The organism is Pseudaquabacterium inlustre, from assembly GCF_038066595.1.
GTDB lineage: Bacteria > Pseudomonadota > Gammaproteobacteria > Burkholderiales > Burkholderiaceae_C > Pseudaquabacterium > Pseudaquabacterium inlustre.
Window position 1 is genome coordinate 456,864 of the sequence record NZ_JBBUTH010000010.1, and the last position, 112,745, is coordinate 569,608.

A 112,745-nucleotide genomic window follows, 5' to 3' on the forward strand; every position below is an offset into this window, starting at 1 on the left:
ACAACCAGGGCACCGTCACCGGCATCACCGCGCTGCTGCAGGTGGACGGCGGCACCGGCAGCGGCGACAGCCTGAGCCTGGACGCCGCGGGCGACCGCGTGGCGCAGACCCTCACGGTCACCCAGGCCACGGTGGCCGGCCTCAGCACGGTGGCCATCGAGTACCAGGGCCTCGAGCAGCTGAACATCGGCCTGGGTCAGGCCGACAACACGGTGCGGGTGCTGTCCACCCACGCGGCCACACCGGTCAGCATCACCAGCCGCCAGGGCAACGATGCCTTCAGCGTCGGGCAGGGCCGGCAGCTGGCCGAGATCCGCAGCCGCGTGACCCTCGCCGCCGGCACGGGCAACGACACCCTCACGCTGGACGACGGTGCGGCCACGCAGGCGCACAGCAGCGCGCTGGGGGCCAGCGTGGTCAGCGGCCTGGGCATGGCCGGCGCAGGCATCACCTACGGCCAGTTCGAGACGCTGAACCTGACGCTGGGCACGCAGGCTGACCGGCTGTTCATCGGCAGCACCCATGCCGGCGTCACCCGGGTGGACGCCGGCGCCGGCGACGACGTGCTCAGCGTCGACACGCTCGCCGGCCTCACCACGCTGCAGGGCGGCCTGGGCAACGACCAGTTCAACATCGGCTTCAAGGCCGACGGCCTGACGCAGACCCACCGCAACGGCATCGGCGCCTTGCTCACGCTGCAGGGTCAGGACGGCAGCGACGAGTACCGCGTGGCCCTGGCCGGCAGCGGCAGCTCGGTGATCGACGTGGACGACGCGGCGCCCAACCCGGCCAGCGGCGTCGACGCGCTGAAGGTCTACGGCACCGACCGCGCCGACACCCTGTTCTTCCGCAAGAACGCCGTGATGGCCATCGGCAGCGACGGCCGCACCGTCACCGAACGCCTGAACTACGCGGCCACGCTGAGCGGGGGCCTCACCGTGTACGGGCGCGACGGCGACGACAGCTTCGTTCTCGACGACAACAGCCTGGTCACCACCCTCTACGGCGAGGCCGGCAACGACAGCTTCCAGATCGGCCAGCTGTTCCAGTCGCCGCGCGATGCCAGCGCCGGCCTGGCGGTGGGCGACTTCATCGACACCACGCCCACCACGCAGGGCTACCTCAGCAACGGCATCAGTGTGGCCAGCACGCTGTACGGTGGCACCGGTGACGACAGCTTCGTCGTCTATCACAACCTGCGCGACCTGACCCTCAGCGGCGACGAGGACGACGACACCTTCCTGGTGCGCGCCTTCGTGCGCGTGGACCCCAACGATCCCAACGCGCCGTTCACGCGCATCAACGGCGGCCTGGGCGCCGACACCGTGCGCTACACGGTGAACGCGCCGGTGACCGTGGAAGGCGGCGACGGTTTCGACCAGATCACCGTGCTGGGCACCGAGTTCGGCGACGACTTCGTGGTCACCGATCATGGCGTCTACGGCGCCGGCGTGTATGCGCGCTATGCCGGGGTCGAGAAGGTGGTGGTCGATGCGCTGGAGGGCAACGACCGCTTCACCATCGCCAGCACCAGTGCCGACGTGCAGCTCACGCTGCTGGGCGGTCTGGGCAGCGACAGCTTCGACGTGGGTGGCAGCGCCGACGGTGCCAACGTGGCCGTGGTGGCCAACGACGGCCGCGGCCAGAGCGGCCTGGTGGGCATGGACGCCGGCACGACGCCGGTGCCGGATGTGTCGGTCAATGTCTACGACGGCGACACCGCGGGCGTGATGGTCAGCCCGGTGGCCCAGCTGCTGCGCGTGTTCGAGGACAGCGCCCATGCCTACACCGGCCTGGTGCTGGCCACCTACACCGTGGTGCTGACGCGGCCGCCGGAAGACACGGTGTACGTCACCGCCGTGCCGCCCGCCGTGCGCGAGGCCGAGGCGCGCGCCGGCGGCCAGGGCCTGGCGCTGCAGCTGGCCGATCCCAATGGCGTGAACGGCCTGACCACCCCCAACACCCAGGGCGTGACCCTGGTGTTCGACCGCACCAACTGGTTCCGGCCGCAGACCGTGACCGTCAGCGCCGCACAGGACACGCTGCCCGAGGGCCTGCGCACGCTGACCATCCAGCACCAGGTGCGCCAGGGCGCGGCGGGCAACGACGGCGGCGCCTATGACGGCGTCAACGTGGCCGGCGTGGCGGTGCAGCTGGTGGACGACGACACCCCGTCGGTGCTGGTGGCCGGTCCGGCCGACGGCCTGGTGGCGGTGGAAGGCGGCGCAGCCGGCACCTACCAGGTGGTGCTCACGCGCGCACCCGTCGGCACGGTGACGGTCAGCGCGCTGCAGCTGGGCGATCAGCAGCTGAGCCTCGGCGGCGCGCCGCTGCAGTTCGATGCCGGCAACTGGTTCCTGCCGCAGACGGTGACCGTCAGCGCGGCGGACGACAGCGCCATCGAGGGCCAGCACTTCGCCCGCATCGTGCACGCCGTGACGGCCGACACGCAGGCCGCCTTCCTGGCCACCACCGCGGCCGATGTGCTGGCCAACCTGCGTGCCCAGGTGCTGGCCGACCTGGCCGGCAACTTCACGGTGGACGACAGCACGCCGGGCCAGCTGGTCATCGCCCGCCAGGCCGGCGACACCCGCGCCTTCAGCGCCAGCGCGCTGGCCGGCGTCGCGCTGGACAGCCGCGCCAGCCTCACCGCACCGCTGGTGCTGCGCCTGGGCGCGGCGGTTGCCAGCGGCCAGCGCTTCGCGTTCACGCTCGATGGCCTGTCCCACGGCCTGACGCTGGGTGCCACCAACGACCGTGTGGCCGCCGGCCTGCAGGTGGCCGCGCTCGACGCCACGCTCTACGACAACGACACGCAGCAGGTCATCGTCACCCAGCCCGGGGGCAGCACCGACGTGGTGGAACCCACCGATTCGGCCGTGCTGGGCAGCGGCAGCGTGCTGGGTGTGGCGGCCAACGGCGCGCTGCTGCGCCTGCATGCCAGCACCGACATCACCAGCGTCACGCTGCGCGCCACCAGTGCCGGCGACACCCTGCCGCTGGGCCGCACCACCGTCACCGACCTGAACACCGCCCACGCGCAGGTGGCCTTCAGCGGCAGCGTGAGCGCCAACGAGACCTGGACCCTCACCGTCGTCTGCGGCACGGGGGCCGGCGCGGTGACGTACAGCTTCAGCGTCGTCACCGGGGCCGATACCCGCCTGATCGCGCTGGCCGATGCGCTGGCCGCCCAGGTGGGCACGGCCCTGGGCGCAGCCGCCGCCACGGCGGCCGAAGTCACCCAGCTCACCGGTCAGTTCGGCACACCGGTGGTGGTGGGCAATGGCAGCAACCACAGCCGCCTGGATGCGCAGTCGCTCGACTTCGCGCAGTGGTCGCGCGCCCGCGATGCCGACTTCTTCGATGCCGATGCGGCGGCCTACCCCGTCGTCACGCCGCACCTGAGCGTGCGCGCCAGCGGCAGCGACGAGATCGACTTCTACAGTTTCACCGTCACCGACAAGATGCTGACCGACGGCGGCGGATCTGTGCACGTCACCTTCGACATCGACCACGGCTACGAGCGTGGCGACAAGGTGCTGTGGCGCTCGCAGCTTCAGCTGCTGGACCGCGACGGCCGCGCCATCGCCACCGGCCAGGGCAGCGCCAACCCGGCACTCAGCGGCGGTGGCGGCAGCACCACCTGGTACGACGACTACCTGGAGGCCGACATCGGCACGGCCGGCACGTACACGGTGTCGGTGCGCAACAAGCTGCCCTGGCTGAACCGCGGCTCCTACGGCGTGCCCAAGGGCGCCGATTACACGCTGCAGGTGTCGCTGCAGCAGCGCACGGCCAGCGATTTCCTGCTCGCCGCGTCGACCACCTCCGAGACCGTCCAGGCCTCGGCTGGCGGCCAGAGCCTGGACAACGCGGCGCAGTGGTTCACCTACAGCAACCCCGAGGTGGGCAATGCCGGCGCCGTGGCCACCGGCATGCCCACGGTGGATGCGCGCACGCCCTACACCCTGGTCAAGGGCACCGGGGATGGCCGCTTCGACACCTACACCATCACGGTGGCGCAGGACATGCTCGAGCGCGACGGCCTGGGCAGTGTGGCCGCCACCACCACCGAGACCCCTCGCACCTACTACACCAGCGCCCGCCTGGCGCTCACCGGCCGCGTGGTGGCCGGCGATGTGTGGGCGCTGACCATCGGTGGCCGCGAGTACCGCTACACCGTGCAGAACGGGCAGAACACCCTGTCCCAGGTGGCCGCCGGCCTGCAGGCGCTGGTGGACGACGCGCGTGCCACGGTGCCCTTCAGCTACACCGTGGCGGCCAACGCGCTGGCCGGCACCTCGCTGGCTGCCGGCGAGCTGCTGATCCGGGATGCCAACGGCTTCTGGTTCGACCTGCAGCAGCCGGTGGTCACGGCGTCCACGGTGCTGAAGTCGGGCGTGGTCTCGGCCAGCAGCGGCAGCGTCACGTTCAGCAGCGTGGCGCTCGATCTGTCGCGCACCAGCGCCAGCGCGCAGGCGGGCGAGGACTGGTCGCTGGTGCTGGGTGGTCTGACCGCCAGCTACCGCACAGTCGCTGGCGACAGCCTGTCGACCATCGCCACCGAGCTGGCCCGGGCCATCCGCCAGCTGGGCAACGGCAGCGTGTACAGCGCCACGGCCACCGGCAGCCGCATCGAGGTCTCGGCCGGTGCCGGCTTCGATGTGCAGTTCCAGCGCAGCGGCAGCAACCGCGATGGCAGCCTGACACTGACGGGCGTGCCGGCCGGCAGCAGCAATGCGCGCTGGAGCGCGGCCACGGTCGATTTCAGCGGCACGCCGCAGCGCGGCGAGCAGTGGTCGGTGACGGTCAACGGCACCCCCTACAGCCACACCGCGCTGCGCACCGACAGCGTGGCGACCGTGGTGGCCGATCTGGTCGGCAAGATCAATGCCGACACCGCCACGCACCATGTGCAGGCCGCGGTGGACGCGCAGGACACCAGCCTGCTGCGCCTGACCGTCCAGGGCAGTGGCGACAGCCAGCTGCGCGCGCGCGCCTTCACGCTTTCGGTGGGCGTGGCCCAGGCGCCTTCCACCGGCGCCAACAGCCCCGGCAGCATCGCCACCGACACCGGCGTGGCCGCTGCTGCCACCACGCTGCAGGGCACGGTGACAGAAGGCGAGGCGTGGCAGATCACCGCCGTGCTCGACGGCCTGACCGTGACCGCCCAGCGGCCTGTGGCCACCGGCGAGTCCACGCTGGCCCAGGTGGCCAGCGGCCTGGCCGACAAGCTGAATGAAGCCATCACCGCCGCCGGCCACGACGCCGTGGCCCTGGCCGTCGGCTCGCAGGTGCTGATCACCGGCGCCTACACCACCATCACGCTGGCCACCAGCCAGCCCTTTGCCACCGATGCGTACACGCTCAGCGGCAGTCCGGCGGCTGGCCAGCTGTGGGCGCTGAACCTGCTGGGGGCCGACGGCACCGTGATCGCCCAGGCCTGGCACCGGGTGGCCAGTGGCAGCGAGACGCTGCAGGCCATCGCCAGCACGCTGGCGCAGCAGTTGGCCACGCCGCTGTCGGGCAGCGCCGCCTATGGTGTGCAGGCCGTCGACACCCGCGTGGTCGTGCAGCAGGCCGGCGGGGCCGGCCTCAGCCTGGTGGTGCCGGCCTCGGGGCAGGGCAGCACGCCTGTGCTGCACGACCTCGTCATCACCGGCACGCCCACGGCCGGCCAGGTCACGGCCGTGCGGCTGGTGCCGACCAGCGGCACCGAGCTGCGTGCCGCCTACGAGTGGCTGGGCACCGAGACCCTGGCGGGCCAGAGCGCGCAGCACTACATCGCCAACCAGCTGCGCAACCAGCTGGTGGCGCAGGACACCACGCAGGTCTACAGCATCGCGGTGCTGGGTGATGCGCTGGTGGTGCATGCGGCCGGCGCCTTTGAACTGCGCCCCGAAGCCGTGCAGCGCGTGCCGCTCAGCGGCGCGCCGGTGAGCGGGCAGACCTGGACCCTGACCGTCCTGCGCGGCGGCAGTCTGGTGGACAGCAAGTCGGCCCCGGTGGGCAGCGGCCAGACCCTGGCCGACGTGACCCGCGAACTGGCATCGCGGTGGAGCGATGCCCGCGTGGCGGTCAGCGCCGCCAGTGGCGCGACCACGCTGACGCTGGGCAGCCCGAGCCACCTGGGCGCCTTGACCGTCACCGTCACGGCCACCGACAGCGTGAGTGCGGCCAGCGCCGACGTGACGGGCCGCCAGCAGGCCACGCTGACCGTGACTGCCGACGACGCGCCGGGCGGCAATGCCCCCGCCGTGGGCAGCGTGTGGACGCTGAAGGCGCAGATCGGCAGCGACCCCGAGACCGATGTCGTGGCCTACACCTGGGACGCGCAAGGCAACCAGGGCAGCGGCACCGAGGCCGAATGGGTGGCCGACCAGCTGCGCGCCCTGTTTGCCGATCCGCAGACCGGCAGCGCGCTGCGTGTGCACTACGACCTGCTGGGCAGCGGCGACCAGCTGGCACTGCGCGCCAAGAGCGCGTCGGCCGGCAGCTTCTCGCTGCGGCTGGAGCAGGTGCGTGCCGGCCTGGCCGGCAGCGCCCAGGACGTGACCGTGGCCACCAGCAGCCCCACCGGGCAGGCCCTGGTGCTGACGGGCGCGCAGGCGGCCGGCAAGCGCTGGTCGGTGACGCTGGACGATGGCAGCCAGCCGGTCACGCGCAGCTACCTGGCCACCAGCGCCAGCCAGAGCCTGGCCGACATCGCCACCGAACTCGCCGGTCAGCTCGATGGCCTGACCGGCGTGGAGGCCGTGGCGCTGGGCGAGGCGATCTTCGTGCAGGGCGCAGGCAGCCTGACGCTCAGCGCCACCGCGGTCAGCAACACGGCCGACAACAGCACGACGCGCGCGCTGACACTGCCGCCCGCCGCGCAGGCCTGGTCGGTGCTGGTGCAGGGCAGCGGCGGCACCGTGCTGGCGCGCCAGGCCCATGCGGCAGGCCAGTCGCTGGCCGATTGGGTGAGCGACCTGAACACGGCGCTGGCCGCCGGCAGCGCCGAGGCGCAGGCGTTGCGCGCCGACCTTCAGGGCGATGTGCTGCGGGTCAGCCGCGCCGATGGCACGGCGTTGACACTGACGCTGGCCACGGCCGACGCGCTGGCGGTCTCGGCGGTCCGCCTGGCGGCCACCGAGAGCCTGGCCATGGACGGCGAGACCTGGACGCTGGCGTCGGGCGTGGGCGGCACGCCGGTTTCGCCGACGATCAGCGGGCATGGCGTGAGCGGCCTGGCGCTGGGCAGCCTGGCCGGCACGCTGGCTTCGGGCCTCGACGCGGCGCTCGGCACCGATCACCATGTGCTGGCGCTGGGCCAGCGCGTGATCGACCTGCGCCTGGGCGCGACCAGCACACCGGCGCTGGTGGGCAGCTACAGCGCGCCCGCGGTGGCCGGCAGCACGTCCACCACCGCCACCGCCCGCATCGACTGGTCGCAGACGGTCACGCTGGACACCGGAACCGGCGCCACGGCCAATGGGCAGAGCGACACCGACGACTGGCAGATTCGCGTGGGCGGCATCGCCTACCCGGCCACCGGCGCGAGCACGCTGGACGGGATTCGCGACCTGCTGGTGAGTGCCATCGGCGCCCAGGCCCAGGCGGTGTCGGGCCCGGTGGGGCAACTGGTGCTGTCCCAGGCCGACGGTGCCGAGATCGCCGTGGACCCCGCCACGCAGCAGCGCCGCGCCGTCCTGGCCGACAGCACGGCCGACAGCGCCGCACGCTACACCGCGATCAGCCTGGTGCTCGACACCCGCCAGGCGCCGGCGCTGGGCGAGCGCTGGGCGGTCACGATCCACGGCCAGACCTATGCCGTCGAGGCTGGGGCTGGCCAGAGCGTGGGCGCCATCGCCCAGGCCCTGGCCCAGCGCATCAGCACCGAAAGCGGTGGCCGGCTGCAGGCCAGCCGCGATTCCGGCAACACCGCACGCATCAACATCAGCCTGTCCAGCAGCGCTGCAGGGCGCTGGTTCACGGGCATCCGCCAGCCCACGGTCAATGTGGGCGGCGGTCATGTCTACGTGGTGCTGGACATCGACCACGCCGACCTGGTGCAGGGCGGCAGCTACGCCTACGACAGCACGGGTGAGCTCCACCGCTACGCGTTCAGCGCCAGCCCCACGCTGCGCATCACCGGCACGCAGGCCTTCGACGTGCTGTCGTCCAACGCCGCCTACGCCGCGGCGGCCACCACCAGCTACACGGCCGACAAGAACAACCGCGTGCTCGTGGACGGCCAGCCCGATGCGGGCAGCCAGTCCACCGCCGATCCGCTGGTGCAGCTCGACTTCACCCGCGCCGGCACCTACACCATCCGGGTGGGCTCGCTGGTCGACTACACCGACAACAGCGTGTTCAGCGACCGGGTGCAGGGTGTCTACGCCGGCAGCAACTACCAGCTGAACGTGTCGATGCAGCGCCACGCGGTGAACCCCAGCGCGGTGAACCTGGTGGGCATGGACCTCACGGTGGCCGATGGCAGTGCCGCCGGCCAGCGTGGCCGCGTGATGGCCTACGACGCGGCCACCAACACCTACACGCTCGACCAACTGCTCGGCGCGCAGCCCGTGGCCGGCAATGCCATGCAGTTCAGCTACAGCATGGCGCGCTTCGGCAGCTACCAGGAGGTCAACGACTTCTACACCGTGGGCCTGAGCCGCAACCCGGGCAGCGCGGGGTTGGTGGTCAATGTGACGCCCCAGGTCACGCCCACCTACAACGCCGCGCTGGCCTTCGACGCCGCGGCCAACCAGGGGGTGGCGGCCGGCGTGCAGGTGCAGGTGGGCACACCGCAGGCCCGTGTGCAGCTGACCGGCACCCCGGCTGCCAGCGAGCGCTGGGTGCTGCGCATCGACGGCATCGAGGCGGCTGCCGTCACCACCGTGGCCAACGACACGCTGAGCCGCATCGCCGCCGAGATGGTCACGCAGCTGCGGGCGCTGTTCCTGTCCGACAGCCGGTTCAGCCACTTCAGCCTGCCCGATGCCGGCCTGTCGGCCGATGGCACGGCCTTCACCATCGAGACCTACAGCCGTGCCGGCGGCGCAGCACCGCAGCGCTTCGTGGCCGCGTTGCAGGTGCAGCCGCACAGCGACGGCAGCGCGGCCGTGACCACCACGCGCAGCCTCACCTTGAGCGGCAGCGCCGTGCTGGGCGAGGTGTGGTCGCTCACCCTGGACGGCACGCGCTACCAGTACGCCGTGCTGGCGGGCGACACGCTGGCCAGCGTGTCGGCTGCGCTGCAGGCCCAGATCGCGCAGGCCGGGTTCACGGCCAGCAGCCGCAACCGCGTGCTCAGCGTCTCGCGCGCCGATGGCGCGGCGTTCAGCCTGACGGCCAGCGCCGGCGCCAGTGGCCTGGCCCGCGTGGATGCCAGCACCACGGTCGAGCTGGGTGGCCAGCCAGCCGAGGGCGAGCAGTGGCAGCTGACGCTGGTGGCCTCGCCGGCCGCGCCGGCCGACACGCAGCTGCTGTCGCACACCGTGGCCTACGGCGACGATCTGGCCGGCATCGCCCAGGCCTTGGCTGCCCAGCTGCCCGGCGCCAGCGGCTACAGCATCAGCGTGAAGGGCCGGGTGCTCAGCATCACGCGCGCCGATGGCCGCGCCGTCACCGCCGAACTGGCGCTGCGCAGCGCCAGCGCGCCGGGCCAGACCGTCAGCCAGGGCGGTGGCACGGTCACGGCGCAGCTGGTGTTCACCAGCGCCAACTGGCAGACGGCCCAGCAGGTGGACGTGTTCGGCATCGACGACGCGGTGCGCGACGGTGGCGACATGAAGCTCATCGCCACGCTGGACCAGCAGCGCGTGAACACCGTGCGTGGCCCGATCACCATCGACGGCGGCGTGCGCCTGAGCATCGACCGCTACCTGCGCGACCCGCTGATGCTGCCGGGCGAGAACAACAACCCGCAGGCCGACGGCACGCTCACCAGCGCAGGCAGCCTGGCGGGTCAGGCCACGCTGACCGACAGCGGCGCCAGCTACGTCGACCCGCTGCGCGGCGTGATGCCCGGCTTCGATCCGCGCATCGACGGCGGCGGCTACCGCTTCGGCGTGGTCGATCCGGTCACGCGGCAGGCGGGTGCGCTGCTGGACGCCACTGCGCTGCTGGGCACCGAGATCGCGGTGAAGGCCCGCACCGACGGCGCACCGGTCACGCGCCCGGCCATCACCGTGCTGGCCGATGGCAGCTACCGGGTGAGCGTCAACGGCCAGACCTATACCGAATCCGCAGTGGCCGGCTACTCGGCCACCGACATGCTGCGTGCGCTGGCCGCCCGCCTGGAGGCCACGGCCAACGTGTACGCCACGGTGGTCTATGACACGGTGGTGTTCAACCAGGCCTGGTCCGTCCTGCCGGCGGCCGGCAGTGCGTACTTCTTCCAGGCCGTGAACCCCAACCTGGGCGTGCGCGAGGCCGAGCAGGTGGACACGCTCAGCGTGCACAACGGGTTGAGTCCGGTCGACGATGTGGGCGTGCTCACGGCCGACCACCTCAGCGGCCTGGGCATGGGCCCCGACACGGTGATCGCCGGCCGCGTGGTGGCGGGTGGCATCAGCTACCGCAACATCGAGTCGCTGCAGATCGAGCTGGGCACCGGCAACGACCAGTTCACCGTGCAGTCCACCCACGCAGGCAGCACCGTGATCCGCACCGGTGACGGCCATGACCAGGTCACGGTCAGCACGCTGGGCGGCCACACCGTGCTCGACCTGGCCGGCGGTGACGACACGGTCAGCGTCACCGGTGCCCAGGGCCGGGCCGATGCCCTGGGCGGCCTGCTCAGCGTGGCGGGCGGCACCGGCAGCAACAGCCTGCTGCTGGACGACAGCGCGCGCAGCGAAGGCGGCGCGCTGGTGGTGGCGCCCGATTCGATCACCGGCCTGGGCATGGGCGCGGCCACTGCGCAGTGGCGGCTGCAGGTCAGCGGCGCGAGCGGCCAGTTCCAACTGCGCCTGCAGGGCGACATCACGGTGGACGGCCAGACCCGCCACGTCGATGCGACCACCCGCGCGCTGGCGCATGACGCCGATGCCGCGGCGCTGGCCCTGGCGTTGAACCAGGCGCTGGGCCTGAGCGCCGCGGTGCGGGTGAGCGGCAGCGCCGGCAGCTTCGTCATCGACATGGCCGGTGCGCTGACCGGCCAGGCCGGCCCCACGCTCAGCTGGGTGCAGATGGCCGGCGACGCCAACGCGCTGGCGCCGGCCCCCGACAGCAACGCCAGCGCCGGCGTGCGCCTCGATCTTCTGCGTGCTGGCGCGGCGGTGGCCAGCCATCCCAACAACGTGCAGACGCTGCAGCTGTCGGCGGGGGCCAGCGGCAGCTTCCGCCTGAAGGTGCTGGGCCACTGGACCGACGCGATCACGGTCGACGCCCAGCATCCCGACGCGCTGGCCGCCGCCGTGCTGGCGCGCCTGCAGCCGCTGCTGGACCCGGTCAACGGCAACCCCGACCTGCCGCACACCCGCAACGTGGCCGTGCTGCGCCTGGGCGACCGGCTGATCCTCACGTTCCAGGGCGCGCAGGCCACGGCGGGCATCGAGGCCTTGGACACCGCGGCCTTGGTGGGGACGCTGGGCCTGGCCACCCACCAGGCCGGCATCGACTACCGCGACATGGCCACGCTGGCCATCACGCTGGGCAGCGGGGCCGACACCGTGGATGTGCTGGGCACCACGGCCGCCACCCGCATCGACACCGGCGCCGGCGACGACCTGGTGAGCGTGGGCCATGACGCCAGCCGCGTGACCGGCACCATCGGCGACGTGCTGGGGCCCGTGCTGCAGCCGGCCGAGGGCGTGTATGCCAACGCCACCCTGGACGCCGTGACCGGCGCACTGACCCTCGACGCCGGCAGCGGTCACAACCGCCTGATGGTGAACGACCGCGCCAGCACCGTGGCCGACACCGCGGTGACCGTCACCGATGCGCGCATCACCGGCCTGGCACCGGCGGTGCTGAACTACAGCGCCACCGGTGGCGACTTCCAGCGCGGCATCACGCTGTGGGCCGGCCGTGGCAACGACGTGATCCGCATCGACAGCCTGCGCCGCGGCGACGTCACCACGCTGCATGCCAACGATGGCGATGACACGGTCACCGTGGGCAATGTGCTGGGCGGTGGGGGCGCGCAACTGCTGGTGGTGCAGGGCGGTCTGGGCAATGACCGCATCGACGCCTCGGCTGTCACCGATGCGCAGGTCAACCTGGTGCTGCTGGGCGACCAGGGCGTGCTGGGCATGGACGGCGCGCTGCCCGGCATGGCTGCGCTGCGCCGCGTGAGCACCACCCAGGTGGATGCCGGTGGCGACGACACGCTGATCGGCGGTGCCGGCGCCAATGTGCTGATTGGCGGTGCGGGGCATGACCGCCTCACCGGTGGCGCGGCCGACGATGTGCTGATCGGCGACGCCGGTCAGGTGGACTGGCAGGCCAGCGCGCGGCTGACCAGCCATTTCGAGCTGGCGGTGGACGACGGCGCCGCGTTCGCGCTGAGCTACGCCGGCCAGCGCGTGTGGGTGGCCGCGCAGGCCGATGCGGCCGGGGTGCTGGCGGCGCTGCAATCGCTCTCCGGCCTGGCTGGTGCGGCCATCACCGTCACCGGCGAGGCCGGGCGCTTCCAGGTCAGCGTGGCCCAGGCCACCACGGCCGGCGTGCTGCGTGCCGAGGCCGCCGCCAGCGCCGACTACGCCGCCGGCCTGCTCACGCTGGGCGCGAGCGGCCTGTTCGCGCTGACCGACGGCCAGGCCACCGTGCTGCTGCGCGCCGATGTCACCGCCCTCGAACTGGCGCAGGCATTGCAGCGCCTGCCCGTGGCCCAGGCGGCCGGCCTGACCGTGGGCAGTGGCAGCGACTTCGGTGGCACCTGGCTGCTGCAGGGCGCGGGCGTGGACAGCCTCTCGCTGCTGCCGCTGGGCGCTGCCACGCTGACGGCCCAGGCCGCCAGCCTGCAACTGTCGGCCGTGGCGGGCAGCTACCGCCTGGGCGACGGCAGCCAGAGTGCGCTGCTGGACCTGGCCGCCGGCGCCGCCACACTGGGCCAGGCACTGAACGCCATGCCCGCGCTGAACGGCGCGGCCTCGGTCACTGGCGACGCCACTGCCGGCTGGGCGCTCACCACACCCACGGCCGATGGCGTGCTGCTGCTGGCGGTGAGCGAGGCCGCGGGCGTGCGCACCCAGGTGGCCACTCAGGTGTCCAGCGCCAGCCGGGCCGATGACGTCATCGACGCCGGCAATGGCCACAACCTGGTGCTGGGTGGCCGCGGGGCCGACACGCTGGCCGCCGGTTCCGGCAACGATGTGCTGCTGGGCGACCAGGGTGTGGTCGGCTTTGACAATGCCGGACGCTGGACGACGGTGCGCAGCACCGACACCACCGACGGTGCGGCCGACCAGATGGCCGCAGGCCAGGGCGACAACCTGCTGGTTGGCGGCGCAGGCGGCGATGTGCTGAGTGCCGGTGACGGCAGCGACACCGCGCTGGGCGACAACGCCGAGGTCGAGCGCGCGCTGCCCGGCGTGTGGACCAGCGTGCGCAGCACCGCGCTGGATGCGGGTGGTGATGACCGCATCACGCTGGGCAACGGCGCCAAGCGGGTGATCGGTGGCTTCGGTGCCGACACGTTGACGGCAGGCGCTGGCACGCACCGGGTGGCGGGCGACAACGCGGTATTCAGCTTCAACGCCGCAGGCGTGCTGGTGCGCGCATCCACGCTGGACACCACGGCGGCCACGGGCAGCAACGACGCGATCACGCTGGGTGACGGCAGCAGCAACGTGCTGGCCGGCACCGGTGCCGACACGGTGCGCACGGGCACCGGCGAGGAAGTGATCGTCGGCGACAACGGCGAACTGCTGTTCGACGCGCAGGGGCGCCTGACCACGGCCACCAGCACCGAACCCGAGTTGGGTGGCAACGACAGCATCACCACCGGCAACGGCGACAAGCTGGTCATCGGTGGCGCGGGCAACGATGCCATCGCCACCGGCGGCGGTCGCGACACCGTGCTGGGTGACAGCGGGCAGGTGCTGGTGTTCGCCAACGACACCGCGCTCAGCCAGGTGCGCAGCACGGCGGCTAGCCTGGGCGGCGATGACACGATCGACACGGGTGCTGGCGATGCGGTGATCCTGGGCGGCGCGGGCACCGATCGCGTCACCAGCGGCAACGCGACGTCTGGCAGCACCGCCGTCACCGTGGTGCTGGGCGACAACGGTCAGATCGACTGGTCGGCGGCAGGCGTGCTGTCCAGTGTCGCGAGCACGTCGTTGGACGTCGGCGGCGATGATCTGATCGCGCTGGGCAATGGCGACAAGCTGGTGATCGGTGGCTTTGGCGCCGACACCATCACGGCCGGCACCGGCGCGCATCAGGCGGCTGGCGACAACGCCGTGTTCAGCTTCAACGCATCCGGCGTGCTGACCCGCGCAGCCACGCTGGACACCACGGCGGCCACGGGCGGCAACGACACGATCACGCTCGGCGACGGCCGCAACACCGTGCTGTCCGGCGTGGGTGCCGACACCGTGGCCACCGGTACTGGCAATGCCGCCCTGCTGGCCGACAACGGCGAGTTGCTGTTCGATGCGCAGGGCCGCCTGACCACGGCCACCAGCACCGAGCCCGAGCTGGGTGGCAACGACAGCATCACCACCGGCAACGGCGACAAGCTGGTGATCGGTGGCGCGGGCAACGATGCCATCACCACCGGCAGCGGCCGCGACACCGTGCTGGGTGACAGCGGCCAGGTGCTGGTGTTCGCCAACGACACCGCACTCAGCCAGGTGCGCAGCACGGCCACCGCCTCGGGTGGTGACGACACCGTCGACACCGGCGCAGGCGACGCGGTCATCGTCGGCGGCGCAGGTGCTGACCAGATCACCGGTGGTGACGCCACGGCCGGCAGCACGGCCCTCACCATCGTGCTGGGTGACAGCGGCCAGATCGACTGGTCGGCATCAGGCGTGATCGGCACTGTCACCAGCACCGCGCTGGACGCTGGCGGCGACGACCGCATCACACTGGGCAACGGGGCCAAGCTGGTGATCGGTGGCTTCGGTGCCGACACCTTGACGGCAGGCGCGGGTACGCACCAGGTGGCGGGCGACAACGCGGTGTTCAGCTTCAACGCATCCGGCGTGCTGGTGCGCACGGCGACGCTGGACACCACTGCGGCCACTGGTGGCAACGACGCGATCACGCTGGGTGCCGGCAGCAGCAACGTGCTGGCCGGCACCGGTGCCGACACGGTGCGCACGGGCACCGGCGAGGAAGTGATCGTCGGCGACAACGGCGAACTGCTGTTCGACGCGCAGGGGCGCCTGACCACGGCCACCAGCACCGAGCCCGAACTGGGAGGCAACGACAGCATCACCACCGGCAATGGCGACAAGCTGGTGATCGGTGGCGCGGGCAACGATGCCATCACCACCGGCAGCGGTCGCGACACCGTGCTGGGTGACAGCGGTCAGGTGCTGGTGTTTGCCAACGACACCGCACTCAGCCAGGTGCGCAGCACGGCCACCGCCACCGGGGGCGATGACACGATCGACACGGGTGCTGGCGATGCGGTGATCCTGGGTGGCGCGGGCGCCGATCGCGTCACCAGCGGCAATGTGACGTCTGGCAGCAGCGCCGTCACCGTGGTGCTGGGCGACAACGGCCAGATCGACTGGTCAGCGGCAGGCATCCTCAGTGCTGTCACCAGCACCGCGTTGGATGCCGGCGGCAACGACCAAATCGCGCTGGGCACTGGCGACAAGCTGGTGATCGGTGGCTTTGGCGCCGACACCATCACGGCCGGCACCGGCGCGCACCAGGCAGCGGGCGACCACGCCGTGTTCAGCTTCAACGCATCCGGTGTGCTGACCCGCGCAGCCACGCTGGACACCACGGCGGCCACGGGCGGCAACGACACGATCACGCTCGGCGACGGCCGCAACACCGTGCTGTCCGGCGTGGGCGCCGACACGGTGACCACTGGCACCGGCAACGACACGGTACTGGCCGACAACGGCGAACTGCTGTTCGACGCGCAGGGGCGCCTGACCGCGGCCAGCAGCACCGAGCCCGAGCTGGGTGACAACGACCGCATCATCACCGGCAACGGCGACAAGCTGGTCATCGGTGGCGCGGGCAACGATGCCATCACCACCGGCAGCGGCCGCGACACCGTGCTGGGTGACAGCGGCCAGGTGCTGGTGTTCGCCAACGACACCGCACTCAGCCAGGTGCGCAGCACGGCCACCGCCTCGGGTGGTGACGACACCGTCGACACCGGCGCAGGCGACGCGGTCATCGTTGGCGGCGCGGGCGCCGACCAGATCACCGGTGGTGATGCCACGGCCGGCAGCACGGCCCTCACCATCGTGCTGGGTGACAGCGGCCAGATCGACTGGTCGGCATCAGGCGTGATCGGCACCGTCACCAGCACCGCGCTGGACGCTGGCGGCGATGACCGCATCACGCTGGGCAACGGCGCCAAGCTGGTGATCGGCGGCTTCGGTACCGACACGCTGGCCGCTGGCGCGGGCACGCACCTGGTGGCGGGCGACAACGCGGTGTTCAGCTTCAACGCCGCAGGCGTGCTGGTGCGTGCCGCGACGCTGGACAGCACGGCTGCCACGGGCGGCAACGACACGATCACGCTGGGTGACGGCAACAGCAACGTGCTGGCCGGTACCGGTGCCGACACGGCGCGCACGGGCAACGGCGAGGAAGTGATCGTCGGCGACAACGGCGAGTTGCTGTTCGATGCCCAAGGCCGCCTGACCACGGCCACCAGCACCGAGCCCGAGCTGGGTGGCAACGACAGCATCACCACCGGCAACGGCGACAAGCTGGTCATCGGTGGTGCGGGCAGCGATGCCATCACCACCGGCAGCGGCCGCGACACCGTGCTGGGTGACAGCGGCCAGGTGCTGGTGTTCGCCAACGACACCGCACTCAGCCAGGTGCGCAGCACGGCCACCGCCTCGGGTGGTGACGACACCGTCGACACCGGCGCAGGCGACGCGGTCATCGTTGGCGGCGCGGGCGCCGACCAGATCACCGGTGGTGACGCCACGGCCGGCAGCACGGCCCTCACCATCGTGCTGGGTGACAGCGGCCAGATCGACTGGTCGGCATCAGGCGTGATCGGCACAGTCACCAGCACCGCGCTGGACGCTGGCGGCGACGACCGCATCACGCTGGGTAACGGCGCCAAGCTGGTGATCGGTGGCTTCGGTGCCGACACGTTGACGGCAGGCGCGGGCACGCACCAGGTGGCGGGCGACAACGCGGTGTTCAGCTTCAACGCCGCAGGCGTGCTGGTGCGCGCGGCGACGCTGGACACCACGTCGGCCACGGGGGGCAACGATGCGATCACGCTGGGCGACGGCAGCAGCAACGTGCTGGGCGGCACCGGTGCCGACACGGTGCGCACGAGCACCGGCGAGGAAGTGATCGTCAGCGACAACGGCGAACTGCTGTTCGACGCGCAGGGGCGCCTGACCACGGCCACCAGCACCGAGCCCGAGCTGGGGGGCAACGACAGCATCACCACCGGCAACGGCGACAAGCTGGTGATCGGTGGCGCGGGCAACGATGCCATCACCACCGGCAGCGGCCGCGACACCGCGCTGGGCGACAGCGGTCAGGTGCTGGTGTTTGCCAACGACACCGCACTCAGCCAGGTGCGCAGCACGACCACCGCCACCGGGGGCGACGACACCGTCGACACCGGCGCAGGCGACGCGGTCATCGTCGGCGGCGCAGGCGCCGACCAGATCACCGGTGGTGATGCCACGGCCGGCAGCCCGGCCCTCACCATCGTGCTGGGCGACAGCGGCCAGATCGACTGGTCGGCATCAGGCGTGATCGGCACTGTCACCAGCACCGCGCTGGATGCCGGTGGCGATGACCGCATCACGCTGGGCAACGGCGCCAAGCTGGTGATCGGCGGCGTTGGCGCCGACACGCTGCAGGCCGGTCAGGGCCTGCATCTCGCGGCCGGTGACCATGCCACGTTCAGCTTCAACGGCGCTGGCGTCCTGGTCCAGGCCATCACCATCGACCTGAGCCCGGTCACCGGCGGCAGCGACAGCCTGGTCGTCGGCGATGGCGTGGCGGTGCTGCTGGGCGGCACGGGTGACGACCGCCTGCAGGCCGGCCACGGCGACCAGCAGGTGGCCGGCGACCACGCGCGTCTGCAATTCAACGATGCCGGTTTGCTGGTGCGTGCCGAGACCCTGGACAGCGATGCGCTGCCGGGCGGTAACGACGACATCGCGCTGGGTGATGGCCGCCATGTGGTGCTGGGCGGTCAGGGCAATGACCGCATCGCCACCGGCCGTGGCGACGACGTGGTGCTGGGCGACGCCGGTGCCGTGCAGCTGCGCGCCGATGGCCTGGCGCTGGAGCAGGTGAGCACCGACCCGACCGCGGCCCGAACCTCCGCCCAGGCGCTGCGGGCCGACTTGCGCACGGCGGCGCTGCCCACCGTGGCCACCGAGGGCGACGACACGCTGCGCCTGGGCGACGGCGCCAAGACCGTGCTGGCCGGCGGAGGCCGCGATGCGCTGACCGCCGGGGCCGGCCGCCATGTGGTGCTGGGCGACGGCGGCGAGCTGATCTACAACATCGCCGGCGCACTGGTCGAGGCCCGCAGCCTGCCCACCAGCAACCCGGCCGTGGCGGTCGACGCCGACGCCGATGCCATTGCACTGGGTGATGGCGACAACCTGGTGATCGGCGGCCTGGGCGCCGACCTGATCGTCACCGGCCAGGGCACCGACATCCTGCTGGGCGACAACGGCCAGCTGCAGATGGACGCCAGCGGCCAGCATGCGCAGCAGCTGCGCACGCTCGACGATGCGCAGGGCGGTGCCGATGTGATCCAGGCCGGTGCCGGCGTCAAGACCGTGCTCGCTGGCGCCGGCGCCGACACCGTGCAGGCCGGTGTGGATGCCACCAGCGGTCAGGCCGACAGCGCGGCGGCGGCGCGCGTGGTCTTCGGCGATGGCGGCGTGATCGACTTCAACGAGGCCGGCCGTGCCACGCGCTACACCACGCTGCAGCCCGCGCTGTTGCAGCCGGCCGACGACCGCATCGTGCTGGGCGACGGCGACAACATCGCGCTGGGCGGTGCCGGTGGCGACACGGTGCGCACCGGCAACGGCAACAACGTGCTGCTGGGCGATGGCGGCGTGCTGCAGCGCGACGACGCGGGCGAGGCCTGGGTGCAGCTGCGCAGCACGCTGCCCGAGGGCTTGAGCGCCGATGCCCTGGCCCAGGCTGGCGGCGATGACCAGCTGCAGGCCGGCAACGGCCGCCAGATCGTGCTGGCCGGACAGGGCAGTGACCGTGTGGCCACCGGCGCCGGCGGCAGCCTGGTGCTGGGCGACAACGGCCAGATCGACTTCGCCGACGGCCAGGCCGAGCAGGCGCAGACCACCGACGGCGTGGCCGGCAGCGGCGGCGACGACCAGATCGTGCTGGGCGACGGTGACAACACCGTGCTGGCCGGCGTGGGCAGTGACCAGGTGGCCACTGGCGCTGGCCGCGATGCGGTGCTGGGCGATGGCGGCACGGTGGACTTCGACGCCGCCACCGGCGCGGTGCTGTCGCTGCGCAGCGGTGATCCGCGGCTGGGCGGTGATGACACGCTGCAGCTGGGCGCCGGCGACGACCTGGCCATCGCCGGGGCCGGCGGCGACACGCTGGACGGCGGCGCCGGCCAGGATGTGCTGGTGGGCGATGGGGCGGTGATCAGCCAGCGGCCCGACGAAGGCCGCGTGCGCGTGCTGTCGATCGACGTCACCGAGGGTGGCAATGACCAGCTCGACGGTGGTGATGGCAACGACATCGTGGTCGCCGGTCAGGGCCGTGACCTGATGTTCGGCAGCCTGTCGGAAGACCTGCTGCTGGGTGGCAATGCCGCCGTGCGCATGAAGGATGGGCTGGCCGAGCAGGTGCAGGCCGACACGCACGACCTGTCCACCGAGACGCTGTTCAAGTCCTTCGCACCGGCGCCGGCCACCGCGGAGGGGGCGGCGGCCGCTGCTGCGGCCGATGACCTGGCCGCCGACGCCGGGCGCCTGCCGCCATCGATGGCCACGCCTGTGGCGCGCCTGCTGGATGCAGCCGCCTTCCGCCGCCTGTTCCAGTCGGTGCTGCACATGCCCGGCGGCCATGCCGACGGCTCGGAGGCGCCGGCCGCCGACGACGCCCCGGCCCGCGCCGAGGCCGCGGGTTCGCGTACCGACCCACGCCACGCCCCGCGCAGCAGCCCGCCGGCGCGCGACGGCGAGGCGCCCGATGCCGAGGTGCCGGCGTTGCCGCGTGTCCAGACCGCGGGCCAAGCTGCCGCTGCCGCCGGCCAACCGGCCACCCAGCCCACGCCTGGGCCAGCGCAAGCGGCTGCGCACCCGACGGCGCCCGCACCGGCCGCAGCCGCCGACACCAGCGCCCTGCCTGGCGGCGTGATGGCCGCCGCCACACTGGCCGCATTGCCGCGCCGCGGCCTGCTCGACCGCCAGGCCATGCAGGGCCGCCAGCACATAGACTGGCGCTCGCGCCGCTGACTGCGCGCGCCGGCACGGCCGCCCGCCGCCGGGTCGCCACGCTGGCCCACCCGTCTTCTCCGCTCACCTGCCTACCGTCACGATGGACACCCCACCGCCCAACGATCCCGCCCGCCCCGTGGCCCGGCCGCTCACCGGCGAGGGCGCGCCGCAGGTGCACTGGGACGACAGCGCCATGCGCACCACCCACGCCAACGTCTGCCAGGTGATGGGCACGCGCGAGGAGATCGCGCTGCTGTTCGGCACCAACCAGGCCTGGCAGGCCGGCAGCGCGGCGGTGAACGTGAAGCTGTCCGACCGCATCGTCCTGAACCCCTATGCGGCCAAGCGCCTGTGGCAGCTGCTGGGCCAGGGCCTGAAGGAATACGAAGCGCACTTCGGTGAGCTGAAGGTGTGAACGCGCGGGCTGACGACCAGACCGCCGCCGAGGCCGCCGGCTGCGCCGCCTGGCCCGCCGGCATCGAGCAGTTGCCCGAAGCGGCCTTCTATGCCGCCTGGCTGGCACGCGTGTGCACGGCACTGCCGGGCGCGCGCGCCGGCGTGGTGGTGGTGGGCCCGGCCGAGCAGGGGCCGTTCGCGCCGCAGGCCTTCTGGCCGCATGCCGACGGCGGCGCGCCGCAGCTGGCCGATGTGGCCGAGCAGGCGCTGGTCAGCCGCACCGCCGTGGTGGCCGAGTTGCCGCCGCTGCCGCAGGGCGCGGCGGCATCCGGCGCCGAGCTGGGCCTGGCCCTGCCGCTGCTGGTCGAGCGCCAGCTGCTGGGCGTGGTCGCGGTGGCCGTGGCGCAGCCCTTGGCGCGGCCGGCCGAGCAGCTGCTCGACGCCCTGCGCTGGGACATGGCCTGGCTGCAGCTGCACCTGCAGCAGGGCCTGGGCCGGCAGGACGACGGCCAGGCCCAGCGCCTGATGCTGGCGCTGGACCAGGTGGCAGCCCTGCTGGCCGACCAGCCCTTCGACGAGGCCGCGCGCGGCTTCGTCACCGAGCTGGCCACGCAGCTGGGTTGCGACCGCGTCAGCATCGGCGTGCGCCGCGGCCAGCGCGTGCGGCCGCTGGCGCTGTCGCACAGCGCCGAGCTGGTGCGCCGTACCAGCCTGGCCCAGGCGCTTGGCGAGGCCATGGACGAGGCCTTCGACCAGAAGGCCGTGATCCGCCTGCCGGCCGAGCCGGGCGACGAGGCGCTGGTCTCGCGCGCCCATGCGCTGCTGGCCGAGGGCGGCTGCGTGCTGAGCGTGCCCTTCCAGGGCAGCGACGGCTTTGCCGGCGTGCTGTGCTTCGAGCGCAGCGCCAGCCAGCCCTTCAGTGCGGCCGATGTGGCGTTGGGCCAGTCGCTGGCGGCCATGGCTGGCCGCGTGCTGGCGCTCAAGCACCGCAGCGAGCGGCCGCTGCCGCTGCAGGTGGTGCACGCCGCCAAGACCCAGGCCCAGCGCCTGCTGGGGCCGGGCCACATCACGCGCAAGCTGCTGGTGCTGGGCACGCTGGCGGCGGTGGTGTTCTTCAGCCTGTTCACGGTCACCTACCGGGTCAGCGCGCCGTCCACGCTGGAAGGCGAGGTGCGCCGCACCGTGGCCGCGCCCTTCGACGGCTTCGTCACCCAGGCCGGCGTGCGCGCCGGGGATGTGGTGAAGGCCGGCGCCGTGCTGGCCCAGCTGGACGACCGCGACCTTCGCCTCGAGCGCCTGAAATGGGCCGCCCAGTACGCCCAGTACCAGAAGCAGCAGCAGGAGGCCGTGGCCGGCCGCGACCGCGCCAAGGCGCTGATCAGCCAGGCGCAGTTCGAGCAGGCCCTGGCCCAGGTGAACCTGATCGACGAGCAGCTCAGCCGCGCCGTGGTGCGCGCGCCGTTCGCCGGCGTCATCGTCAAGGGCGACTTGTCGCAGACGCTGGGCAGCGCGGTGCGCCGCGGCGACATGCTGTTCGAGATCACGCCGCTGGCCGGCTACCGCGTGGTGGTGGAGGTGGACGAGCGCGACATCGAGGACGTGGCCGTCGGCCAGAAGGGCCAGCTGCTGCTGGCCGCCATCGCCGACCAACCGCTGCCCTTCACCGTCACCCGGCTCACCAGCGTGACCACCGCGCGCGACGGCCGCAACTTCTTCCGCATCGAGGGCCTGCTGGCCGCACCGGGCGAGCGCCTGCGCCCCGGCATGGAAGGCGTGGGCAAGATCGAGGTCGGCGAGCGCCGGCTGATCTGGGTGTGGACGCATCGCCTGATGCACTGGCTGCGCCTGTTTGCCTGGACCTGGCTGCCGTGAGCCCGTTGCCGTGAGCGAGTCTCTCTTCAGCCCCGCCTGGTACCGCGTGGCGCCGCTGAAGGCGCGGCTGCGCAGCCATGCCGTGCTGCACCGCCATGTCTACCGCGGCCGGCTCTGGTACGTGCTGCAGGACCGCGCCAGCGCGCGCTTCCACCGCTTCTCGCCCGAGGCCTATGCGGTCATCGGCCTGATGGACGGCCAGCGCAGCCTGGACGAGATCTGGCGCATCGCCTGCGAACGCCTGGGCGACGACGCGCCCACGCAGGACGAGGTGATCCAGCTGCTGGCCACGCTGCACCGCGCCGACGTGCTGCTGACTGACGCGCCGCCCGATCTGGACGAACTGCACGAGCGCCGCCTCACCCAGCGCAGCGCCAAGCGCCGGCAGACCCTGGGCAACCCGCTGGCGCTGCGCCTGCCACTGATCGACCCCGACGCCGTGCTCACCGCGCTGATGCCGCTGCTGCGTCCGCTGCTGGGCTGGGCCGGCGCGCTGCTGTGGCTGGCCCTGGTGGGCGGCGCGCTGGCCGCCGGCGCCAGCCACTGGACCGAGCTGACACGCAACCTGAGCGACCACCTGCTGTCGGCCGACAATCTGCTGCTGGTGGGCCTGGCCTTCACGCTCGCCAAGGCGGTGCACGAGTTCGGCCACGGCCTGGCCGTCAAGGCGCGCGGCGGCGAGGTGCACGAGATGGGCGTGATGCTGCTGGTGCTGATGCCGGTGCCCTATGTGGACGCGTCGGCCTCGCTGGCCTTCGAGCGCAAGCGCGACCGCATGCTGGTGGGCGCGGCCGGCATGCTGGCCGAGCTGGCGCTGGCCGCCGTGGCCCTGCTGGCCTGGGTGAACCTCGAGCCCGGCCTGCTGCGCGCCTTCGCCTACAACCTGGTGATGATCGCCGGCCTGACGACCGTGGTGTTCAACGCCAACCCGCTGCTGCGCTTCGACGGCTACTACATCCTGTCGGACGCGATCGAGATCCCCAACCTGGGCCAGCGTGCCAACAGCTACCTGGGCTACCTGGTGCGGCGCTACGCGCTGGGCCTGCGCCGGCTCACGCCGCCCGAGGCCGCGCCGGGCGAGCGGCCCTGGTTCGTGGGCTATGCCATCGCGTCTTTCGTCTACCGCATGGTGGTGTCGCTGGGCATCGCGCTGCTGGTGGCGCAGCAGTACTTCGTCATCGGCGTGGTGCTGGGGCTGTGGTCGCTGTTCAACGCCTTCTTGCAGCCGCTGGGCAAGCGCATCGCCTACCTGGCCACCGGGCCTGAGCTGGAAGGCCGGCGCGGCCGCGCGCTGGCCGTCACCGGCCTGGTGGTGGGCGCGCTGGTGGCCGTGGTGGGCTGGGTGCCGGTGCCGTCGTGGACACGCACCGAGGGCGTGGCCCTGGTGCCCGAGCGCGGCCATGTGCGCGCCGCCACCGATGGCTTCGTCAAGCAGGTGCTGGTGGCCAGCGGCCAGACGGTGCGCCAGGGCCAGCCGCTGCTGCTGCTCGATGACCCCGAGCTGGCCGCCCGCCTGCGCGTGCTGGACGCCCAGTTGCGCGAGCAACAGGCGCGCTACGCCGCCGCCAATGGCGACCGCGTGCAGCTGGCGATGATCCGCGACGACATCGCCCACATCAGCGCCCGCCGCGCCCATGCCGCGGCGCGCCTGGCCGAGCTGGTGGTGCGCAGCCCGGCCGACGGCCGCTTCGTGATGGACGATGTGGCCGATGCGCCGGGCAAGTTCGTGCACCGCGGCGAACTGCTGGCCTTTGCGGTGGAACCCACACGCCTGGCGGTGCAGGTGGTGGTGCCACAGGCCGACGTGGACCTGGTGCGCCAGATGACGCGCCGCGTGGAACTGCGCCGCCCCGAGCGCGTGGCCGATGTGCTGCCGGCCCAGGTGCGCCGCGTGGTGCCGGCGGCCACCAGCGCACTGCCCAGCCTGGCGCTCAGCGCCCAGGGCGGCGGCGAGCTGAGCCTGGACCCGAACGCCGGCCGCGGCGATGGCAAGGGCGAAGCCAAGGCGGAAGGCCGCCACGAGGTCAAGGCCGCCAGCTCGCTGTTCCTGTTCGAACTGGATCTGGGCGCCGAGCCGCCGCCGCTGGCCATCGGCGGGCGGCTGTATGCCAAGTTCGAGCGCACGCCCGAGACGCTGGCGGTGCAGGGCTGGCGCGCGCTGCGCGGCCTGCTGCTCAGCCGCTTCAGCGTCTGAGGCCTCGGCGGCGTGATGGCCACCCCCCTGCTGCAGCTGGACGCGCCGCCTTATCCCGAGCGCGAGGAGGCGCCCGAGCCCGGCTGGCTGCAGGCCCGCGCCGATGCGCTGGGCGGCGCGCTGCAGCGGCGCTGGCGCGCCTGGGGCGTGCGGCGCGGCGCGGTGGTGGCTCGCATCCGCCAGCATGAGGCGGAACTCGACGCGCTGGACGACGCCGGCCTGGCCGAGGCCGCGCGCGAGCTGGGCCGCGCGCTGCGCCGCGACGGCCTGCAGCCCGCGCTGTGCGCGCGCGCCTTCGCACTGGCCGGCTGCGCCGCGCACCGCCGCCTGGGCAAGCGGCCGTATGACGTGCAGATGCTGGGCGGCTGGATCATGCTGCAGGGCATGGTGGCCGAGATGAACACCGGCGAGGGCAAGACGCTCACCGCCACGCTGCCGGCCTGCGCCATGGCCCTGGCCGGCGTGCCGGTGCACGTGATCACGGTCAACGACTACTTGGTGGCGCGCGACGCCGAGCTGATGCGCCCGGTCTACGAGGCCCTGGGCCTGCGCGTGGGCGTGGTGACCGAAGACCTGCAGCCGCCCGAGCGCCAGGCCGCCTATGCCTGCCCGGTGGTGTACGCCAGCAACAAGACCGTGGTGTTCGACTACCTGCGTGACCGCCTGGTGCTGGCCGGCCAGACCGATGCGCTGCGCCTGCGCGTCGACCAGCTGGCCGGCGAGGGCGCGCGCACCCGGCGCCTGCTGCTGCGCGGCCTGAGCTATGCCATCGTCGACGAGGCCGACAGCGTGCTGGTCGACGAAGCGCGCACGCCGCTGATCATCTCGGCCCCGGCCGGCGACGGCGGCGAGGCCGAGCTGGCGCGCCAGGGCATGGTGCTGGCCGCCGCGCTGGTGCAGGACGAGGACTTCCGGCTGGCGCTGGACACGCGCATCGTCCACCTCACCGAGGCCGGCCGCCGCAGCGTGGCGCGTATCAGCGCGCCCTGGGGTGGCCCGTGGGCCGGCAAGCTGCGGCGCGAGGAGCTGGCGGTGCAGGCGCTCACCGCGCAGCACCTGTTCCACCGCGACCAGCACTACCTGGTGCGCGACGACCAGGTGCAGATCGTCGACGAGTACACCGGCCGCGTGATGGCCGACCGCAGCTGGGAGCGCGGCCTGCACCAGATGATCGAGGCCAAGGAAGGCTGCACCGTCACCGCGCCCAAGGCGCCGCTGGCGCGCATCAGCTACCAGCGCTTCTTCCGCCGCTACCTGCGCCTGTCAGGCATGACCGGCACGGCCGAAGAGGTGCGCGGCGAGCTGGGTGCCGTGTACGGCCTGCCCGTGGTGCGCGTGCCCACGCACCGCCCGTCGCGCCGGCAGATCCGGCCCGAGCGCGTGCTGCGCAGCGCCGATGCCAAGTGGCAGGCCATCGCCCAGCGCGTGGCCGAGCTGCACGCGCGCGGCGCGCCGGTGCTGCTGGGCACGCCCTCGGTGGCGGCGTCCGAGCGCGCGGCGGCGGCGCTGGCTGCACGCGGCCTGCCGTATCAACTGCTCAGCGCCAAGCAGGACGCCGACGAGGCCGCCGTGGTGGCCGCCGCGGGTCAGCCGGGCCGCATCACCATCGCCACCAACATGGCCGGCCGCGGCACCGACATCGCGCTGGCGCCCGAGGCGTTGGCGCTCGGCGGCCTGCACGTCATCCTGTCGGAGCGGCACGATTCCGGCCGCATCGACCGCCAGCTGGCCGGCCGGTGCGCGCGCCAGGGCGACCCCGGCGTGTTCGAGGCCGTGCTGTCGCTGGACGACGAACTGCTGCACCAGCTGGGCCAGCGCACGCCGCTGGCGCGCCTGGCCACCCACCTGCGCCGGGCTGCCGGCGATGACGCCGGCCCGCTGGCCGTGTGGCTGATCCGCCTGGCCCAACACCGCGTGGAGCAGGCGCATTCCCGCGTGCGTCAGGCCCTGCTGAAATCCGACCGCCAGGTCAGCCGCCTGCTGGCCTTCTCAGGACGACCCGAATGAGCTTCCGCCCCACCGCTTCCCTGTCCCTGTCGCTCCCTCTGCTGCTGGCCCTGGCCGCCGCTTCTGCGCACGCCCAGACCCGCCCGGCCCTGGTGCCGCTGCCGCCCGCGCCGCCACCGCTCAACGCCGAGGGCCAGCCGGTGGCCGCGCCTGCCACGCCGCTGCCGGCACCGGCCCCCACGCCGCGCCCGCGTGGCGCAGCCGGCGGCGGCCACGACTGCATGGTCGAGCCCTCGCTGGTGGTCAGCGTGGGCAGCCCGGTGGACGGTGTGCTCGAGGCCGTGCTGGCCGAGCGCGGCGACACCGTGCGCCGCGGCCAGCGCCTGGCTCAGCTGCAGGCCGGCGTGGAGGCGGCGGCGGTCGATCTGTCGGAAGCCCGCGTGCAGTACGGCCGGCGCAAGGTGGCGCGCAACGAGGGTCTGTTCCAGAAGCAGCTGATCTCGGCCCAGGACAAGGACGAGATGGAGACCGAGGCCCGCGTGCACGAGGAGGAGCTCAAGCGCGACCGCGAGGCGCTGAAGCTGCGCAGCATCGTCAGCCCGCTGGACGGCGTGGTGGTGGAGCGCAAGCTGGGCGGCGGTGACCTGGTGCGTTCGGACAAATCGGTGGTGATGAAACTGGCCCAGCTCGACCCGCTGCACGTGGAGGTGGTGCTGCCCGCCGAGCAGTACGGCAACGTGCGCGTGGGCATGAATGGCCGCGTGAGCCTGGCGCCGTATGTGAGCGGCATGCATCAGGCCCGCGTGACCGTGGTCGACCGTGTGATCGACGCCGCCAGCGGCACCTTCGGCGTGCGCCTGCAACTCGACAACCCCGGCTACAAGATCCCTGCCGGCATCCGCTGCAGCGTGCGATTGGGGGGGTGAGGGCGAACCGTGCGCCCCCGCGACCTCAGAACTTGCGCACCTCGATGCGGTACTTCTGCAGCGCGTAGCCCAGCTGCCGCGGGGTGACGCGCAGCAGCCGTGCGGCCTTGGCCTGCACCCAGCCGCATTGCTCCATGGCCCAGATCAGGCGCTCGCGCTCGCCTTCGGGCGGCTCCTGCGAGGCGCTGCGCGCACCGGGCGCGGTGGGCAGGCGCTGCGTGGGGCCGATGCGGGTGACGGTGTCGCCGCCGTCCTCATCGGCATCGTCGTCGTCCACGCCGTGCGCACCGAACGGCACCGCCGGGCCGCTGGGGAACGCGTGGCCACCGCCAGGGCCGGGGCCCGGTTCATGGCTGCCGGCCTGCGCGTGCCCGTGGCCCGGCCCCTCCACCGCCGCCACGGCATCGGCCTTGTCGACGAAGTGCAGCGTCTGGGTCAGGCAGCGGTTCTGCCGGCAGGGGAACGCGAAGTCGCGGATCAGGTCGCCCTGCACCATGGTGGCGGTGCGCTCCACGCAGTTCTCCAGCTCGCGCACGTTGCCGGGCCAGTAGCAGCTGGTCAGCACCTTCATGCCTTCGGGCGTGATCTTCAGGTTGCGCCGGTTCTCCTTGTTGAAGCGGTCGAGGAAGTGGGCCACCAGCGGCGGGATGTCGGCGCGCCGCTCGCGCAGCGGCGGCAGGAAGATGCTGACCACGTTGATGCGGTAGTACAGGTCGGCGCGGTACTCGCCGCGCTTGACCATGCGCTCCAGGTCGCGGTTGGTGGCGCAGATCAGGCGCACATCCACCTTCACCGCCCGGCTGCCGCCCACGCGCTCGAACTCGCGCTCCTGCAGCACGCGCAGCAGCTTGGCCTGGAAGGCCGGCGAGATGTCGCCGATCTCGTCGAGGAACAGCGTGCCGCCGTTGGCCAGCTCGAAGCGGCCCTTGCGCTCGCCGGCCGCGCCGGTGAAGGCGCCCTTCTCATGGCCGAACAGCTCGCTTTCCAGCAGGCTCTCGGTCAGTGCGGCGCAGTTCACCTTGATGAAGGGCGCGTCCTTGCGCGGGCTCAGGTAGTGGATGGCGCGGGCGATGGCCTCCTTGCCGGTACCGCTCTCGCCGCGCAGCAGCACGGTGGCGCGGCTGGGCGCGGCCTGGTGCACCTCCACGAACACCTGCTGCATCGGCTTGCTCTCGCCGATCACGTTGTCCAGCGTGCGCCCGCGCGGCTCGCGGGCCAGGGCTTTCTGCAGCCGCGTGGCCTCTTGCTGCAGGCGCTGGTGCTCGTCGCGCACGGCGCCGTGCAGGGCCACGGCCTGGGCCAGCAGTGTGGCGGCCATGGTCAGGATGCGCTGGTCGTCCGACAGGCGTGCGCCGCCGCTGACCTCGCGCTGCGCGGCCAGCACGCCCACCACGGCGCGGTCGGTCTTCATCGGCACCACGATGAAGCCCAGCATGTGCTCGGGGTCGTGCGCACCGAAGGCGCCGGTGCGGTCGATGAACTCGGGCGCCTGGGCCACATCGGGCACGGTGACCGGCATGCCACTGGCGTACACGCGGCCGATCACGCCCTCGCCGTACTGCCACTGGCCGCGCGCGGCCTGCTCATGGGTCAGGCCCACGGCGCTGTGCACCTTGAGGTGCACGTCGCCATCCTCGCCCGGCATCACGATCATCGCGCGCGGCAGTTCCAGGTGCGCGGTCAGCACGTTCAAGGCCGCGCGGAAGGTGCGCGTGATGTCCAGCGAGGCGCCGAGGATGCGGCAGATCTCGTAGACCGTGATCAGCTCGACATGCGAGCGTTCGTTCATCGGACCGCGACTCAGCATCGTGCACCTCCAGCAGACCTCACCCGATGCCGGTGCACCGTGTGTTGCCCTTGTGTCAACCATGCATCGTTGTCGGGCGACCTGCCTGAGATGCGGTGCATGACGGGTCTCAAGGTGCAAGAAGCGAGCCCAGGGAGAACCCTGATCTTGGGGGCCGCCGCGCCGGTGTCTGTCACTTGATGCAGATCAAGTCCGGGCCGTCGGGCCGGCGTGGTCGAGGGCTACCACTCGGTCGGTGCGGCCACCAGGCGCGTCACCGGCTCGCCGCCCAGCAGGTGCTTCTCGAACACCTCCACCACGTCGTCGGGGGTCACGCGCTGGTAGAGCACGCCTTCGGGGTAGACCAGCACGTTGGCGCCGCCATCGCAGGGGCCCAGGCAGCCTGAATAGGTGATGGCCACCTGGTCGTAGGCATTGCGCTTCTGCAGCTCGGCCCAGAAGGCCTGCAGCAGCGGCGAGGCGCCCTTGGCCGCGCACGAGCCGCGCGGATGGCCGGGCGGGCGCTGCTGGCTGCACACGAAGACATGGCGGGTGGGACGGGGCATGGGGGAACCTCTGGAAATGCTCAGGCCGCGCTGCGCGCGGCGATCAGGCGCCGCAGCTCGGCCACGTGCTGCGCCTCTTCGGCCGCGAACTCGCCGGCCAGGCGGCGCGTCTCGGGGTCGCGCGTGGTGGCCGACACGGCGGCGTAATAGGCGTGGCCACGCTGCTCGCTGTCGAGCGCCAGCTTCAGCGCGGCGGTGCCGTCGAGAAAGCCATCGACGCCGGCCCAGTCGGCGGTCTCGGGGGCGATGCCGTCGGGCCACTGGTACTCGTCGTCGCGCAGCGCCGGCAAGGTGCGGAAGCCGCCGCGCGCCTGGGCCTCAGCCAGGTGCAGGCGCGAGAAGTGCGCCATGCGGGCGAAGAAGTCCTTCAGCGCACGGTTGCCTTCGGTGTGCATGGCCGCCGACAGTTCTTCGTAGCGGCGGGCGGCTTCGCGCTCCAGCGCGATGGCATGGGCCAGAAAGGTCTCGACGTCCACGCAGCTCACCCGAACTTGAACAGGATGCCGTAGCCGCCGCGCGGGTATTCCCACGCCACGTTGCTGTGCTCGGTGCAGATCACGCGGCAGCTGCCGCATTCCAGGCAGCCGTCGGTGATCAGTGTGACCGTGCGGTTGCCCTCGGCCTTGTAGCAGCTGGCCGGGCACACGAAGGTGCAGGCCTGGCTCTGGCAGTCGTTGCTGCACACCGCCGGGTTCTTGATCTGGATGTGCGGCCGACCGTGGTCGACCTTGTAGCGGTTCTGGAAGAGCTTCTCTTCCACGTTCACGGCAGCCACGGCGCTCATCGCACGGCCCTCCAGATTTTGAAAGCGTCAGACATCAGGCCACCCAGACGGCGGGCGGATTTGAAACTGCCGAAGATCTCGCGTTCCTTGGTCTTCTTGTCCACGCCGTCCACGGTGAACATGGTCTGCGCGGCGCGGTTCAGCAGCGTGGGGTAGGTGGTGAAGAACTGCGGGCTGGTGTGCAGCACCTCGGGCAGGTCGCGGTACTTCTTCAGGTCCTTCATCACGAAGCTCTCGTCCAGCGCCTTCTTGTAGGCCGAGAGCGTCTTCGCGGTCAGTGGCTGGTTGGCGGCCTTGGCGGCGATCACCGTCTCCGCGGCCAGCCGGCCGGTGGTCATGGCCAGGTTGCTGCCCTCGCGGTGCGCGGCGTTGACGAAGCCACCCGAGTCGCCCACGATCATCCAGCCCTCGCCGTAGATCTGCGGCACCGCGTGGAAGCCGCCCTCGGGGATCAGGTGCGCGGCGTATTCCTTCATCTCGCCACCCTCGATCAGCGGCGCGATGCTGGGGTGCTTCTTCAGCTTCTCGAGCAGCGCGTAAGGGGCGGTGCGGTTCGGGTTGGCCTTGAAGTCGCTGAGCATGCAGCCCACGCCGATGGTCAGCGAATCCTTGTTGGTGTAGAGGAAGCCGGTACCCACCATGCCTTCGGTCACCGAGCCCATCATCTCGATGACCACGCCTTCTTCCTCACCGATGTTGAAGCGCGCCTGGATGGTCTCTTCGGGCATGAAGAGGATTTCCTTGACCGCCAGCGCCACGTTCTTGGCCTGGATCTCGCCGTGGAAGCCGGCCTTGCGCGCCAGCGTGCTGTTCACGCCGTCGGCCAGCACCACCACGTCGGCGTACACCTCGCCGCCCAGGCGGTCGCAGCGCACGCCGATGCAACGGTTGCCGTCCATCAGCAGCTCTTCCACCGTGGTCTCGCAGATCAGCAGGGCGCCGGCCTCTCGCACCTTGGCGCTGAACCACTTGTCGAACTGCGCGCGGATGATGGTGTAGCGGTTGTACGGCGGCTTGTTGTAGTCGTCGCTGCGGTAGTGGGTGCCGACGAAGCTGGTGTCGTCCAGCATCCACATGCGCTGCTCGATGATGTGCCGCTCCAGCGGCGCGTCATCGCGGAAGTCGGGGATGATCTTCTCCAGCGCATTGGCGTACAGGATGGCGCCCTGCACGTTCTTGCTGCCGGGGTACTCGCCACGCTCGATCTGCAGCACCTTCAGGCCGGCCTTGGCCAGGGTGTAGGTGGCGGCGTTGCCCGAGGGGCCGGCGCCGACCACGATGGCGTCGAAGTGTTCCTTGGCCATGGATGTTCTCCTCAGTAGTTAGGCGACCTTGCGGATGCGCTTGTCGAGGTGCGTGCGGAAGGCGTGCGTGAGGGCCGGCAGCACCTGCATCGCATTGCCCACGATGCCGTGGTGAGCGAAGTCGAAGATCGGCGCGTTGGGGTCGGTGTTGATCGCGACGATGATGTCGCTGCTCTCCATGCCCACGCGGTGCTGGATGGCGCCGCTGACGCCGGCGGCGATGTACAGCTTGGGCCGCACGGTCTTGCCGGTCTGGCCCACCTGGCGCTCGGCCTCCAGCCAGCCGGCCTGGGTGACGGCGCGGGTGGCGCCCACCTCGGCACCCAGCACGCGGGCCAGGTCCCACACCAGCTTGCAGTTGTCGGCGTTCTTCAGGCCCTTGCCGGCGGTGACGATGATGTCGGCATAGGCCAGGTTCACCGTGTTGCGCGTGGCATCCGGAATGAACTCGAGCAGCTTGGTGACGATGTCGGTCTCCACCATGCCGAGGTTCATCGTGATGATGTCGCCGGTGCGGCTCTCGTCACGGCGCGGCATGGCGGCGGTGCGCGGGCGCATCGTGGCCATCTGCGGCCGGTAGGCCAGCGTCATGATCGTGCACAGCAGGCTGCCGCCGAAGGTGGGGCGGGTGGCGGCCAGTGCGCGGCCGTCGATGTTGAGCTCGGTGCAGTCGGCCGTCAGGCCGGTGCCCAGCGTGGTGGCCACGCTGCCGGCCAGGTCACGCCCCATGGTGGTGGCGCCCAGCAGCAGGATCTCGGGCTGGTGCTGGTTCACCAGGTCGGTCAGGCCCTTGGTGAAGGGCTCGTTGCGGTAGCCCTGCAGCACCGCGTCGCGCATGAGGTAGCAGTGGTCGGCGCCGTAGACGTAGGCCTCCTTGGCGAAGTCTTCCAGCTTGTCCTGCGGGCCGCCCAGCAGCACGCCGCTCACGTCCACGCCCAGCTTGTCGGCCAGCTTGCGCGCCTCGCCCATCAGCTCCCAGCTGACGCTGTGCACCTGGCCGCGGTCGTGCTCGATGAACACCCACACGCCCTTGTAGGCCTTCAGGTGCTCGGGCAGTTCGGTGCTGCGGCCGGAGCGGCCGGCGGTCTTGGCGGCGCCGGCGGCCGCAGCGGCGGCCATGGCGGGTTTGTCGTTGTCGGCCATGGTGTTCTCCTCAAGCGGACAGCCGGTCCACCGTCTCTTGTTCGAGCGTCGGGTGGGTGGTGAAGATCTTCTGCAGCAGGTTCAGGCAGGCGTCGTTCACGCCCACGCCGTCATCGATGGTCTGCATCTCGGCGCGCTCCTTGCGCGGCTTGGGCGCGAACACCTTGCTCACGATGGTGGGGCTGCCCTTCAGGCCAATCTTGGTGATGTCCTCGATGCCGGCGTCGTCCTTGTTCCACTTGCGCACCGGCACGCGCGCGGCGCGCAGCATGTCGTCCATGGTGGCGAAGCGCATCTCGTTGGTGCCCTCCAGCATGGTGATCAGGCTGGGCAGCGTGGTCTTCAGGCGCTGCACGCCGCCCTCGGCGCGGCGCTCCACGGTGATGGTGCGGCCGTCCAGGTCCACCTCGTTGATCTTGCTGACGTAGGTGAGCAGGTTCCAGCCCAGGCGCTTGGCGATGCCGGGGCCCACCTGGGCGGTGTCGCCGTCGATGGTCTGCTTGCCGGTGAACACCAGGTCCACCGCCTGCTCCTCGCTGATCTTCTTGATCGCCGAGGTGAGGGCGTAGCTGGTGGCCAGCGTGTCGGCACCGGCGAAGGCGCGGTCGGTGACCAGCACCGCATCGGTGGCGCCGAAGCTGATGCACTTGCGCAGCGCGTCTTCCGCCTGCGGCGGGCCCATGCACAGCATGGTGACGCGGCCGCCGAACTTGTCCTTCAGGCGCAGGGCCTCTTCCAGCGCGAACAGGTCATACGGGTTCACGATGGCCGGCACACCCTGGCGCATGATGGTGTTGGTGACCGGGTGCACGCGGATCTGCGCCGAATCGGGCACCTGCTTGATGCAGACGACGATGTGCATGTTCTTCTCCTTGCAGGGACGATGGGCGATCGGTCAGGCCGCGGCCGCGCGGCGGCGCTCGGCCAGGCTCTCGCGCAGGTTGGCCACCGGCACGGCCTTCTGGCCGTCGGCGTCCTGGAACACCTTGAACACCTTCTCCTTCACGGCGCTGGAGTTCACGAAGTCGCCATGCGCCTGCATCAGCAGCTCGCGGTAGCGGCGGAAGGTGGCCACCTCGTCCTCGCCCGGCACCGCCTCGCTCTTGTGCAGGTACTGGTAGAAGCGCTTGAGGATGTGCAGGCGGTTCACGTGCACCACCTTCTCGTCGAATGGCACACCGAAGAAGGTGAGGAAGTCTTCGGCGCTGGAAAGGGCCTTCAGGCGGTGCGTGAGGCTGTCGGACATGCGGGTCTCCTGGGCGATGCGGTTCAGGGCGCGTCAGGCGCGGGCCATCGGGATGGTCTCGACGACAGCACGCGTGTCGCGGAGAAAGCGGGTGAGCTCGGCGGCCGAGGGCTCGCACTTGGTGCTCATCACGTGCTCGCGGATGTGCTGCAGCAGCACCGGCACATGCTCGGGCTCGATGGCCAGGCCCATGCGGGCATAACGCTCGATCACCGCGGCCGAGCCCGAGTGCTTGCCCAGCACCAGGCGGTGCGTGCGGCCCAGCTCCTCGGGCGCGAAGTTCTCGTAGTTGCGGCGGTCCTTCAGCAGGCCGTCGACATGGATGCCGCTTTCGTGCGCGAACACCGCCTCGCCGACGATGGCCTTGCCGGCGGCCGTGGGCCGGCCCGAGGCCTGCGCCACCAGCGCGCTGATGGCCGGCAACTGCGCCGTGGCCACGCCGCATTCAACGCCGTACACATGGCGCAGCGCCATCACCACCTCTTCCATCGCGGCATTGCCGGCGCGCTCGCCCAGGCCGTTGACGGTGGTGCTGGCATGCGTGGCGCCGGCGGCCAGCGCGGCCAGCGTGTTGGCGGTGGCCAGGCCCAGGTCGTTGTGGGCGTGGATCTCGATGCCGATGTCGACCTCGGCGCGCAGCGCGGCGATGCGGCGGTGCGTCTCGAACGGGTCCAGCAGACCCAGCGTGTCGGCATAGCGCACCCGCACCGCACCGCAGGCCTGGGCCAGCGCGGCGGCCTCGGCCAGGAAGCCGGCATCGGCGCGCGAGGCATCCTCGAAGCCCACGCTGACGGTGAGGCCGCGGTCGGCCACGCGCGTCACGCAGTCACGCAACGTGGCCAGCACCCAGGCGCGGTCGCGCTGCAGCTTGTGGGTGATCTGGATGTCGGACACCGACACCGACAGGTGCACGATGTCGGCGCGGCAGCGCAGCGCGGCGGCGATGTCGCGCTCGGCCATGCGCGCCCAGACCATGGTGCGGGCGCGGCGCACCACGCGGCAGATCTCGTTGATCAGCGCCACCTCGTGCTCGCCCATGGCTGGGATGCCGATCTCCATCTCGGGCACGCCGGCCACATCCAGCGCGCGGGCGATGGCCAGCTTCTCGCGGTCACTGAAGGCCACGCCCGCGGTCTGCTCACCGTCGCGCAACGTGGTGTCGTTGATCGTGACCTTGGATTCGACGGGGCGGGGCAGGGAGGTGTTCACACCGGACTCCTGGGCGGGGTTTTCCGGTGAATCGCAAGCCGTGTGCCAGCTGGCGAAGCACGTTCAAGTGCTTGATTTGCCGACGATTTTCTGGATTTCTGGCGGCGTCGGGCGGCCTGTCGGGAATGTCGCTAAGGTCACAGAGCCCGGCCAACGCGGCGCGCGGCGCCGCGTGCCGGGGGCCTCAACGGCGTGCGGTCGGGGCCGTGGCAGCGGCTGCGGCCGCCGCGGCCTGCTCGCGCAGCTTGTCCTTCTTGCTCTTGCGCTTGCCCTTCACGCCGCCGGTGGGGTCAGACGGCGGCGGCACCTCGGTGGGCGCAAAGCCGGGCAGCACCTCGCGCGGCACGCGCTGGCCCTGCCGCTTCTCGATCAGGCGGAAGTGCGCTTCCACCGTGGGCGGCACGAAGCTGATGGCCAGGCCGGTGGCGCCGGCGCGGCCGGTGCGGCCGATGCGGTGCACATGGTCGTCGGCCGAGCGCGGCAGGTCGAAATTGATCACCAGCGCCAGATCGGGAATGTCGAGCCCACGCGCGGCCATGTCGGTGGCCACCACCACGCGCGTCTCGCCGCGGCGCAGGCCATCCAGCACGCGCCAGCGCGTGCCCTGGCTCAGCTCGCCATGCAGGGCCACGGCGCGGTGGCCATGGCGCAGCAGCTTCTCGGCCACCAGCTCGGCGGCATGGCGTGTGGCCACGAACACCAGCGTGCGCGGCTCGTCCATTTCTTTGAGCAGCTGGCGCAGCAGCGGGCCGCGCTGGGCCGTGTCCACCGTGATGGCGCGCTGCTGGATGGCGGCCGGCGGCTGGGTGCCGGCCGATTCATCCCGCAGCGTCACCGGATCGCGCAGCAGCCGATCGGCCACGGCCTGCAGCGCTGCGCCCGCGCCGCCCGTGCCCTGACCGTAGGTGGCCGAGAACAGCAGGTTCTGCCGCTGCGCCGGCAGCAGGGCCAGCACGCGGTCGAGCTCGTCGGCAAAGCCCAGGGCCAGCAGGCGGTCGGCCTCGTCGAGCACCAGGGTCTTCAGCGCGCCCAGGCGCAGGGCGTTGTGCGCCACCACGTCCAGCACGCGGCCGGGCGTGGCCACCACGATGTCGGCACCGCCGCGCAGCGCCATCAGCTGCGGGTTGATCGACACCCCGCCTTGCAGCACCGCCACCCGCAGGCGCGGCGGCGGCGGCGCATCACTGCGCCAGGCGCTGGCATGCGGCGGCAGTCCGCGCACCAGGCCGCGCAACACCTCGCCCACCTGCTGCGCCAGCTCACGCGTGGGCACCAGCACCAAGGCGGATGGGTCACGCTGGCGCTGCGCCGGGCCGCCGCTGAGCTTCAGCGCCTGCTGCAGCAGCGGAAGCGCATAGGCCAGCGTCTTGCCGGTGCCGGTGGGCGCCTGGGCCAGCAGATCCCGCCCCGCCAGCACGGCCGGAATGGCCTGCGCCTGGATGGGCGTGGGATCGGTGCGCTCGGCTTGGGCGAGGGCATCGACCAGGGCAGGGAACAGGCCCAGGGTGGCAAAGGACATGGGAAGGGGCCTGGCGCGCGGCGGGGTGGGTGGGGGCGGGATTTTAGGGTGGGGGCTGGGTGGGGGCCCTGGAGAGTCGGCCGCGCGCGGCGAGGCCGGTCGTGCGCAGGGTGGAGGCTGGGTTCTGGGCGGAGGGATATGCTTGGGTTCCATGTCGCGCCCGTATCCGGTTACGCCCGCAGCGCCCGTATCCGGATACGGCGCGGATATGCGCTCGATAACAAGTTGAACTAGACCGCTGACGCGGTAGGCGCTCATTTACGGTGATGGGAATTATGACCGCGGGCGGCGGGCTGGTCGGCTGAACAGATGGCGCGCACCCTTGATGCGCAGGCATGTGCCTGTGTGATCAAGGAGATGGCGATGACGCCCCTGAGACAACGCATGCTCGATGCCATGGTGCTGCGTGGCTTTGCAGCGCGCACGGTGGAGGCCTACATCCACGCCATGGTCGGGCTGGCCAAGCACTACCGCTGCAGCCCTGATCTGCTCAGCGCGCAACAGGTGCAGGACTACATGCTGCACTTGCACCGCGATCGCAAGCTGTCGTTCTCCAGCGTCAACCAGGCCGCCAGCGGCTTCAAGTTCTTCTACGGCACGGTGCTGGGGCGGGATCTGCGCGGGTTCGACGTGCCGTTCGCCCGCGTACCGCAGCAGGTGCCCGAGTTGCTGTCACGCCAGGAGGTGGCAGCGCTGCTGACCCACGTGCCGCACGTGACGGCCGGCACTTTCCTGCGCCTGGCCTATGCCACCGGCCTGCGCCTGAACGAGTTGTGCCACCTGCGCTGGCGCGACGTGCACGCCGAGGTCGACCGCATGTGCATCCACGTGCGCCAGGGCAAGGGCGGCAAGGGCCGGCTGGTGCCGCTGACGCCCGACACGCTGGCCGTGCTGCAGCAGTGGCGCGCGCTGCAGCCGCCTCGCCCGGCTGAACCACTCGTGCCCGACACGCCCGACTGGGTGTTCACCGCCCGCACCGACCGAGCCCTGCCGCTGCATGACCAGAGCCCGCAACGCTGGTATCGGGCCGCGGTGACTGCCGCGGGCATCACCAAGCACGGCGGCGTGCACACGCTGCGCCACTGCTACGCCACGCACCTGCTGGAGGCGGGCGTGGACGTTTACTCGCTGCAGCAGTGGCTGGGACACCAGCATGTGCAGACCACCGCGCGCTACCTGCACCTGGTGCGGCCGGATGCTGCCGTGGGCGCGCGGGGTGCCTCGCTGGCACTGTTGACGGCCCTGCCGCTGACGGAGCCCGCGGCAATGGCCGAGCCCGCCTGACGCGCCGCGCGTGCCCACCACCCTTGCCGAGGTGCTCAGGCGCTTCGGCCCCGCCGTGCTGGCCCAACGCCATGCCGAGGGACGAGAACTCGCGCCCGTACAGGCCCGCGCCTGGGCCGCCATCACCCAGTGCCGCACGCCGGCGCTCGGCGGTCAACTGCTGCGCTGTGACGGCTGCCAGGCCGAGCAATGGCGCTGGCACGCCTGCCGCAACCGCCACTGCCCGCAGTGCCAGACCCGACAACGCGAGGCTTGGCGCCGCGCACGCGGGGCCGAGTTGCTCAACGTGCCGTACTGCCATCTGGTGTTCACGCTGCCGCATGAGCTGAACCCGCTGGCCGCCGCCCGCCCGCGCTGGCTGTACGACACGCTGCTGGACACCGTGGCCAGCACGCTGACGACGTTTGCGGCCGATCCCAAGTGGCTGGGCGGCACCGGCGCCTTCACACTGGTGCTGCACACCTGGGCGCAGGACCTGAGCCGCCATCTGCACGTGCATGTGCTGATGGCCTGCGGCGCGCTGAGCAGCGATGGGCAAGGCCAGCCGCATTGGCAGACCCCGAGGCGCAGCCCCACCTTCCTGTTTCCGGTACGCGCGCTGTCGCAGGTGTGGCGCGCACGGTTCATCGACACCTTGGTGCAGGCCCAGAGCAGCCCGCGCCCGTGCGTCGATGCCACGGGCCGGCCGATGCCATTGCCCCTGCAGGCGCTGTGCACTAAGCCGTGGGTGGTCTATGCCAAGACGCCGCTGGCCGGCCCGGCGGCGGTGCTGGACTACCTGAGCCGCTACACCCACCGCACCGCCATCGGCAACGAGCGATTGCTGGGCATCCATGGCGACCAGGTGCGGTTCCGCACGCGGGTAAACCGCAAGCATGCGGCGGCGGACGCCGCTGCCCGCGCCACCACGGCCACCAACCAGCCGCGCAGCCGGGTGACGCAACTGCCAGGCCCGGTGTTCATCGAACGGCTGTTGCAACACGTGGTGCCGCGCGGCTTCAAGCGCATCCGCCACTATGGCCTGCTGGCCCCGGCCGCCAAGCGCAGCAGGCTGGCCTGCGCCCGGGCGCTGCTGGGAATGCCGGCCGTCCACCCCGAGGTGAGCGAAGACGTGGCCCAGTTCATGCGCCGCGTCGCCGCCGTCGACATCCAGACCTGCGCCCACTGCGGGCAAGGCCGATGGCACGCGGTGGCGTGCCAAGCCCCGGAACAGGCGATGCCCGTCCACAACCTCACCCATGCGCCACGGGGACCGCCCTGATGCCCAGGCGCACTGCCATCGACGCCTATCACGGCGGCGGCTCGTGCCGGCGCTGGGTATGCCTGTGCGCAACGGCCTGGGCGCAAGCCTTGTCATCGCAAATCGCGGTCAGATCAAGGCAGGGCGCGGCTGGTCAGCGAAGCAAAACCCACAGAATCGGGTATCGAGAAACCCGGTCATCCTTCGTGTGCCCCAATCGCGCCATTGCCCGATCACCGCGCTGACCTTACATTCCCCTTCAACCGTCGGCGCGGCGGTCAAGTCCAACGAGGTTTATCCGCCGCGACCCACACCGCGCTCCGAGGCTTGCTCGGCGACGCGGCTGATAAACGCTATTCGTTAGGCATCACTTGACACGTTGATAGTCATGAGGTTCCTATTCCCAAATGACCTGCTTGCGCGGTTAGACTCTTGCGCCAGAGATGAGCTGCTTTCAGAAGGGAGTTGTCTATGAGCGCCAACCGGAAGAAAACGTGTTTTGTCATCTCCCCCATCGGTGGAGAGGGCACGGACGTACGGCAAGGAGCCGATGATTTTCTAGAGTTGCTTGTTGCACCTGCTTTGGAGAAATACACATTCGAAGTTATACGCGGCGACAGAATTGCGAACTCTTCAACCATTACAAGCGACATCGTCCGACTGGTGCAAGAGTCGGACCTTTGTATCATTGACCTCACGGGCAACAACCCAAACGTGTTTTACGAGTGTGGACGCAGGCACGAGACCGGTCGACCATTCATTCAAATGGTTAGTCGAGCCAGCGAAACGCCGCTCCCCTTTGACGTCTCGGGCATTAGGACAGTCACCTATGATCTCACCTCACCGAGAGCCGTGCTCGATTCGCAACGAAAGCTTCAAGAGTTCATAGATGCGCTGGTCGCATCCGGCTTCGAGGCTGGCTCAAGCGGCGAGTCTCTTTCGTCTCTGGCGCAAGCGATTGAAAGAATCGAACGCAAGGTCTCTGCTTTGCTTTCAAGCCCGCAAGCAAGTCAACACTCGAGAGAAAGTGAGTCGGGGGACGACGATATTGACATTAAGGACATTGTGGCTGGCCCACAGGAGGGCTTCTTGCGGGCTTTCAAGCGTGGAGACATGGATCGCGCCCTCGGCCAGCTTGCGCGACTGAAAAAGGCGGTTTCACCGTTGGAGTACTTGTCTGCACTTGCGCTTGTCGTGTCTGTTGGCAATGAGCGCGCCTTCGAGTTGATGGATGAAATCAAGGAATCGATCTTGAAGCGGCCAGAAGACTTTGTCGATCGCGACAAGATGATGACTGCCATAGGGCAGGCACTACAGAGTTGCTTTACGAATACCGGCGATTTAGAAAGGGGCATGCAATTCATTGAGGCACTCTGTAGCCGGTTGCTGCCTGAAGATGCGTTTGAGAGGAAGACCAAGGCGTTCATTGCAAATAAAGTCGGCATGGTGGCCTGGGCAGCTGATCAGTACGACAAGTGCATTCAGTTTACAAAGCTCGCTCTTGACTTTCACGATGAGCCGGCATACGCATACAACCTCTCGCTGGTCTATGACCATCTGGACAGGGATACGGAGCGAGATGCGGCGCTGAAGAGACTTGCGGCCATGCCAAATCTGGATCCGGATCATGTTCGAATGCTTCGTAAGCATGGTATGCAGCCGGGTAGGTGATGCCTAACCCCTCTACAGGGACTCCCCTCCGCGTCAACGAATCAAATTGAATTTTCTGATTTGATTCCCACGCCGAATGCGATGCGCGTTGACGCCACCGACAAGGAACAGACTGCACATCTACAGGCGGGCTTGTTTCGGTCAATGCCGAGGCCCCAGATACGAACCGCTCGGCAGGGCTCCATTCGCTCAACGTGCACGAGGCACTTGCGAGTTATCGAGCTTGCCTGCCGCCGGTCTGACCTGTGGTGATATCTGCGCTTCGCGTCTGCGGGTGGAAATGAATCGGTCAGCTGCTCAGCGGGCCGGCCCTTGGCTGAGCATGCAGCGAGGCGCCGGCTTCAGGCAGATGATTGGGATCGAACGCATCGTCGCGCGTGAGCACTGCCCACAGAATGCGCGCGTTCTTGTTAGCCAGCGCCACCACGGCCTTCTGCCAGCCCACGCGCTCCTTCAACTGCACCAGCCACTGGCTGATGCGGTCGCTGTGCTTTCCGGCGGTCATCACCGCCGACTTGGCGCCCTGGATCAGCAGCGTGCGCAGGTAGTCGTCGCCGCGTTTGGTGATGCGCCCCAGGCTGGCCTTGCCACCGGTGGAGTTCTGACTGGGCACCAGCCCCAGCCAGGCACTGAACTGCTTGGCGCTGGCGAACTGCTTGAAGTCGGCCACGCTGGCCACCAGGGCCGATGCGCCGATCGGTCCGATGCCGTGCAGCGCGGCGGCCTTGGCGGCGCGCTCATCAGTGCGCACGTGGGCCTGGATTCGCTCGTCGCACCACTTCATCTGCAGATCCAGGTCGATCCAGTGAAGGTGGGCACGCTGCAGCACCATGCGCGCGATGCCAGTCAGCTCGCTGCTGGCGTCTTCGATGACATCGGCCAGCACCTTGCGCAGCGCCTCAGGGCTTTGCGGGAACACCAAGTGAAACTCGGCCAGCACGCCGCGGATGCGGTTGATCAGCGCCGTGCGCTCGGCCTTGTAGCCATCGCGCAGCCGGTGCACGCTGAGCTGCCCTTGTTGCTCGGCCGTCTTCACCGGTACGAAACGCATGTGCGGCCGGCTGGCCGCCTCGCAGATCGCAGCCGCATCGTTGGCGTCGTTCTTGCCGCTGCGCCCGGTCATGCGGTACGGGGTGACGAAGTGGCCTGCGATCAGGCGCGCATCCAGCCCCAGGCGCTGCAGCGCACGGGCTGCAGCGTGCGCGCCGCCGCACGCTTCCATCGCCACCAGGCAGCCCTTGGGCAACTCGGCGCACCAGGCATAGAACCGGTCCGGGGCCAGCGGCTTGGCCAGCAGCACTCGGCCAGAGCGGTCCACCGCATGCACCTGATAGACCCGCTTCGACAGGTCAACCCCTACCCGCGCAACACAACCCCAGGTAACCTCCGCCATGACTTCCCCTATCCGTTCAGATTGAACTTCCGCAAGCAGTCAATCTTGGTACCTCGATACCGTCTCAGGACTGGGGAAGTCCCTTCGTATTCGCTCAACCGAACCGACCACAGCGTGCCGCCGTCCAGGCCTCCATTTCATTCTGGCCCAGCCGTCGTCACGCTGTGGCGCCCCGGTTAGCTCAAACGTTAGGCCTGAAGACATTCGCGCATGGCAACAACCGACATCAACTACAAGAACAGGGCGCTCACGCTGCATAAATCAATCACCGCGCCGCATTTCAATGAGCGTACGGTGTTGGCGACAAGCACCTGGGACTATGTAGATCTTTGGCTAAAGCGAAACAAGAAAGCCGAGGCCAGATTCTTCTGGAATCAGTCGCGCAGCTTCTACGAAGCCACACTTGCACTTCCCAAAACTTCAGCGCCACTCACTGCTTATTACTGCTTCCTCAATGCAACGAAGGCGCTACTTCTGACAAAGGGAGGTCAGTTCGGTGATCAGCATGGCGTCTCAGGATTTACCGCTCAGGGCCCGACCGCTTTGTCGAACGAGCGAATCAAAATCAAGAGTGGCGGAGTCCTCCCTGCACTCTGCCAACTGTTTGGAGAGCAAATCGACCCGCAGCGGGTATACACGCTCAAAGACATTCTCTATAACCTACCTTACATCCACAGAGCGTTTAGCCTTACATTCACCGACACTGAATTGTTTATTCCAATCTGGAACCCAAAAATTGTCCGATCAACGCAAACGCATGAGGCTTGGTTGGTTGCGGAACTTCAGGGTAAGTACGCGAACGTAAACACAATCAACAAGCTACCTGCAAGCTTTGAGCGTGATCTTGGCGCACCCGATAAATTCTTTATTCGAAGCAAGCATCGCTTTGACTGGCGCCCTCGCCAGAAGACCGAAAGCTTGAATCGCTACAAGACATTTCATGCGCGCCTGCGTAGGGAAATTGTTTACATACATGCGGGAAGCAACAGGTGGTATCTTCGGCGTGGGGGTATCGCAGCCGGCGCCATAGACAGACACTGCCTTGCTCTCACGTTCGCAGCCATGCATAGACTCTCAGAGTTGTCTCGCTACTCACCTGACAAGCTGGCAAAGCACTTTGATTGCCAGCACAACTGGCTTCTATCAGAGTTCATCGCTTCTGCGCCCACCCAATTCCTCGACTCAATATCGTCGGAAATCACTGGCCATGAATTCTTCGCGCCAGAGCGTCTATGAAAATGGCCTAACTGGGCTACAGGGACTCCCCTTCGCGTCAACGGATCGAATTGAATTTCCGATTTGATTCCCGCAGCGAATGCGATTCGAGTTGACGCCACCGACAAGGAACAGACTGCACATCTACAGGCGGACTTGTTTCGGTGAATGCCGATGCTCCAGATGTGAACCGCTCGGCGCGGTCCCATTCACGCGTCGGGCATCGCGTCTCTGAGGATTGCCGTGTTTGGCTGCGGCTGGTGGCGTTCTGGCGGTGAGTCCTTGTTTGAAGTCATCTACACCGAGCTGCTGATACCGGGGCCTGACCCCGGGGCGCTGGACGCTTTGCTGGACGTCTACGACACGTTGCGCACACCCATCCCGTGGCCGGCATCTGCGCTCACTGCGGCCGCTTACCGGGTTTGCCGGCGCAATGGCGATGCCAAGACCAAGCCGCTGCCCGACTTCTTCATCGGTGCGCATGCGGCGGTGGCCAATCTCAGCGTGCTCACGCGCGATCCGCGACCCTACCGCAACTACTTTGCGCGGCTGAAGGTCATCGCGCCCTGAGGCGTGGCGCCTCAATGCTCCCGCGCGTGGTTCTTGGTGTAGCGCGGCAGTTCCACCACCAGCGCCGGGCCCTTGACCTTCACGCAGCACGACAGGCGTGACTGCGCGTCCAGGCCCCAGGCCTTGTCGAGTTGGTCTTCCTCTTCGTCATCGGCAGCGTTGACGAACTCGGCGCCTTCGCGCAGGTGCACGTGGCAGGTGGCGCAGGCGCACACCTTCTCGCAGGCGTGCTCGATGGCGATGCCATGGGCCAGCAGTTCGTCCACCAGCTTCTTGCCCTGGCGGGCGTCGAAGCTCAGGCCCTCGGGGCACAGGTCGGGGTGCGGCTTCACCGTCACCCGGGTGGTGGGCTTGGCCACCGCGGTGGCGTCGGCCTTGGCTTCGGGGGCGGGGGTGTCGGTGCTCATGTTTTGGCCTTCCGGTCACTGCGTGACCACCTCCCCGAGGGAGGACAAACGCCGCCTTCGGGCGGCCGGGCGGCGGCGTTCAAGCTGCCATCTGCTCCAGGGTGCGGCCAGACAACGCCTCGCGCACGCGCTGGTCCATGCGCGCGGCGGCAAACGGCGTGGTGGCGCGGTTCAGCGCCTCGGTGGCGTCGCGCAATTCCTCGCGCAGCGCCTTCTGCTCGGCCAGGGTCTGGCCTTCGTTCTCGGCGGCCTGGGCCAGTGCATCGGCCACGCCCTGCATCGCGCGCAGGATCTGAAACTGCTCGGGGCTGCTGAGCAGGCGCTCGCCGTCCTCGTGCAGCGCGGCGTCCACCGCATCCAGCAGGCGGCGCGCGTCCACCTCGGCCTCGCGCAGCATGCGTGCGGCGGCATCGGCCTCGGCGCTGCCCATGGCGTCCTGCAGCATGCCGGCCACGGCTTCGGTGGCCAGGCCGTAGCTGGGCTTCACCTCGATGTGGGCGCGCGCGCCCGACACCTGCTCCACCGCGTTGACGCTGAGCAGGCCGTCGGCGTCGATCTGGAACGTGACGCGGATGCGCGCGGCGCCGGCCACCATCGGCGGAATGCCGCGCAGCGTGAAGCGCGCCAGGCTGCGGCACTCGCTCACCAGCTCGCGCTCGCCCTGCACCACGTGCAGCACCATGGCCGTCTGCCCGTCTTTGAAGGTGGTGAAGTCCTGCGCGCGGGCGGTGGGCACGGTGCTGTTGCGCGGAATGATCTTTTCCACCAGGCCGCCCATGGTCTCCAGGCCCAGGCTCAGCGGGTTCACGTCCAGCAGCAGCAGGCCGTCGTCGCTGCGGTTGCCGGCCAGCTGGTCGGCCTGGATGGCGGCGCCCAGGGCCACGGCCTGGTCGGGGTCGATGCCGGTGAAGGGCTCGCGGCCGAACAGCTCGGCCACCAGCGCACGCACGCAGGGCATGCGCGTGCTGCCGCCCACCAGCACCACGCCGTCCACCTCGGTGGCTTTCAGCTTGGCGTCGCGCAGCGCGCGCTTGGTGGGAGCCAGCGTGCGCTCGAGCAGCGGGCGGGTGATGCGGTCGAAATCGGCACGGGTCAGCGGCCAACTGGCGATGCGGTCGGCGGTGCTGCCGTCGCGGCGCTGGCACACCATGGTGCCGCTGTCGCAGTCGGTCAGGGCCTCCTTGGCGCGGCGCGCGGCGGCGTGCAGCGCGGCCATGTCGTCGGGGCCCCAGTTGCCGGTCTGGTCGGCAAACCAGGCGGCCAGCGCATGGTCGAAGTCGTCGCCGCCCAGCTGGGCATCGCCGGCCGTGGCCACCACCTCGAACACGCCGCGCTGCAGGCGCAGGATGCTCACGTCGAAGGTGCCGCCGCCCAGGTCGTACACCACGTACACGCCCTCGGCGGCCGACTCCAGGCCGTAGGCCACGGCCGCGGCGGTGGGCTCGTTCAGCAGGCGCAGCACGTTCAGGCCGGCGCGCTGGGCGGCATCCTTGGTGGCCTGGCGCTGGGCATCGTCGAAGTAGGCCGGCACGGTGATCACCGCGCCCACCAGTTCGCCGCCGAGTGATCCTTCAGCCCGCTCGCGCAGGACGCGCAGCACCTCGGCGCCCACGTCCACCGGGCTCTTGCTGCCGGCCCGGGTGCGCACGCCCACGGCACTGTCGCTCAAGGCCACCAGCGGGTAAGGCACCGTGCCTTGCGCCACATCGGCCAGTGCGCGGCCGATCAGGCGCTTGGCCGAGGCGATGGTGTTGGCGGGGTCGGCGGCGGCATAGGCCATGGCCGCCGCCCCCACGGTGAGCACGCCGTCTTCACCGTAGTGCACCACCGACGGCACCAGCAGGCGGCCGTTCTCGTCGCCCAGCACGGTGGGCAGGCCGCTGCGCACGGTGGCCACCAGCGAGTTGGTGGTGCCCAGGTCGATGCCCACGGCCAGCCGGTGCTGGTGCGGCGCCGCGCCGCGTCCGGGTTCGGCAATCTGCAGCAAGGCCATGGCTGGCGCTCCCGGTGGCGTGTTGAAGGGTCAGACCGCGAACGATTCGCCGCAGCCGCAATTGGCCGTGGCGTTGGGGTTGTTGAACTTGAACCCCTCGTTCAGGCCTTCGCGCACCCAGTCGAGCTGGGTGCCGTCGATCAGCGGCAGGCTCTGGCCGTCCACCAGCAGCTTGACGCCCTCGGTCTCGAAGGTCAGGTCTTGCGGCGAGGCTTCGTCGGCAAATTCCAGCGCGTAGGCATAGCCCGAGCAGCCGCTGGTCTTGACGGCCAGGCGCAGGCCCACGCCGCCGCCACGCTTGTCGAGCGCCTTGCGGATCTGCACGGCGGCCTTGGGGGTGACGCTGATGCTCATGGTGGGTCTCCCGCGGCTTCAGACGCTGAAGCTGCTGCCGCAGCCGCAGGTGCTGGCGGCGTTGGGGTTGCGGATGACGAAGCGCGCGCCGTCGAGCTTGTCTTCGTAGTCGATCTCGGCGCCCATCAGGTACTGCAGGCTCATGGCATCGACCACCACGGTGATCGGGCCCTTGCTGACGCGCAGGTCATCGGCCTTCTGCTCATCGTCGAAGGCAAAGCCGTACTGGAAGCCCGAACAGCCACCGCCGGTGACGAAGATGCGCAGCGCGAGGTTGGGGTCGTTCTCCTCGGCCAGCATCTCGGCCACCTTGGACACGACGGCCTCGCTGATGTTGAGCGGATCGCTGCCTTCGGGCAGCACCACCGGCATCGGCGGGGCCGTGGTGGCGCTGCTGCTGCAAGACGATGACGAGGCGTGGGACTGGCAGGCGGACATGGATCTCTCTCCGAAGGATGTGGACGGGGGCGGTTCAGTTCGCGGTGGCCGGCGCGCAGGCGGTCTTCTCGACCGCGCCATCGCTGCCCACCGCGCGGTTGCGGTAGTCGGCCACGGCGGCCTTGATGGCGTCTTCGGCCAGGATGGAGCAGTGGATCTTCACCGGCGGCAGGGCCAGCTCTTCGGCGATGGCGGTGTTCTTGATGGCCAGGGCCTGGTCGAGCGTCTTGCCCTTGACCCACTCGGTGACGAGTGAGCTGCTGGCGATGGCCGAGCCGCATCCATAGGTCTTGAAGCGAGCGTCCTCGATCACGCCGGTGCTGGGGTTCACCTTGATCTGCAACTTCATCACGTCGCCGCAGGCCGGCGCGCCCACCATGCCGGTGGCCACGCCTTCCTCGGCGGTGTCGAAGCCGCCCACGTTGCGCGGGTTCTCGTAGTGCTCGATGACTTTGTCGCTGTAGGCCATGGGGAAACTCCTGTGATTGAGGTTGCGGTCTGGCTGTTAGCCAGCGAACGCCACGGATCCGGCTTTGCCGGGCCGTCGGCGTTGCCCCCTTGAGGGGGCGGCCGAAGGCCGTACGGGGTGGTCTAGTGTTCTGCCCACTGCACGCTGGCCAGGTCGATGCCGGCCACATGCATGTCCCACAGCGGGCTCATGGCGCGCAGGCGTTCCACGGTGTGGCGGGTGTGGGCGATGGCGGCGTCCACGTCGGCCTCGGTGGTGAAGCGGCCCACCGAGAAGCGGATCGAGCTGTGCGCCACCTCGTCGCTCAGGCCCAGCGCCCTCAGCACATAGCTGGGCTCCAGGCTGGCCGAGGTGCAGGCCGAGCCGCTGCTCACGGCGATGGCCTTCATGCCCATCAGCAGCGATTCGCCCTCGACGAACTGGAAGCTGATGTTCAGGTTGTGCGGCACGCGACGCTCCAGGTCGCCGTTGACGCGCACCTCCGGAATGCCCTGCAGGCCAGCCAGCAGGCGGTCACGCAGGCTGCGGATGCGCTCGTTCTCGGTGGCCATGTGCTCCTTGGCCAGGCGGTAGGCCTCGCCCATGCCCGCGATCTGGTGCGTGGCCAGCGTGCCCGAGCGCATGCCGCGCTCGTGGCCGCCGCCGTGCGTCTGCGCCTCGATGCGCACGCGCGGCTTGCGGCGCACGTACAGCGCGCCGATGCCCTTGGGTCCATAGGTCTTGTGCGCCGACAGGCTCAGCAGGTCCACCGGCAGCGTGTGCAGGTCGATGGCCACCTTGCCGGTGGCCTGGGCGGCGTCCACATGGAACAGGACTCCCTTGCTGCGGCAGTACGCGCCGATGGCCGGGATGTCCTGGATCACGCCGATCTCGTTGTTCACGTACATCACCGAGACCAGGATGGTGTCGGGCCGCACGGCGGCCTTCAGCACATCCAGATCCAGCAGGCCGTCCGCGCCGACGTCGAGGTAGGTCACCTCGAAGCCCTGGCGCTCCAGCTCGCGCATGGTGTCGAGCACGGCCTTGTGCTCGGTCTTCACGGTGATCAGGTGCTTGCCCTTGGCGCTGTGGAACTGGGCGGCGCCCTTGATCGCCAGGTTGTTGCTCTCGGTGGCGCCCGAGGTCCAGACGATCTCGCGCGGGTCGGCGCCGATCAGCGCGGCCACGTGTTCACGGGCGATCTCCACCGCCTCTTCGGCGGCCCAGCCGTAGGCGTGGCTGCGGCTGGCGGGGTTGCCGAAGTTGTCGTACAGGTAGGGCACCATCACTTGCACCACACGCGGGTCCACCGGTGTGGTGGCCGCGTAGTCCAGATAGATCGGCCTGGTGATGGGGGCGTCGGTCATCGATCGTGCTCCGGCAAGAGGGGGTGGAAACAGCGGACTCGGCAGGTTCATCGCATGGACCGTGCCAGTGGCCCGCCGGGCCGGCCGGGCTGCGCGAAGTGCTGATGGATCAATGACTTGGCGCAAGACCCTGGGCGATGCGCCGGTGTTGCCGGCGCGTGCGGCGCCGTTGGCGGGCTGTCGGTTTTGTCGTCATTCCGACGCGTGGGCGGTGGCACAGCCTTCGCTTGCAGGGGTGGCAGATCCTGGGAGACCGACCATGAACCTGAGCACCGGTGAAGCCTCCGACGCATTCTTCGGGGGCGAGGTGAGCGAGGCCGTGCGCGTCTTGCTGCACCAGGCTGCCGGGGCCGCGGCCGACGAGCGCGGCGCGCTGCTGTGGACGGCGCAGGCCATCGCGCCGGACGCACTGGCCGTGTATTACGCGCTGTACAAGTTCCACGCCGGCCGGCGTGAGTTCGAGCAGGCCGAGCGCGCGGCGCTGCGTGGCCTGCAGGCCGCGGCGCTGCAGGCCCGGCTGCCGTCCGACTGGCAGGCCGTGGGGCCCGGGTGCGGGGCCGACTTCCACGCCGACGGGCCGGCGCGGTTCTGGCTGTTCACGCTCAAGGCGCTGGCCTTCATCCGCCTGCGCAGTGGCCAGCCCGAGGCGTCGCGCCTGCTGCTCGACCACATCGAGCGCCTGCAGCCGGGCTCACGCGTGGGGCATGAGGTGATCGGTGCGATGGTCAGCGCGGCGCTGGGTGGCGCGACGCCCGGCGGGACACCCCCTGGTGCGGCGGCCTGATGAGGCGCACTGCGTGCCGGTGGCGCCGGGGTCAGGGCTTGAAGTTGAACAGTGCCGGTTCGGCGCGCTGGTACACGCGCAGCCACGACAGCGTGGCCGGCACCAGCGACCGCGCGGCAAACCACGCCGCCTCGTCGCCGGCCAGCGCGGGCGAGCCCAGGGCCAGCATCACGGTGCGCCAGCCGGGCCAGTCCAGCTCGGGCATCTGGGCTTGCACGGTGGCGGGCAGCGCTTCCAGCGTGTCGGCCATGGTGGCGAGCAGGCGGCGCACTTCCTGGCGCGTGAGGCGCGAGCGGCAGAACTCGAGCTCCTCGAGCCCGTCCACCAGCACCAGCACCCCTTCGCCCGACTGCTGGATGAGCTGGAGCATGGCGGCGGTGATCATCATGGCCGGCGGCCATGCAGGTTCCGGGCCTGACAGGCCGGTGGCGCGTCCATGAGGTGCGCATGAGGCGCCAGATCAGCGGCCCGGGCTTCACGCTGCGCCCGCCGCAGGCCGGCGATGCCGAGGCCGCGTTCCAGCGCTGGGCGGCCGACGTTCAGGTGTTGCGCTGGCTGGGCTGGCGGGCGCACACCCACCCCGACCAGACGCGCCAGCAGCTGGCCTGGGACGAGGCGCGCTGGCTGAAGAAGAGCGCCTACACCCGGATGCTGCTGCCCGCCGGCGAGCGCCAGCCGGTGGGCCTGGTGCAGCTGCAGCCGCAGCAGCTGGACGGCCGCGCCCACCACCTGCGCCTGGGCTTTGTGCTGGCGCGCGGCTGGCAGGGCCGCGGCCTGATGCGCGCGGCCGTGGCCTGCGTGGGCGAGCAGGCTTTTGCCGAGGCGCCCGGGCTGTGGCGCATCGACGCGCTGTGCGATGTGGACAACCAGCCGTCGGCGCGCCTGCTGCAGGCCGCGGGCTATGCCTGCGAGGGCCGCCTGGCGCGCATGCTGATGCACCCCCAGGTGAGCGACACGCCGCGCGATGTGTGGCTGTACGCGCGCTGCCGATCAGGCCGAAGCGGCGTCGGTGGCGCTGCCCGCGACCGAAAGCGCCTCGGCCAGGTAGTCCAGCAGTGCGCGGTTGCGCGTGATGCGCAGCCGCTCGGGCGTGGTGACGGCGGTGATGCGTGTGCCGAAGCTGGTGACCGGCGTCCACTCGGGCAGCACGCGCTGCAGCCGGCCATCGGCCAGGGCCTCGGTGCACAGGTAGTCGGGCAGCTGGGCGATGCCCAGGCCGGCCAGCGCGGCCTCGGCCACGGCCTCTGGATTGTTCGCGTGGAAGCGCCCACGCACCCGTACCGGCTGCACGCGGCCGCCATCGTTCAGGCGCCAGGCGTCGTCGGCGCTTTCGCGCCAGTAGCACATGCACACATGGCTGGCCAGCGCGGCCGGCTCGGTGGGCGTGCCGGCCGCCGCCAGGTAGGCCGGCGTGGCCACCAGCACCCAGCCCACGCTGGCCAGTGGCCGCACCACCAGGTCGGGCGAGGGGTGGGTGGTCCAGCGCAGCGCCAGGTCGATGCGCTCGTCGGCGATGTCCATCATGCGGTCGGCCAGCAGCAGTTCCACCTCGATGCCCGGGTGCCGCTGCAGGAACGCCGGCAGCTGCCGTGCCAGCACCTTCTGACCCCAGGACACCGGCGCGGTGAGGCGGATCTGCCCGCTGAGTTCGGCGCGCAGGTCGCGCAGCCGCTCCTCGGCCTGGGCCACCTCCACCAGCGCGCGGCGGGCGAAATCGAGATACGCCTCGCCGGCGGGGGTGAGTGCCACGCGGCGTGTGCTGCGGCTGAACAGCGTGGCCTTGATCTCGGCCTCCAACTGCGCCACGCGCTTGCTCACCACGCTCTTGGTGACGCCCAGGTCATCGGCCGCGGCCGTGACGCCACGGCGCTCGGCCACGCGCACAAAGGCCGCCAGCATGTCGGTGGAAATACCCATGATTGTTTCCAGTGGGGCGACAAACCGTTCGCATTCAACCAGCTGATTTGCGCCAGATCAATCCATAGACTGGCCGCCAGGCGGTCGATGAGCCGCTGCCCACATCCAACCCTGGAGACATGCCATGACGATGAAGGTGTACGCCGACCCGATCACGGTCAACTGCCGCAAGGTGCTCGCCGGTCTCGACCTGATGGGCGCACCGTTCGAGCTGGCCCATGTGGACTACTTCAAGGGCCAGCAGAAGGAGCCGGCCTACACCGCCATCAACCCGAATGCCGCGCTGCCGGCCCTGGTGGACGGCGACCTGGTGCTGTGGGAATCGAACGCCATCCTGCAATACGCCGCCGACAAGATCGGCAGCGAGCGCACCTACCCGCGTGACCTGGCGCAGCGCGCCGACATCAACCGCTGGCTGCTGTGGGAGGCGGCGAGCTGGTTTCCCAGCTGCTACGTGTTCCTGGTGGAGAACTGCGTCAAGCCGCTGCTGGGCGGTGCGCCCGATGCGGCGGTGCTGGACGCGCAGCTGGCGCAGTTCCACAAGCTGGCCGGCATCCTGGATGCGCGCCTGGCCGACCGCGCCTACGTCACCGGCGACACCGCCACCATCGCCGACATCGCGCTGGCCGCGCCGATGCACCTGCACGGCTGGCAGCGCCTGCCGCTGGCCGACCACCGCCACCTCACGCGCTGGCTGACCGAGCAGATCGAGCCCATGCCGTGCTGGGAGAAGACCTGGGTCGGCGAGGGCTTCACGCTGCAGCGCCCGGCCCTGGCGGCCTGAGCCCGGCCGGCCCGATCCATCCACGCGCCACCCTCACTGCCCACCATGCCCGAAGCCCCTCGCAGCGTGCGCGCCACGCTGAACTACACCGTCGACAACGGCATCCCGCCGGACTACTGGTTCTACGAGCCCGATGCGTCGGTGAAGAAGAACCCGCCCGGCACCGATGTGCGCGAGGTGGCCATCCACGACGGCTGGCCGCAGGTGGCGCAGTTCTCGCTGGACCGCGAGGGCTTCGAGCTGCATGACTTCGAGGGCCGCTTCGACCAGTTCGACGACGACGACTCGATCGCGCGGCAGTTCTACCCGCAGGTCATCGCGCACGTGAAGGCGCACACCGGCGCCAAGCGCGTGGTGGTGTTCGACCACACCATCCGCAAGCGCCTGCCGGCCGACCTGAGCCAGCAGACCACGGTGCAGCGCCCGGCCGTGCTGCTGGTGCACAGTGACTACACCGAGCGCAGCGGCCCGCAGCGCGTGCGCGATGTGCTGCCCGACGAGGCCGACACACTGCTGCAGCGCCGCGTGGCCTTCTACAACGTGTGGAAGCCGCTGTACCAGCGCGTGGAAGAGCTGCCGCTGGCCATGTGCGACGCCACCACGCAGCAGGACGGCGACCTGCTGCGCATGAACCTGAACTACCCCGATCGCACCGGCGAGATCTATGTGCTGCGCCACTCGCCGCAGCACCGCTGGATCTACTTTCCTCAGATGCAGGCGCACCAGGCCCTGCTGCTGAAGACCTACGACTCGGAGACCGACGGCCGCGCGCGGTTCATGGGCCACAGCGCGTTTGAAGACCCCACGACGCCGCCCGGCGCGCCCAAGCGCGAGAGCATCGAGGTGCGCACGATGGCCTTCTTCTGAGCGCCCGGGCCGCGCCCTTGCGCCGCGGTCACTCCGGCCCGAAGCAGGCGGCGTGGTCGCTGCACACGGCGCAGCTCGGTGACTTGCAGACGAAGATCTCCTCGCGCTCGCACAGCTGCTTGTAGAGGAACTTCTTCCACTTCATGTCGCGGTCGTTCTTGGCCGCGAGCCGCGCAAACCAGTGCCGCATCAGCGCGGTGAGCTCGGCGCGCGCGGGCAGCTGCAGGTCCTGCCACAGGTGGTCGTCGCCCAGGCAGGCCACGGCCACGGTCTCGGCCATCGCGGCGATGGCTTCGGGCGTGCCGGCGGTGGGCTCGGCATGTTCCAGCAGCAGGGCGCGCACGTCGTCCACCTCGTCGTCGCGCGTGGCGCGGCGGCCGAGGGCCAGGGCCACGGGCCGGGCGCTGGCACCCGGCGGCGCGGTCATGAACGGGGTGATCGGCAGCCGGGCGTTCATGGCCGTGCCTGGCGCATCACACCGCCGCGGCGGCGTGGGTGTAGCACTTCTTCGGGCAGATCTTGGCGCAGGCGGTGCAGCCGATGCACATCTCCTGGTGGGCGATGGTCATCACCTTCTTCTCGTATTCGCCGTCGTCGTCATCGTCGTCGCCCACGGCCACGCGGTGGCCCTCGTCGTCCAGGCCCACGAGTTCGAGCACGCCGCGCGGACACACCCGGAAACAGCGGCCGCAGCCGATGCACTTCTCCTCGTTGATGGCCTGCACGAAGGTGGGCGTCCAGGTCTCGCCCGAGGGCATCGTGATGCTGAAGTTGCTCATGCCCGCGCTCCTTCAGGCGGTGGCCGCCGCCAGCCGGGCGCGGGCGGCGATCAGTGCCGCATGCGCCTCGTGGGCCTGCTTGGCCACGTCGGGGATGCGCTCCCAGTTGGTGGGCAGCTCTTCGCTCAGGTCGTGCAGGTCCATCTTGGCCTGCGTGGCCTTGGCGTTGAGCTTCTTGATCTCGGCCTTCAGGGCGTCGACATCGATGGCGTCGCTCATGGCAGTGCGCTCCGTTGTTGAAAAGGCTCAGGCCCCGTAGGTGGCCACGTCCTTGTAGGTCTCGACCATCGTGATGCCTTCGGTCACCAGCTTGTTGCCGGCCTCGGCCAGCTTGGCCAGGCTGGGGTAGCCGAAGCGGTGCACGTCGCGCAGGTGGCGGTTCACCACGATCAGCCGGCCGGTGGTGAGCACGGTGCGGCCAAAGCCTTCGTGGCTCATCTTGGTCATCGGGCTGACCATGCACTTGGTGGCCTTCTCGATGCACAGGCCCACGGCGTTGTGGAACAGGTCCAGCCGCCACAGCGTCTCGGGATCGGGGTCGCCCATGATGGGCATGGCGCGGCGCTGCTCGGCGGTGAGGATGTAGGGCTCGAGCAGCTTGGCGTCGCTCTTGCCTTCCCAGGTGCCGTGGGTGTCCTGTGCGCGGATCTGCTTGATCAGTTCACGCACGAACGGATCGCCCAGCAGTTCCTCGTCGGTGGGGGTGGGCTTCTCGGCCACGGTGGCGTCGGTCATGGTTTCACTTCCTCGTCGTCGGTGTCGAAGTCATGGTTGCGCTCCTGGCCCTTGGCCAGGGCCTTGCGCAGCCAGGGTGGCGGCGTGCCTTGCAGCACCACCTGCAGCTTGTCCAGGATGTCCATGATCGGTTCGGGTGAGGTCACCTTCACCGGGTGGATCTTGTGCGCCACCACGCGCGCCGCGGCGCTGCCGCCGATGGCGGCCACGTAGACGATGGCGCAGTCGCCGATGGCCTCGAGCTTGGGCGCCAGCTTGTCCTCGTTGCCGTCCTCGGCCAGGTCTTCACCAAAGCCGAAGTCCTGCACGAACTTGTAGCCGGTGGCTTCGATCTCGTAGACGGCCAGGTGCTTGGCCCAGCCGAAGTGCGCATCCACGCGCTGCTGGTCCTGCGTGGCGAAGGCGACTTTCATGGCTTCTCCTGCGTCGGGTGGGGGAATGGGGTCAGGCCTCGGCCGGGTCGGTGGACTCGGCTTTCGGCATGCGGCCGATCTGCGCGCTGACGAAGGCCTCGGCCGGCGGCCGTGCGACCTCGATGGCCGCTGGCGGCAGCGGCCAGTCGTCGGGCCCGTGGTGCGGGATCTGCGTGATGAACTGGTTGCCCAGCTCGTAGACGAAGTTGCGGCTGCCGCGGTAGCACACATGGCAGGTGTGCGCGTTGCCGATGCGGTCGAAGATCGGAATGCCCAACCGGAACAGCGGCTTGTTCAGCCGCTCGGCCGCTTGTCGCCCATGGGCGTGCGTGACCAGCAGGTCCACGTCGGCGGCCTGGGCCAGGCGTTCGAAGTCTTCGAGGTCGCCGATCACCACCTCGCTGCACGGCATGCCCGCCAGCACCGGGCTGGGCGTGGTGGTGATGGCCACGCTCAACTCGGCGCCCATCTCGGTGAGAAAGTGCCCGGCCGCACACAGCAGGTCGGGTTCGGCGCCCAGCGCCACCTTCTTGTGGCCGAAGTGGAAGTGGCCGTCCAGCATCGCGTCCACCAGCTGGCTGCGCTGGCGCTTGAGCCTGGCCGGCACCGGCTTGCCGGCCAAGGCGGCCAGCTTCATCACGAAGGCATCGGTGGCGCTCAGGCCGGTGAGCCGATCGAACAGCGTGTAGGCCACGCCGCACTGGCTCTTGAGCTGCTCGGCGGCGCCGCGCATCTGCTCGCCGATGGCGATGCAGTGCTCGGCCGAGCCCAGCGTGCGCAAGGCTTCGAGCGCCGTGCCGCCCAGCGTGGTGCCCAGCCAGTCGTCGGGGATGTGGCCGTCGAGCGAGCCCGACACATCGGGCGCGAACACCGGCTCCAGGCCGAAGCGCTCGACGATGTCGCGCAACTCCTCGATGTCACCGGGGTTCAGGTGGCCGCCGGGCAGGATCGCGATGCGGCCCTTGACCACGGGCTGGTCGGGCAGGGCCAACTGGCGGATCAGGCCCTTCACCGCGGCGGCCCAGCCGTCCTGGAAGGCGCCCACATAGTCGGGCGTGCTGATGTAGACCAGCGCCGTGTCGGCCACCTCGGGGTGGCGCTGTTGCACCAGTTTCAGGTAGCCCTCGACATCGTCGCCCTTGGTCTCGGTGAGGCCGGTGGAGCAGATGGCGATGACGGCCGGCTTGGCGCGCTGGCGGATGTTGAGGATGGCCTTCTCGACGTTGTCGAAGCCACCCATGATGGTGGTGGCCTCGTTCATCGCCGTGGTCTGCAGCGGGATGGCCTCCTTGAAGTGCCGCACCAGCAGCACCAGGCCGAACGAGGTGCAGCCCTGGCTGCCGTGCATCACCGGCATGCAGCCGGCCAGGCCCATGAACGCGTAGGCGGCGCCCAGCGGCTGGCTCATCTTCAGCGGGTTGACCGCGCAGGACTTCTTGCTCTCGCTGACCAGGGCCATGGACATGCTCCGACACAAGGGGCTTTCGGAGCAGTCATTGCAGTTTCGGTGCCAGCGCAGGCGGGCGCGCAAACGCCCGTCAAATCAAGCACTTGGCGCGTCGCGCCAGGTGCAAGGCGCGGCGTCGGTTTGCGACAAACGCGACGGCGCGGCGCCGTTCAGGCCGGTACCAACGCCACGCGCAGCGGTGCGGTCAGCGCCAGCAGGCGGTCGATGTTGGGGTGCTTGCCCGGAAAGGCCTGCGCATCGGCGGTGTGCTCGGCATACAGCGCCAGGCCTTCGGCAGCGGCGGCCGGCGTGATCGATCCGCCGTGGCGCTGCGCCAGCGCGTGGTACACGCGCAGCGAGCCGGCCTGGCCGGGCTTGTTCTCCAGCGTGGCCACCACGGTGCCGCCGGCGTCGATCAATTGCAGTGCGGCCAGGTGGCTGACGTCGGGCAGGGTCGGGAGGATGTCGGCGAAGGGCATGGGGCAGGGCGCTGTGCAGTGGATGAGGGCCGAGACTGTAGCGGCATGGCGCGTGGCCCGGCATCCGCGGGTTTCACCGGCCCAGACAGGCCAGACAGGCACCCGGCCCGCGCCAATAATGGGCCGGCCGCCCGCCCAGCCCATGGATCCGCAGACCGTCATCTTCGTGCTCGCACTGAACCTCATGTCGGTGGGCACGCTGCTGGCGCTGATCGGCCGCCGCATGGACCAGGCGCAGGGCATGCGTGGCTATGCCAGCGGCACCATCGTGTTCGGCCTGGCCTACCTGCTGCGGCTGGGCACGGGCCACCGGCACACCAGCCTGATGAGCGTCCTGCCCGACACGCTGATGGTGCTGGCCACGTTGCTGTTCGTGGTTGGATTGCGCCAGTTCGTGGGCCTGTCGGCGCTGCGTCCGCGCGCCATCGCCGCGGCCACGGCCCTGTATGTGGCGGTGTGGCTGGTGGCCTGGTGGGGCTGGCAGGAGCCCGGCCGCCATGTGGTGCTCAACGGTGCCCTGGCCATCAACTACCTGCTGCTGGCCGCGATGGCCTGGCGCGGCATCCGCCGCGTGCCGGGCAGCATGTCGCTCTCGCTGGCGGTGCTGTCCGGCGTGATCGGCCTGCTGGGCGTGGCCACTGCGCTGCGCGTGTTCCTGGTGCTGACCGGCGGCATCGCGCCCTTGTTCAGCGGGCCGACGGCGGCGGTGTACTACGGCTACTCCACCTTCGTCACGGTGGTGCTGGGGCCCAATCTGCTGTGGATGGTGTTCCTGCGTCTGAATGGCCGTCTGGCGCAACTGGCCACCCACGATCCGCTGACCGGGCTGCTCAACCGCCACGGGCTGGACGAGGCGCTGCGGCGTCACTTCGCCGCCCGGCCCCCGGCGCCGCTGGTGCTGTGCCAGTTCGACATCGACCATTTCAAGCGCGTCAACGATCTGCACGGCCACGCCACCGGCGATGCGGTGCTGCGCGGCGTGGCCGACACGCTCACGGCGCAGGTGCGCGGCAGCGACTTCGTGGCGCGCCTGGGTGGCGAGGAATTCCTGGTGGGCTGTGTGGGCGGTGCCGAACCCGCGCTGGCGCTGGCCGAGCGGGTGCGCGCCGCGGTGGCGCGGCAGGCGCATGGGCTGGCGCAGGGGGGTGTGCTGCACTGCACCCTCAGTGCCGGCGTGTCGCCGCCGTTCAGCCATGCGCAGCACTGGGAGGCCGCGCTGCGGCTGGCCGACGAGGCGCTGTACCGCGCCAAGTCCGAAGGCCGCGACGCCGTGCGCGTGGCCCGGGCTGCGCCGGGCTGGGAGGCTGCGGCCGCCCCGTCCGATGCGTCGGCCGAATCCTCGGCCGATGTCAAGCCGGCGCCGCCTCCGCCGCCAGCTGCTCCGCGCTCTGCGCCTTGAGCAGGCTGTCCTCCGCGTCCCAGGGCGCGGGCTTGCGCACCTCGGCCCACATCGGGTTGTGCAGCGCCTTGTCGATCTCTTCCACCATGGTCACCATGCCCTCGTAACCGGCAAAGGCGTGGTGGCGTTCCTGGTTGATGTCCATCCAGGGCATGCGGGCCTTCAGCGCCACGAACTGGCTGCGGCCGCCGCTGAGCATGATGTCGGCCTGGGCGTCGCGCAGCATGGCGTACATCTGGCGCGGCGTCATGTCGTCGATCATGTGGGCGTCGGCCTCTTCCGCGCTGCCGAACAGGGCCTTGAGCTTGTCCTTGTCTTCCTTGGTGCTCTTCTTCACGCTGGTGCCCACCACCTCCAGGCCGGCCTCCTGCAGCGCGCTCACCACGCTCCAGCTCTTCACGCCGCCGGTGATCAGCAGCACCTTCTTGCCGGCCAGGCGCTCGCGGTAGACGCGGATGCGCTCCCAGGCGCGGGCCTCTTCCACGGCGATCAGCGCCTCGGTGCGCGCCTTCAGTTCCGGGTCGGCACCGGCCTGGATCAGCAGCCGGGCGATCTCGCGTAGCGTCTCGCTCATGTCGCCAATGCCGTAGAAGCTGCCCTCGAAGTACGGGATGCCCCAGCGCTTCTCCATCTTGGTGGCGATGTTGATCATGCTCTTGCTGCAGACCATCATGTTGGCCTTGGCGCGGTGGGCGCTGGCCACTTCCTTGTAGCGCCCGTCGCCGCTGATGCAGCTGAGGATGCGCACGCCCAGCGCGTCGAGCAGCGGCTTGATCTGCCACAGCTCGCCGCTGAGGTTGTACTCGCCGATGATGTTGATGTCGTAGGGCGTGGTGAAGTCGGGCTCGAGGGTGCCCACCACATGGTCGAGCAGGGCCTCGGCGCCCAGCTTGTTGCCCAGGTTCTTGGGGCCGGCAAAGCCCGGCGCGTTCACCGGAATCACCGACAGGCCGAACTTCTCAGTGGCGCGCTTGCACACGGCCTCGATGTCGTCGCCGATCAGCGCGGTGACGCAAGTCTGGTACACGAAGATCGCCGGCGGGTTGACCTTCTCCATGATCTCGCGCACGGCCTTGAACAGGCGCTTCTCGCCGCCGTAGATCACGTCCATCTCGCCGATGTCGGTGGTGAAGCCGGTGCGGTAGGTGCTGGCGCCGCTGCTGGCCGAATGGCGGTTGTCCCAGCTGTTGCCTTCGCAGGCGATGGGGCCGTGCACCAGGTGCGCCACGTCCACGATGGGCTGCAGCGCGATCTTGGCGCCGTCGAAGGCGCAGCCGCCGGCCGCGGCGCCGGGCGTGAGCTGCTTGGTGCAGCCCTTCTTGCGCTCTTTCTCGCTCTTGCCCTGGTTCTTGTCGCAACCGGGCTCGTCGAACACTTCGGCGATCTTGGCGTTGAGTGAGGCAGACATCACGCTCTCCTGTCGGATGGGGCTGGCCCGTGGCCCGTTGCACGATCGGTGCCAGTGCGTCGGGCTGGCACGCCGGTGTCGCGCGCTGCCACACGGCCGGCGGCAGTGCGCCACCTGGGGCGATGGCTTGCGCACTGGCGTGGCAGCGCTTGTCACAGCCTGGCGCTGCGGTGTGCGCATTTCGTCCGCGATGTGCCGGCCGCGGTGGCGAAGTGGAGGTTTCCCGACAAACCCTACAGCGTTTACCCACGGTTCATGCCATGGGGGCCCGGGCCGATAAGCCGCTGGAGGACGCCTGCCCATGCAACTTGCCCGTTTGTTCCGTATCCCTGGTACCACGCGTGCCGCGCTGTCGTCGATCATCGACGGCAGCGGCACCCTCAGCGCCAAAGTGCTCCCCATCACACCGCTGGGCTTTGCCGCGTCGCGCTTTCTGGAACGCATCCGCGGCCTGGTGCTGGTGGCGCGCGGCAACAGCATCGAGACGGCCATCAACGTGGCCCAGCTGAAGAAGCAGGTGGACCTGAGCGCCGCGCGCGCCACGCAGCAGTGCGCCGATGCGGTGGCGCTGACCGAGGCGGCACGCCGCGTCACGCAGCTGTCCGACGGCATGGACCGCGACGCGGCGGTGATCGACGAGGTGGCCGCGCGCAACCTGGACGCGGCGGCGCAGTCGATGGCCGAGCTGGCCGCGGTGCGCGAGCGCATGGCCCAGATCGATGCCACCGTGGCCGACTTCAACCACACCGTGGCCGAGCTGGCCGAGGGCGCCAAGGCCATCGCCAACATCGGCCAGGTGATCCGCACCATCGCCATGCAGACCAACCTGCTGGCACTCAATGCCGCCATCGAGGCCGCGCGCGCCGGCGAGTCGGGCCGCGGCTTCGCCGTGGTGGCCAAGGAGGTGCGCGGCCTGGCCGAACGCGTGAACGCCGAGACGCGCGAGATCGGCGAGCGCAGCGCCAAGATGCAGGAGCTGGTGGCCACCACCGCCGCCGGCACCCAGCGCATCAGCAGCGGTGTGGCCGAGACGGTGCGCGAGGTGGGCAGCACCAGCGAGCGCTTCGAGGCCTTCATGACCGACTTCCGCGGCATGGCCGACACGGTGCGCGGCATCGTCGGATCGATCGGCGAACTGGCGGCGGTGAACCGCGACATGAACCACCGCATCGAGGCCGTGGCTGGATCGGCGCAGCAGGTGAACGCGATGATGACCGATGCCACCGGCCGCATGGACGAGCTGCGCCAGAACTGCGAGGTGGTGCAGGGCGCGCTGGCCGAGTTCCGCACCGGGCGCACCACCTTCGACGCGCTGGTGGATGCCGCCAGCGGCCTGCGCGACCGCACGGCCGGCATCCTGGCCAGGCACCTGGCGCGTGGCGCCAATGTGTTCGACCAGCAGTACCAGCGCATCCCCAACAGCGATCCGCCGCGCTTCACCACCGGGTATGACCAGGCCGTGGAGCCTGAACTGCAGGCCCTCTACGACCAGCTGCTGGCTTCGCTGCCAGGCTGCGTGTATGCGCTGGCCGTGGACAACCAGGGCTACGCCCCGGCGCACAACAAGGCCTTCTCCAACCCGCCCAGCGGCGACCGCGCCACCGACCTGGCCAAGTGCCGCCACAAGCGCATCTTCGACGACCCGGTGGGCGTGAAGCTCGCCAGGAACCAGCAGCGCTTCCTGTTCCAGACCTACCTGCGCGACACCGGCGAGGTGATCAACGACCTGTCGATGCCGATCTTCCTGAACGGCCGCCACTGGGGCGCGGTGCGCGTGGGCTTCGACAGCGACAAGCTGCGCTGAGCCGCTGAGGCGCTGAGCGGACCAGCCGCGTGCACGGGCTTTGCTAGCCCGTGCGGCATGCACGCGTCCACCGTCACCGCCGCCGATCCCCCGTTCGCCCAGGCCGACTGGCTGGACACCGACGACCTGCTGCGCTGGCGCCAGTGCGCGCGCCGCTTCTGGTGGCAGCGCCGGGCCCAGGGTGCCGCGGCCGATGGCCCGATGGCCGACGATGGCCAGCCCCACCCGCTGGGCGCTGCCGAGGGGCCTGTGGGCGCCGCCGTGGGCCAGGCCCTGCGTGCCAACCACCCGATGGGGGTGGAGATCGCGGCACCCGCCGACCCGCTGGACGAGGCGGGCTGGGCCCAGGCCGTGCGCGCCACCGCAGCAGCGCTGGATGCCGGCGTGCTGGCGGACGAGGCCGGCGCCATCGTGGGGGCCTGCCTGGCCAGCGACGACGGCGTGCGTGTGCGCGTGGATCTGCTGGCGCCGGGCGACCGCGGCGCGGGCGGCCTGCGCGTGCTGCGCCTGCGCCATGCCACGGCCGGCAGCGAGGCCGATGTGGACGCGGCCGCGCTGTGGGCGCATGTGGCCGCGCGCAACGGCCTGCGCCTGCAGGGCGTGGCGTTGCGGCTGGTGGACACCGACTTCGTCTATCCCGGCCACGGCCTGTACGCGGGCCTGTACCGCGACAGCGACCTGCTGCCCCGCCTGGGCAGCCGCGCGGTGGCCAGCTGGTTGGTGGCCATGCGCCAGTGCGCGCGTGGCCCGCAGCCCGCCGCCGCACCCGGTGCGCACTGCGGTGGGCCGCAAGCCTGCCCCTGGCGTGGCCGCTGCGACGCGGCCCCGCCGGAGCCCGAGCCGCTGCCGGTGGACGCCGTGGCCGTGCTGGGCCGCGAGACCGCTGCACGGCTGCAGGCGCAGGGCATCGAGCGGCTGGGCGACCTGGACGCCGAACAGGCGCGGGCGCTGCTGCCCGAGCCGCGCCAGCACCGCGCCTGGCAGGCCGTGCTGCAGGGTGCACCGGTGATCGAGCCGGCGCTGGGCGCGCGGCTGCGCGCCATGCCCTGGCCGCGACGCTGGCTGCGCATCGACACGCTGGGCTATGCCGTGCCGGTGTGGGCCGGCACGCGGCCCTACCAGGCGCTGCCGTTCCAGTGGACGCTGGCCGAAGAGACCGCACCCGGCCAGCTGCAATGGCATGACCATCTGGCCAGCCCCGGCGCCGACCCGCGCCGCGCCTGGGCCGCCTCGCTGCTGGCGGTGGCCGCCAGCGTGCCGGGCGAGACCGGCCCGGTGTTCGCCTACAACGCCGGCTTCGAGCGCAACCGCCTGGCCGAGCTGGCGGCGCAGTTCGACGACCTGGCCCCGGCCCTGCTGGCGCTGCAGGCGCGCATCGTGGATCTGTACCCGCTGATGCGCGCCCACGTGTACCACCCAGCCATGCGCGGCGCCTGGTCGTTTCGCGCCGTGGCCGAGGCCTTCGTGCCCGAGGCGGGCGGCCATCGCTTCGACGATGCCCATGCCGGCTCCACCGCCGAGGCCATGGCGCTGGCCCTGCATCCGGGCACGCCAGCACCGGTGCGTGAGGCCTTGCGTGGGGCCTTGAAGGCCTGGGGGCGGCGGCAGGTGCAGGTGCTGCGGGGGCTGACCGCGCGGTTCGAGGCGGTGGGCGGCTGACGGCCCAGGCCCGACAATCAGGTCCATGAAGACCTACGACATCGAAGTGCAGCGCCTGAAGGCCCTGCGCCATGACAAGGGCGTGTTCGAGATCAAGCTCGATGCGCTGGTGCTGCCGCGCAACCCGCGCGACGACAACGACGATCCCAACCCGGGCAGCTGGCTGCGCCTGCCGGTGGAGCATGCCCGCGCGCTGCAGTCGCTGCTCAAGCAGCAGATTGCCGAGCTCGACAAGCTCAACCCGCGCAGCCGCCGCTCGGGCCGCTGCTGAGGCCGCGCGCCGGCGCTCAGGAATCCGACAGCGCGTCGGTGGCGACGAGCTGGTCGCGCAGTGCCAGGCGCGCCTTCCAGCCCACGCCCTGCCAGGCCGGCTCGGCATCGTTCTCGAAGGCCAGGATGGCGCTCATCTCGTCCTGCCACAGCCGCAGCTCGCAGTCGGGCACGCCGCCCTGGGCGTCCATCTTGCGCTGCAGGTCCTCGGCGTCGAAGGCGAACCAGGCGCGCGGGTCGGCGCCCTCGGGCAGCTCCAGCACGTAGATCATTCGGCGCCTTCGGCGAACACCTTCTGCCACACCGCGTGGCGCATGCGCTCGGCCACCGCGTGCGCGCTGCCGTCGAAGCGGTCCTGCATGCGGCGCAGCGCGCCCTGGGCGGTGGAGGCCTCGGCCAGCGTCAGTGCGATGCGCCCGGCCATGTGTGTGGCCTTGGGGTGCACCTTCAGGATGTTGGCGCGGTTGGGGTGCTCGTCGAGCACCACCAGTTCGCGCGTCTCGGGCACACCGGCCAGGCACACCCAGCCGTCGATCACCTCGACCTGCCGGCCATCCAGCGTTTCCTTGACGAACACGGCTTCGGTCATGGGGGAATCTCCGGTGATCTTGGAAATGATGGCTCGCCAACCGGGCCAGCCCGGGCGGGCTGGCCCTGTTTGGCTCACCTGATGATGTCGTACGAGTAGTCGGTCTTGCTGGGGACGATGGTGTTCGCGTCCAGCGTCTCGAAGAACTCGTCCAGGAACATCGTCAGCAGCCGCAGGCCACCTTCATAGCCCCAGGTGGGGTAGCGGTGGTAGTGGTGGCGGTCGAAGATCGGGAACACCAGGCGGATCAGCGGCACGCCGGTGTCGCGCTCCAGGTACTTGCCGTAGGTGTTGCCGATCAGGAAGTCCACCGGCTCGGTGTGCAGCAGGCTGCGCATGTGCCACAGGTCGCGCTTCGGGTAGGCCTTGCAGTCCTTGCCGAAGGGGCTGGCGTCGAACACCTTCTGCAGCTTGGCGGCCCAGTCGTCGGTGCCGTTGGTGGCCAGCACGTGGGTCGGCTCGGCACCCAGTTCCAGCAGGAACTGGGCATAGCCGATCATCTGGTCCGGGTCGCCGTACAGCGCGTACTTCTTGCCGTGCAGGTGGGCCTGGCTGTCGGCCATGGCGTCCACCAGCTGGCCGCGCTCCTTCTCCAGCTGCGCGGGCACCGGCTTGCCGGTCAGGCGGCTGATGGCCATGATGAACTCGTCGGTGCCGGCCACGCCCACCGGGGCGTTCAGCACCACGACTTCCTGGCCCTTCTCGGCGATGTACTTGGTCGTCTTCTCGCAGCAGTACTCCTGGAAGACGATGGTGGCCTTGGCGTTCAGCGCGGCTTCCACCTGCGCCTTGGTCGTGCCGCCCTCGTACATGCGGAACTCACCGTCGGTGGGCGTGTTCCACACCTCGCTGGGGTCGCAGATGATGGTGTAGTCGGCGCCGAACAGGTCGAAGATGCGGCGGATCTCCTTCATGTTGCCCACGACGAAGCCGTCGAAGCCACCGATGAAGTTGATGCTGTCGTTGGGCTGGCGCTCGAGCGCGGGGGCCGTGCCGGCCTTGCCGTCCCAGAAGTGCTTGAGCACCCCCAGCAGCGCGTTGTCGTAGCCGGTCACGTGGCTGCCCACGAAGGCCGGCGTGTGCGCGAAAGGCACGTCGAACTCGGCGGGGATCGAGCCCTTCTGCTTGCTGTTCTTGATGAACGCGTCCAGGTCATCGCCGATCACCTCGGCCATGCAGGTCGTGCTCACCGCGATCATGTCGGGCTTGTACAGGCTGTAGGTGTTGGCCAGGCCGTCGATCATGTTGTTCAGGCCGCCGAACACGGCTGCGTCTTCCGTCATCGACGAGCTGACGCAGCTGGTGGGCTCCTTGAAGTGGCGGCTGAAGTGCGAGCGGTAGTACGCCACGCAGCCCTGGCTGCCGTGCACGAAGCTCATGGTCTTGGCGAAGCCGTTGGCCACGTACACCGCACCCAGCGGCTGGCAGGCCTTGGCGGGATTCACCACCAGGCTGTCGCGGGCGAAGTTCTTCTCCTTGTATTCCTTCGACTTGGTCCAGTCGCGGATCTCGGCGATCTTGCCGTCGGCGTGGTTGAACTCGAACTCACCCTTCTTGTCGGCGAAGAGCTTCTGGTACTCGGGCTCACGGAACAGCAGTTCGTGGTCGAGGATCTTGTCGGCTGATTGAGGCATGGTGTTTCTCCGTTCAGGGGGTCACTTCTTCCACGGGGCGTTCTTCGCCAGGCCCCAGATCGGGCTGGAGATCGCCATGTCCATGTCACGGGCGAAGATGGCGAAGCCGTCGTAGCCGTGGTACGGACCCGAGTAGTCCCAGCTGTGCATCTGGCGGAAGGGCACGCCCATCTTCTGGAAGACGTACTTCTCCTTGATGCCCGAGCCGACCAGGTCAGGCTGCACGGCGTCGACCAGCTTCTCGAACTCGTAGCCGGTCACGTCGTCATAGATCAGCGTCGCGTCCTTCACGTAATGGGTCGTGCGCTGGTAGTCGTCGTTGTGGCCGAACTCGTAGCCGGTGCCCACCACTTCCATGCCCAGGTCTTCGTACGCGCCGATCACGTGGCGCGGACGCAGGCCGCCGACGTACAGCATGACCTTCTTGCCTTGCAGGCGCGGCTTGTACTTGTCGATCACGGCCTGCGTGAGCGGCTTGTACTTGGCGATGACTTCCTCGGCCTTGGCCTTGATGGTGTCGTCGAAGTGGCTGGCGATCTCGCGCAGGCTCTTCTCGATCATCGTCGGGCCGAAGAAGTTGTACTCGACCCAGGGCACGCCGTACTTCTCTTCCATGTGCCGGCTGATGTAGTTCATCGAGCGGTAGCAGTGCAGCACGTTGAGCTTGGCCTTGGGGGTGTTCTCCAGCTCGGCGATGGTGCCGTCGCCCGACCACTGGGCGATGACGCGCAGGCCCATCTCCTCCAGCAGGATGCGGCTGCTCCACGCATCGCCACCGATGTTGTAGTCGCCGATGATGGCCACGTCGTACGGGGTGGAGACGAACTCGGGACGCTTGTTGGGGTCGGTCTTGTCGAACACCCAGTCACGGATCGCGTCGTTGGCGATGTGGTGACCCAGCGACTGGCTCACGCCGCGGAAACCCTCGCAGCGCACCGGCACGATGGTGTGGCCGTCGTATTCCTTGGTCTTCTTCTTCGACACCGCCTCGATGTCGTCGCCGATCAGACCGATCGGGCACTCGCTCTGGATCGAGATGCCCTTGTTGAGGGGGAACAGCTCCTGGATCTCGTCGATGATCTTGTCGAGCTTCTTGTCGCCACCGAACACGATGTCCTTTTCCTGGAAATCGCTGGTGAACTGCATCGTCACGAAGGTGTCGATGCCGGTGGTGCCGATGTAGTAGTTGCGGCGGGCGGCCCAGCTGTACTGGCCGCAGCCCACCGGGCCGTGCGAGATGTGGATCATGTCCTTGATCGGACCCCACACCACGCCCTTGGAGCCGGCGTACGCGCAGCCGCGGATGGTCATCACCCCGGGCAGCGACTTGATGTTGCTCTTGACGCCGCAGTCGGGCTTGCCTTCTTCGTACTGGCCCAGGTGCTTGGCGCGGCGCTTGGCCATCTTCTCGGGATAGGCCTTCAGAACCTCGTCGATCAAGGCCTTGTTCGCGGCCTTGCGCTCTTCAACCGTCATGCTCATGGTGATGCTCTCCGTCAGCGGGGGATTCGATGCAGGCCGGGCCGCCGCGCAGCCCGGCCGGATGCCGCCGATCGGCGGCGTCGCTCAAGCGATGGGTCAGGCTGCGGCAGCCGCCGTGATGCCGACCTGGCTCTCGTCGATGGCCTTCATGATCCCGTGCTCCATCAGCAGGTCTTCCAGCTCGTCCATCGTGATGGGGGTGGGGATGGTGCCGTTGCCGGCGTTGTTGTGCACCTTCTGGGCCAGGGTGCGGTACTCGGCAGCCTGCTTGCTGTCCGGTGCGTACTCGATCACCGTCATGCGGCGCAGTTCGGCGTGCTGCACGATGTTGTCGCGCGGCACGAAGTGGATCAGCTTGCTGCCCAGCTTGCCGGCCAGCGACTCGGCCAGTTCCAGTTCCTTGTCGGTCTGGCGCTCGTTGCACACCAGGCCGCCCAGGCGCACGCCGCCCGAGTTGGCGTACTTCAGAATGCCCTTGGAGATGTTGTTGGCCGCGTACATGGCCATCATCTCGCCCGACATCACGATGTAGATTTCCTGGGCCTTGTTCTCGCGGATGGGCATGGCGAAGCCGCCGCACACCACGTCACCCAGCACGTCGTAGCTGACGTAGTCCACGCCGTCGTAGGCGCCGTTCTCTTCCAGGAAGTTGATCGAGGTGATCACGCCGCGGCCGGCGCAGCCCACGCCCGGCTCGGGGCCGCCCGACTCCACGCAACGGATGTCGCGGTAGCCGATCTTCATCACGTCCTCGATCTCGAGGTCCTCCACCGAACCGGCTTCAGCGGCCAGCGACAGGATGGTGTCCTGGGCCTTGGCGTGCAGGATCAGGCGGGTGGAGTCGGCCTTGGGGTCGCAGCCGACGATCAGGATCTTCTGACCCATTTCGGCCAACGCGGCCAGGGTGTTCTGCGAGGTGGTGGACTTGCCGATGCCACCCTTGCCGTAGAAGGCGATTTGACGAAGCTTGGACATTTCAGTTCTCCAGTTGTCGAACGTTGAAGCGGGGTTGTTGACGAGACACGATTCACAAACCACGGACCCGCTGCGGGAGGGGTCACGCGTCACGAAATCCTTGCCGCCTTCGGTGCCGGTATGGGTCTTCTTCGAAGCGTCCTTGGGGTCAGCCAGAGGGTCCGCGCACCGACCTCTTCGCAACCGCCGTGCCAGCCTGCTTGATGGGGCTCAAGTGCTTGATTCCATGGGGAAAACAGGCACTTTCTTGGCTGTGGCAGGGCGCGTCGGAAATTGTTCGAAAGCCGACAAATCAGGGTGGTACGACTGTTGCTGGTGTGGGGCATGACCATGCCGATGCCCACCCCCACCACGGTTGCTGCGGCCCCCGCACCCAACGCCCACTATGTGCGGCTTGGCGGCCACGAGGCCGTGGTGCAGCTGGTCGATGCCTTCTACCGCGCGATGGACACGCGGGCTGATGCCGCGGTCATCCGCGCCATGCACGAGCCCGACCTGTCGGCCACGCGCCGCGTGCTCGTGAGCTACCTGTCTGAATGGATGGGCGGCCCGCGCCAGTACACCCCCGAGCGCGGCGCGCCCATGCTGCGCCGGCGCCACCAGCCCTTCGACATCGACGCCAGCGCGCGCGATGCCTGGATGGCCTGCATGCGCCAGGCCATGGACGAGATCGGTGTCGAGCCCGGCCTGCGCGCCGAGCTGGATGCGGCCTTCTGGAAGGTGGCCGACTTCATCCGCAACACCGAAGCAAAACCTTTCCCCACCCCCCCCACCAGGACTGATCGATCATGAGCCTCACCATCCAGGACACCGTGTTGGGCCGCCTCGAGGCGGAAGGCCGCCTGCTCAACAGCGTGCTCAAGGCCCCCACGCACAAGCCGGGGCGCTTCGGCTTCCGCGGCGACATCGCGCTGAAGTTCCAGGCCAAGATGGCCGACGAGGCGCGCCCGCCCGAGCTCAGCTCGGACCAGGTGATCGCCGTGGCCCACCAGGGCGAGCCGTACCTGGCCTTCATGGCCGGCTTTCTGCTGAGCTTCGAGTCGATCGCGCTGCTGGCCGAGGTGATGGGCGATGCGCTCAGCCCCAAGGGCAAGTACTTCCTGTTCGTAGACAACATCGACATCAGCAAGAAGTACGAGGTCGACTACGGCGGCGCCACCTTCTACGTGCTGCCCATCGACGAGAGCACGGTCTACAACGAGCTGCTGCAGCTGCTGTACATCGAGAAGAACGACCTGAAGAAGCTGGACACCGCCGGCAAGACCGACGCCGTGGCCGACAAGGCGCTGGCCTTCTCGCAGAGCTTCCCGAAGCTCAGCTACGAGGAGGGCGTGAAGATCATGGGCCCCGTGCGCAACATCTATGAGAACAGGCCTGTCTGACGTCACGGCCTGACCGGCCGCGCCATGCGCGATGACCACGACCAACCGCACCGCTGGTACACCACCAACCTGGTGGGCGTGCCGGCGCCGGTGCTGGGTGGCGTGGCGTTCCAGGCGCACCCGGTGCGCTTGTCCATCGCCGGGGCGCGGGCGTCGCATGGCGGGCTCTTCAGCCTGCTCGATCGGGCCGGCGATGCGGCCGAGGCGCGCGAGATGTTCGGCCACTACATGAGCCTGGCCTTTGGCCTGCAACCCGCCGAGGGCTGCGTGGCCGAGCGCCGGCGCTGGAAGGTCAGCTACCTGAAGCTGCTGCAGGGCTGGGGCATGGACGCCAATGGCGCCGCCGGTGCGGTGCTCAAGGGCTGGGTGGAAAGCCGCTTCGGCCTGGTGCCCAGCTTCCACAAGGCGCCGCTGCAGCGCTTTCCGTCGCCGGCCTGGATCGGCTACCTCGAAGAGAAGGCCGCCAGCCGCTGGCACAACAACAGCATCTGGCAGCAGCTGGACCTGCTGTACGAGTTCTGCCAGTGGATGCTGGCGCGCTTTGCGCTGCTGCCCGAGGCCGTGGGCCCGCATGTGCGCCTGTGGCGCGGCAGCACGCGTGTGGAAGAGCAGCTGGTGCGTGGCACGCTGCGTGAGCGGCATTGCGTGGTGCGGCTGAACAACCTGGTGTCCTTCGCCCGCTCGCGCGAGGAGGCCGAATGCTTTGGCGACTGGGTGTTCGAGACCCAGGTGCCGCTGGCCAAGCTGCTGTTCGTGCCGGGCCTGGTCAAGGCCAGCCTGCTGCAGGGCGAGGCCGAGGTCATCGCCATCGGCGGTGACCATGTCGTGGAGGCGCGCTATGCGCTATGACCTCAACGATCCGGCTTTGCTCGACCGCGCGCTCGGCGCCTACCTGGGCCTGGCCATCGGCGATGCGCTGGGCGCCACGGTGGAGTTCATGACGCCGCGCGAGATTGCGCTGCGCCACGGCGTGCACCGCGACATCACCGGCGGCGGCTGGCTCAAGCTGGCGCCGGGCAAGGTGACCGACGACACCACGATGAGCCTGGCCCTGGGCGACGCGCTGATCGACGGCGCCGCCAGCGGCCGGCCGCACGATGCGCAGCTGATTGCGCAGGCCTTCGTGGCGTGGTGGCGCGGCAAGCCGGTGGACTGCGGCAACACCTGCCGCCGCGGCATCCTGCGCTTCATCCACGACGGCACGGTGGCCGGCCCGGTGAACGATGGCGACGCCGGCAACGGCGCGCTGATGCGCAACCTGCCCGCCGTGCTGGCCACGCTGCACGACGAGGCCGCGATGGCCCGCGTGTCGCTGGTGCAGGCCCATGTCACGCACCACAACCCGCTGTCGGACGCCGCGGTGCTGGGCCTGGGCGGCCTGGTGCGCGCGCTGATCCTGGGCGCCGATGCCGCCGCGGCGCAGGTGCAGATCGACGCGCTGGTGGCCGCGCAGCCGGCCTTCCGCTACACGCCCTACCGCGGCCGCGCCAGCGGCTTCGTGGTGGACACGGTGCAGACCGTGCTGCACTTCTTCACCCGGCACGCCGACATGGAGGCCGCCGTGGTGGCCACCGTGAACCAGGGCGACGATGCCGACACCACCGGCGCGCTGGTGGGCATGCTGGCCGGCGCGCGCTGCGGCGCGGCTGCGCTGCCACGGCGTTGGGTGCAGCGGCTGGAGCCGGCCGTGCGCGAGGCCATCACGCGCCAGACCACGGCCCTGCTGGCGCTGACCGAGGTGGCCCATGTCTGAGCTGGCCGACCCGGTGCGCGCCTACCACCAGCGCAGCAAGCATGCGCTGAACCGCTATGCCGCCGGCCCCGACACGCTGGACTGGGATGCCCAGCCCGACCCCTGGCGGCGCTGGGCCGGCGCGCCCTGGCAGGCCCTGCCGCTGCTGGCCGACGATGCGCTGCCGGCGCGCTGGCCCGGCTTGCACCGCCCCGGCGCCGTGCCGGCGCAGCCGTTGCACGTGAACAGCCTGTCGGCCTTGCTGGCCCTGGCCTTCGGCCTGGCGGCGTGGAAGACCCTGGGCCCCGACCGCTGGGCCGTGCGCTGCAATCCCAGCAGCGGCAACCTGCACCCCACCGAGGCCTATGTGCTGGCGCGTGGCGTGGCCGGCCTGGGCGATGGCCTGTGGCATTACACGCCGTGCGAGCATGGGCTGGAGCAGCGCGCCGCCTGGCCGGCCGATGCCGCCCAGCCGCCCGGGCTGTGGCTGGGCCTCACCAGCATCCACTGGCGCGAGGCCTGGAAGTACGGCGAGCGCGCGTTCCGCTACTGCCAGCTCGATGCCGGCCATGCGCTGGGCGCCGTGCGCTATGCCGCCGCACTGCTGGGCTGGCAGGCCCGCGTGGTGCCGGGCCTGGGCCATGCGCAGCTGGCCGCCTGGCTGGGCACCGACCGCGCGGTCGATTTCGGCTCGGCCGAGGCCGAGGAGCCCGAGCTGTTGCTGGCCATTGGCCCGGTCGATGCGGCCGCGCTGGGTGAGCCTGCCGGGCCGTGCGTGCCACTTTCCGCCTGGCAAGGCCACGCCAACCGGCTCGACCGCCATCCGATGTACCGCTGGCCGGTGATCGACACCGTGGCCCAGGCCACACGGCCAGTGGCGGAGGCGGGCGCACCGCTCGCGCCAATGGCCGCGGCCATGTCGGCGCCAGTGTCCGCGGCGATCCACGCCGCGCTGCCCATCGCCGACGACATCAGCGGCCCCAGCGCGCAGCAGCTGATCCGCCAGCGCCGCAGCGCCCAGCGCTTCGACCGCCAGGCGCGCATCGGCGCCTCGGCTCTGGCCGCCATCGCGCAGGCACTGCACACCGACCCGCAGCGCTCCGGCCTGCCGTGGGACGTGCTGGGCCACGCCGCGCCGCAGGTGCACCCGGTGTTCTTTGCCCACCGCGTCGATGGCCTGGCGCCCGGCGCCTATGTGCTGCCGCGCTCGGCCGCCGGCGAGGCGCTGCTGCGCGCGGTGCTGCCGGCCACGCTGGACTGGCGGCCGGTGGACTTGATCGCCTCACCCGGCGGCCCGCCCGCCCGGCTGTGGCAGCTGGTGGAAAACCCGGCGCTGGCCGGCACGCTGCGCACGCTGAACTGTCACCAGGCCCTGGGCTCCGACGCGGCCGTGGCGGTGGCCATGCTCGGCGCCTTCGACGCCCCGCTGACCGAACGTCCCGATGCCTATCGCCAGCTGCTGCGCGAAGCCGGCCTGTTGGGCCAGGTGCTGTACCTGCAGGCTGAAGCCCTGGGCCTGCGCGGCACCGGCATCGGCTGCTACTTCGACGACGCCGTGCACCAGCTGCTGGGCCTGGCCGACGGCGACACGCGGCTGCAAAGCCTGTACCACTTCACGCTGGGCCTGCCGGTGGCCGATGCGCGCATCGCCACCGATCCGCCCTATGCCCACCTCCATGTCAATGGCGAAGGCCAGCCGGGCCAGCCGGCCCGGCCGGTGCTGGGCCCCGAGGACTTCCGATGACCGACACCCTCGACCTCTCCACCCCCACGGCCACCAATCTGCCAGCCTGGCTGCAGGCCCACGGCTTTGCCGATGCCCACCAGCGCGGCCCGCACGGCAACACGCCGCTGATGCAGGCCGCCTGGCGTGGCGAGGCGGCCATCGTGGCCGCGCTGCTGGCCAGCGGCGTGGACCGCCATGCCGCCAACCACGACGGCAACACCGCGCTGTGGCTGGCCTGCGTGGCCAATGATCCGGCCCTGGTGGAACAGCTGGTGGCCGCCGGCCTGGACATCGACCACGCCAACCTCACCGGCGCCACCTGCCTGATGTACGCCGCCAGCAGCAGCAAGCCGGCCATCGTGGCGGTGCTGCTGAGCCTGGGCGCCGACCCGCTGCGCACCACGCAGGACGACTTCAGCGCGCTGGACATGGCCGCCAGCCTGGACTGCCTGCGCCTGCTGCGCGCGGCCACCCAGGGGAAGGCATGACCGACATCGTGTTCTACGAGAAGCCCGGCTGCGGCGGCAACGCCCGCCAGCGCGCCCTGCTGGAGGCGGCTGGCCACACGCTGCAGCGGCGCAACCTGCTCACCGCGCCGTGGACGCGCGACAGCCTGCTGCCCTTTCTGGCGCCGCTGCCGGTGGCGCAGTGGTTCAACCGCGCCGCGCCGCGCGTGAAGCGCGGTGAGGTCGTGCCCGAGGCGCTGGACGCCGAGGCCGCGCTGGCCCTGCTGCTGGCCGAGCCGCTGCTGATCCGCCGCCCGCTGATGCAGCGCCCCGACGGCGCGCGCCTGGTGGGCTTTGATCTCGCCGAGGTGGCGGCCTTCGTGGGCCTGTCGCCGGCCGATCCGGCCACGGCTGGCCCGGCCCTTGCGGGGGCCCTGGAAGGCTGCGCCGCCGCGCCCGGCGCCAAGCCCTGTCCCAGCCCCAGCCCCAGTCACTGAGCCGCGCCGCGCATCGATTCAACCTCCCGGAGCCCGCCATGCCCATCCACGACTACCACTGCGACGCCTGCGGCGCCGACTTCGAAGCCCTGGTGCGCAGCAGCGACACGCCCACCTGCCCGCAGTGCGGCAGCGCGCAACTGCAGCGCCAGATCTCGCGCCTGGCCCCGGCCGGCAAGATCGAGGCCATCCGCATGTCCAACCGGCGCGCGGCCGACCGTGCCGGCCACTTCAACCACTACAGCCCGTCCGAGCGCGCCATGCTGCTCAAGACCACGCGCTGACGCCCCATCCCCCTTCGCCATCCGGAGCACCCCATGGACCTCGTCTACAAAGCCCACATGCTCACCCAGGGCGGCCGCAGCGGCAGCATCCAGAGCGAGGACGGCCGCTTCAAGCTCAAGCTGGCCGTGCCCACCGAACTGGGCGGCAAGGGCGACGGTCCCAACCCCGAGCAGCTGCTGGCTGGCGCCTTCGCTGCCTGCTTCGAACAGAGCATCCGCCACATCGCGCGCAAGCAGCACAGCGGCCTGAAGGGCTGCTATGTGGAGGCCGAGCTGTCGATGTTCACCACGCTGGACGACGCCTACCGCATGGCGCTGACGCTCACCGTGCACATGGCCGGCGCCCTGAGCCAGTTCGACGCCGACGACCTGCTGCAGCGCGCCAAGGGCATCTGCCCCTTCGTGGACGCCACCAAGAACAACGTGCAGCTGAACCTGAAAGCGGTGCTGGATACGCCGGTGGCCGCCTGACGGGCTGGCGTGCGCCGCAGGCGCGGCCACGGTCGGCCGGCGCGGGGGCTGAATCCGTGCAGGATGTCCCAGGGCGCTGAAAGGGCTTTCTGTCGATTGAGCAAAGTCAAAGGGTTTACCCTATGCTGCGGTGCAACACGGTTGAAGGCGGCGATCCCGCAGCCACCGTGCTCCTCACGACGGAGAAAGCCATGTCTGCATCCCTGACCAGTGGTACCTATCCCCGCGGCGCCGCCCAACACGGGCCCCTGGCCGCCGTGGTCTCCTCCTTCGCCCGCTGGGGCGGCCTGCTGTGGCGGGGCCTGACGGCGCTGGGCGCCGCGCGCGCACGCCAGCACCTGCTGTCGGTGGCGGCGCAGTACGACTACACCAATCCCGCGCTGGCGCGCCAGCTGCGCCAGAGCGTGCAGTCGATCGCCTACGACTGACCCACACCGCCCAGTCGTCGCCACGCCACGGCCGGCGTGGGTGGCGACTGCGGCCGCGCCGCCTCACGTTGGCAGCGCGAAGCCCTGATCGACCAGCGACTGCAGCGGCGCGAACAGCGGCGCCGGCAGCGCCTGCCAGCTGAACCACTGCCAGCCGTCGCATTTGTCGGGCTCCATCGTGCGCGGCTCGCCTTGTGTGTGCGGCGCCAGCACGATCACGGTCACGTAGTGCTGGCCCACGTCGGCGAACACGTTGCTGGTCACCGGGCCGGTGCGGGCGCCGGGGCCCAGATCGAGCCCGGTCTCCTCGGCCAGTTCGCGCCGGGCGCAGTTCAGCAACTCCTCACCGAATTCCAGCCGGCCGCCGGGCGCCGACCAGGTGCCAGCGCCATGCGCGCCCCGGCGCCTGCCCAGCAGCACCTGGCCCTGGCGGATGACGAGGATGCCCACGCCGACGCGGGGAAGTTCGGTCACGGTGACAGTCATCGACGCAGTATGGGCGATGCCGCGGTGCGCCCGGCGTCGCCCCTGCAAACAATTCAAACTATCCTTGACGGCTGCGAATTGCAGTCGTAACGTGTAGTCAATTCACATTGACTGCGCAGGGATGGCATGAAGACCAGCAAGGCCCAGCAAGACGAGACCCGCGCGCGCATCGTGCGCACGGCCGTGGCGCTGATGAGCGAGCGCGGCTTTGACGCCGTGACGATGAAGGACATCGCCTGGGCCGCCAGCGTGGGCGACGCCACCATCTACAAGTACTTCCCCAGCAAGGAGCGGCTGGTGCTGGGCTACTTCGACCTGGTGGCCGCCGATGCCGTGAAGGCCACCCGCGCCACGCCCGGCTTTGCCGACTACGCGCTGCAAGACCGCCTGCAGCGCCTGACCGACGCCATCCTGGAGCGGCTGGAGCCCGAGCGTGCTTTCGTGCTGCAGGCCCGCGCGCTGCTGGCCCGCGCGCCGCTGCTGCTGCTGGGCGACCAATTGCAGGCCAAGCAGACGCTGCGTGACCAGGTGCTGGCCGATCTGCAGCACGCCGTGGCCACGGGCGAGATCGCGCCCAGCGACTTTCTGCAGCTGCTCAGCGGCCTGTATGGCGACTATGCGGTGGGCGTGGTGGGCTGGTGGCTGCACGACCGCTCGCCCGGCGCCGCCGACACGCCGCGCTTCGTCGACCAGACGCTGGGCATCCTGGTGGCCGCGCTGAAGTCGGGCCTGCCCGACCGGCTGGTGCAGCTGGCACTGTTCTTCGTGCGCAGCCAGATGGCCCGCGTGATGCAGGCGCGTGCCGATGCCGGCCCGGCGGCGCCCGCGCCCGAGCCCGCTGCAGCGCCAGACGCGGCTGAGCCGGCGGGCGCCAAACCCAAGCCCGCCAAGCCCGCCCGGCGCCGCACTGCCAGCAAGACCGCCCGGACCACCCCAACCCGCAAGCCCGCATGACCACCCCGGCCCGCCCCCCACGCACCGGCAAGCTGGCGCGCACAGCCATCGCCGGCCTGGCGTCCACCCGTGTGGGCATGGCCACGCTGCGCCACCGCCTGCGCGGCGACGACGCGCAGGCCGGCTCCCCCGCCGCCACGGCTGCCCGCCAGGCGCACGAGGCCGAGATCGGCCGCATCCTGATGGGCGCCATGGGCCAGCTGCGCGGCACCGCGTTGAAGGCCGCGCAGGTGCTCAGCATGGACGCCGATTTCCTGCCCGCCGGCGTGCGCGCCGAGCTGGCCCGTTCCACGCACCAGGCCCCGGCGCTGAACCGCGCGCTGGTGGGCAAGGTGTTTCGCCAGGCCTTCGGCTGCGAGCCCGAGGCGCTGTTCAGCCACTTCGAGCCCACCGCTTTTGCCGCCGCCAGCCTGGGCCAGGTGCACCGCGCCGTGCTGCCCGACGGCCGCGCCGTGGCCGTCAAGGTGCAATACCCCGGCATTGCCGACACGCTGGAAACCGATCTGACGCTGCTGCGCGGAACGCTCAACACCGTGGGTCATCGCCTGCTCACCTTGCCTGATAGCACGGTGGTGGATCGCATCCTGGGCGAGATCCGCCGCCAGCTGCTCGAAGAAGTGGACTACGAGCACGAGGCCGAGGCCCAGCGCTGGTTTGCCGCGCACCCGCTGCATGCCGACATCGTGGTGCCCGAGGTCATCGCCAGCCATTCGCGCCGCACCGTGCTCACGCAGGCGCTGCTGCATGGCCACCATGTGCAGGCCTGGTGCGCGCAGCAGCCGCCGGCCGATGTGCGCAACCGCCAGGGCCAGGCGCTGTTCGATGGCCTGCTGCACGCCGCGCTGCAACTGCGCCGCACCCATGCCGACCTGCATCCGGGCAATGTGCTGTTCCTGCCCGACGGCCGCGTGGGCCTGCTGGACTTCGGCTGCACCCAAGTGCTGGGCCGCCCGTTCACCCACGGCCTGGCCCGGCTGTGGACGCAATGGACCGCCCGCCCGCGCGCCGATGCCGCGGCGCTGCACGGCAGCTACCAGGCGCTGGGCCTCACCTCGCCGTCGCTCGGCCTGGACGTCTTCGAGCGCGAGCTGCTGCCCGCCGTGGCCAGCGTGCTCGACTGGGCCACCGAGCCCTTCACCGCGGCCCGGTTCGACTTCGCCGGCAAGTCATTGCCGCCCCGCGTGGACGCCCCGCGCCAGGCGGCCCTGGTGCGCCATCTGCAAGGCATGACGGCCGAGATGATGTCGTGGGACCGCGCCTGGCTGGGCCTGATGCACCTGCTGCGCCAGCTGGGCGCCGAGGTCGACACCCGCCACGCCAACGCCCTGTTGGCCCAGGAGACCGCATGACCCCCACCCCTGTGCAAGCCTGCGCCGTGCCGGCCGACAGCGCCATCGCCCGCCTGCTGCCCGGCGCCTTCTTTCACGACGCCTGGCAGGTGGCCGTGGACCACCCCGAGCGCACCGCGATCGAACACCTGATGACCACGCTGGCCGCCACGCCGCGCTGGGTGGACGTGGCCATGCGCCTGCGCAACCGCGTGGTGGTGTGCTTCGGCCTCAAGAACCTGGGTGATCTGGGCCTGCGCCCCACCCACGGCCAGCAGCCCCTGTCGCAGCACCCGGGCGACCGCGTGGGCATCTTCACGCTGCGCAGCCGCAGCGATGACGAGGTGCTGGTGGAAGACGACGACAAGCACCTGCACGTGGTGCTGTCGGTGCGCCGCCTGCCCGCCGACGCCACGCAGCCCGCCCGCATCGTGCTGACCACCGTGGTGCACCTGCACAACCTGCTGGGCCGGCTGTACATGCTGCCGGTGGCGCCGATGCACCGGCTGATCGCGCCGGCCGTGCTGGCGCGGGTGAACGCGCCGCCGCCGGGCCACCAGGCCCGTCATTGAGCCGGGCGTTCCGGCAGCGCTTCGGTGTCGCCCCGCGCGCGCGGCTGGCGACGCATGCCGTCCCAGGCGATCAGCCAGCCGGCGGCCAGGATCACCGCGCCGCCCAGCGCCATGCAGGCGCTGACCACCTCGTCGAACAGCACGACGCCCAGGCCGACGCCGAACAGCAGCCGCGTGTAGCGAAACGGCGTGACCGTGGCGATGTCGCCGGTGCGCATGGCCTTCATCAGCGCGGCATAGGCGAGCACGCCGACCATGCAGGCTGCGGCCAGCAGCGGCTGCACCGAGCCACCCGGCATGGCGAAGGGGCGGCGCTCCACCAGCGCATACAGGCCGCCGGCGACCATGACCGTGAGAAAGCCGTAGAACCCCAGGTGATGCGTGGCCAGTTGCCGGGGCACCGCCCGGCTGGCGAGGTCGCGACCGGCAAAGCCGATCAGCCCGATCACGGTCAGCAGCGACAGCCAGCTGAAGTCGTCCGAGGCCGGCCGCAGCACGATCAGCACGCCACCCAGGCCGACGATCACGGCGCACCAGCGGCGCCAGCCGACGACCTCGTGGAACCAGATCCAGCCGCCCAGCACCACCAGCACGGGCGTGGCCTGAAGAATGGCGGTGGCCGATGACAGCGGGGTCAGCGCGATCGCCAGCACGTAGAACAAGCGGCCAGTGAGCTCGAACACCGCGCGCACCTGCATCGCGCGCGACAGCACGGCGGCCTGGAACAGGGGCGTGCGGTGGCGCCAGCCCACGACACCGAAGATCGCGGCGCCGCCGGCGCCGAAGAGCATCAGCACCTGGGCGATCGGCAGCTCGCGCGCCACCCGCTTGACCAGCGCGTCCTCGATGGCGAAGGCCGCCATCGCCGCGACCATCCAGGCGATGCCGCGCAGGTTCTGTGCCGTGGTGGCCGTGCCCGCAGGGCGGGCGGGGTGGGGTGGGGGAGGCGCTGTCGCCATTCAGGGGTTCCGGTCGGTTGGCGGGGCTGGATTGTCCCTGGCCCGCACCCGCATGCAGAGGATCAGACCAGGCGCTTGTGGTGCGGATCAGATCGCGCCGCGTGCCATCTGATACGGTCGAAATACAACTTTGCTGAGTCTTTGACATCAGATGCGTCCGGATCACGATTCGCACCGAGCCAGGCGAACGTGCAGACCTGGCGCGAAGGTTTCAGGATGTCCCAGGTTCAGCGCATCATTCCCATCACGGTGCCGGCGGTGGCGCCGGGCATCGAGCCCGTCGTGCGCATCCAGCCGCGCGCGGTTTCCGGTCGGTTCACGCGCTGGCGCTGGGCGCTGGTGTGGGCGACGCAGCTGCTCTTCTACGGCCTGCCGTGGCTGCAGTGGCAGGGGCGGCAGGCGGTCTGGTTCGACCTCGACGGCCGCCGCTTCCATGTCTTCGGTGCGGTGCTGTTTCCGCAGGACCTGATCCTGCTCACCGGGCTGCTGATCTTCAGTGCCCTGCTGCTGTTCGCGGCCACGGCGCTGTTCGGCCGCGTGTGGTGCGGCTTCGCCTGTCCGCAGACGGTCTACACCGCCATGTTCATGTGGATCGAGCAGCGCGCCGAGGGCGATCGCCTGGCCCGGCTGCGGCTGGACGGTGCGCCCTGGTCGCCACGCAAGCTGGTGCGCCGCGGCGGCAAGCATGCCGCCTGGCTGGCGCTGAGCCTGGTCACCGGCTTCAGCCTGGTCGGCTGGTTCACGCCGGTGCGCGACCTGGCGCTGGCGGCGCCCCGCCTGGCCTTCGGCCCCTGGGAGGCGTTCTGGATCCTGTTCTACGGCGCCGCGACCTACCTGCACGCCGGCCTGCTGCGCGAGAAGGTGTGCCAGCACGCGTGCCCGTATGGCCGCTTCCAGGGCGCGATGCTCGACCGGCACAGCCTGATCGTGGGCTACGACGCCGGGCGCGGCGAGCCGCGCGGGGCGCGCGCGCGGGGCGATGCCGCCCGTGCCCAGGCCCGCGCGCGCGGCGTGGGCGACTGCGTGGACTGCACGCTGTGCGTGCAGGTCTGCCCGGTGGGCATCGACATCCGCCAGGGGGCGCAGGCAGCCTGCATCAGCTGCGGCCTGTGCATCGACGCCTGCGACCAGGTGATGGACAAGCTGGGGGCGCCGCGCGGGCTGGTGCGCTTCGGCGCGCAGGCGCCGGGCCTGGCCGTCACCGGGCCGGGTGGCGGCCGGGCCAGTCTGTGGCGCCCCCGCGTGGCGGTGTACGCCGGCGGCCTGGTGCTGCTGGCCGGTGCGCTGGTCTGGGGCTGGGTGCAGCGCCCCGAGCTGCGCCTGAACGCCATGCGCGACCGCAGCGTGATCGCCCGGCCCGTGGCCGACGGCGCGGTGGAGAACCTCTACCGGCTCCAGGTGCTGAACGCCTCGATGCAGCCCCGGCGCCTGCAGGTGCTGGCCGTCGTGGATCACCAGGGCACCGACGGCGAGGCGCTGGCCGTGCAGCCCAACGGTGCGCTGAGGGTCGAGCCGGCGGGCACGGCCATCGCGGTGGTGTCGGTGCGCATGACGGCAGCCCAGCTGGCCGACCGGCGCCCCGGCCATCCGGTGCCCATCCGCTTCATCGTCCGCGACGAGGCCGACGCGCGCGCTGACCGGCCCGGCGTGCGGGCGCAGACGATGGCCACCTTCCTGCCCGGCTGAGCCGGCCCCGCCTCGCGCCGGGCCGCAGGGCGCCGCCGATGTCAGCGCGACGCGGCCTCGGTGGCCAGCTCACCCAGCCGCCGCAAGGCAGCCTCGACGCGCGCGTCGCCCGGGTGCCCCACGTTCAGGCGCAGGTGGTGGACGAAGCGCCGGTCGGCCGAGAACAGCACGCCCGGTGCCGTGCTGATGCCCAGCGCCATGGCGCGATGGTGCAGGGCCAGCGCATCCACCTGCGCCGGCAGCTGCAGCCACACGAAGTAACCGCCGGCCGGCCGCGTGACGCGCGTGCCCGCCGGAAAGTGGCGTTCGACCAGGCGCCAGGCGCGCTGCTGCGCGGCCGCCAGTGCGCCGCGCAGCTGGCGCAGGTGGCGCTCGTAGCCGCCCTGGGCCAGGTAGTCGCCGATGGCCAGCTGCGGCGGAAGGGCCGTGGCCAGCGAACTCATCATCTTCAGCCGCTGCACCGCGCGGGCGTGGCGACCGGCAGCGGCCCAGCCCACTCGGTAGCCGGGCGCCAGGCACTTGGAGAACGAGGCGCAATGCAGCACCAGCCCCTGGCTGTCGAAGGCCTTGGCGGGCGGTGGCCGCCGCTCGCTGGCGTAGAGCTCGCCGTAGACGTCGTCCTCGATCAGCGGCACGCCATGGTGTTGCAGCAGCTCGACCAGGGCCTGCTTGCGCGCGGCCGGCATCAGCGCACCCAGCGGGTTCTGGAAGGTCGGCATGAACCAGCAGGCCGCCACCCGCTGGCGGTCCAGCAACTCGGCCAGCGCCGCCAGGTCGACGCCCTCCCTGGGGTCGGTGGCGACCTCGACCGCGCGCAGCCGCAGCCGTTCCAGCACCTGCAGCGCCGCGTAGAAGGTCGGCGACTCCACCACCACCACATCGCCTGGCGCGGTGACGGCCTGAAGGCACAGGTTCAGCGCCTCCATGGCCCCGTTGGTGATCACCAGCTCGTCCGGCGCCAGCGCCACGCCCTGCAGCGCATAGCGGCGGCGCAGCGCGTCGCGCAGGCCGGCGTCACCCGCCGTCAGCGCGCTGGTGACGGCGCCGGCCTTCAGCCGGCGCATGGCCCGGGCACCGCTGCGTGCGAGCGATTCGAACGGGAACAGGTGCGCGCCCGGAAAGGCCGAACCCAGCGGCACCACCTGCGGGTCGCGGGTCGACTCGATCAGGTCGAACGCCAGTTCGCTGACGGAGACCTCCGCGGCCTCGAGGTTCGGCACGGCCGGTGCCGGCAGTGCGCGCGCCGGCCGGCGCTGCGCCCGCACGTAGTAGCCCGATCGCGCCCGCGCCTCCACCAGACCGTGCAGTTCCAGCAGGCCGTAGGCCTGGAACACCGTCGACGGGCTGATGCCGCGACGCGCGCAGGTCTCGCGCACCGAGGGCAGGCGCTCGCCCGCCTTCAGCAGACCGTCGTCGATCAGCTGCCGCACATCGGCCGCCAGCTGCTCGTAGCGCAAGGTCTTGGCGTCGCCCATCTGATCCGGTCGCTGTTGCAGGATTCTGAATCTTACCGATCAGCCGCGTCTGGGCGATGATCGCGGCCCTGGCGTACCGATCTCCACGCATCCGCGCCCGCTTGTCCACCTGCCCATCTGCCCACCTGCCCGACGCCGTCAACGCCATGGATTGGATCCCCGTCTTCCTGTTCACCTTCAAGATCCTGGTGCTGGGCATCGGCATGTTCTTCGCCATCAAGTGGCACTACGACCAGGACAGGAAGAAGGCCGCGCAGGCCAAGTCGACCGGCACGACCCCGCCAGCCCGTCCGGACTGAGGGGGCGCCGCCGTGCGGGCGCGCCCCCGTGTCGGGCGCGCTGTCAGTCACCAGGTTGATACCGTGCGCGCGCCCGTGGCCAACACAATGGGTCCACAAGGAGGTCGTCATGGAAGAGGACTTGCGGCGCCAGCCTGGTGCACCCAGCACGCCGGATGCGGCCGCGCGCGGCCCCTTGCCGGGCTTTGACGTGCCGCGCGTGGAAGACTGGCTGCGCGCCCATGTGCCCCAGTTGAGCCCGCCGCTGCAGTGGCACCGGCTGGAGGGCGGCCACAGCAACCTGACCTACCTGCTCACCGACGGCAGCGGCCAGCGCGCCGTGATCCGCCGCCCGCCCCAGGGTGAACTGCTGCCCAAGGCGCATGACATGGCGCGTGAGTGGGCGCTGATCTCGGCCCTGGGCGCCACATCGGTGCCCGTGCCGCAGGCGCTGGGCTTCTGCGAAGACCTGTCGGTCACTGGCGCGCACTTCTACGTGATGGGCCACGTGGCGGGCCTGCCGTTCTACACCGCGGCCGAGGTGGACGAGCGCCTGCCGCTGCCGCTGCGCCCGGTGCTGGGCGAGAGCTTCATCGACGTGCTGGCCGACCTGCATGCGGTGGATCCCGATGCGGTGGGCCTGTCCGGCCTGGGCAAGAAGGACGACTACATCGGCCGCCAGCTCAAGACCTGGTACCGCAGCTGGCAGGCCAGCATCGGGCCGGCGCAGCTGGACGATGAACGCGCCCATGCGCTGCTGCGCTACCTCAGCACCCATGTGCCCGAGCAGGGCCCGGCGCGCATCGTGCACGGCGACTACGGCCTGCACAACACGCTGATCGGCACCGACGGCCGCGTGGCGGCGGTGGTGGACTGGGAGATCTCCACCCTCGGCGATCCGCTGGCCGACCTGGCCTACGCCCTGAACCAGTGGGCCGAGCCGGGCGATCCCCCCAGCGTGCGCGGCGAGCCACCCACCAGCCGCCCCGGCTTTCCGCCGCGCGCCGCGCTGGCGGACCGTTATGCGCAACGCACCGGCCGTGACCTGAGCCGGCTGGACTTCTACGTCGGCTTCAACCGCTGGAAGTCGGCCTGCATCGTGCACGGCGTCTACGCCCGCTACCTCGAGGGCAAGAAGAGCACGGCGGGTGTGGACCTGGATGCGCTGAAGGCCAGCATCTTCCAGTCGCTGGCCTTGGCCGAGCAAGCCGTCGAGCGGCTGGAGCGCCATGCCTGAGGCCGCTGCCGACCCGGCTGGCGCCGAGGCCGCGCTGCCGTTTGCCGGCCTGCGCGTGCTGGATGCGGCCAGCTACATCGCCGCACCGGCCGCGGCCACGATGCTGGCCGACCTGGGTGCCGACGTCATCAAGATCGAGCCGCCCGAGGGCGATCCGTACCGGGTGCTGTACAAGCTGCCCGGCTACCCGGCCACCGAGCGCAATGCGCCGTGGGAGCTCACCTCGCGCCACAAGCGCAGCCTGTGCATCGACCTGAAGACGCCCGAAGGCCAGGCCGTGCTGCACCGCCTGGTGCGCCAGGCCGACGTGTTCATCACCAACCTGCCGTTGCCGGTGCGCGGCCGCCTGGCGCTGGACGCGCCCACGCTGCTGGCGCTGAACCCGCGGCTGATCTACGCCTCGCTCACCGCCTATGGCGAGGTGGGGCCCGAGGCGGCCAAGACCGGCTTCGACATCACCGCCTACTGGGCCCGCAGCGGCCTGATGGACGGCCTGCGCTCGGATGCCGATGCGCCACCGCCCAAGCCGGGCGCCGGCCTGGGCGACCAGCCCACCGCAGTGACCCTGTACGCCGCCATCGTCACCGGCCTGTACCGCCGGTTGCAGACCGGCCGGGGCGGTCTGGTGGGCACCTCGCTGATGGCCAACGGGCTGTGGTCCAACGCGGTGCCGCTGTCCACCCATCTGGCGGGTGGCCGCCACGCGGCCAAGCCGCCGCGCAGCCAGGCCCGCAATCCGCTGACCAACCTGTACCGCTGCGCCGATGGCCGCTGGCTGCAACTGCTGATCCTCAACGAGCAGCGCCAGCTGCCCGCGCTGCTGACGGCGCTGGGCCTGGACGACTGGGCCGACAACCCGCTGCTGACCGACCCGGCCACGCGCGAGGCCGATTGCGAACGGGTGGTGGCGCTGTTCGACGCCGCCTTCGCCTGCCACGCGCTGGCGGTGTGGCGCCAGCGCCTGGACGCCGCCGGCATCACCTTCGGCCTGATCGGCACGCTGGACGATCTGCCGCACGATGCCCAGGCCCGGGCCGCGGGCCTGCTGCGCCCACGGGCCGGCGTGACGCCGGACGCCGCCCAGGCCGCCGACCTGGCCGTGGCCAGCCCGGTGCATCTGGCCGGCGTGACGCCGCGCGCACCCGGCCATGCGCCCGCGCTGGGCCAGCACAACCATGCCGTGCTGCAGCAGGCAGGCTTCAGCGCAGAAGAGCGGGCGGCGCTGGTGGCGCGTGGTGTGCTGCGGGGGGCTTGAGGCCACCGGCGGCGCCGTCATCGAGGCCCCAGCGTCCTCGACCCGCGTGCGCGGGTTCGTCCACCGGGCCGCCAGGCCGCCCCTGGCCATTCGTCTGGTGTGACCGCAGCCGCTCTGGCCCCTGGCGCGCTGCCAGGGGGTTGACCCGTCACCTCGCCCGGCAAAGCGTTCCGTGCGGGCACGGCGAGGAAAGCGATGCGCGGGCCGCGCCAGTCAGGGCAGGCGCGCCTGATCCACCCGCTTAGGCCGGATTTCACCCCGTGCATCCCAGGGAAAGCCCGGGTCGGTAACAGATTGGAAAACATTTCCATTCGGAATAGGATTCCAGAACGTCGCCGAGTTTTGAGCTGGCACCCGCCCTGGTGTGCCGCACATCCCCTGCCGGGGGACAGGGCGACCCATCCCCTTGGAGGAGTTCCCATGAAACGTGCATCCCTGGCGCGCGGCGCCTGCCTGCTGACCCTGGCCATCGGCAGCACAGGCGGCGCCGTCGCGCAGTCCGGGTCGGTGAAGAAAATCAACCCGAAGAACATCGACACCTACTACAACGTGTGCCGAGGCCTCAGCACCGAGTGCTTCAACGACTGGCACGCGTTCGACACGCTGCCGAACAAGGTGCTGATCTACTCGCGCACCGCCGGGCCGCGCCATGCCAACCTGGGCACGGTGATGGCGGCCGGCCTGAACCCCACGATGAATGCCGACAACGTGATGCAGGCCGGCCTGGTGCGCATGCTGGCCGCTGCCGGCATCGCCGCCGACTGGACCGAGGACGTCACCGTACTCGCCGGACGCATCAACAACTACAAGGCGGTGATCTTCGCCAGCAGCAACCGCGACACGCTGTTCAACGCCACGGCCACCACCAGCAACGACGCGGCGCGCACCGCGCTGCGCAACTACATGCGCCGCGGCGGCGGCTTCGTGGGCATCCACAACGCCTTCGGCGCCGAGTACAACTGGCCCTACTACGAGGGCCTGCTGGGCAACGCCAACTTCTACAACCACTCGCCCAACCGCAACGGCAATGTCGTGATCACCGCGGCCGACCCGTCCACCGCGGGCGTGCCCAGCACCTTCGCTTACCAGGACGAGTGGTACAACCTGATGCCCTTTCCGACGAACGTCAAGTTCCTCGCCAAAGTCGACACCACGTCACTCAGCCCGGCCAACGCGCCACCGCACCCGGGCCACCCCGACTTCCACCCGGTGGCCTGGTGCCAGTACTACGACGGTGGCAAGTCCTGGGTCACCACGCTGGGCCACAACGGTCATTCGTTCAACGGCAGCGGCGTGGGCGCGCAAGCCTTCGAGAAGCTGCTGGTGCAGGGGGTGATGTCGGTGATCGGCCTGACGCCGTTCTGCACCTGAGCGGGCGGAGCATGCGCATGCGAATGCCCCACCTGCTCTCCACGCTGCTGCTGGCTGGCGCCACCCTGGCCGCCGGTGCCGGCAGCGCACATGCCGCCGACGGCAGCTACACCATCGCGTTCCGCAACCTGCCGAGCACCGGCCTGCAGGGTGATGCGGACAACACCACGCTGGCCTTCCACCTGCCGTCGCTGGCCTACATCACCGGACTCACGTGGACGGTGGACGTGCAGGCCTTCGACCCCAGCTGGCTGCAGGAGCTGACGCTGTCGCTCACCGCCACCAGCGGCGAAGGCGTGCAGTTCAGCCCTGCCCCCAATGCGGCCGCTGCCGGCAGCTTCCAGGGCCAGGGCCGTGTGGACCTGGTCAACAGCGGCCTGGCCTTCAGGTTGGCCGCAGACGGCCGCCTGAACCTGGAGGTCTACGATGCGGTGGACGACCTGCCCGGCCTGGCCGATGGCCGCTGGCGCAGCGCCACGCTGCAGCTGGCCTACACCGCCGCCGTGCCCGAGCCCGCCAGCGTGGCCCTGCTGCTGGCCGGCATAGGTGTCGTGGGCCTTCGCCACCGCCGCGAGCGCGCGCTGCCCGGGTGAGGCACGACCGACCCCTGCGGGTGCCACCGTTGGGTTCAACGACTTAGTCACCCATCACCCAAACCGAGCGGCTGCCACGCGCGCGCCGCATCCCGTTCTGCTGCCTCTCGGCCCGCACCTGCGCGCCGGCTGGCAGCGCCCTGGGCGCCCGCCGCCCCGAAGGAGCCCCCGACATGACCCGCACCCCGCCTCGGCGCCGTGCCGCCGCCCTGCGGCCCCTCTTCCCCATCGGCCCCCTCTTGCCCCTGCTGCTGCTGACGCCCCTGGCCACCCCGGCGGCCGCGGCCGCCGACAACTGCTGCCTGGCCACCACCACCGACTTTCCCAAGGTGGGCGGCAATCTCGGCAACCAGAACTACAGCGCCCTGTCCAAGATCCACAAGGGCAACATCGGCCAGCTGGGTGCGGCCTGGCTGACCAGCCTGGAAGGCGGCGCCAAGTCGGGCAACAACCAGAGCACCGCGGTGGCCGTGGACGGCGTGCTCTACATCGAGACGGCGCAAGGCCGCGTGCACGCGGTGGACGGCAAGACCGGCGCCGTGAAGTGGAGCTACAACCCCGGCCGCGGCGGCCAGACGCGGCGCGGTGTGGCCGTGGGTGGCGGCAAGGTCTACACGCTGACCACCGGCAACTACGTCATCGCGCTCGACCAGGCCACCGGCCAGGTGGTGTGGGAGCGCCAGCACAACGGCTACGGCAACATCGCCAAGGTGGCCGTGGTCTACCACGACGGCATGGTCTACGTGGGCACCAACGACGGCAACCGCGGCGCGGCGCTGGCCTTCCACGCCAGCAACGGCGATCTGGCCTGGCACTTCTTCGGCACCGCAGCCCCGGGCACCATCGGCGGCGACACCTGGGAGGGCGACACCTACCTCACCGGTGGCGCGACACCGTGGATCCACCCGGCCATCGATCCGCAGCTCAACACCGTGTACTGGACCTTCGGCAATGTGCGCGCGGGCTCCTCGCAGAACGGCGCCAGCCGCGGCGGCCAGAACCTGTTCGGCAACTCGCTGGTGGCCATGGACGCCAAGACCGGCGCCTACAAGTGGCATTTCCAGTCGGTGCACCACGACATCTGGGACATGGACAACGTGATGGCCCCGGTGCTGGCTGACATCACGGTGAACGGCGCGGCGCGCAAGGCCGTGGTCTACGGCAGCAAGACCGGCATGCACTACGTGCTGGACCGTGCCACCGGCGTGCCGATCAACCCGGTGGACGAGCGTCCGGTGCCGCAGGACGCGCGCCAGAAGACCTGGCCCACCCAGCCCTATCCGCGTGGCGGCTCGTTCGTGCCCACCTGCCCCACCACCGACGGCCCGGCCCGCGCCGTGCCCAACTTCAAGCAGGGCTGCCTGTTCACGCCGCACTGGGACGAGCCCATCCTCACCTTCCCCGGCCAGGGCGGCGGCGCCGACTGGAACCACCAGTCGTTCAGCCACACCACCAAGCTGATCTACACCGGCGTGGGCTATGTGGCGGTGGCGCACTCGCTCACCGAGGCCAGCAACGGCCTGCGCCCGCTGGGCACGCCGATGTCGGGCGGCGTGGTGGCGGTGAACCCGGCCACCAACACCGTGGCCTGGCGCAAGGCGCTGCCGTGGTCGGTGGCGCATGGCAATGGCATCCTCAGCACGGCCAGCAACCTGCTGTTCATGGGCCAGCCCGATGGCACGCTGCTGGCGATGGATGCGCTCAATGGCCGCGATCTGTGGAAGTTCCAGACCGGCGCGGCCATCAATGCCAGCCCGATCAGCTATCAGATCGACGGCGAGCAGTACATCGCGGTGTTTGCCGGCGGCTCGGGCCTGCCCTTCGCCGATGCGCCGCGCGGTGACTACCTGTGGGCCTTCAAGCTGGGCGGCACCGTGGCCCCACTGCCCGCGCCCAAGCCGCCCGCGCTGCGCCGTGACATCACCGCCGCCGCGGTGGAGGGCAGCGTGGTGAACAACACCATCGTGCTCAACCGCAGCTACAGCAACGGCACGGTGAGCACGGTGGAGCTGGACACCGTGAACGCCATGGCGCCGCAGCACTTGCGTGTGCCGCTGGGCACCACGGTGACCTTCAGCAACCCGGCCACCAACACCAAGCCGCACTGCGCCACGCAGTTCTTCGAGGGCCTGTTCAACATCGGTCCGCTGGCCCCGGGCCAGGTGCAGGCCTACACCTTCAACCAGCGCGGCGAGTTCTTCTTCAACGACTGCACCAGCCCGCGCGCCACGGGCAAGGTGGTCGTTTACTGACCCCGACACGGAGTAGCCAACGATGAACACCTTCCGCACCCCCTTCGCCCTGCTGGCCGGCGCCGCAGCGCTGGCGCTCGGCGCCCCGGCCACTGCGGCCGATGCCACGACCAGCGTGCAGGTCACGCAGCTGCAGTTCGTCACCGGCAACGGCCTCACGCTGCAGTGGCTGGACGGCTTCGGCTTCCAGTCGGCCTTCGCCGAATCGCGCGAGGCCGGCGGCCTGGGCGGCAACAGCCTGCGGGAGCCCGACCCGCTGCTGCCGGCCAGTGGCGCCGCGGCCCAGAGCCTGGCCACGGCCACCGCCCATGCGGTGGCCAGCGTCAGCGCCGACGCCGATGGCCGCTCGCTGCTCAGTGCCGGCGCCTGGCGCTTCATCGTCACGCCCGATCTGTCGCAGCCGCACACCGGCCAGGCTTGGCTGCAGCAGGCCAGCGGCTTCACGTTGTCGGGTGCCGGCCAGGTGACGGTGCTGGTGGACTACACGCTGAGCGTGGCCTCGCCGTTCAGCGATGGTGGCCACAGCTGGGCCCTGGCGGCACTGACGCTGAATGCCGGCAACCTCGACACCGGCACCAGCTTCAGCGCCGAGCGCCTGCTGGCCTCGCCGCTGCTGAGCGGCGGCAGCGGCACCGACAGCGGCCGCGTCAGCTTCGTGATCGACGTCGACAACGCGCAGCAGACCGGCTGGTTCAGTCTGCGCAGCAATGTCGACGTGTCGGCCGCCGCCGCCGTGCCCGAACCGCAGGCCTGGGCGCTGTTTGCGCTGGGCCTGGGAACGCTGCTGCTGGCCGCCCGACGCCGTGGCCGCTGAGCACCTTTCGCCCCTCGAGACCCCGACCATGACCCCGCAGTCCCGCCTCCTGTCCACCCTGGCCGCCGCCACGACGGCCCTGTTCATGCTGGTCACGCCGGCCGCCGCCCAGTCGCTGGAGATCGGCGGCCTGACGCTCGATGCACGCGGCTTCGCCGACACGCTGATCGGCAGCCAGGGCGTGTTCGAGACCCCCGCCGCCTCTGTCGCCCAGGCGCTCACCGGCGCCAGCCTGTCCACCTGGGTGCGCAGCGCCACGTCCGGTGCCAGCGTGGTGCTGGGCTTCAGCGCCTTCCATGTGCTGAACGGCGCCGGCGACGATCTGGCGCTGTTCGAGGTGGGGCACGAGGCCTATGAGTACTCGCAGGAAGGCTTTGACAGCCTGTGGGTCACGATCAACGGCCAACGCCGGCTGTACTTCACCACCGAGACCACCACCATCGTCGACGACCACAACGTCAACATGACGCGGCTGGACCTCAGTCACTTCGGCGTGGCCGTGGGCGCCACGGTCGACCGCATCGAGATCGGGCTGGACTACGACACACGCGGATCGCTGCCGCAGCTGCAGTTGGTGGCCGCCATCCACTCGGTGGCCGCGCCGGTGCCCGAGCCCGGCGCGCTGGTGCTGATGCTGGCCGGCCTGACCGGCGTAGGTGGGGCGGCCTGGCGCCGCCGCCAGCCATGACCCGCCGGCCGGGTGAGCCGCCGGCGCCAGCGGGTCACGGCCGTTGGCCGCGCCGGCTGGGCGCGCTGGCCCTGGCGGCGCTCACGGCGCTGGCAGGCTGGGCGCCGCCGGCCGGCGCCCAGTGGCGACCGCCGCGCGCGCGCCCGGTGGCCGTGCCGGTGAACCTGCTGGCGCTGGACGAGCGCCTGCTGCTCAGCGTGGACGATGGCGAGCATGGTCAGGAACTGTGGATCTTGGACGCACCCGACCGGCCGCCCCACCTGCTGGCCGACATCCGCCCCGGCGCGCTGGGCAGCCATCCGTCTCAGCCGGTGCGCTTCGGCCGGCAGGCCTGCTTTGCCGCCAACGATGGCGTCAGCGGCTTCGAACTGTGGTGCACCGATGGCACGGCCGGCGGCACGCGCCGCGTGGCCGACATCCGCCCCGGCCCCGACGACAGCGTGCCCAGCGCGTTGACGCCGCTGGCCGAGCGCCTGCTCTTCGTGGCTGATGACGGTCGTCATGGTTTCGAGTTGTGGACCAGCGACGGCACCGAGGGCGGCACCCGGCTGCTGAAGGACCTGAACCCCGGTGCCGCGGGCAGCAACCCGCGCGAGCTGGTGCGCGTGGGCGACCGCGTGTTCTTCGTCGCCGACGATGGCCGGCACGGTGCCGAGCTGTGGGTGACGGATGGCACGCCGGCGGGCACCCGCGCGGTGAGGGACCTGCGCCCCGGCCCGGTGGGCGCCATGCCGGCGCGGCTGACGGCCGTGGACTCGCAGCTCTTCTTCGTGGCCGATGATGGTCGCCATGGCCCCGAGCTGTGGGTCAGCGATGGCACGGCCCGCGGCACGCGCTTGGTGCGCGACATCCTGCCCGGTGCCGCGGGCTCGCGCCCGACGTCGCTGGCCGCCTGGAACAAGCGCCTGTACTTCGCCGCAGACGACGGCCGGCACGGCATCGAGCTGTGGACCAGCAACGGCACGGCGGCTGGCACGCGCCTGGTGCGCGATCTCCACCCCGGCCCCGGTCACGGCCTGCCGGCCCACCTGACGGCCGCTGCCGGCGGGCTGTTCTTCGCCGCCTCCGACGGCGCCGGCCCGGTACAGCTGTGGCGCAGCGATGGCAGCGCCGCGGGCACACGGCTCGTGCCGCAACCGATGGCGCCTGCCCAGGCCCGTGCCGCGCTGGCCGCACGTCAGGCCCCGGGGGAGGACGCACCGCGCCAGACGGTGCCAGGTGGTGAGGTGCCCAACCGCCTGACCGCCGACGGCTCGCGCCTGCTCTATGCCGCGCTGGACGCCGAATACGGCTACGAGCTCTGGACCGCCGACGGCAGTGCCGCCGGCGCGCGGCTGCTGGCCGACCTGGCGCCGGGCCCGGCCGACAGCTACCCGCACCAGTTCACGCGGGTGGGCCCACGACTGTATTTCGCCGCCGACGACGCGCAAGGCCTCACGACGCTGTGGTGCGAGGAGCCGGATGGCCGCATCCAGGCCGTGCCGCTGCCAAACCGGTCGCGCTGAGCGTCTGCGCAGCAGGACAGCGCCGCGCTCAGGCGGCGCGGCGGAACAGCGCGGAGCCGCTGCTGGCCTGACCCACCTGGGCGGCCGTGTTCATCAGCGTGGGGCCCAGGGCCAGCATGCGCTCCTCGGTCAGGCGGATCAGCGGACCGGCGATGGTGACCACGCCGATCACCTGGCCGCGCGGATCGCGCACGGCCGCCGCCATCGCCGTCATGGCCGGGGCGAACACCTCGTTGATGACCGAGAAGCCGCGGCTGCGCGCCAGCTTCAGGTGCGCCAGCAGCGCCTTCACGGTGGTGGGCGCCTTGGGGCCGAAGTCTTCGGGCTTGCCGAAGCCCTGGCGCGCCACGCGCTGCAGCGCCTCCTCGTCGGTCATGGTGGCCAGCCAGGCATGGCCAGCGGCGCTGCACGACAGCTGCACCGACAGGCCCATGTCGGGGTCGTAGCGCAGGCCGCTGCGCGCGCCCTGGGCCTTGGCCACGAAGATCAGTGCATCGCCATCCACCACGGCCAGGCGCACCAGCTCACCGGCCTCGGCCGCCAGCTGGTCCAGCAGGGGCTGGGCGATGTCGGTGATGCCGGTGCTGCTGAGGAAACTCAGGCCCATGGCCACCAGCTTGATGGTCAGCACGTACTCGCCATGGCTCTGATCCTGGCGCACATAGCCCAGGCGGATCAGCTCGGCCAGCAAACGGTGCGTGGCGCTGAGCGGCAGGCCCAGTGCCGTGGACACCGACGACAGCGAGCAGCCCTGCGGATGGGCCACCAGATGCTCCAGCAGCATGAAGCTGCGCTCGGTTTGTCCGCTCATGTGCGTCGTCTCCCGGCCCGCCCACGGGCCTTGTCCAAGGTGCCGCCCAGTGTATAGCGCAGCAAGAAAGAAATTACTTATTGGAAAAGTTTTCCAATTCATTTAGAGTCGATTGCATGACGTCGACCGCCGTACGTTCGCACGCCCGGCGTCCGGGCGTGGCGCGGAGAGTCCGTCGCCATCGCCAACACCCCACACCCATCGGGAGACAAGCCTTGAACCATCCACTGCTGCGCCGCACGGCGCTTGCCCTGGCCACCGTCACTGCACTCGGCGGCGCTGCGCAGGCCCAGACCACGCCCGAGCGCACCCTCCGCTTCGGCCACCTGAACAACGCCGATCACCCGGTGAGCTTCGGCGTCAAGCGCTTCGCCGAGTTGCTGGCCGCCAAGAGCGGCGGGCGCATGAAGGTGCAGGAGTTCCCGTCGTCGCAACTGGGCAACGAGATGCAGCAGCAGTCGGCGCTTCAGGGCGGCGTGCAGCAGATGTCAGCACCGGCCACCACCTCGCTGGCCGGCATCGTCAAGGAGTTCGGGCTCATCGACTTCCCGTTCTCTGTGGCCAGCTTCGCGCAGGCCGATGCCTTGCTGGACGGCGCCTTCGGCCAGGCCCTGCTGGCGCGCCTGCCCGAGAAGGGGCTGGTGGCGCTGGGCTACTGGGACCTGGGCTTTCGCAACGTCACCAACAGCCGCCGCGCCATCACCAAGCCTGAGGATCTGGACGGCCTGAAGCTGCGGGTGATTCCCAACCCGGTGTTCATCGAGACCTTCAAGGCCTTCAAGGCCAACCCGGTGCCCATGCCCTTTGCCGAGCTGTACGGCGCGCTGGAGAGCAAGGCTGTCGACGGCCAGGAGAACCCGTTTGCGGTCATCGCATCGAACAAGTTCTTCGAGGTGCAGAAGCACGTCAGTGCCACCAACCACGTGTACGCCGCCAACATCGTGCTGGTGAGCAAGAAATTCTGGGACCAGCTCACCCCGGCCGAGCAGAAGTGGATGCACGAGGCCGCTGACGAGAGCCGTGGCTACCAGCGCCAGGTCAGCCGCGCCGCGGCGCAGAAGGCGGTGGGCGAACTGCAGGCCAAGGGCATGCAGTACAACGAGCTGAGCCCGGCCGAGCAGGCGCGCATGCGCGCGATCGCCAAGCCGGTGACCGAGAAGTTCGCCGCCAGCTACGACCCGGTGCTGGTCAAGCTCTACAACGACGAACTCGCCAAGGTGCAGAAATGAGCGCCACGCCGCTGAACATCCTGGTGCTGCACGGCCCCAACCTGAACCTGTTCGGCCGCCGCGAGCCGCACATCTACGGCCACACCACGCTGGCGCAGATCAACGAGCGCCTGGCCGCGCTGGCCGAGACGCTCGGTGTGCGCCTCACCACCCTGCAGAGCAACCACGAGGGCGCGCTGATCGACTGCCTTCACCAGCACATCGACACCGCCCACGGCGCGCTGATCAACCCGGCCGGCCTCACGCAGCACGGCGTGCCGCTGCACGACGCGATCAAGGCCATGCCCTTCCCGTGCCTGGAGGTGCACATGAGCAACATCGCCGCACGCGAGGCCTGGCGCGCGCACTCCATCATCTCGCCGGCCGTGCGCGCCACGGTGCAGGGCCTGGGCGTGCACAGCTACCTGGCCGCGCTGGTGGGCCTGGTGGGCCTGCTGCGCGAGACGGCGGCGGCATGACGCGCGCCGTCCGCGCACTCGACCTGCTGGGCGCCGCCTGCCTGGCCGTGATGGTGGTGCTGGTGGCCGGCAACGTGCTGTTGCGCTATGTGTTCAACAGCGGCATCACGGTCAGCGAGGAGCTGGCGCGCTGGCTCTTCGTGTGGCTGACCTTCCTGGGTGCCATCGCGGCGCTGGCCGACGAGGCCCACATGGGCAGCGACATGCTGCTCGACCGGCTGGGCCCGCGCGGCCGGCGCGCGCTGCAACTGGCCGCCACGCTGCTGATGCTGGCCACGGCCGTGCTGCTGCTGCAGGGCGCCTGGCAGCAGACCCGCATCAACTGGGACGTGCAGGCCCCGGTCAGCGGCGCCTCGGTGGGCTGGTTCTATGCCAGCGGCGTGGTCTTCGGCCTGGGCGCCATGGCCTGCCTGCTGCGCCGCCTGTTGCGCCTGCTGCGCGGCCTGCCGGTGGGTCTGCCACCGGGTGACGTGATGCTGAGGGACTCCTGACATGACCGTCTTTGTCTTCCTGGCGTCCCTGCTGGGTGCCATGGCCCTGGGCATGCCCATCGCGTTCTCGCTGCTGGTCTCGGGCGTGGCGCTGATGTGGCACCTGGACCTGTTCGATGCGCAGATCCTGGCGCAGAACGTGATCAACGGGGCCGACAGCTTCCCGCTGCTGGCCGTGCCCTTCTTCATGCTGGCCGGCGAAATCATGAACGTGGGGGGCCTCAGCCGCCGCATCGTCGCGCTGGCGCTCACGCTGGTGGGCCACAAGCGTGGCGGCCTGGGTTTCGTGACCATCGTCGCCGCCTGCCTGATGGCGGCGCTGTCGGGCTCGGCCGTGGCTGACACCGCCGCCCTGGCCGCGCTGCTGCTGCCGATGATGGTGGCCGCGGGGCACGATCGCGCGCGCTCGGGCGGGCTCATCGCGTCGGCCGGCATCATCGCGCCCATCATCCCGCCGTCAATCGGCTTCGTGGTCTTCGGCGTGGCAGCCAATGTGTCGATCAGCAAGCTGTTCCTGGCCGGCATCGTGCCCGGGCTGCTGATGGGCGTGTCCATCGCCGTGGCCTGGTGGTGGGTGGCGCGGCGCGAGGCGGTCACACCGCCGCCGCGCGCCGATGCCACGCAGCGCTGGCGCGCGCTGCGCGAGTCGGCCTGGGCGCTGTTCCTGCCGGTGATCGTGCTGGTGGGGCTGAAGATGGGCGTGTTCACGCCCACCGAGGCGGCCGTGGTGGCGGCGGTGTACGCCCTGTTCGTGGCGGTGTTCGTCTACCGCGAGCTCAAGCCGGCGCAGTTGGTGGAGGTGTTCGTGGCCTCGGCGCGCACCACGGCCGTGATCATGTTCCTGGTAGCCGCGGCCATGGTCAGCGCCTGGCTGATCACCGTGGCGCAGATCCCGGCGCAGGTGGTGGCCCTGCTCGAGCCGTTCATGCACAACCAGACCCTGCTGCTGGTCGTGATCATGCTGCTGGTGATGGTGGTGGGCACGGCACTCGACATGACCCCCACCATCCTGATCATGACGCCGGTGCTGATGCCGGTGGTCAAGGCCGCCGGCATCGACCCGGTCTACTTCGGCGTGCTGTTCATGATCAACAACGCCATCGGCCTGGTCACGCCGCCGGTGGGCACGGTGCTCAACGTGGTGGCAGGCGTGGGCCGCATGAAGATGGATGAGGTCACGCGCGGCGTGCTGCCCTTCATGACCGCGCAGTTCGTGGTGCTGTTCCTGCTGGTGCTGTTTCCGGCGCTGGTGCTGGCGCCGGCGCGCTGGCTGGCGCAGTGAACGGCGCTGTTGCACATCGCAGGTCTCGCCTCGCTCAGAACGTGTGGCGCACGCCCAGCTCGTAGCCGGTGGAACGGCCGCCGGCGGTCATGCCGCTGGCGCCACCCGGCACGGTGAAGGTGGCTGCACCGTCGTTCGAGATGCGCGAACAGCTGGCGTACAGCGCGCTGCGGCGCGACAGGCTGTACACGTAGCCCAGGCCCCACTGCGTGGCATCGTTGGCCTGGACGGCGGTGCTGCCCACCTTGCCGTCCAGGTTGGCGCGGTGCCACGAGGCCTTGACCTCGCCGCCGGCCACCGGCCACCACAGGCCCAGCATCACGTCGGTCTGCGTTGCCGGTCCGTAGCTCAGCCGGCGCCAGGCGGCTGACACACGGGCCATGCCCAGCTCGCCGATGGCGCCCACGCTCGTGTCCCTGAAGCGACCCAGCGTGGTGAGGTTGCTTTCAGTGGTGCTGGTGGCCGCGCCGACACTGAAGGCCTTGGTGACGTAGCCCAGCCGCACACCCTGCAGCTTGTGCTGGCCGTCGGCCGAGTTGCCACCTTCGCGGGCGGAGACCATCACACCGCCCTCCAGGCCGGCCATGCCGGCTGGCGCGGATGGCAGCAGCCATTGCAGCGTGTTGCTGGCCCGCACCAGCGTGTTCGCGGTGGTGCCGAAGGCGGCGCGCACCGGTCCCTGCTGGCTGTTGGCCAGCAGGTTGGTGGAGCCGGCCACGCCCACGTAGCTGAACGGGTCATGCCGGGTCCACAGCGTGTAGGTGGGCACGTAGTCGCGGCCGCCACGCAGCTCGCCGAGCGCGGGCGTGGCCAGGCTGAGGGTGGAGCGGCGGTCCCAGAACTGGGTGGCCGAGGCCGACGTGCCGGTGTCCAGCAGGAGGCCGGTCTCCAGGTGGAACGAGGCGCTCATGCCGTCGCCCAGGTCGTCGCTGCCGCGAAAGATCAGGCGGCTGGTGGAGTTGCCGCCGCTGGCCAGGCTGCTGACGGCGCCGCGGCCCTCGTTGCGCACCTGGCGTGCGGCGGCGTCGATCACGCCACCGATGGTGATGCTGCTCTGCGCCCAGGAGCCGGCTGCGGCGCAGCAGGCCAGGGTGGTGGTGGCGATGGTGCGGATGTTCATCGGGTTTGTCTCCGTGTTCATGAAGCAGGGTCGGCCCGTCCGTCGGGCCGGCAGGGGAAGGCGGCATACGGTCAGGACAGACCGATGCCGGTGATGCCGGCCAGGGCGCCCGTGAGCGCGCCGGCCAGCAGAAGCCACAGCAGGTGCACGCGGCTGCAGGCCACGGCCACGGTGGTGAGCAAGGCCAGCACGGGGGCCAGCCAGCCGTTGGCAGGGATGCTCGCGCCCCGGGCGATGACCCATGCCGAGCCGAGCATGGCCGCCACCACCACCGGCGCCATGCCGGCACGGAAGGCCTGAACCACCCGATGACCCGACCAGCGCTGCTGCAGCCGCGCGGCTGCGCAGGCCAGGATGGAGCTGGGCAGCAGCACGCCCAGCAGGCTGGCACCCAGGCCGCGCAGCCCCGACAGGCCGGCCATGAGTGCACCTGCCTGCGCACCCGCGTGGGCGGCGGCGCCGGACAGACCGGTCTGCCACCCCAGCAGCGCGATGTACAGCACGTTCGGCCCCGGCATGGCCTGGGCCAGCGTGATGGCGCGCGTGAACGCGGCATTGCTGATCCAGCCTTGCTGGTCCACCAGCACCCGGTGCAGATCGGGCGCCACCGTCATCGCACCGCCGACGCTCAGCAGCGACAGGTGCAGGTGGATCAGGAACAGCTCGACGGTGCTGGCGGCGCTCATGGTGCCGACGCCGGTGGCGCGCGGCGCAGGCGCAGCCAGGTGAGCCAGCAGCTGGGCAGCCCCACGGCGGCCACCACCCACAGCAGTGGCAGACGGGCGGCCAGCAGGCCGGCCAGCGCGGCCGCGGCCACCCCCCAGGCGCCGCACAGGCCCAGCGGATGCGTGCCCAGGCCCCGCGCCAGCCGCAGGCCGGCGCCGGCCACGATGCCGGACGCCACGGCGGCCATGCCACCGATGGCGCCGCGTACCGGCGCCAGCTGGTCCACGCTGACCAGCAGCGTGGCCACCGCAATCAGCAGCAGGGCTGGTGCGCACAGCAGGCCGGCCAGCGCGGCAAGCGCGCCGCGCCAGCCGAACTGGCGCCAGCCGTACATCAGCGCCAGGTTGCAGACATTCGGGCCCGGCAGCACCTGGGCCATGGCCCAGTCACCGGCGAACTCGCTCTCGCTCATCCAGCGCCGGCGTTCCACCAGTTCGCGGTGCACCACCCCCAGCACGCCACCGAAGCCCTGCAGCGACAGCAGCGTGAAGGCGGTGAACAGGGCCCGCGCGTTCGGTGGCCGCAGGCAGGCGGGCTCGTCCATGGTGTCGTTCTCAGGCGTGCCGCGGGGCCTGTGTCAGCGCTTGCCGGCCACGGGGTCCAGGCCGGTGGCGCGCACCGTCTCGGCCACCGCGGCCGAGCTCAGAAAGCGTGCCAGGTGAGCGGCCACATCGGCCTGCCGGCTGCCCTGGACCAGACCGGCCGAGAAATACAGCGTCTGCTGCACTTCCTCGGGCAGGGTGCCCAGGAAGTCGAGCTCCTTGAAGTAGATCAGCTCGCTGACCTGCTGGAAGCCCAGCTCGGCGTCGCCGCGCGCCACCACGGCGCCCACGCGCTCGCTGAGGATGCGCTTGCCGGTCTCCTTCAGGCGCTCGGCCACGCCCAGCTTCGGGAACAGCTCGCCCGACAGGTAGGTGCCGCTGGCGCTGGCCGAATAGGCCACCGACTTCGCGTTCAGCAGCGTCTGGCGCAAGGCTGCCACGCTGCTGATGTCCGGCTTGGGCGTGCCTTTGCGCACGGCGGCGCCGATCTTCGAGCGGGCCAGGTCCATGCGCGAGCCGGGCACCACGTGGCCGGCCTTGACCAGGGCCTCCAGCCCGGTCTCCGACAGGATCACCAGGTCGAACACCTCGCCGCGCGCGAAGCGGCTGGGGATGGAATCCGGCGCGTTGCCGGACGAGGCGCCGAAGCTGCTGATCACGGTGTGGCCCGAGGCCTGCTCGTACAGCGGGATCAGCTGCTTGTAGGCCTCGGTGAAGGCGCCGGAGGTGATGACTCGGATCTCGGCGGCCAGCGCCGCGACCTGGCCCAGGGCCAGAGCGGCCAGCAGGCCCAGTCGCAGGGCCGCACGGCGACCGATCAGCGGAAGGGGGTACATCAAGCGGTCTCCAGAAGGGGTGGGTGCGGTGGTCCGCGTCATTCGATGGTGATCTTGCGGTCGCGGATCACGCGGGCCCACAGGGCCGACTCGCGCGCGATCTCCTTGCCCAGTTCCTCACGTGTGCCGGGCGCCGGCGGCATGCCATGCTGGTTCAGCTCGGCCGCCACATCGGGCGACTTCAGCACCTTGACCAGCTCGGTGTTCCAGCGGTCGAGGATGGGCTTGGGCACCTTGGACGAGGCCACGAAGGCATACCAGTTGGTGGCCAGGTAGCCGGGGTAGCCCGACTCGGCGATGGTGGGCACGTTGGGCAGCTGCGGGATGCGCTTGGCGCCGGTGACGGCCAGCGGGATCAGCTTGCCGGCCTCGATATGCTGCTGCGCGGTGGACAGCGTGGAGTAGTACGCCGCCACGCGGCCGCCCAGCAGGTCCTGCAGCGCCGGCGCACCGCCCTTGTACGGGATGTGCACGGTGTCGATCTTGGCCATGTCGTCCATCAGCTCGCCAGCCAGATGGCTGGCCGATCCGGCGCCGGTGGACGCGAAGTCGAGCTTGCGTGGGTTCTTCCGGGCGTAGTCGATGAATTCGGCGAAGGTCTTGATCTTCAGGCCCGCGTGCACCACCAGCACGTTGGGGAAGTTCACGCCCATGGTCACCGGCGCCAGGTCGCGCTGCGGGTCGTAGGCGATCTTCATCAGGTGCGGCGCGATGGCCAGCGGGCCTACCGAGCCGAACAGCAGCACCGAACCATCGGCCGGGCCCGTGGCCACGTACTGGTGGGCGATGTTCCCGCCGGCGCCTGCCTTGTTCTCGATGACCACCGTGAAGCCGGTGTTGTCGGCCAGCTTCTTGCCGATGATGCGCGCGGCCGTGTCGGCGGCGCCGCCGGCGGCGAAGCCCACGACGATGGTGAGATTCTTCTTGGCCGGCAGGTCTTGCGCTGCGGCCAGGCCGGGCAGGGTGGTGGCGATGGCCGCGGCGATGGCGGCCAGCGTGTGGCGTCGTTGCATGGTGTTGTCTCCTTGTCGGACGTCGACGGGTGAACGGGAATCAGTCGGCGCCCAGGCCCACCGGGTTGGGCTGGCGCTTCTCGACCGCATGGCGCAGCAGCGCCGCCAGGCGGTAGATGCCGTGCGCGAACTTGCCGCAGGGCAGGGTGGCGAACAGCGCCATCACGCAGCCCAGGTGCAGGCACAGCAGCCAGGGCATGGCGCTGCTGCCGGTGGCCGCCCACAGCGCCAGCCCGCTCACGGCGGTGCCGAACAGCAGCGCGACGAAGCCCAGGTCCATCGGCCGCTGGGCGGGGTCGCCATGCAGCGGGTGGCGGCGCAGGTGCAGCCAGCCCAGGCCGGCCGTGCCCAGCGCCAGGCTGATGCCGCCGCTCACACCCAGCAGCTTGGGCAGTGACGGCAGGGCATAGGGCGCCGGCCAGCCCAGCAGGTAGTGGTACAGCGTGGCCACCGCGGTGGCGGCAAAGCACAGCATGAAGCCGTAGAAGGTGAGGTGGTGGCAGCGACGGCGCGCATGGGTCCAGGCGTCGTCGTCGTTGTGGCAGCCCTCGCCGTGACCGCCGTCCAGGTAGCGCAGCACCAGGGCTTGGCTGGTGGCCTCACCGGCCGCGGCGGCGCTCAAGGGCTGGCCGCTGCTGACCGGCGTGGCCTGGCGCCAGAAGCGCCGCACGCCGATGCCCAGCGACAGCGCCGCAAAGCCGAACACCGGCGCAAACAGGCCCACCAGCAGGTGGTGCGGGAAGATGTCGTAGAAGCTGGCGGCAGGCGCCGGGTGCATGCCACCCTTCAGCAGCACCGCCAGCGCCAGGAACAGCGCCAGGCCCAGCGCCAGCGCCACGGCCAGCACCAGCCCGTTGCGTTCGTAGGCGCGGCCCAGCGCCGCCGGCCAGGCGTGCTGGGCGTAGGTGCGCTGGCGCACCTGGGCCATGGCGCGCGGCACGTTCACGGCAAAGTCGTGCGGCGGCGCGTACTGGCAGGCATGCAGGCAGGCGCCGCAGTGGTGGCACAGGTTGGCCAGGTAGTGCGCATCGGCCTCGCCAAAGGCCAGGCGCCGTGTCATCGCCGGGAACACGGCACAGAAGCCCTCGCAGTAGCGGCAGGCATTGCAGATCTGCATCACGCGCGCCACCTCGGCCTCGGGCGAGCCCGTGCTCACGGCGCCATCGGCCAGCGCGCTGGCCTCGCGGGTCAGGCGTTGCAGCTCAAGCATGGGCGCTCTCCCTGCGTTGCGCGGCGGACGCCGCGCGCTGGCCGGCAATGCGCCCGAACGCCGTGCCGATGGACATGCCCACGCCGGCCGTGTAGCCCTGGCCCAGCACGTTGCCGGCCATCATCTCGCCCGCCACGAACAGGTTGGCGCTGGGCTGGCCGCCGAAGCGCACCGCGGCGGTGGCATCGGTGCGCAAGCCCAGGTAAGTGAAGGTCACGCCGGGCTTGAGCGCATAGCCGTAGAACGGCGGCTTGACGATGGGCCGCGCCCAGTGCGTCTTGGCCGGCGCCAAGCCCTCGGTGCGGCAGTCGTCCAGCACGGTGTGGTCGAAGTGGCCCGGCCGGCAGGCGGCGTTGTAGGCGTCCAGCGTCTGCATGAACTGCGCCTCGTCCAGTCCCAGCTGGCGCGCCAGCGCGGGCAGCGTGTCGGCCTGCGTGCCCGGAAACACCGGTGGCATGAAGCGGCCGACGGCCTGGCTGTCGATGATCGACCAGGCGATCTGCCCCGGCTGCTGGGCCACCAGGCGGCCCCAGATGGCGTAGCGCTTGGGCCAGAAGTCCTCGCCCTCGTCGTAGAAGCGCTGCGCCTCGCGGTTGACCACCACGCCCAGGCTCACGCAGTCGATGCGCGTGCAGATGCCGCCGTCGTACAGCGGCGCGCGCGCGTCGATGGCCACCATGTGGGCCTGCGTGGGGTCGCCGATGGCGTCGGCTTGGTGGTCGTCGATCAGGTGGCGAAGCAGCGTGCCCTGGTTGAAGCGCGTGCCGCGGATCAGGAAGTTGTCGGCCGGCCACTCGCCACGCGCATTGCAGCCCCAGGCCTCACGCAGCCACTCGCGGTTGGACTCGAAGCCGCCGGCGGCCAGCACGCAGGCGCCGGCCGTGAGGCGCTCATCACCCACCCAGGCCGCGACGAAGCGGCCGTCGCGCAACTCGATGCGCGACACCGGCGCCTGGTAGCGCACCTGCACGCCCAGGCGCTCGGCGCTGCGGTAGTAGGCGTTGACCAGGGCCTTGCCGCCGCCCATGAAGAAGGCGTTGGTGCGCGCCACATGCAGCGCACCCGACAGTGGCGGCTGGAAGCGCACGCCATGCTGGCGCATCCAGTCACGGCAGCTGGACGAGGCGCGGATCACCAGCCGCGCCAGTGCCTCGTCGGTCTTGCCGGCGGTGACCTTGAGCAGGTCCTGCCAATACTCCTCTTCGGGGTAGGCGTCGACCAGCACGTCCTGCGGGGCGTCGTGCATGCAGCGCAGGTTGCGCGTGTGGGCCGAGTTGCCCCCGCGCCATTCGCGCGGCGCGGCTTCCAGCAGCAGCACGCTGGCACCCGCCTCGCGCGCCATCAGCGCAGCGCACAGCGCGGCATTGCCTCCTCCGATCACCAGCACGTCCGCGCCCATGCGCCACCCCATTGAATCAACGGGGGCGGATTCTGCGAACGGCGCCTCAGATCCGGAAGTGAGAGTTGCAGCGGGATTGTTGCGGCTGAGGCATCAATCGCATCGGTTGCCGCGGCGGCCGGTCAGACCTTGAAGCGCGCCCGCTCGATCTGGGTCGCAAAGGCCTGGGCGGCCGGTGACAGGGCCTGGCCCTTGCGCCGCAGCAGCACCACCTTGCGCCGCACCGTGGGATGGGTGAGCGCGATCTTGCGCACGCCGGGTCGGTCGCCCTCCTTGAAGGTGGACGAGGGCAGGATGGCGCCGCCCACGCCGGCAGCCACCAGGTTGATGGCGGTGGCATGGTGCTGCACCTCGTAGGTGCTGTGCACCCGGATGCCGTGCTTGGCCAGCTGGTAGTCCATGAAGATGCGCGTGGCCATGAAGCCGCTGACGCCGATCAGCTCGGTGTCGCGCATGTCGGCCCAGCGCACCGATTCAGCCTGATCCAGCGCATGCGGCGCGCGGCACAGGAACACCAGCGGGTCGGCGAACAGCACCTGCTCCACCAGGTCGGGGTGCTGGTCGCCCTGCACCGCGATGCCAAGGTCTGCCTTGCCGGCCAGCACCGCCTGGCACACCTCGTTGGACGAGCCATCGAGCAGGCGGATGCGGTTGTCGGGGTGCTGCTGTGCATAGGCCTGGATCAGCGCGGGCAGCACATGCGAGGTCATCGACGGGATGCAGGCCAGCACCAGCTGGCCGCGGCCATGGCGCGACATGTCCTTGAGCCGTTCCACGGCGCTGGTCATGTCCTGCACGATGGCCCGTGCCTGGGGCAGGAAGTCGCGCCCCACGGCACTGAGTTCCACGCGCCGCGTGGTGCGGTTCAGCAACGTCAGGCCCAGGTAGGCCTCCAGCTTCTGGATGCGCCGCGTCAGGGCTGTCTGGGTCAGGTTCAGTTCGCGCGCAGCGCGGCTGAAGCCGCCCATCTCGGCCACGGCCACGAAGGCCTGCACGCCATCGAAGTCGACTTTCATCCTGGAAGCTCCGGGCCATACGGGCCAGTGCCGATTCTCGGCGCTTGGCGTGTGCGGCCCCCGCAATGCCCACCGTGTGACCGGCGCGCTGTCGCCAGGGTGTCGCAGGTCGGCCGGGTGGCTTTGCTAGCCTGCAGGCCGCCGATCCCGGCGCACAGGAGCAACGGACATGAGCGGTTTGCACAGGCTGGCGGGCAAGGTGGCGATCGTCACCGGAGCCGCCTCGGGCATCGGCGAGGCGACCGCCCGGCTGTTCGCCGACGAAGGCGCCACGGTGCTGGCGGTGGATCGTCCGGGCAGCGCCATCGACAGCGTGCATGCGGGGTGCGAGCGCATCGTGCCCCTGGCCCAGGACGTGAGCCTCGACGGCGCCGCCGAGGCCATCGTGGCGGCGGCGCTGCGGGCGGGTGACGGCGGCCTGGACATCCTGTTCAACAACGCCGGCGTTTCCGGGCGCAGCTTCGGCGAGGACACCACCGACGAGGACTGGGACCGCATCTTCGCGGTCAACACGCGCGCGGTGTTCCGCCTGAGCCGGGCCGCCATTCCGGCGCTCAAGGCCCGCGCCGCGCTCACCGGGCGCGCGCGCATCGTCAACACCGCCTCGGTGATGGCCGAGCGCACCGACCTGGGCCTGTCGGCCTACACCGCCAGCAAGCACGCCGTGGCCGGTTTGAGCAAGACGCTGGCGCTGGAACTGGGCAAGTGGGGCATCACCGTCAACTACCTGCTGCCGGGCGCGATCTACACGGGCATGACCCGCGCCAGCTTCGACCAGGACCCCATCCGCGCGGTGTGGGAGAAGAAGGCCGCGCTGCGCCGCCTGGGCCAGCCCATCGACATGGCGCGCGCGGTGCTGCTGCTGGCCAGCGACGAGGCCGACTTCATCACCGGCCATGGCCTGGTGGCCGATGGCGGGCTGACGCTGCGCACCTGACGGACGGGTGGCGAAGGCGGGCGCGGCGCCGTCCGGGTGATGTCGCTGGGCGGCGGGTTTTATATATATTCCTTCGGCGCCGACTAGAATCCGTTGCATGCCCCGAAAGCCGTCCGCCGCCGCGACGGATGCCGCCAGCGCATCCACCACCCTGACCACGCAGGTCCACGACCGCATCCGGGCCGACATCATCCGGGGCGATCTGCGGCCGGGGCAGAAGCTCAAGATCGCCGAGACGACGGCGCGATACGGCGTGGGTGCCATTCCCGTGCGCGAGGCGCTGTCGCGGCTGGCGATGAGCGGCTTCGTGGAGGTGCGCGACCAGCGCGGCTTCTATGTGCGCTCGGTGTCGGCCGCCGAACTGCAGGACCTGACGCGTGTGCGCGTGCTGGTCGAAGGCGCTGCGCTGCGCGAGGCCATTGCGCTGGGCGATGCCGACTGGGAAGGCCGCGTCATCGGCGCGCTGCATGCCCTGTCGCGCCTGCAGCCCTACGAGGCCACGCCCGAGCGCAAGCTCGACATCCAGTGGGAGCGCCTGCACAACGACTTCCACCGCCAGTTGCTGTCGGCCTGCCGCTCGCCGTACCTGCTGCGCATGGCCGACGAGTTGCGCGACCTCACCACGCGCTACCGCCACATCTCGGTCAGTTCGCAGACCACCGTGTCGCGCGACGTCGCGGGTGAGCACCAGGCGATCGCCCAGGCCGCGGTGTCGCGCAAGCCGGATCTTGCGGTGGCCCTGCTGAGCGACCACACCGCCACGTCGTCGGAGATCGCGCTGACCGAGTTCGGCGCACACGCGGGGGCCTCGGCCGCGACGGTCGGGCTGGCGGCCTTGGCGGGCGAGATGCGCGCCTCGCGCTGAGCGCGCGGGCGCGCCGTCTCGGCCGCGATCCCCACCCCGGCCACCGGCGGCCAGGCCGCGACCTCAGCCGTGCAGGTAGGCCTTCACCAGCGCATCGTCGGCCAGCAGGCGCGGCCAGTCGTCGGCGCCCACCTCGTGCACCATGCGGCCCACCGACATGACATAGCTGCGGTCGCTCAGGTCGGCGGCGATGCGGATGCTCTGCTCCACCAGCAGCAGGCTCAGGCCCCGGTCGCGCAGGCGGGTCAGCACGTTCAGGATGTCCTTCACCACGATGGGCGCCAGGCCGGTGGTCAGTTCGTCCAGCACCAGCAGGTCGGGCTGCAGCAGCAGCGCACGGGCGATGGCCACCATCTGCTGCTGCCCGCCCGACAGCAGGCCCACCGGCGAGGCCAGGCGCTCGCGCACCACGGGGAACAATTCGAACACCTCGTCGCGCGTCAGGCGGCGGTGGCCCCGGCGTTGCCGCTCGCCGGTGGCCTCGGCGATGGCCAGGTTGTCGCGCACGCTCAGTTCGGGGAACAGGTGGCGGCCCTCCAGCACCACGGCGATGCCGCTGGCCTGGCGCCGGTGCGCCGGCACGGCGGTGACGTCGCGGCCGTCCATCATCACGCGGCCGGACATCGGCTGCACCAGGCCGCACAGGCAGGCCACCAGGGTGCTCTTGCCCGCGCCGTTGGCGCCGATGATGGACACGATCTCGCCGCGCGCCACGTGCAGGCTGGCGCCGTGCACCACGGGCACGCCGGCATAGCCGGCGCGCAGATTGTCGACCACCAGCATGGGGTTCATTTCAGGCTCCCAGGTAGGCATCGCGCACGCGCGGGTTGGCCTGGATGTCGGCCATGTCACCGGTGGCGATGATGTCGCCGAAGTACAGGACGTTGACCTCATGGGCCACGGTCATCAGCCCCATGTCGTGCGAGACGAGCAGGATGGTCATGCCCTCGGCATTGAGCTGCACGATCCACTCGCGCAGCGTGTCGATCTCCGGCGCGCTCAGGCCCGACGAAGGTTCGTCCAGCATCAGCAGCCGGGGCTGGCCCACGCAGGCCCGCGCCAGCTCCACCATGCGCATCTGGCCGGCCGGCAGCGTGCCGGCTGGCCGGTCAAGCAGCGGGGTCAGCCCGAAGCGCCGGGCCATCGCGCGGCCATCGGCCTCCAGGCGGTCCAGGTCGCGCCGGCAGGCCGCCAGGCGCAGCATGTCGGCCAGCGGGCCGCTGCGCACGTGCCGGTAGCCGCCCACCATCAGGTTCTCCAGCACCGTGAGCTGGCGGAATACCTGCGGCGCCTGGAAGGTGCGCACCATGCCCCGCAGCGCACGCTGCCGCACCGAGGCACCGGTGATGTCCTCGCCCGCGAACTGCACCGTGCCTGTCGCGGGCCGCAAGTAGCCCGACAGGATGTTGAAGCAGGTGGTCTTGCCGCTGCCGTTCGGCCCGATCAGTCCGGTGATCGAGCCCTGCGGCACCTGGAAGCTCACGTCACGCAGCACCTTCAGGCCCCCGAAGGCATGGCCCAGGCCCTGCGACGCCAACAGCACGGGGTGCATGGCGCTCATGCGGCCTCCTTGGGTTCTGCGGCGGGCAGGTCAGGCTGGCGGCGCAGGGCCGCGAAGTGGGCCCGGCTGGCCAGCCCGGTCAGGCCGTTCGGCAGGAAGCAGACCACCCCCACCAGCGAGAGCCCGAACAGCACGCGGTGGATGTCGCCGAAGGCGCTGAGCAGTTCGGGCACGAAAGTCAGGAACAGCGCGCCCAGCACCACACCCCAGACCGAGTGGGCACCGGCGATCACCGGGATCAGCAGGAACATGATGGAGCGCTCGACGCCGAAACTGGCATGGTTGATGAACGACAGGTAGTAGGCATACAGCGATCCCGCCAGCGCCCCCAGGCCGGCTGACAGCACGAACATGAAGACCTTGATGCCGTGCATCTGCACGGCCAGGCCCTCGGCCGCGGCGGGGGCGTCGCGCATCGCGCGCATGGCCAGGCCCATGCGGCCGCGCACCAGGTTGGCGGCCAGCCACAGCACGCCCAGCGCCACGCACCACACCAGGCCGTAGAAGCGGGTTGGCGTGTCGAAGGCCCAGGTGCCCAGGTGCAGCTTGGGGATGCCGCTGATGCCCAGCTCGCCGCCGGTCCAGTCGTCCAGCTCCAGCATCAGCGCCGTGCCGATCAGGCCGATGGCCAGCGTGGCCAGCGCCAGGAAGAAGCCGTTCAGGCGCAGGATGGGCCAGCCGATCAGCAGGGCCAGCCCGCCGGCCAGCGCCATGCCCACCGGGATGTCCAGCCCCATCGGCCAGCCGAAGTGGGTGCTGAGGATGGCCGTTGTGAAGGCGCCGATGCCGAAGAACAGCGACTGCGCCAGGTTCAGGATGCCGCACTGGCCCAGCAGCAGCGACACCCCCAGCCCGGCGATGGCGTGGATGCCGGCCAGCACCAGCAGGTCCATCCAGTGGCGCTCCAGCGCGAAGGGCAGGGCGATGGCGGTCAGGGCCGCCAGTACGCTCAGAAAGCGGGTTGGGTGGTTCATGCTCAACCCCCCACCCGGCCGGCGCGGCCCAGGATGCCGTACGGCATCAGCAGCATGATCAGGATCAGCAGGGCCATCGCCACCACCTCCTTGTAGCCCGAGGGAAACACCACCAGCGCCAGCGACTCCACCAGGCCCAGCACCAGCCCGCCGACGATGGCGCCGAAGGGGTTGACCAGGCCGCCCAGGATGGCCGCCGCGAAGCCCTTGAGGGTGAGCGCGATGCCCATGTGGTAATTCATGGCCGTGAGCGGCGTGACCAGGATGCCGGCGATGGCGCCCAGCCCGCCGCCCAGCAAGAAGGTGAGGCGGCGGCAGGCCGCCACATCCACACCCACCGTGGCGGCGCCCGGCGCGTCGCTGGAGGCAGCCGTGATCGACAGGCCCAGCAGCGTGTGGCGATAGAACCAGCGCAGCGCCAGCACCACCACCGCGGCAATGGCCACCAGCCACAGCGCATGGGTGCGCACCGTGGCCGCACCCAGCTCGACGATGCCTTCGCCGCCGAGTGCCGGCAGCAGGTGCGCGCTGCGACCGCCGAAGTACAGCGCCGCCGCCGACAGCGTGAAGGCCAGGCCGATGGTCAGCAGCAGGAAGCTCTCCTCGTTGGCGCCGCGCCGCAGCATCGGCCGCACGAAGGCCCAGTCGATGAACAGGCCGGTGAGGGCGCCGCTGGCCACGCCAGCGGCCATGGCCGCAGGGTAGGGCCAGCCCAGGCGCTGCAGGCACAGCACCGCCATCAGCGCGCCCACCACGGCGAACTCGCCCTGCGTGACGTTGATGATGCGGGCGCCCTTGAACACCACCGCCAGGCCCAGCCCGATCAGCGCGTAGACGCTGCCGTTGGTGATGCCCGAGGCCACGGCCTGGCTGAAGAGTGCCGCGTTCATGGCGCTGCCCATTGCCATGTCGCCATGTCAGGGCGCCGACCGGTACTTCAGCCGGCTGAACTTGCCGTTCTGGTACCGCGAGTACACGAAGCTGCCCACCTTCAGCCCGCCCATGTCAGGCGCCGCCAGGTCGTAGCTGGCCAGCACGCCGGCCTGGGGCGAGCGCATGGCCGTGCACAGCGCCTCGCCGCTGGCGTCGGGGCCGGCCTTCTGCAGCGCACGCACCAGGATCTGCACGGCATCGAAGCCCACCGCGTCGAAGTTCTTCGGCAGCCGGCCGTACTCCTTCTGGAAGGCATCGACGAAGGCCTGCTGGTGCGGCAGCGGCTCCTCGGCCACCAGGAAGTCGGCGAACACCACGCCCTCGGCGCCGTCGCCCATGGCCTTGACCACGTCGTAGGGCGCCGATGGGTGGGCGGCGATCACCGGCACCGTGACCTTCATCTGCCGCACGCTGCGGAACGGTGTGGGGCTGGAGGCCACCACCAGGATGGCCTCGGGCTCGGCGCTGCGCAGCTTGGCGGCCTGGGGCGTGGCATCGGTGGCGCCCAGGTCCACCTTCTCCACACCGACGAAGCTGACGCCGTACTCGCCCGCCAGCGCCTTGAGGCTGGCCGCCACCGGCGCGCCGAAGCCGGTGTCGTGCAGGATGGCCAGCTTGCGCAGCTTCAGTTCGCGCACCGCGTACTCCAGCAGGCTGCGGGCATTGAGCTCCTGCGCCGGCGTGAGGTGGAACACGCAGGGGCGCTCGCGTTCCACCGCCGGGCCCAGGCCGGTGAAGGCCAGCTGCGGCAGCTTGCGCGTGGCGGTGATGCCGCCCATGGCCACCGTGGCGGCAATGCCGCTGGAGCCCAGCAGCGCCCGCACCTGGCGGTTGAAGACCAGGTTGTTGGTCTTGCTGAGCGCGCCATCGGCGCTGCTGGCATCGTCCTCGATCAGCGCCTCCAGCGGCCGGCCCTGCACGCCGCCGGCAGCGTTGACCTGCTTGACGGCCAGCGCGATGCCGTCGCGCTCGGGCTGGCCGGCCACGGCCAGCGGGCCGGTCAGTGAGAGCACGGCCCCCACGCGGATCGGGTTGGCGGCCGGCTGGGCCAGCGCCGGCTGCGCGGCTGCGGTGGCGGCTGCCGCCAGCAGGCCGAGTGTGGCCCGGAGTGTGTGTCGCATGTGCATGTCTCCTGCGTGGGTGCGGGCCTCAGCCCTGGCGGGTCTGCTGGAAGAAGGTGTCGGGCACCGGGGGGCCCCAGGTCCACAGCTGGTCGTTGGTGGCCTCCACCGTGGTGGCTGGCACCGCGCTGTCGTAGAGGTCGCCGTCGGCGTAGTGCTCGATGCGCATGCCGTCGGGGTCCCACCAGTAATCGAACACCTGGCTGCCCAGCACATGGCGGCCCACGCCCCAGTGGTGCGCATGGCCGCGGCTGCGCATCCACTCGTGGGCCATGTGCACGGCGTCGATGTCCTGCATCTCGAACGAGATGTGGTGCGTGCCGGCCCGCTCGCCCGCCGCGATCAGGAAGCTGTGGTGGTCGCTGGGCGTGCTGCCCAGGTCGCAGCGCATGAAGAAGCCCAGGTACTGGTCTTTCGCGCCGGGTACCAGCAGTGCATCGGAGACGATCATGCCCAGGTGGCGTTGCGCCCAGTCGCGCGCGGCCACCGGGTCGGGCACGGTCAGCGCGGCGTGTCCCAGGCGCAGCACGTCCAGCCGCGCCTCGGGGCGCTG

Annotated in this window: 97 protein-coding genes and 1 pseudogene (2 of these 98 cut by a window edge); 48 read left to right on the plus strand and 50 right to left on the minus strand. The window is 70.5% G+C overall.

From position 1 onward, the window contains the following. From AACH10_RS22255 to AACH10_RS22280, 6 genes are all read left to right on the plus strand, one after another. A protein-coding gene (locus AACH10_RS22255) for a DUF4347 domain-containing protein (RefSeq protein ID WP_341412725.1) crosses the window boundary here: on the plus strand, positions 1-20,570 show its 3' portion. It extends 21,733 nt beyond the left edge of the window; the window shows 20,570 of its 42,303 coding nt (coding positions 21,734-42,303); its start codon lies off the left edge, out of view; the stop codon is at positions 20,568-20,570. A gap of 82 nt (positions 20,571-20,652) precedes the next feature. Continuing rightward, positions 20,653-20,967, plus strand: coding sequence for a DUF3467 domain-containing protein (locus AACH10_RS22260; RefSeq protein ID WP_341412726.1), 315 nt, complete (start codon positions 20,653-20,655; stop codon positions 20,965-20,967). Beyond that, positions 20,964-22,820 (plus strand): GAF domain-containing protein, encoded by a 1,857-nt coding sequence (locus tag AACH10_RS22265; protein WP_341412727.1) that lies wholly within the window; start codon positions 20,964-20,966, stop codon positions 22,818-22,820. Before AACH10_RS22260 ends, AACH10_RS22265 begins: the two co-directional genes overlap by 4 nt. A 10-nt stretch (positions 22,821-22,830) precedes the next feature. Further along, positions 22,831-25,014, plus strand: coding sequence for an efflux RND transporter periplasmic adaptor subunit (locus tag AACH10_RS22270; RefSeq protein ID WP_341412728.1), 2,184 nt, complete (start codon positions 22,831-22,833; stop codon positions 25,012-25,014). A 15-nt stretch (positions 25,015-25,029) separates the two neighbouring features. Then, on the plus strand, positions 25,030-27,021 hold the full coding sequence (locus AACH10_RS22275; RefSeq protein ID WP_341412729.1) for a preprotein translocase subunit SecA: 1,992 nt from the start codon (positions 25,030-25,032) through the stop codon (positions 27,019-27,021). Beyond that, positions 27,018-27,887: an efflux RND transporter periplasmic adaptor subunit gene (locus AACH10_RS22280; protein WP_341412730.1), complete on the plus strand. Its 870-nt coding sequence runs from the start codon at positions 27,018-27,020 to the stop codon at positions 27,885-27,887. The genes AACH10_RS22275 and AACH10_RS22280 overlap by 4 nt, the downstream gene beginning before the upstream one ends. Positions 27,888-27,912: 25 nt before the next feature. Here AACH10_RS22280 and nifA read toward each other — a convergent pair whose 3' ends face one another. From nifA to AACH10_RS22330, 10 genes are all read right to left on the minus strand, one after another. Further along, positions 27,913-29,676, minus strand: coding sequence for a nif-specific transcriptional activator NifA (gene nifA, locus AACH10_RS22285; protein ID WP_423228645.1), 1,764 nt, complete (start codon positions 29,674-29,676; stop codon positions 27,913-27,915). Between the two features lie 239 nt (positions 29,677-29,915). Next, a complete protein-coding gene (locus tag AACH10_RS22290; RefSeq protein WP_341412732.1) occupies positions 29,916-30,239 on the minus strand; it encodes a (2Fe-2S) ferredoxin domain-containing protein in 324 nt (107 codons plus the stop codon). Positions 30,240-30,259: 20 nt separating this feature from the next. Beyond that, positions 30,260-30,724: a ferritin-like domain-containing protein gene (locus tag AACH10_RS22295; protein ID WP_341412733.1), complete on the minus strand. Its 465-nt coding sequence runs from the start codon at positions 30,722-30,724 to the stop codon at positions 30,260-30,262. After that, entirely contained in the window at positions 30,721-31,023 is a 303-nt protein-coding gene (locus AACH10_RS22300) for a ferredoxin family protein (protein ID WP_341412734.1), read from the minus strand. The genes AACH10_RS22295 and AACH10_RS22300 overlap by 4 nt, the downstream gene beginning before the upstream one ends. Next, on the minus strand, positions 31,020-32,327 hold the full coding sequence (locus tag AACH10_RS22305) for an FAD-dependent monooxygenase (RefSeq protein ID WP_341412735.1): 1,308 nt from the start codon (positions 32,325-32,327) through the stop codon (positions 31,020-31,022). The genes AACH10_RS22300 and AACH10_RS22305 overlap by 4 nt, the downstream gene beginning before the upstream one ends. 18 nt (positions 32,328-32,345) lie before the next feature. Beyond that, entirely contained in the window at positions 32,346-33,470 is a 1,125-nt protein-coding gene (locus AACH10_RS22310; protein WP_341412736.1) for an electron transfer flavoprotein subunit alpha/FixB family protein, read from the minus strand. 10 nt (positions 33,471-33,480) lie between these two features. Beyond that, complete coding sequence (locus AACH10_RS22315) at positions 33,481-34,332, minus strand: electron transfer flavoprotein subunit beta/FixA family protein (RefSeq protein ID WP_341412737.1); 852 nt, start codon at positions 34,330-34,332, stop codon at positions 33,481-33,483. Positions 34,333-34,365: 33 nt separating this feature from the next. After that, on the minus strand, positions 34,366-34,716 hold the full coding sequence (gene nifW, locus AACH10_RS22320; protein WP_341412738.1) for a nitrogenase-stabilizing/protective protein NifW: 351 nt from the start codon (positions 34,714-34,716) through the stop codon (positions 34,366-34,368). A gap of 33 nt (positions 34,717-34,749) precedes the next feature. Beyond that, positions 34,750-35,925 carry a homocitrate synthase gene (nifV, locus tag AACH10_RS22325; protein ID WP_341412739.1) on the minus strand — a complete coding sequence of 392 codons (1,176 nt, stop codon included), beginning with the start codon at positions 35,923-35,925 and terminating at the stop codon, positions 34,750-34,752. 184 nt (positions 35,926-36,109) lie between these two features. Beyond that, positions 36,110-37,444 carry a DEAD/DEAH box helicase gene (locus tag AACH10_RS22330; protein WP_341412740.1) on the minus strand — a complete coding sequence of 445 codons (1,335 nt, stop codon included), beginning with the start codon at positions 37,442-37,444 and terminating at the stop codon, positions 36,110-36,112. Positions 37,445-37,807: 363 nt separating this feature from the next. Between AACH10_RS22330 and AACH10_RS22335 the strand changes: the two genes are divergently transcribed. The 3 genes from AACH10_RS22335 (at position 37,808) to AACH10_RS22345 (ending at position 41,639) form a co-directional block, all read left to right on the plus strand. Continuing rightward, entirely contained in the window at positions 37,808-38,728 is a 921-nt protein-coding gene (locus AACH10_RS22335) for a tyrosine-type recombinase/integrase (protein ID WP_341412741.1), read from the plus strand. 10 nt (positions 38,729-38,738) lie between these two features. Further along, positions 38,739-39,989, plus strand: coding sequence for an IS91 family transposase (locus AACH10_RS22340; RefSeq protein WP_341412742.1), 1,251 nt, complete (start codon positions 38,739-38,741; stop codon positions 39,987-39,989). A 450-nt stretch (positions 39,990-40,439) separates the two neighbouring features. Next, positions 40,440-41,639, plus strand: coding sequence for a hypothetical protein (locus AACH10_RS22345; protein WP_341412743.1), 1,200 nt, complete (start codon positions 40,440-40,442; stop codon positions 41,637-41,639). Positions 41,640-41,928: 289 nt separating this feature from the next. Here AACH10_RS22345 and AACH10_RS22350 read toward each other — a convergent pair whose 3' ends face one another. After that, the gene (locus tag AACH10_RS22350) at positions 41,929-43,032 is read right to left on the minus strand and encodes an IS110 family RNA-guided transposase (protein WP_341412744.1); all 1,104 of its coding nucleotides are present in this window, start codon (positions 43,030-43,032) and stop codon (positions 41,929-41,931) included. A gap of 210 nt (positions 43,033-43,242) precedes the next feature. Here AACH10_RS22350 and AACH10_RS22355 point away from each other — a divergent pair, with 210 nt between their 5' ends. Both AACH10_RS22355 and AACH10_RS22360 read left to right on the plus strand, forming a co-directional pair. After that, positions 43,243-44,268: a YaaC family protein gene (locus AACH10_RS22355; protein ID WP_341412745.1), complete on the plus strand. Its 1,026-nt coding sequence runs from the start codon at positions 43,243-43,245 to the stop codon at positions 44,266-44,268. A 261-nt stretch (positions 44,269-44,529) separates the two neighbouring features. Further along, positions 44,530-44,817 carry a type II toxin-antitoxin system VapC family toxin gene (locus AACH10_RS22360; protein WP_341412746.1) on the plus strand — a complete coding sequence of 96 codons (288 nt, stop codon included), beginning with the start codon at positions 44,530-44,532 and terminating at the stop codon, positions 44,815-44,817. An 11-nt stretch (positions 44,818-44,828) separates the two neighbouring features. On the opposite strand, the gene fdx is transcribed toward AACH10_RS22360, so the two are convergent. From fdx to AACH10_RS22390, 6 genes are all read right to left on the minus strand, one after another. Beyond that, complete coding sequence (fdx, locus tag AACH10_RS22365) at positions 44,829-45,224, minus strand: ISC system 2Fe-2S type ferredoxin (protein ID WP_341412747.1); 396 nt, start codon at positions 45,222-45,224, stop codon at positions 44,829-44,831. Positions 45,225-45,303: 79 nt separating this feature from the next. Then, entirely contained in the window at positions 45,304-47,217 is a 1,914-nt protein-coding gene (gene hscA, locus AACH10_RS22370) for a Fe-S protein assembly chaperone HscA (protein WP_341412748.1), read from the minus strand. A gap of 30 nt (positions 47,218-47,247) precedes the next feature. Next, positions 47,248-47,571 (minus strand): HesB/IscA family protein, encoded by a 324-nt coding sequence (locus AACH10_RS22375; RefSeq protein WP_341412749.1) that lies wholly within the window; start codon positions 47,569-47,571, stop codon positions 47,248-47,250. Positions 47,572-47,589: 18 nt separating this feature from the next. Beyond that, on the minus strand, positions 47,590-48,009 hold the full coding sequence (gene erpA, locus AACH10_RS22380) for an iron-sulfur cluster insertion protein ErpA (RefSeq protein WP_341412750.1): 420 nt from the start codon (positions 48,007-48,009) through the stop codon (positions 47,590-47,592). Between the two features lie 34 nt (positions 48,010-48,043). Further along, entirely contained in the window at positions 48,044-48,478 is a 435-nt protein-coding gene (gene iscU, locus AACH10_RS22385) for a Fe-S cluster assembly scaffold IscU (protein WP_341412751.1), read from the minus strand. Positions 48,479-48,600: 122 nt separating this feature from the next. Beyond that, complete coding sequence (locus AACH10_RS22390) at positions 48,601-49,824, minus strand: IscS subfamily cysteine desulfurase (RefSeq protein WP_341412752.1); 1,224 nt, start codon at positions 49,822-49,824, stop codon at positions 48,601-48,603. 259 nt (positions 49,825-50,083) lie between these two features. On the opposite strand from AACH10_RS22390, the gene AACH10_RS22395 reads away from it, so the two are divergent. Further along, entirely contained in the window at positions 50,084-50,608 is a 525-nt protein-coding gene (locus AACH10_RS22395) for a hypothetical protein (RefSeq protein WP_341412753.1), read from the plus strand. 31 nt (positions 50,609-50,639) lie between these two features. Here AACH10_RS22395 and AACH10_RS22400 read toward each other — a convergent pair whose 3' ends face one another. Further along, positions 50,640-50,978 carry a hypothetical protein gene (locus tag AACH10_RS22400; RefSeq protein ID WP_341412754.1) on the minus strand — a complete coding sequence of 113 codons (339 nt, stop codon included), beginning with the start codon at positions 50,976-50,978 and terminating at the stop codon, positions 50,640-50,642. A 77-nt stretch (positions 50,979-51,055) separates the two neighbouring features. On the opposite strand from AACH10_RS22400, the pseudogene AACH10_RS25365 reads away from it, so the two are divergent. Then, positions 51,056-51,451, plus strand: a pseudogene (locus AACH10_RS25365) (GNAT family N-acetyltransferase); the annotation flags it as partial. 147 nt (positions 51,452-51,598) lie between these two features. Here the strand turns inward: AACH10_RS25365 and AACH10_RS22410 are convergent. Next, complete coding sequence (locus AACH10_RS22410) at positions 51,599-52,525, minus strand: LysR family transcriptional regulator (protein ID WP_341412756.1); 927 nt, start codon at positions 52,523-52,525, stop codon at positions 51,599-51,601. Positions 52,526-52,649: 124 nt separating this feature from the next. Here AACH10_RS22410 and AACH10_RS22415 point away from each other — a divergent pair, with 124 nt between their 5' ends. Continuing rightward, positions 52,650-53,309, plus strand: coding sequence for a glutathione S-transferase family protein (locus tag AACH10_RS22415; RefSeq protein WP_341412757.1), 660 nt, complete (start codon positions 52,650-52,652; stop codon positions 53,307-53,309). A 45-nt stretch (positions 53,310-53,354) separates the two neighbouring features. Further along, complete coding sequence (locus tag AACH10_RS22420; protein WP_341412758.1) at positions 53,355-54,176, plus strand: CmcJ/NvfI family oxidoreductase; 822 nt, start codon at positions 53,355-53,357, stop codon at positions 54,174-54,176. A gap of 28 nt (positions 54,177-54,204) precedes the next feature. On the opposite strand, the gene AACH10_RS22425 is transcribed toward AACH10_RS22420, so the two are convergent. The 7 genes from AACH10_RS22425 to AACH10_RS22455 all read right to left on the minus strand — a co-directional run bounded on the left by AACH10_RS22425 (position 54,205) and on the right by AACH10_RS22455 (position 58,029). After that, positions 54,205-54,633: a nitrogen fixation protein NifQ gene (locus tag AACH10_RS22425; protein ID WP_341412759.1), complete on the minus strand. Its 429-nt coding sequence runs from the start codon at positions 54,631-54,633 to the stop codon at positions 54,205-54,207. A 16-nt stretch (positions 54,634-54,649) separates the two neighbouring features. After that, a complete protein-coding gene (fdxB, locus tag AACH10_RS22430; RefSeq protein ID WP_341412760.1) occupies positions 54,650-54,955 on the minus strand; it encodes a ferredoxin III, nif-specific in 306 nt (101 codons plus the stop codon). Between the two features lie 12 nt (positions 54,956-54,967). Then, positions 54,968-55,174: a CCE_0567 family metalloprotein gene (locus AACH10_RS22435; protein ID WP_341412761.1), complete on the minus strand. Its 207-nt coding sequence runs from the start codon at positions 55,172-55,174 to the stop codon at positions 54,968-54,970. Positions 55,175-55,201: 27 nt separating this feature from the next. Then, entirely contained in the window at positions 55,202-55,690 is a 489-nt protein-coding gene (locus AACH10_RS22440) for a NifX-associated nitrogen fixation protein (protein ID WP_341412762.1), read from the minus strand. Next, positions 55,687-56,103: a nitrogen fixation protein NifX gene (nifX, locus tag AACH10_RS22445; protein WP_341412763.1), complete on the minus strand. Its 417-nt coding sequence runs from the start codon at positions 56,101-56,103 to the stop codon at positions 55,687-55,689. The genes AACH10_RS22440 and nifX overlap by 4 nt, the downstream gene beginning before the upstream one ends. Before the next feature lie 31 nt (positions 56,104-56,134). Then, the gene (nifN, locus tag AACH10_RS22450; protein ID WP_341412764.1) at positions 56,135-57,562 is read right to left on the minus strand and encodes a nitrogenase iron-molybdenum cofactor biosynthesis protein NifN; all 1,428 of its coding nucleotides are present in this window, start codon (positions 57,560-57,562) and stop codon (positions 56,135-56,137) included. 158 nt (positions 57,563-57,720) lie between these two features. Beyond that, on the minus strand, positions 57,721-58,029 hold the full coding sequence (locus AACH10_RS22455; protein WP_341412765.1) for a DUF2322 family protein: 309 nt from the start codon (positions 58,027-58,029) through the stop codon (positions 57,721-57,723). Positions 58,030-58,171: 142 nt separating this feature from the next. Here AACH10_RS22455 and AACH10_RS22460 point away from each other — a divergent pair, with 142 nt between their 5' ends. Beyond that, positions 58,172-59,428 (plus strand): GGDEF domain-containing protein, encoded by a 1,257-nt coding sequence (locus AACH10_RS22460; protein ID WP_341412766.1) that lies wholly within the window; start codon positions 58,172-58,174, stop codon positions 59,426-59,428. Here the strand turns inward: AACH10_RS22460 and nifE are convergent. Beyond that, entirely contained in the window at positions 59,379-60,836 is a 1,458-nt protein-coding gene (nifE, locus tag AACH10_RS22465) for a nitrogenase iron-molybdenum cofactor biosynthesis protein NifE (RefSeq protein WP_341412767.1), read from the minus strand. The two genes, AACH10_RS22460 and nifE, sit on opposite strands and share 50 nt — an antisense overlap. Before the next feature lie 301 nt (positions 60,837-61,137). On the opposite strand from nifE, the gene AACH10_RS22470 reads away from it, so the two are divergent. From AACH10_RS22470 to AACH10_RS22480, 3 genes are read left to right on the plus strand one after another with little or no spacing between them, the layout of a single operon-like run. Further along, positions 61,138-62,640 carry a methyl-accepting chemotaxis protein gene (locus tag AACH10_RS22470; protein WP_341412768.1) on the plus strand — a complete coding sequence of 501 codons (1,503 nt, stop codon included), beginning with the start codon at positions 61,138-61,140 and terminating at the stop codon, positions 62,638-62,640. 57 nt (positions 62,641-62,697) lie between these two features. Beyond that, positions 62,698-64,299, plus strand: coding sequence for a DUF2779 domain-containing protein (locus AACH10_RS22475; protein ID WP_341412769.1), 1,602 nt, complete (start codon positions 62,698-62,700; stop codon positions 64,297-64,299). 25 nt (positions 64,300-64,324) lie between these two features. Then, a complete protein-coding gene (locus tag AACH10_RS22480; protein WP_341412770.1) occupies positions 64,325-64,570 on the plus strand; it encodes a hypothetical protein in 246 nt (81 codons plus the stop codon). Positions 64,571-64,586: 16 nt separating this feature from the next. On the opposite strand, the gene AACH10_RS22485 is transcribed toward AACH10_RS22480, so the two are convergent. The 5 genes from AACH10_RS22485 to nifH form a co-directional block, all read right to left on the minus strand. Next, the gene (locus AACH10_RS22485; RefSeq protein ID WP_341412771.1) at positions 64,587-64,841 is read right to left on the minus strand and encodes a hypothetical protein; all 255 of its coding nucleotides are present in this window, start codon (positions 64,839-64,841) and stop codon (positions 64,587-64,589) included. After that, positions 64,838-65,158, minus strand: coding sequence for a hypothetical protein (locus tag AACH10_RS22490; RefSeq protein WP_341412772.1), 321 nt, complete (start codon positions 65,156-65,158; stop codon positions 64,838-64,840). Before AACH10_RS22490 ends, AACH10_RS22485 begins: the two co-directional genes overlap by 4 nt. Before the next feature lie 74 nt (positions 65,159-65,232). After that, positions 65,233-66,792, minus strand: coding sequence for a nitrogenase molybdenum-iron protein subunit beta (gene nifK / locus AACH10_RS22495; RefSeq protein WP_341412773.1), 1,560 nt, complete (start codon positions 66,790-66,792; stop codon positions 65,233-65,235). 21 nt (positions 66,793-66,813) lie between these two features. Next, complete coding sequence (nifD, locus tag AACH10_RS22500; protein WP_341412774.1) at positions 66,814-68,274, minus strand: nitrogenase molybdenum-iron protein alpha chain; 1,461 nt, start codon at positions 68,272-68,274, stop codon at positions 66,814-66,816. A gap of 96 nt (positions 68,275-68,370) precedes the next feature. Continuing rightward, the gene (gene nifH, locus AACH10_RS22505; protein ID WP_341412775.1) at positions 68,371-69,249 is read right to left on the minus strand and encodes a nitrogenase iron protein; all 879 of its coding nucleotides are present in this window, start codon (positions 69,247-69,249) and stop codon (positions 68,371-68,373) included. 336 nt (positions 69,250-69,585) lie between these two features. Between nifH and AACH10_RS22510 the strand changes: the two genes are divergently transcribed. The 10 genes from AACH10_RS22510 (at position 69,586) to AACH10_RS22555 (ending at position 76,215) form a co-directional block, all read left to right on the plus strand. Next, entirely contained in the window at positions 69,586-70,041 is a 456-nt protein-coding gene (locus AACH10_RS22510; protein ID WP_341412776.1) for a group II truncated hemoglobin, read from the plus strand. Next, entirely contained in the window at positions 70,038-70,631 is a 594-nt protein-coding gene (locus AACH10_RS22515) for a hypothetical protein (protein WP_341412777.1), read from the plus strand. The genes AACH10_RS22510 and AACH10_RS22515 overlap by 4 nt, the downstream gene beginning before the upstream one ends. A gap of 24 nt (positions 70,632-70,655) precedes the next feature. Continuing rightward, the gene (locus AACH10_RS22520; RefSeq protein WP_341412778.1) at positions 70,656-71,480 is read left to right on the plus strand and encodes an NAD(+)--dinitrogen-reductase ADP-D-ribosyltransferase; all 825 of its coding nucleotides are present in this window, start codon (positions 70,656-70,658) and stop codon (positions 71,478-71,480) included. Further along, on the plus strand, positions 71,470-72,384 hold the full coding sequence (gene draG, locus AACH10_RS22525; RefSeq protein ID WP_341412779.1) for an ADP-ribosyl-[dinitrogen reductase] hydrolase: 915 nt from the start codon (positions 71,470-71,472) through the stop codon (positions 72,382-72,384). Before AACH10_RS22520 ends, draG begins: the two co-directional genes overlap by 11 nt. Next, positions 72,377-74,107 carry a nitroreductase family protein gene (locus AACH10_RS22530; protein WP_341412780.1) on the plus strand — a complete coding sequence of 577 codons (1,731 nt, stop codon included), beginning with the start codon at positions 72,377-72,379 and terminating at the stop codon, positions 74,105-74,107. The genes draG and AACH10_RS22530 overlap by 8 nt, the downstream gene beginning before the upstream one ends. Then, positions 74,104-74,577: an ankyrin repeat domain-containing protein gene (locus AACH10_RS22535; RefSeq protein WP_341412781.1), complete on the plus strand. Its 474-nt coding sequence runs from the start codon at positions 74,104-74,106 to the stop codon at positions 74,575-74,577. The genes AACH10_RS22530 and AACH10_RS22535 overlap by 4 nt, the downstream gene beginning before the upstream one ends. Further along, positions 74,574-75,032 (plus strand): ArsC/Spx/MgsR family protein, encoded by a 459-nt coding sequence (locus AACH10_RS22540; protein ID WP_341412782.1) that lies wholly within the window; start codon positions 74,574-74,576, stop codon positions 75,030-75,032. Before AACH10_RS22535 ends, AACH10_RS22540 begins: the two co-directional genes overlap by 4 nt. A 38-nt stretch (positions 75,033-75,070) precedes the next feature. Further along, the gene (locus AACH10_RS22545; protein WP_341412783.1) at positions 75,071-75,316 is read left to right on the plus strand and encodes an FmdB family zinc ribbon protein; all 246 of its coding nucleotides are present in this window, start codon (positions 75,071-75,073) and stop codon (positions 75,314-75,316) included. Positions 75,317-75,349: 33 nt separating this feature from the next. Then, positions 75,350-75,787: an Ohr family peroxiredoxin gene (locus AACH10_RS22550; RefSeq protein WP_341412784.1), complete on the plus strand. Its 438-nt coding sequence runs from the start codon at positions 75,350-75,352 to the stop codon at positions 75,785-75,787. A gap of 191 nt (positions 75,788-75,978) precedes the next feature. Continuing rightward, positions 75,979-76,215 (plus strand): hypothetical protein, encoded by a 237-nt coding sequence (locus AACH10_RS22555; RefSeq protein WP_341412785.1) that lies wholly within the window; start codon positions 75,979-75,981, stop codon positions 76,213-76,215. A 63-nt stretch (positions 76,216-76,278) separates the two neighbouring features. On the opposite strand, the gene AACH10_RS22560 is transcribed toward AACH10_RS22555, so the two are convergent. After that, complete coding sequence (locus AACH10_RS22560; protein ID WP_341412786.1) at positions 76,279-76,689, minus strand: nucleotide triphosphate diphosphatase NUDT15; 411 nt, start codon at positions 76,687-76,689, stop codon at positions 76,279-76,281. Between the two features lie 138 nt (positions 76,690-76,827). Between AACH10_RS22560 and AACH10_RS22565 the strand changes: the two genes are divergently transcribed. The 3 genes from AACH10_RS22565 to AACH10_RS22575 are packed head-to-tail and all read left to right on the plus strand — an operon-like array spanning position 76,828 to position 79,555. Beyond that, positions 76,828-77,655: a TetR/AcrR family transcriptional regulator gene (locus tag AACH10_RS22565; protein ID WP_341412787.1), complete on the plus strand. Its 828-nt coding sequence runs from the start codon at positions 76,828-76,830 to the stop codon at positions 77,653-77,655. Next, complete coding sequence (locus AACH10_RS22570; protein ID WP_341412788.1) at positions 77,652-79,004, plus strand: ABC1 kinase family protein; 1,353 nt, start codon at positions 77,652-77,654, stop codon at positions 79,002-79,004. Before AACH10_RS22565 ends, AACH10_RS22570 begins: the two co-directional genes overlap by 4 nt. Continuing rightward, the gene (locus AACH10_RS22575) at positions 79,001-79,555 is read left to right on the plus strand and encodes a DUF2867 domain-containing protein (RefSeq protein ID WP_341412789.1); all 555 of its coding nucleotides are present in this window, start codon (positions 79,001-79,003) and stop codon (positions 79,553-79,555) included. The genes AACH10_RS22570 and AACH10_RS22575 overlap by 4 nt, the downstream gene beginning before the upstream one ends. Here AACH10_RS22575 and AACH10_RS22580 read toward each other — a convergent pair. After that, positions 79,549-80,514 carry a DMT family transporter gene (locus tag AACH10_RS22580; RefSeq protein WP_341412790.1) on the minus strand — a complete coding sequence of 322 codons (966 nt, stop codon included), beginning with the start codon at positions 80,512-80,514 and terminating at the stop codon, positions 79,549-79,551. The two genes, AACH10_RS22575 and AACH10_RS22580, sit on opposite strands and share 7 nt — an antisense overlap. A 216-nt stretch (positions 80,515-80,730) precedes the next feature. Between AACH10_RS22580 and ccoG the strand changes: the two genes are divergently transcribed. Then, positions 80,731-82,200: a cytochrome c oxidase accessory protein CcoG gene (gene ccoG, locus AACH10_RS22585; RefSeq protein ID WP_341412791.1), complete on the plus strand. Its 1,470-nt coding sequence runs from the start codon at positions 80,731-80,733 to the stop codon at positions 82,198-82,200. A 41-nt stretch (positions 82,201-82,241) separates the two neighbouring features. On the opposite strand, the gene AACH10_RS22590 is transcribed toward ccoG, so the two are convergent. After that, entirely contained in the window at positions 82,242-83,675 is a 1,434-nt protein-coding gene (locus AACH10_RS22590) for an aminotransferase-like domain-containing protein (protein ID WP_341412792.1), read from the minus strand. A gap of 146 nt (positions 83,676-83,821) precedes the next feature. Between AACH10_RS22590 and AACH10_RS22595 the strand changes: the two genes are divergently transcribed. From AACH10_RS22595 to AACH10_RS22635, 9 genes are all read left to right on the plus strand, one after another. After that, positions 83,822-83,974, plus strand: coding sequence for a hypothetical protein (locus AACH10_RS22595; RefSeq protein WP_341412856.1), 153 nt, complete (start codon positions 83,822-83,824; stop codon positions 83,972-83,974). Between the two features lie 109 nt (positions 83,975-84,083). After that, positions 84,084-85,190: a phosphotransferase family protein gene (locus AACH10_RS22600; RefSeq protein WP_341412793.1), complete on the plus strand. Its 1,107-nt coding sequence runs from the start codon at positions 84,084-84,086 to the stop codon at positions 85,188-85,190. After that, the gene (locus tag AACH10_RS22605) at positions 85,183-86,445 is read left to right on the plus strand and encodes a CaiB/BaiF CoA transferase family protein (RefSeq protein ID WP_341412795.1); all 1,263 of its coding nucleotides are present in this window, start codon (positions 85,183-85,185) and stop codon (positions 86,443-86,445) included. Before AACH10_RS22600 ends, AACH10_RS22605 begins: the two co-directional genes overlap by 8 nt. Before the next feature lie 420 nt (positions 86,446-86,865). After that, positions 86,866-87,816: a ThuA domain-containing protein gene (locus AACH10_RS22610; protein ID WP_341412796.1), complete on the plus strand. Its 951-nt coding sequence runs from the start codon at positions 86,866-86,868 to the stop codon at positions 87,814-87,816. A gap of 17 nt (positions 87,817-87,833) precedes the next feature. After that, positions 87,834-88,409 carry a PEP-CTERM sorting domain-containing protein gene (locus AACH10_RS22615; protein ID WP_341412797.1) on the plus strand — a complete coding sequence of 192 codons (576 nt, stop codon included), beginning with the start codon at positions 87,834-87,836 and terminating at the stop codon, positions 88,407-88,409. Between the two features lie 173 nt (positions 88,410-88,582). Further along, a complete protein-coding gene (locus AACH10_RS22620) occupies positions 88,583-90,661 on the plus strand; it encodes an outer membrane protein assembly factor BamB family protein (protein WP_341412798.1) in 2,079 nt (692 codons plus the stop codon). A gap of 22 nt (positions 90,662-90,683) precedes the next feature. Continuing rightward, positions 90,684-91,475, plus strand: coding sequence for a PEP-CTERM sorting domain-containing protein (locus AACH10_RS22625; protein WP_341412799.1), 792 nt, complete (start codon positions 90,684-90,686; stop codon positions 91,473-91,475). Between the two features lie 28 nt (positions 91,476-91,503). Beyond that, positions 91,504-92,163 carry a PEP-CTERM sorting domain-containing protein gene (locus AACH10_RS22630; protein WP_341412800.1) on the plus strand — a complete coding sequence of 220 codons (660 nt, stop codon included), beginning with the start codon at positions 91,504-91,506 and terminating at the stop codon, positions 92,161-92,163. Continuing rightward, positions 92,160-93,668 carry an ELWxxDGT repeat protein gene (locus tag AACH10_RS22635; protein WP_341412801.1) on the plus strand — a complete coding sequence of 503 codons (1,509 nt, stop codon included), beginning with the start codon at positions 92,160-92,162 and terminating at the stop codon, positions 93,666-93,668. The genes AACH10_RS22630 and AACH10_RS22635 overlap by 4 nt, the downstream gene beginning before the upstream one ends. Positions 93,669-93,696: 28 nt before the next feature. Here AACH10_RS22635 and AACH10_RS22640 read toward each other — a convergent pair whose 3' ends face one another. Beyond that, positions 93,697-94,479 carry an IclR family transcriptional regulator gene (locus AACH10_RS22640; protein ID WP_341412802.1) on the minus strand — a complete coding sequence of 261 codons (783 nt, stop codon included), beginning with the start codon at positions 94,477-94,479 and terminating at the stop codon, positions 93,697-93,699. Between the two features lie 215 nt (positions 94,480-94,694). On the opposite strand from AACH10_RS22640, the gene AACH10_RS22645 reads away from it, so the two are divergent. Genes AACH10_RS22645 through AACH10_RS22660 form a run of 4 tightly spaced genes read left to right on the plus strand, consistent with a single transcriptional unit; the run spans position 94,695 to position 97,939 of the window. Further along, positions 94,695-95,708 (plus strand): TRAP transporter substrate-binding protein, encoded by a 1,014-nt coding sequence (locus AACH10_RS22645; RefSeq protein ID WP_423228646.1) that lies wholly within the window; start codon positions 94,695-94,697, stop codon positions 95,706-95,708. Positions 95,709-95,719: 11 nt separating this feature from the next. After that, positions 95,720-96,166 (plus strand): type II 3-dehydroquinate dehydratase, encoded by a 447-nt coding sequence (locus tag AACH10_RS22650; RefSeq protein WP_341412855.1) that lies wholly within the window; start codon positions 95,720-95,722, stop codon positions 96,164-96,166. Then, positions 96,163-96,657, plus strand: coding sequence for a TRAP transporter small permease (locus AACH10_RS22655; RefSeq protein ID WP_341412803.1), 495 nt, complete (start codon positions 96,163-96,165; stop codon positions 96,655-96,657). Before AACH10_RS22650 ends, AACH10_RS22655 begins: the two co-directional genes overlap by 4 nt. Before the next feature lies 1 nt (position 96,658). Further along, positions 96,659-97,939, plus strand: coding sequence for a TRAP transporter large permease subunit (locus tag AACH10_RS22660; protein ID WP_341412804.1), 1,281 nt, complete (start codon positions 96,659-96,661; stop codon positions 97,937-97,939). A 34-nt stretch (positions 97,940-97,973) separates the two neighbouring features. Here the strand turns inward: AACH10_RS22660 and AACH10_RS22665 are convergent, their stop codons facing one another. From AACH10_RS22665 to AACH10_RS22700, 8 genes are all read right to left on the minus strand, one after another. Next, positions 97,974-99,059, minus strand: a complete 1,086-nt coding sequence (locus AACH10_RS22665) for a porin (RefSeq protein ID WP_341412805.1) — start codon at positions 99,057-99,059, stop codon at positions 97,974-97,976. 71 nt (positions 99,060-99,130) lie between these two features. Further along, positions 99,131-99,745: a chromate transporter gene (locus AACH10_RS22670; protein WP_341412806.1), complete on the minus strand. Its 615-nt coding sequence runs from the start codon at positions 99,743-99,745 to the stop codon at positions 99,131-99,133. Continuing rightward, the gene (locus AACH10_RS22675) at positions 99,742-100,329 is read right to left on the minus strand and encodes a chromate transporter (protein ID WP_341412807.1); all 588 of its coding nucleotides are present in this window, start codon (positions 100,327-100,329) and stop codon (positions 99,742-99,744) included. The genes AACH10_RS22670 and AACH10_RS22675 overlap by 4 nt, the downstream gene beginning before the upstream one ends. A gap of 33 nt (positions 100,330-100,362) precedes the next feature. Continuing rightward, positions 100,363-101,163 (minus strand): substrate-binding domain-containing protein, encoded by an 801-nt coding sequence (locus tag AACH10_RS22680; RefSeq protein WP_341412808.1) that lies wholly within the window; start codon positions 101,161-101,163, stop codon positions 100,363-100,365. Between the two features lie 38 nt (positions 101,164-101,201). Beyond that, complete coding sequence (locus AACH10_RS22685; RefSeq protein ID WP_341412809.1) at positions 101,202-102,176, minus strand: Bug family tripartite tricarboxylate transporter substrate binding protein; 975 nt, start codon at positions 102,174-102,176, stop codon at positions 101,202-101,204. 40 nt (positions 102,177-102,216) lie between these two features. Then, a complete protein-coding gene (gene tcuB / locus AACH10_RS22690) occupies positions 102,217-103,386 on the minus strand; it encodes a tricarballylate utilization 4Fe-4S protein TcuB (protein ID WP_341412810.1) in 1,170 nt (389 codons plus the stop codon). Further along, on the minus strand, positions 103,379-104,785 hold the full coding sequence (tcuA, locus tag AACH10_RS22695; RefSeq protein ID WP_341412811.1) for an FAD-dependent tricarballylate dehydrogenase TcuA: 1,407 nt from the start codon (positions 104,783-104,785) through the stop codon (positions 103,379-103,381). The genes tcuB and tcuA overlap by 8 nt, the downstream gene beginning before the upstream one ends. Positions 104,786-104,907: 122 nt before the next feature. After that, positions 104,908-105,801 carry a LysR family transcriptional regulator gene (locus AACH10_RS22700; protein WP_341412812.1) on the minus strand — a complete coding sequence of 298 codons (894 nt, stop codon included), beginning with the start codon at positions 105,799-105,801 and terminating at the stop codon, positions 104,908-104,910. Positions 105,802-105,970: 169 nt separating this feature from the next. Between AACH10_RS22700 and AACH10_RS22705 the strand changes: the two genes are divergently transcribed. Continuing rightward, positions 105,971-106,738, plus strand: a complete 768-nt coding sequence (locus tag AACH10_RS22705) for an SDR family NAD(P)-dependent oxidoreductase (RefSeq protein WP_341412813.1) — start codon at positions 105,971-105,973, stop codon at positions 106,736-106,738. Between the two features lie 97 nt (positions 106,739-106,835). Next, entirely contained in the window at positions 106,836-107,603 is a 768-nt protein-coding gene (locus AACH10_RS22710) for a GntR family transcriptional regulator (protein ID WP_341412814.1), read from the plus strand. Positions 107,604-107,666: 63 nt separating this feature from the next. Here the strand turns inward: AACH10_RS22710 and AACH10_RS22715 are convergent, their stop codons facing one another. The 6 genes in view from AACH10_RS22715 to AACH10_RS22740 are tightly spaced (at most 28 nt apart) and all read right to left on the minus strand, a layout consistent with a single transcriptional unit that may run on beyond the window. Then, entirely contained in the window at positions 107,667-108,395 is a 729-nt protein-coding gene (locus tag AACH10_RS22715) for an ABC transporter ATP-binding protein (RefSeq protein ID WP_341412815.1), read from the minus strand. 1 nt (position 108,396) lies between these two features. Beyond that, positions 108,397-109,164 carry an ABC transporter ATP-binding protein gene (locus AACH10_RS22720; RefSeq protein ID WP_341412816.1) on the minus strand — a complete coding sequence of 256 codons (768 nt, stop codon included), beginning with the start codon at positions 109,162-109,164 and terminating at the stop codon, positions 108,397-108,399. Continuing rightward, entirely contained in the window at positions 109,161-110,138 is a 978-nt protein-coding gene (locus tag AACH10_RS22725) for a branched-chain amino acid ABC transporter permease (RefSeq protein ID WP_341412818.1), read from the minus strand. Before AACH10_RS22725 ends, AACH10_RS22720 begins: the two co-directional genes overlap by 4 nt. A gap of 2 nt (positions 110,139-110,140) precedes the next feature. Further along, positions 110,141-111,028, minus strand: coding sequence for a branched-chain amino acid ABC transporter permease (locus AACH10_RS22730; protein ID WP_341412819.1), 888 nt, complete (start codon positions 111,026-111,028; stop codon positions 110,141-110,143). A gap of 27 nt (positions 111,029-111,055) precedes the next feature. Beyond that, a complete protein-coding gene (locus tag AACH10_RS22735; protein WP_341412820.1) occupies positions 111,056-112,192 on the minus strand; it encodes an ABC transporter substrate-binding protein in 1,137 nt (378 codons plus the stop codon). A gap of 28 nt (positions 112,193-112,220) precedes the next feature. After that, positions 112,221-112,745, minus strand: the 3' portion of a protein-coding gene (locus AACH10_RS22740; protein WP_341412821.1) for a VOC family protein. It continues 420 nt past the right edge of the window; only the last 525 of its 945 coding nucleotides appear in the window; its start codon lies off the right edge, out of view; its stop codon occupies positions 112,221-112,223.

Excerpts from the sequence above, each read along its gene's own strand:
- AACH10_RS22700 (WP_341412812.1), bottom strand. The coding sequence starts at position 105,801 with ATGAAAGTCGACTTCGATGGCGTGCAGGCCTTCGTGGCCGTGGCCGAG.
- AACH10_RS22630 (WP_341412800.1), top strand. The coding sequence starts at position 91,504 with ATGACCCCGCAGTCCCGCCTCCTGTCCACCCTGGCCGCCGCCACGACG.
- nifW (WP_341412738.1), bottom strand. The coding sequence starts at position 34,716 with ATGTCCGACAGCCTCACGCACCGCCTGAAGGCCCTTTCCAGCGCCGAA.
- tcuB (WP_341412810.1), bottom strand. The coding sequence starts at position 103,386 with ATGCTTGAGCTGCAACGCCTGACCCGCGAGGCCAGCGCGCTGGCCGAT.
- AACH10_RS22705 (WP_341412813.1), top strand. The coding sequence starts at position 105,971 with ATGAGCGGTTTGCACAGGCTGGCGGGCAAGGTGGCGATCGTCACCGGA.
- AACH10_RS22515 (WP_341412777.1), top strand. The coding sequence starts at position 70,038 with ATGAGCCTCACCATCCAGGACACCGTGTTGGGCCGCCTCGAGGCGGAA.
- AACH10_RS22375 (WP_341412749.1), bottom strand. The coding sequence starts at position 47,571 with ATGAGCATCAGCGTCACCCCCAAGGCCGCCGTGCAGATCCGCAAGGCG.
- AACH10_RS22620 (WP_341412798.1), top strand. The coding sequence starts at position 88,583 with ATGACCCGCACCCCGCCTCGGCGCCGTGCCGCCGCCCTGCGGCCCCTC.
- tcuA (WP_341412811.1), bottom strand. The coding sequence starts at position 104,785 with ATGGGCGCGGACGTGCTGGTGATCGGAGGAGGCAATGCCGCGCTGTGC.
- AACH10_RS22335 (WP_341412741.1), top strand. The coding sequence starts at position 37,808 with ATGACGCCCCTGAGACAACGCATGCTCGATGCCATGGTGCTGCGTGGC.
- hscA (WP_341412748.1), bottom strand. The coding sequence starts at position 47,217 with ATGGCCTTGCTGCAGATTGCCGAACCCGGACGCGGCGCGGCGCCGCAC.
- AACH10_RS22680 (WP_341412808.1), bottom strand. The coding sequence starts at position 101,163 with ATGTACCCCCTTCCGCTGATCGGTCGCCGTGCGGCCCTGCGACTGGGC.
- AACH10_RS22390 (WP_341412752.1), bottom strand. The coding sequence starts at position 49,824 with ATGACCGACGCCCCCATCACCAGGCCGATCTATCTGGACTACGCGGCC.
- AACH10_RS22415 (WP_341412757.1), top strand. The coding sequence starts at position 52,650 with ATGACGATGAAGGTGTACGCCGACCCGATCACGGTCAACTGCCGCAAG.
- AACH10_RS22660 (WP_341412804.1), top strand. The coding sequence starts at position 96,659 with ATGACCGTCTTTGTCTTCCTGGCGTCCCTGCTGGGTGCCATGGCCCTG.
- erpA (WP_341412750.1), bottom strand. The coding sequence starts at position 48,009 with ATGTCCGCCTGCCAGTCCCACGCCTCGTCATCGTCTTGCAGCAGCAGC.
- nifA (WP_423228645.1), bottom strand. The coding sequence starts at position 29,676 with ATGAACGAACGCTCGCATGTCGAGCTGATCACGGTCTACGAGATCTGC.
- AACH10_RS22290 (WP_341412732.1), bottom strand. The coding sequence starts at position 30,239 with ATGCCCCGTCCCACCCGCCATGTCTTCGTGTGCAGCCAGCAGCGCCCG.
- AACH10_RS22605 (WP_341412795.1), top strand. The coding sequence starts at position 85,183 with ATGCCTGAGGCCGCTGCCGACCCGGCTGGCGCCGAGGCCGCGCTGCCG.
- AACH10_RS22725 (WP_341412818.1), bottom strand. The coding sequence starts at position 110,138 with ATGAACCACCCAACCCGCTTTCTGAGCGTACTGGCGGCCCTGACCGCC.
- AACH10_RS22655 (WP_341412803.1), top strand. The coding sequence starts at position 96,163 with ATGACGCGCGCCGTCCGCGCACTCGACCTGCTGGGCGCCGCCTGCCTG.
- ccoG (WP_341412791.1), top strand. The coding sequence starts at position 80,731 with ATGTCCCAGGTTCAGCGCATCATTCCCATCACGGTGCCGGCGGTGGCG.
- nifN (WP_341412764.1), bottom strand. The coding sequence starts at position 57,562 with ATGGCCCTGGTCAGCGAGAGCAAGAAGTCCTGCGCGGTCAACCCGCTG.
- AACH10_RS22350 (WP_341412744.1), bottom strand. The coding sequence starts at position 43,032 with ATGGCGGAGGTTACCTGGGGTTGTGTTGCGCGGGTAGGGGTTGACCTG.
- AACH10_RS22260 (WP_341412726.1), top strand. The coding sequence starts at position 20,653 with ATGGACACCCCACCGCCCAACGATCCCGCCCGCCCCGTGGCCCGGCCG.
- AACH10_RS22600 (WP_341412793.1), top strand. The coding sequence starts at position 84,084 with ATGGAAGAGGACTTGCGGCGCCAGCCTGGTGCACCCAGCACGCCGGAT.
- AACH10_RS22555 (WP_341412785.1), top strand. The coding sequence starts at position 75,979 with ATGTCTGCATCCCTGACCAGTGGTACCTATCCCCGCGGCGCCGCCCAA.
- iscU (WP_341412751.1), bottom strand. The coding sequence starts at position 48,478 with ATGGCCTACAGCGACAAAGTCATCGAGCACTACGAGAACCCGCGCAAC.
- AACH10_RS22670 (WP_341412806.1), bottom strand. The coding sequence starts at position 99,745 with ATGAGCGCCGCCAGCACCGTCGAGCTGTTCCTGATCCACCTGCACCTG.
- AACH10_RS22615 (WP_341412797.1), top strand. The coding sequence starts at position 87,834 with ATGCGAATGCCCCACCTGCTCTCCACGCTGCTGCTGGCTGGCGCCACC.
- AACH10_RS22425 (WP_341412759.1), bottom strand. The coding sequence starts at position 54,633 with ATGAACGCCCGGCTGCCGATCACCCCGTTCATGACCGCGCCGCCGGGT.
- AACH10_RS22300 (WP_341412734.1), bottom strand. The coding sequence starts at position 31,023 with ATGAGCGCCGTGGCTGCCGTGAACGTGGAAGAGAAGCTCTTCCAGAAC.
- AACH10_RS22315 (WP_341412737.1), bottom strand. The coding sequence starts at position 34,332 with ATGCACATCGTCGTCTGCATCAAGCAGGTGCCCGATTCGGCGCAGATC.
- AACH10_RS22435 (WP_341412761.1), bottom strand. The coding sequence starts at position 55,174 with ATGAGCGACGCCATCGATGTCGACGCCCTGAAGGCCGAGATCAAGAAG.
- AACH10_RS22540 (WP_341412782.1), top strand. The coding sequence starts at position 74,574 with ATGACCGACATCGTGTTCTACGAGAAGCCCGGCTGCGGCGGCAACGCC.
- AACH10_RS22520 (WP_341412778.1), top strand. The coding sequence starts at position 70,656 with ATGCGCGATGACCACGACCAACCGCACCGCTGGTACACCACCAACCTG.
- AACH10_RS22640 (WP_341412802.1), bottom strand. The coding sequence starts at position 94,479 with ATGAGCGGACAAACCGAGCGCAGCTTCATGCTGCTGGAGCATCTGGTG.
- AACH10_RS22580 (WP_341412790.1), bottom strand. The coding sequence starts at position 80,514 with ATGGCGACAGCGCCTCCCCCACCCCACCCCGCCCGCCCTGCGGGCACG.
- AACH10_RS22420 (WP_341412758.1), top strand. The coding sequence starts at position 53,355 with ATGCCCGAAGCCCCTCGCAGCGTGCGCGCCACGCTGAACTACACCGTC.
- AACH10_RS22535 (WP_341412781.1), top strand. The coding sequence starts at position 74,104 with ATGACCGACACCCTCGACCTCTCCACCCCCACGGCCACCAATCTGCCA.
- AACH10_RS22675 (WP_341412807.1), bottom strand. The coding sequence starts at position 100,329 with ATGGACGAGCCCGCCTGCCTGCGGCCACCGAACGCGCGGGCCCTGTTC.
- AACH10_RS22715 (WP_341412815.1), bottom strand. The coding sequence starts at position 108,395 with ATGAACCCCATGCTGGTGGTCGACAATCTGCGCGCCGGCTATGCCGGC.
- AACH10_RS22275 (WP_341412729.1), top strand. The coding sequence starts at position 25,030 with ATGGCCACCCCCCTGCTGCAGCTGGACGCGCCGCCTTATCCCGAGCGC.
- AACH10_RS22485 (WP_341412771.1), bottom strand. The coding sequence starts at position 64,841 with ATGATCTACGTGCTGGAGCTGCCCGAGGGCGCCGACCCGCGCGCCTGG.
- fdxB (WP_341412760.1), bottom strand. The coding sequence starts at position 54,955 with ATGAGCAACTTCAGCATCACGATGCCCTCGGGCGAGACCTGGACGCCC.
- AACH10_RS22735 (WP_341412820.1), bottom strand. The coding sequence starts at position 112,192 with ATGCGACACACACTCCGGGCCACACTCGGCCTGCTGGCGGCAGCCGCC.
- AACH10_RS22345 (WP_341412743.1), top strand. The coding sequence starts at position 40,440 with ATGAGCGCCAACCGGAAGAAAACGTGTTTTGTCATCTCCCCCATCGGT.
- nifH (WP_341412775.1), bottom strand. The coding sequence starts at position 69,249 with ATGTCCAAGCTTCGTCAAATCGCCTTCTACGGCAAGGGTGGCATCGGC.
- AACH10_RS22545 (WP_341412783.1), top strand. The coding sequence starts at position 75,071 with ATGCCCATCCACGACTACCACTGCGACGCCTGCGGCGCCGACTTCGAA.
- AACH10_RS22330 (WP_341412740.1), bottom strand. The coding sequence starts at position 37,444 with ATGTCCTTTGCCACCCTGGGCCTGTTCCCTGCCCTGGTCGATGCCCTC.
- AACH10_RS22455 (WP_341412765.1), bottom strand. The coding sequence starts at position 58,029 with ATGCCCTTCGCCGACATCCTCCCGACCCTGCCCGACGTCAGCCACCTG.
- AACH10_RS22440 (WP_341412762.1), bottom strand. The coding sequence starts at position 55,690 with ATGACCGACGCCACCGTGGCCGAGAAGCCCACCCCCACCGACGAGGAA.
- nifX (WP_341412763.1), bottom strand. The coding sequence starts at position 56,103 with ATGAAAGTCGCCTTCGCCACGCAGGACCAGCAGCGCGTGGATGCGCAC.
- AACH10_RS22610 (WP_341412796.1), top strand. The coding sequence starts at position 86,866 with ATGAAACGTGCATCCCTGGCGCGCGGCGCCTGCCTGCTGACCCTGGCC.
- AACH10_RS22355 (WP_341412745.1), top strand. The coding sequence starts at position 43,243 with ATGGCAACAACCGACATCAACTACAAGAACAGGGCGCTCACGCTGCAT.
- nifD (WP_341412774.1), bottom strand. The coding sequence starts at position 68,274 with ATGAGCATGACGGTTGAAGAGCGCAAGGCCGCGAACAAGGCCTTGATC.
- AACH10_RS22720 (WP_341412816.1), bottom strand. The coding sequence starts at position 109,164 with ATGAGCGCCATGCACCCCGTGCTGTTGGCGTCGCAGGGCCTGGGCCAT.
- AACH10_RS22305 (WP_341412735.1), bottom strand. The coding sequence starts at position 32,327 with ATGGCCAAGGAACACTTCGACGCCATCGTGGTCGGCGCCGGCCCCTCG.
- AACH10_RS22530 (WP_341412780.1), top strand. The coding sequence starts at position 72,377 with ATGTCTGAGCTGGCCGACCCGGTGCGCGCCTACCACCAGCGCAGCAAG.
- draG (WP_341412779.1), top strand. The coding sequence starts at position 71,470 with ATGCGCTATGACCTCAACGATCCGGCTTTGCTCGACCGCGCGCTCGGC.
- AACH10_RS22410 (WP_341412756.1), bottom strand. The coding sequence starts at position 52,525 with ATGGGTATTTCCACCGACATGCTGGCGGCCTTTGTGCGCGTGGCCGAG.
- AACH10_RS22490 (WP_341412772.1), bottom strand. The coding sequence starts at position 65,158 with ATGACCGAAGCCGTGTTCGTCAAGGAAACGCTGGATGGCCGGCAGGTC.
- nifE (WP_341412767.1), bottom strand. The coding sequence starts at position 60,836 with ATGTCTGCCTCACTCAACGCCAAGATCGCCGAAGTGTTCGACGAGCCC.
- AACH10_RS22685 (WP_341412809.1), bottom strand. The coding sequence starts at position 102,176 with ATGCAACGACGCCACACGCTGGCCGCCATCGCCGCGGCCATCGCCACC.
- AACH10_RS22625 (WP_341412799.1), top strand. The coding sequence starts at position 90,684 with ATGAACACCTTCCGCACCCCCTTCGCCCTGCTGGCCGGCGCCGCAGCG.
- AACH10_RS22510 (WP_341412776.1), top strand. The coding sequence starts at position 69,586 with ATGCCCACCCCCACCACGGTTGCTGCGGCCCCCGCACCCAACGCCCAC.
- AACH10_RS22590 (WP_341412792.1), bottom strand. The coding sequence starts at position 83,675 with ATGGGCGACGCCAAGACCTTGCGCTACGAGCAGCTGGCGGCCGATGTG.
- AACH10_RS22710 (WP_341412814.1), top strand. The coding sequence starts at position 106,836 with ATGCCCCGAAAGCCGTCCGCCGCCGCGACGGATGCCGCCAGCGCATCC.
- AACH10_RS22395 (WP_341412753.1), top strand. The coding sequence starts at position 50,084 with ATGAACCTGAGCACCGGTGAAGCCTCCGACGCATTCTTCGGGGGCGAG.
- AACH10_RS22480 (WP_341412770.1), top strand. The coding sequence starts at position 64,325 with ATGAAGACCTACGACATCGAAGTGCAGCGCCTGAAGGCCCTGCGCCAT.
- AACH10_RS22475 (WP_341412769.1), top strand. The coding sequence starts at position 62,698 with ATGCACGCGTCCACCGTCACCGCCGCCGATCCCCCGTTCGCCCAGGCC.
- AACH10_RS22565 (WP_341412787.1), top strand. The coding sequence starts at position 76,828 with ATGAAGACCAGCAAGGCCCAGCAAGACGAGACCCGCGCGCGCATCGTG.
- AACH10_RS22570 (WP_341412788.1), top strand. The coding sequence starts at position 77,652 with ATGACCACCCCGGCCCGCCCCCCACGCACCGGCAAGCTGGCGCGCACA.
- fdx (WP_341412747.1), bottom strand. The coding sequence starts at position 45,224 with ATGAGCACCGACACCCCCGCCCCCGAAGCCAAGGCCGACGCCACCGCG.
- AACH10_RS22310 (WP_341412736.1), bottom strand. The coding sequence starts at position 33,470 with ATGGCCGACAACGACAAACCCGCCATGGCCGCCGCTGCGGCCGCCGGC.
- AACH10_RS22550 (WP_341412784.1), top strand. The coding sequence starts at position 75,350 with ATGGACCTCGTCTACAAAGCCCACATGCTCACCCAGGGCGGCCGCAGC.
- AACH10_RS22665 (WP_341412805.1), bottom strand. The coding sequence starts at position 99,059 with ATGAACATCCGCACCATCGCCACCACCACCCTGGCCTGCTGCGCCGCA.
- AACH10_RS22280 (WP_341412730.1), top strand. The coding sequence starts at position 27,018 with ATGAGCTTCCGCCCCACCGCTTCCCTGTCCCTGTCGCTCCCTCTGCTG.
- nifK (WP_341412773.1), bottom strand. The coding sequence starts at position 66,792 with ATGCCTCAATCAGCCGACAAGATCCTCGACCACGAACTGCTGTTCCGT.
- AACH10_RS22635 (WP_341412801.1), top strand. The coding sequence starts at position 92,160 with ATGACCCGCCGGCCGGGTGAGCCGCCGGCGCCAGCGGGTCACGGCCGT.
- AACH10_RS22730 (WP_341412819.1), bottom strand. The coding sequence starts at position 111,028 with ATGAACGCGGCACTCTTCAGCCAGGCCGTGGCCTCGGGCATCACCAAC.
- AACH10_RS22595 (WP_341412856.1), top strand. The coding sequence starts at position 83,822 with ATGGATTGGATCCCCGTCTTCCTGTTCACCTTCAAGATCCTGGTGCTG.
- AACH10_RS22460 (WP_341412766.1), top strand. The coding sequence starts at position 58,172 with ATGGATCCGCAGACCGTCATCTTCGTGCTCGCACTGAACCTCATGTCG.
- AACH10_RS22470 (WP_341412768.1), top strand. The coding sequence starts at position 61,138 with ATGCAACTTGCCCGTTTGTTCCGTATCCCTGGTACCACGCGTGCCGCG.
- AACH10_RS22400 (WP_341412754.1), bottom strand. The coding sequence starts at position 50,978 with ATGCTCCAGCTCATCCAGCAGTCGGGCGAAGGGGTGCTGGTGCTGGTG.
- AACH10_RS22575 (WP_341412789.1), top strand. The coding sequence starts at position 79,001 with ATGACCCCCACCCCTGTGCAAGCCTGCGCCGTGCCGGCCGACAGCGCC.